Raw genomic sequence first — 113235 nt, forward strand, 5'->3', positions numbered from 1 at the left:
ATCAAGCGGCTGATGGGCCGCACCCTGGCCGATGTGGCCGGGCACGAGAAGCTGCCGTATCGCTTCGTCGACCGTCCCGGCATGGTGGCGCTGCAGACGCGCCAGGGCGTGAAGACGCCGGTCGAGGTCTCGGCCGAGATCCTGGCCACGCTGCGTTTTCGCGCCGAAGACACCTTCGATGGCGATCTCTACGGCGCGGTGATCACCGTGCCGGCCTATTTCGACGATGCCCAACGCCAGGCCACCAAGGACGCCGCCCAACTGGCCGGCCTCAACGTGCTGCGGCTGATCAACGAGCCGACGGCCGCCGCGGTCGCCTACGGGCTGGAGAACGGCAGCGAAGGCCTTTACGCGATCTACGACCTGGGCGGCGGCACCTTTGACATCTCGATCCTGCGCCTGGCGCGCGGCGTGTTCGAGGTGGTGGCCACCGGCGGCGATGCGGCGCTGGGTGGCGACGATTTCGACCATGCGCTGGCCGACTGGGCCGCGGCGAAAGGGGGCGTGGCGGCGCTCGGCGCGCAGGACAAGCGCAGCCTGCTGGTGGCGGCACGCGCGGCCAAGGAGGCGCTGACCGATGCGGGCTCGGCCACGCTGCGCGCCGCATTGTCGGGCGGCGAGATCCAGGTCGAGGTCGGTCGCGCCGATTTCGATGCGCTGACCCGGCCGCTGCTCGATCGCACGCTGTCGGCCGTACGCAAGGTCTTGCGCGACGCACGGGTCACGCGCGACGAGGTCCAGGGCGTGGTGATGGTCGGGGGCTCCACCCGCATGCCGTGCGTGCAGGCGGCGATGGCCGAGTTTTTCGGCCGCGCCCCGTTGAACAACGTCAACCCGGACGAGGTGGTGGCGATCGGAGCGGCCATCCAGGCCAATGCGCTGGCCGGTAATGCGCAGGATGGCGAGCTGCTGCTGCTGGACGTCATTCCGCTGTCCTTGGGGCTGGAGACCATGGGCGGGCTGGTCGAGCGGGTCATCGAGCGCAATTCGACCATCCCGGTGGCCAAGGCCCAGGACTTCACGACCTTCAAGGACGGGCAGACCGCGATGGCGGTGCACGTGGTGCAGGGCGAGCGTGAACTGGTCAGCGATTGCCGCTCGCTGGCGCGCTTCGAACTGCGCGGCATACCGCCGATGGTCGCCGGTGCGGCGCGCATCCGAGTGACCTTCCAGGTCGATGCCGACGGTCTGCTGAGCGTCGGCGCGAAGGAACTCAGCTCAGGGGTCGAAGCGGCGGTGCAGGTCAAGCCGACCTATGGACTGGCCGACGAGGACATCGCCCGCATGCTGCAGGAAGGCTTTGCCAGCGCCGAGCCGGACATGCAGGCTCGAGCCCTGCGGGAAGCCCGGGTCGAGGCGGAGCGCATGGCGCTGGCCACCCGGGCGGCGCTGCAGGCCGACGGCGACTTGTTGCGGGAGGACGAGGTGCTGGCCATCGAGGCGCTGCTGCGCGCGCTGGCCGACATCGCGCAGGGCGAGGACGCCGACGCGATCACCCGGGCCGTGGAGACGCTGGCCGAGGGCACCGAGGCCTTTGCGGCGGCGCGCATGAACCGGGGCATCCAGGCCGCACTGACCGGTCGACGGCTGGACCAACTCTGATACGACAGGCCCGCGCGACGCGGGCACCGCCCCTTCCAACCCCTTTCGGATCCTGTCACCATGCCCGTCATCCACATCCTGCCGCACGCCGAGCTGTGCCCTCAGGGCGACCAGATCGAGGCCGATGCCGGTACGTCGATCTGCGAAGCCTTGCTCGAGAACGGCATCGCCATCGAGCACGCGTGCGAAATGAGTTGCGCCTGCACCACCTGCCATGTGGTGGTTCGGCAAGGCTATGCGTCGTTGGGCGAACCCGACGAACTGGAGGAGGATTTGCTCGACAAGGCCTGGGGCCTGACCCCGACCTCGCGCTTGTCGTGCCAGGCCCTGTTGGGCGAGGTGGACGTGACGATCGAAATCCCGAAATACACGATCAACCACGCTCGCGAGAACCATTGACTGCATCGTGCGACCTGAACCCCCAGCGCCCTGGCCAGGTCGGCTGGTCGCGTGCGCCTGTTGGCGTAGCGTCAGGGGGCGCGGCGGATCCAGGCGGGCAGCGGCAGCGCCCAGCGCCAGAAGCCGGCCCGCGAGGCCAGCGGCGCTGGGGCATCGCGGACGTCCAGCAGGTCCTGGCTCGCCAGATGCCGGATCAAGGCACGGATCTCGTGTGTCGTCGAGCCGCTGCTGTGGCGCAACTCGGGCTCGGTCATGTGGCGTTGCGACAAGTCGTTGAGCAGTCGCCGACACGCCGTGCGTCTGAATTCGGTCGGAAGCTCCGGCCACGACTTCAGCCTGTATTCCTTCATGGTCCCAACGCTCCTTCGTGACAGCTATCGACGAGCGACCGTGCGATGCGTCGGATTGTCAGCGGCTTTGGAGCGGTCGGGGCCATGCCGCTGTTGTCGGGTCGCAAGAAACCTGGAAATGAAGCCCATGTGTCATCGTCTCACCACAGTTCGAACCGGCAGTTCGTCGCCGGCCGCAGGATCGCTTCGCGAGGTGACAGGGTCATGAACGTGATCGGCTTCGAATCCTCGTGCGACGAGACCGGCGTCGCGCTGGTGTCCTTTCAGGCGCAGGGCGCGGTCCGGCTGCGCGCCCACGCCTTGCACAGCCAGATTCCGATGCATCAAGCCTTTGGTGGCGTGGTGCCCGAATTGGCTTCGCGCGATCACGTCCAGCGCGTGCTGCCGCTGGCCCGCGAGACCCTGGCGCAGGCCGGCGCCACGCTGGCCGAGGTCGACGTCGTGGCCTACACGCGGGGGCCGGGCCTGGCGGGTGCCTTGCTGGTAGGGGCCGGCGTGGCCTGCGCGCTGGCCGCCGCACTGGGCAAGCCGACGCTCGGGGTACACCATCTCGAAGGGCACCTGCTGTCGCCCTTCCTGTCTGCCGATCCGCCCGAGTTCCCGTTCGTCGCGCTGCTCGTGTCGGGCGGGCACACTCAGTTGATGCGGGTCGACGGGGTGGGGCGCTACCAGTTGCTTGGCGAGACGATTGACGACGCCGCCGGCGAGGCGTTCGACAAATCGGCCAAGTTGCTGGGCCTGGGCTACCCAGGGGGGCCTGCGCTGGCCCGCCTGGCCGAAGGCGGCGATCCGAAGGCCTTCGATTTGCCGCGGCCGTTGCTGCATCAGGCCAATCTCGATTTCTCGTTCGCCGGCCTGAAGACGGCGGTGATGACCCGCCTGAAGGGCCTGGGCGCATTGCCTGGCGAACAGGCGCGGGCCGATCTGGCGGCCAGCACTCAGGCCGCCATCGTCGAAGTGTTGGTGAAGAAATCGCTGAAGGCGCTCAAGGCCAGCGGGCTCAAGCGCCTGGTGGTGGCAGGCGGGGTGGGGGCGAACCGGCAACTGCGCAGGGAGCTGGACGCCGCCGCCGAGCGATGGCGCTTCCGGGTCCATTACCCAGAACTGCACCTGTGCACCGACAACGGCGCGATGATCGCGCTGGCCGCCGCGCTGCGCCTACAGTCCGGCATCGCGACGGCACGGCCGGACTATCGTTTCGATGTCCGGCCGCGCTGGGATCTGGCCCAAGCCTGATCAGTTCACCGTCAGCTGCGAGGCGCTGCTGGCGCGCCGCTTGACCAGGGTCAGCGTCAACACGCCATTGTCGAGCTTGGCCTGCGATTCACCCTGATCGATGTCTTGCGGCAGGGTGAAGGCCCTGGAGAAGCTGCTGACGGCCCGTTCGCGATAGACCACGCGCTCGCCTTCCTTCTTCTCTTCGTTGCGCTGGGTCTGGGCATCGACCTGGACGCGCCGCCCGTCGATGGCGATCTTCACGTCGCCCTTGCCCACGCCAGGCATGTCCATGTGAACGGTATAGGCGCGCTCGGATTCGGTGACGTCCAGCGCCGGACTGCGGGTTCCGCTGGATTCGGCAGGCGCCGAGGCTCCGAACAGACGGTCGAAGAAGCTGTCGTCGAACAGGCGGTCAAAGCCGCGGCCGAGCTCGGCAGGGGTACGGGACACGGGAACGAGAAACATGGCGACCTCCTACAATCGGGTTGAACTGAACGCCTGAGAACCCTCTCCCAAGCGCCCATGCCGCACAGTTGGTTGCGGCATTTTTGTTTTCAAGGCCCGCCTTGCCGGGCGGTTTGCGATGCCTCAACACCTCCTCGCCAGACGCGCCGTCCTGTTCCTCGTACTGGGCGCTGCGCTGATGACCGGCCGGGCGGCGTCCGGTGACTCGGCGCCGATCCGGCTGGCGCTGATCGAGGGCCTGTCCGGCCCGTTCGGCAATGCCGGAGAGGCGGTGGAGCGCAATCTGCAGTGGGCGATCGAGCGGGTCAACGCACGCGGCGGCGTGGCGCTGCCCGGCGGTCGGCGGCCGTTGATGCTGGTGCCGCTCGACAGCCAGGGCCAGACCGAGCAGGCGCTGGCGCTGCTGGCCAAGGCGGCCGACGAAGGCGTGCATTTCGTGCTCCAGGGCAACAGTTCGGCGACCGCCGCAGCGCTGGTCGACGCATTGAACAAGCGCAATGCACGCGATCCGCAACACCGCGCGTTGCTGCTGAACTATGCGGCGGTCGATCCGGCGTTGACGCGCGAAAAGTGCAGCTTCTGGCATTTCCGCTTCGACGCGGACGCGGACATGCGGATGCGCGCCTTGATGGCGGTTTTGCAGGCGGACCGCCGCGTCAAGAAGGTCTATCTGATCGGCCAGGACTACAGCTTTGGTCAGCAGGTGCTGAAGTCGGCGCGCGCGATGATCGCCGCCAGGCGGCCGGACATCGAGATCGTCGGCGAGGAACTGCATCCGATGGGGCGGGTCAAGGACTTCATGCCTTACGCGGCCAAGATCCGGGCCAGCGGCGCGCAGGCGGTGGTGACCGGCAACTGGGGCAACGACCTGACCTTGCTGGTCAAGGCCAGCCATGACCTGGGCCTGGACCTGAAGTTCTATACCTTTTACGGCAACGCGCTGGGCGCACCCGCCGCGCTGGGCGATGCCGGTGTCGGCCGCGTGCTGGCCGTGGCCGAGTGGCACCCGAACGCGGGCGGGCGGGTGTCCGACGAGATGGTGCAGGCCTTCCGGCGTCGTTTTCCGGATCCCCGGCAGGACTATCTTCATCTGCGCATGCAGGCCATGGTCGAGATGCTGGCGGCGTCGATCGAGAAGGCCGGCGGTACCGACCCGGTCGCCGTGGCGCATGCGCTGGCAGGCCTGCGCTACGACGGCAGCGCACTGGGCGGACTGGATGCCGGCGTGATGCGTGCCGCGGACCACCAGTTCCTGCAGCCGCTCTATGTCAGCGTGATGGAGCGCGCGGGGACGGCCGGTGTGCATTTCGATGTCGAAGGCTCGGGTTACGGCTTTCGCACGGTGCGGCGTTTCGAGCCCGCTGAGACCGCTTCGCCGCCGGCCTGCCGGATGGCGGGTGCGCAGTAGGTCACGAGCCGCAGGCGCCGTCGGGTGGGCGGGACTGTCGCGGGCACCGCTGGTGGGCAGGCGGTTTCGCGCTATAATCAAAAGCTTCCATCGTTCACGCGGACTGCCCGAAGGGGTTTTCTGAAGGGCGGTGGATCGTTGTCCAGCACGACATGGGTCGGTTTCACCCGTGATCGCAAGTCCAGAACCGGAAACCGCAGTGCTCGCGCTCAGCAGACTTGAGCCGGCGGCGGCTTCCAAACACAAGGAAACGCCATGAACCCGGCAGAATTCAACAAGGCTGAGATCGTCCAGGCCCACGCACGCGGCGCGGCCGACACCGGCTCCCCCGAAGTGCAGGTGGCGCTGCTCACCGCCCGCATCAACGCGCTGACGCCCCATTTCAAGACCCATGCCAAGGACCACCATGGCCGTCGCGGTCTGCTGAAGATGGTCAACGCCCGCAAGCGCCTGCTGTCCTACCTGAAGGACCGTGACGCCGACCGCTACACCGCGCTGATCCAGAAGCTGGGCCTGCGCAAGTAAGCACCACGCGATGAACAAGAGCCTGTCTGGATGCACACACCAGCACAGGCTCTTTGTCTTTGGAGACATTGACCGCGTTCGGGGTACTGTCGTGTCATTCCAGCAGGTGGGCGCATCCCGCCTGCTGGAATGGCATACCGCCCGAGTCGGCTGATCTCCCGGTTTCAAGACGCCACCGCGAGTGCGTCGCTCAATCACCGGAGAACCATCCATGAGCATGTTCAACAAGGTCACCAAGACCTTCCAATGGGGCCCCCATCAAGTCACGATGGAAACCGGCGAGATCGCCCGCCAGTCCACCGGCGCCGTGCTGGTCAACATCGAAGACACCGTGGTGCTGGCCACCGTGGTCGCCAAGAACGAGGCCAAGGCCGGGCAGGATTTCTTCCCGCTGACCGTCGACTACATCGAGAAGACCTACGCCGCCGGCAAGATTCCGGGCAGCTTCTTCAAGCGTGAAGGCCGCCCCAGCGAGCTGGAGACCCTGACCAGCCGCCTGATCGACCGTCCGATCCGCCCGCTGTTCCCCGAAGGCTTCTTCAATGAAGTGCAGGTCGTCATCCATGTGATGAGTCTGAACCCCGAGGTCCAGGCCGACATCGCCGCGATGATCGCCACCAGCGCTGCCCTGGCCATCTCGGGCATCCCGTTCAACGGCCCGATCGGCGCGGCCCGCGTGGGCTACGTCAACGGCGAGTACGTGCTGAACCCGGGCAAGACCCAGCTGGCCGATTCGAAGATGGACCTGGTGGTCGCCGGCACCGAAGCCGCCGTGCTGATGGTCGAGTCGGAAGCCGATCAACTGCCTGAGGACGTGATGCTGGGCGCCGTCGTGTTCGGCCACGACCAGGGCAAGATCGCGATCAACGCCATCCATGAACTGGTGCGCGATGCCGGCAAGCCGGTCTGGAACTGGCAAGCCCCGGCCAAGAACGAACCCTTCATCGCCAAGGTCAACGCCTTGGCCGAGGAAGGCCTGCGCGCGGCCTACCAGATCCGTTCCAAGCAGGCTCGCACCCAGGCTTGCCGTGACGTCACCAGCAGCGTGATGGCCGCGCTGAAGGCCGATGGCCTGGAGTTCGACAAGGTCGAGGTCGAAGGCCTGCTGTTCGAGATCGAAGCCCGCATCGTGCGCGGCCAGATCCTGGCCGGCGAGCCCCGCATCGACGGTCGCGACACCCGCACGGTGCGTGCGATCGAGATCCGCAACGGCGTGCTGCCGCGCGTGCACGGCTCGGCACTGTTCACCCGGGGCGAGACTCAGGCCCTGGTGGCCGCCACGCTGGGCACCGAGCGTGATTCGCAGAAGATCGACGCGCTGGCGGGCGAGTTCAGCGAGCACTTCATGCTGCACTACAACATGCCCCCGTTCGCCACCGGCGAAACCGGCCGCGTCGGCAGCCCCAAGCGCCGTGAGATCGGCCACGGCCGTCTGGCCAAGCGCGCCCTGGTGGCCGTGCTGCCGGACCGCACCGAGTTCCCGTACTCGATGCGCGTGGTGTCGGAAATCACCGAATCGAACGGCTCCTCGTCGATGGCCTCGGTCTGCGGCGGCTGCCTGTCGCTGATGGACGCCGGCGTGCCGCTGAAGGCGCACGTGGCCGGCATCGCCATGGGCCTGATCAAGGACGGCAACCGCTTCGCCGTGCTGACCGACATCCTGGGCGATGAGGACCATCTGGGCGACATGGATTTCAAGGTGGCCGGGACCACCAACGGCATCACCGCGCTGCAGATGGACATCAAGATCCAGGGCATCACCCGCGAGATCATGCAGGTGGCCTTGGCGCAGGCCAAGGAAGCCCGGATGCACATCCTGGGCAAGATGGTGGAAGCCATGGGCGGCGCCAAGACCGAGGTCTCGCAGTTCGCACCGCGCCTGTACACCATGAAGATCAACCCGGAGAAGATCCGCGACGTGATCGGCAAGGGCGGCGCCACCATCCGTGCGCTGACCGAGGAAACCGGCACGCAGATCAACATCGACGAGGATGGCACCATCACCATCGCCTCGACCGACGCCGGCCAGGCCGAGATGGCCAAGAAGCGCATCGAGGAGATCACCGCCGAAGCCGAGATCGGCAAGGTCTACGAAGGCGCGGTCACCAAGATCCTCGACTTCGGTGCCTTGGTCAACATCCTGCCGGGCAAGGACGGCCTGCTGCACATCAGCCAGATCGCCCACCAGCGCGTGGAGAAGGTCACCGACTTCCTGACCGAAGGCCAGATCGTCAAGGTCAAGGTGCTGGAGACGGACGAGAAGGGCCGTATCAAGCTGTCGATGAAGGCGCTGCAGGAGCGTCCGGAAGGCATGGAGGAGGAGCGCTTCGAGCGCGCCCCGCGCCGTGACTATGGCGACCGTGGCGACCGGGGTGGTGAGCGCGGCGGTCGCGGCGACCGGGGCGATCGTCCGCGCCGCGAGCGTGCCGAGCAGCGCACCGACGCTCCGGCGGAAGCGGGCGAGGGAGCCGAGCAGCAGCAACAGCAGCAGCAGTAAGTCGAGCCGGCCGCTCATGCAAGCGATCGTGATCTCCCAGTTCGGCGGGCCCGAGGTGCTGGTGCCGGCCGTGCGGCCGGACCCGGTGCCGGCGTCGGGCGAGTTGCTGGTGCGCGTCAGTGCATCGGGCGTGAACCGGCCCGATGTGCTGCAGCGCAAAGGGGCCTATGCGCCCCCGCCTGGCGCATCGGACCTGCCGGGCCTGGAGATCGCGGGCGTGATCGTCGGCGGCGACACGGCTGAGTTGGCGGCGGCGGGGTTTCGACTCGGAGATCGCGTCTGCGGGCTGGTGGCGGGGGGGGGCTATGCCGAGTTGTGCGCGGCCCCGATCGCGCAATGCCTGCCGGTGCCGGCCGGCCTGAGCGACATCGAGGCGGCCTGCCTGCCCGAGACCTTCTTCACCGTCTGGTCGAACGTGTTCGACCGGGGCCGGCTGCAGCCGGGCGAGACGCTGCTGATTCAGGGGGGTGCCAGCGGCATCGGCGTGACGGCCATCCAGCTGGCGAAGGCCTTTGGGGCGCAGGTGATCGTGACCGCAGGCAGCGACGAGAAGTGCGCAGCCTGTCTGGCGCTGGGGGCCGACCATGCGATCAACTACCGCACGGCCGATTTCGCGGCCGAGGTCGGGCGCCTGACCGGAGGGCGCGGCGCCGACGTGATGCTGGACATGGTCGCAGGCGACTATGTGGCCCGAGAGATCGGTTGCCTGGCCGACGACGGCCGGCTGGTGATCATTGCGGTGCAGGGGGGCGTGAAGTCCGAATTCAACGCTGCCGAGGTGCTGCGCCGACGTCTGCTGATCACGGGCTCGACGCTGAGGCCGCGGCCGGTGGCGTTCAAGGCGGCCATCGCCCAGGCCCTGCGCGACCGGGTCTGGCCATTGATCGAGGCCGGGCGGGTGAAGCCGGTGATCGAGCGGGTGTTCGATGCGCGCCAGGCGTCCGAGGCTCACGCGCTGATGGAATCCGGCCAGCATGTGGGCAAGATCGCCCTGCGCTGGTCCTGACCCCTGTCTTGAGGAATGAATACCATGCGACGCAAGCTTGTGGTGGGCAACTGGAAGATGCACGGCACCCATTCGGCCAATGCCGAGTTGCTGTCCGGCATCAGCGCGGCACGTCCGTTCGGATGTGACGTGGCGGTGTGCGTGCCGTTTCCCTATCTGTCGCAGGCCGCGGTGGCTCTGGCGGCCAGCGATGTGCGCTGGGGCGCCCAGGATTGCTCGGCACACGAGCAAGGGGCCTATACCGGCGAAGTGTCGGTGGCGATGCTGGCGGAGTTCGGTTGTCGCTACGTGATCGTCGGCCATTCCGAGCGCCGTGCGTACCACGCCGAAAGCGATCAGCTGGTGGCGGACAAGGCCAAGGCGGCGCTGGCGCGCGGGGTGACGCCGATCGTCTGCGTCGGCGAGACGCTGGCCCAACGCGAAGCGGGCGAGACCGACGCGGTGGTCAAGCGCCAGCTCTCGGCCGTGATCCACGCCCTGGGCCACTGCGTCGGCGAGATGGTGGTGGCCTACGAGCCCGTCTGGGCCATCGGCACCGGCAAGGTCGCCTCTCCCGAGCAGGCGCAGGCGGTGCATGCGGTGCTGCGCGCGCAATTGCATGCCGCCACCGCGCGCGCCGCCGACATGACGCTGCTGTACGGCGGGAGCGTCAAGCCTGACAACGCGGCCACGCTGTTCGCGCAGCCGGACATCGATGGCGGCCTGATCGGTGGTGCAGCGCTCAAGGTCAGCGACTTCGTCGCCATCTGCCGCGCGGCCGGCTGAGCGGCGCGGCGACAAACATCAAACTATTCGGAGTGTTGGAAGAATCATGCAAATCCTGTTGAATCTGCTGGTCGTCGTTCAGATGCTGGCGGCCGTCACGATGATCGGCCTGGTGCTCGTGCAGCATGGCAAGGGGGCCGACATGGGCGCCTCGTTCGGCAGCGGCGCGTCGGGCAGCCTGTTCGGCGCCACCGGCAGCGCGAATTTCCTGTCGCGTTCGACGGCGGTGGCTGCCACGTTGTTCTTTGCGTCGACGCTGGGTCTCGCGTTTTCGTCGAATTCCGTGGGGTCGCAACAGATCAACACAGGCGCTAGCGTGCTGGATCAGGCCGTGCCCGCGCTGGCCGCGTCGGCCGCCGCCGCGGCCTCGTCTGCGATGCCGGCGATTCCCACCAAATGACCTTGACGAACCCGGCGAAAACCCTCGGGACGAGTGTTTTTTCGGGCTAGAATTCATGGCTGTTCGGTAGGCGTGATCTGGCGTCTATCGAGTGGTTCCGGCCTGGTCATGCGGCGGTTTTTGACCTGATGCATGCAAGGCCCAGATAGCCGACGTGGTGAAATTGGTAGACACGCTATCTTGAGGGGGTAGTGGCGAAAGCTGTGCGAGTTCGAGTCTCGCCGTCGGCACCAGATCATGAGCGGCAAGGTTGTCATCCGGCGCCTTGTCGGGCGCCCTGAGCAAGGCAGACAACGAGAGGGCGCGCCAGGCCTGACCTTTGCTAAGGTCGTGAGTGGCGCGCCTTTTCCATGGCCGGATGAATGGCAAGCATCATCGCTGGAACACCGCACGGAAGCACCGACACCATGGACCTGCAAGGCTACCTTCCCGTCATCCTCTTCATCCTGGTCGGTGCGGCAGTGGGGGTGGCACCCCAGATCATCGGCTTCGCGATGGGGCCGAATCGGCCCGATGCGCAAAAGAACTCCCCCTACGAGTGCGGCTTCGAAGCCTTCGAAGATGCGCGCATGAAGTTCGACGTGCGCTACTACCTGGTGGCCATCCTGTTCATCTTGTTCGATCTGGAAATTGCGTTCCTCTTTCCGTGGGCGGTGGCGCTCAAAGACATCGGGGCGTCAGGTTTCTGGGCGATGATGGTTTTCCTGGCCATCCTGGTGGTCGGATTTGCCTACGAATGGAAAAAGGGCGCTCTCGATTGGGAATGATCGTCGCTTGCACGGCCCCATCGGGTCGCCGGGCGCGTTGCGCGAACCTGTCACCGCATTCTGAAGGCACACAGATATGGGCATTGAAGGCGTACTGAAAGAAGGCTTCGTCACCACTTCGGTCGACAAGCTGATCAACTGGTCGAAGACCGGCTCCTTGTGGCCGATGACGTTCGGCTTGGCCTGTTGCGCCGTCGAGATGATGCACGCCGGCGCTGCCCGCTACGACATCGACCGCTTCGGCATGCTGTTCCGTCCCAGCCCGCGCCAGTCCGATCTGATGATCGTCGCCGGCACGCTGTGCAACAAGATGGCGCCTGCGTTGCGCAAGGTCTACGACCAGATGGCCGAGCCGCGCTGGGTGTTGTCGATGGGTTCGTGCGCGAACGGCGGCGGCTATTACCACTACAGCTACTCGGTCGTGCGCGGGTGCGACCGCATCGTGCCGGTCGATGTCTATGTGCCGGGCTGCCCGCCGACGGCGGAGGCCTTGTTGTACGGCATCCTGCAATTGCAGGCCAAGATCCGCCGCGAAAACACGATTGCCCGCGCCTGAGCGGCCCGACCCCAGATGACCCAGAAACTCGACACCCTGCAGGCCGCGCTCGAATCGGTGCTGGGCGAACGCATTCTTCACCTGAAGCGCGATCGCGGCGAGATCACGCTGACCGTGCGATCGACCGACTACCTCGACGTGGCCACCACGCTGCGCGACCATCCGCAGCTGAAGTTCGAACAGTTGATCGACCTGTGTGCGATGGACATGTCCTCGTACCGCGATCAACCCTGGGACGGCCTGCGGTACCTGACGGTGTCCCACCTGCTGTCGGTGAGCCTGAACTGGCGCCTGCGGCTGAAGGTGTATGCGCCCGACGACGGCGTGCCGGTGGTCGCATCGGTGACGCCGGTCTGGAATTCGGCCAACTGGTTCGAGCGCGAAGCCTTCGACATGGTCGGCGTCATCTACGAAGGTCACAACGACCTGCGCCGCATCCTCACCGACTACGGCTTCATCGGCCATCCGCTGCGCAAGGACTTCCCGGTCTCCGGTCATGTCGAGATGCGCTATGACGCCGAGACCCGTCGCGTGGTCTACCAGCCGGTGTCGATCGAGCCGCGCGAAATCACGCCGCGGGTGATCCGCGAGGACAACTACGGCGGCCTGCACTAAAGGCACACCTTTCATGGCAGACATCAAGAACTACACCCTGAATTTCGGGCCGCAGCACCCGGCCGCGCACGGTGTGCTGCGCTTGGTGCTGGAACTCGACGGCGAAGTCATCCAGCGTGCCGATCCGCACATCGGCCTGCTGCATCGGGCCACCGAGAAGCTGGCCGAGAGCAAGACCTTCATCCAGTCGTTGCCCTACATGGACCGGCTGGACTACGTCTCGATGATGTGCAACGAGCACGCCTACTGTCTGGCGATCGAGAAGCTGCTGGGCATCGAGGTGCCGGAGCGCGCGCAGTACATCCGCGTGATGTTTTCCGAGATCACCCGCCTGCTGAACCATCTTCTGTGGCTGGGCGCGCACGGGTTGGACTGCGGTGCGATGAACATCCTGATCTACGCGTTCCGCGAGCGCGAAGACCTGTTCGACATGTACGAGGCCGTCTCCGGCGCGCGCATGCACGCGGCCTATTTCCGGCCGGGCGGCGTGTACCGCGATCTGCCGGACAGCATGCCGCAGTACCAAGTCAGCCGGATCAAGAACGAGCGCGCGATCAAGGCGCTGAACGAGAACCGCCAAGGTTCGCTGCTCGACTTCATCGACGACTTCTGCGCGCGTTTCCCGAAGAACGTCGACGATTACGAGACGCTGCTGACCGACAACCGCATCTGGAAGCAGCGCACCGTGGGCATCGGCGTGGTCAGCCCCGAGCGGGCGCTGAACATGGGGTTGACCGGTCCGATGCTGCGCGGTTCGGGCATCGCCTGGGATTTGCGCAAGACCCAGCCCTACGACGTGTACGCCAAGATGGACTTCGACGTCCCGGTCGGCGTCAACGGCGATACCTACGACCGCTATCTGTGTCGCGTCGCCGAGATGCGCCAGTCCAACCGCATCATCCAGCAGTGCTCGGCCTGGCTGCGCAAGAACCCGGGACCGGTCATCACCGACAACCACAAGGTGGCGCCGCCTTCGCGGGTCGAGATGAAGTCGAGCATGGAAGAGCTGATCCACCACTTCAAGCTCTTCAGCGAGGGCTTCCACGTGCCCGAGGGCGAGGCCTATGCCGCCGTCGAGCACCCGAAGGGCGAGTTCGGCATCTACCTGGTCAGCGACGGGGCCAACAAGCCTTACCGGCTGAAGATCCGTGCACCCGGTTTTGCGCACCTGGCGGCGCTGGACGAAATGGCGCGCGGCCACATGATCGCAGACGCGGTGGCGATCATCGGCACCATGGACATCGTGTTTGGTGAGATCGATCGATGACACTTTCCGAAGCCACACAGGCCCGCTTCGCACGCGAAGTCGCCAAGTATCCGAAGGATCAGGCCCAGTCGGCCGTGATGGCCTGTCTGGCCATCGTGCAGCAGGAGCAGGGCTGGGTTTCTGCCGAGGCCGAAGCGGCGGTGGCCGACTACCTCGGCATGCCGGCGATCGCGGTGCGCGAGGTCACGACCTTCTACAACATGTACAACCAGCAGCCGGTGGGCAAATACAAGCTCAACGTCTGCACCAACCTGCCTTGCCAGCTGCGCAACGGACAGGCTGCGCTGGAACACCTGTGCCAGGCCCTGGGCATCGAGGACGGCGGCACCACCGCCGATGGCCTGGTCACGGTGGCCAAGTGCGAATGCCTGGGGGCCTGCGCCGACGCGCCGGTGATGCTGGTCAACGATCGCCAGATGCTGAGCTACATGAGCAACGACAAGCTGGACGATCTGGTCGCGATGATCAAGACCGAAGCCGGGAAGGCGGCCTGAGCACCATGGCACTCGATCTTTCAAGATTCCAGACCACCGGCAGTGAGACCTGCTTCCATGACCGTCACATCGGTTCCCAAATCTACGCCGGGCTGAACGGCAGCAACTGGCATCTGGCCGACTACCAGGCGCGTGGCGGCTACCAGGCGCTGCGCAAGGTGCTGGGCCTGGACGGGGCGGCGGCCTGGACGCCCGATCAGGTGATCGCCGACGTCAAGGCCTCGGGCCTGCGCGGCCGCGGCGGCGCGGGCTTTCCCACCGGCCTGAAGTGGAGCTTCATGCCGCGCGCGTTCCCGGGCCAGAAGTACCTGGTCTGCAATTCCGACGAAGGCGAGCCGGGCACCTGCAAGGACCGTGACATCCTGCAGTACAACCCGCACATCGTCATCGAGGGCATGATCATCGCGGCCTACGCGATGGGCATCTCGGTGGGCTACAACTACATCCACGGCGAGATCTTCGGCACCTACGAGCGATTTGAAGCCGCGCTCGCCGAAGCGCGTGCCGCCGGCCTGCTGGGCGACAACATTCTGGGCAGCGGCTTCAGCTTCCAGCTGCATGCCCACCACGGTTTCGGCGCCTACATCTGCGGCGAGGAAACCGCGCTGCTCGAATCGCTGGAAGGCAAGAAGGGCCAGCCGCGCTTCAAGCCGCCGTTCCCGGCCAGCTTCGGCATGTACGGCCGGCCCACCACGATCAACAACACCGAGACCTTCGCGGCGGTGCCCTGGATCATCCGCAACGGCGGCCAGGCCTACCTGGAGTGCGGCAAGCCGAACAACGGCGGTACCAAGATCTTCTCGATGGTGGGCGACGTGGCGCGTCCCGGCAACTACGAGGTGCCGATGGGCACGTCCTTCGCCAAGCTGCTCGAGCTCGCCGGCGGCGTCAACGGGGGCAGGAAGCTCAAGGCGGTGATCCCCGGCGGCTCGTCGGCCCCGGTGCTGCCGGCCTCGGTGATGATGGACTGCACGATGGACTATGACTCCATCGCCAAGGCCGGTTCGATGCTCGGCTCGGGCGCCGTCATCGTGATGGACGAGACCCGCTGCATGGTCAAGAGCCTGGAGCGCCTGTCGTACTTCTATGCCCACGAGTCCTGCGGCCAGTGCACGCCCTGCCGCGAAGGCACCGGCTGGCTGTACCGCCTGGTGCACCGCCTGGAACACGGCCAGGGCCGTCCGGACGACCTGGCCCTGCTCGACAACGTGGCCGAGAACATCATGGGACGCACGATCTGCGCGCTGGGCGACGCCGCGGCCATGCCGGTGCGCGGCATGATCAAGCACTTCCGCGACGAATTCGCGTACCACGTCGACCACAAGACCTGCATGGTGCCGGCATATGTCTAAGTGCCCCCACGTTCGGAATACCTCGCTGCCCCCCAAGGGGGTTGTCCTTCCTTGGCGCGGCCCGGCGGAAGGCCGCGTCGCCGGTGAACAAAATGCTTGATATCGAACTCGACGGCAAGAAGGTCCAGGTTCCCGAAGGCAGCATGGTGATGCATGCGGCCGACGCGGCCGGCACCACCATCCCGCACTTCTGCTATCACAAGAAGCTGTCCATCGCCGCCAACTGCCGCATGTGCCTGGTGGACATCGAGAAGGCGCCCAAGCCGATGCCGGCCTGCGCCACGCCAGTCACGCAAGGCATGGTGGTGCGCACCCAGAGCGACAAGGCGGTCAAGGCGCAGAAGTCGGTGATGGAGTTCCTGCTCATCAATCACCCGCTCGATTGCCCGATCTGCGACCAGGGCGGCGAATGCCAGCTTCAGGACCTCGCTGTCGGCTATGGCGGCTCGGCGTCGCGCTACCAGGAAGAGAAGCGCGTGGTGTTCCACAAGAACGTCGGCCCGCTGATCTCGATGGAAGAGATGAGCCGCTGCATCCACTGCACCCGTTGCGTGCGCTTCGGCCAGGAAGTGGCCGGCGTGATGGAACTGGGCATGCAGCACCGCGGCGAGCATTCCGAGATCACCACTTTCGTCGGCAAGACCGTCGACTCCGAGTTGTCGGGCAACATGATCGACATCTGCCCGGTCGGCGCGCTCACCAGCAAGCCCTTTCGCTACAGCGCCCGCACTTGGGAGCTGTCGCGCCGCAAGAGCGTCAGTCCCCACGACAGCACCGGCGCCAACCTGATCGTTCAGGTCAAGAACCACCGGGTGATGCGCGTCGTTCCGCAGGAAAACGAAGACGTCAACGAGTGCTGGCTCGCCGATCGCGACCGCTTCAGCTACGAGGCGCTCAACAGCGACGCGCGGCTGACTGCGCCGATGATTCGGCAGGGCGGGGTGTGGCAGACCGTGGACTGGGGCACCGCGCTGGGCTATGTCGCCGATGGCCTCAAGCGGGTCAAGGCCGAATTCGGTGCCGCTGGGATCGGCGCGCTGGGCTCGGTCCACAGCACGGTCGAAGAATTGCACCTGCTGGCCAAGCTGGTTCGCGGCCTGGGCAGCGACAACATCGACCACCGCCTGCGCCATGCCGATTTCACGGCAGGCGAGGGCGTCCGCTGGCTCGGAACCTCGATCGCTTCGCTGTCGACGCTGGACCGCGCCCTGGTCATCGGCTCGTTCCTGCGCAAGGATCACCCCTTGTTCGCGCAACGCCTGCGCCAGGCCGCGCGCCGCGGGGCGCAGGTGCTGAGCCTGAACGCCGTGCACGACGACTGGGCGATGCCGGTGGCGGCCCGCCTGACGGCGGCACCGGCTGCGTGGGTTCAGGCCTTGGCCGACGTCGCCGGCTACGTGGCCGCGGCGAAGGGCTTGCCGGCCCCGGCCACGGCACTCGTGTCGGCTGAGGCCGAGCGCATCGCCCAGGCCTTGCTGTCGGGCGAGCGCAAGGCGGTCCTGCTGGGCAACACGGCGGCGCAGCACCCGCAGGCGTCCAGCCTGCTCGCGCTGGCGAGCTTCATCGCCGAGCAGACCGGTGCGACGGTGGGCTACCTGGGCGACGGCGCCAATGCCGTCGGCGCGCAGCTGGTGGGCGCACAGCCCCTCCAGGGCGGCCTGCATGCCGGCCAGATGCTGGGCCAGCCGATGAAGGCCTTGCTGCTGCTCAATGTCGAGCCGGCGCTGGACGCCGCCAACCCGGCGGCCGCGACCGCAGCCCTCGACGGATCGGGCCTGGTGGTGGCGCTGACGTCGTTCAAGGACGCTGCCGTGGCGAACGCCGACGTGCTGCTGCCGATTGCGCCGTTCACCGAAACCGCCGGCTCCTACGTCAACGCGGAAGGCCGCCTGCAATCGTTCCACGGCGTCGTCAAGGCGCTGGGCGACAGCCGTCCGGCCTGGAAAGTGCTGCGCGTGCTGGGAGATCTGCTGGGCTTGCCGGGCTTCGAGCAGGAGTCCGTCGAGGAAGTCCGGGCCGAGGCCTTGGGCGATGGCTCCGGTCTGCTCCAGCGGCTGTCCAACCGGCCGGTGGGCACGGTTCAGGTCGAGGTGCCGGCCGCCGGCCTCCAACGCCTGGCCGATGTGCCGATCTACGCGACCGACGCCCTGGTGCGCCGGGCGACATCGCTGCAACTGACCGCCGACGCCCGAGCGCCCGTGGCCAGCCTGCCGACCGCACTGTGGGCGCAGCTCGGGCTGCGCGATGGTGACCGCGTTCGCATCCGCCAGGGGGCGGCCAGCGCGGTGCTGCCCGCTCGCGAAGACGCCAGTTTGGCGGCCAACACCGTGCGGGTGCCGGCTGGACACGCGGACACGGCCGCGCTGGGTGCGATGTTCGGTGCGCTCTCCGTCGACAAGGCCTGAGACGCCAAGGCAGGAACACTCACATGATCGATAACTTCAACCAAGCCGGCATGGCCTTGATGGGCGGGCTGCTGTGGCCCGTCGTGTGGGCGCTGATCAAGATCATCGTCGTCGTCGCGCCGCTGATGGGTTGCGTGGCCTACCTGACCCTGTGGGAACGCAAGGCGATCGGCTGGACGCAGATCCGTCCGGGCCCCAACCGCGTCGGTCCCTATGGCCTGCTCACGCCGATCGCCGACGCCGTCAAGCTGGTGTTCAAGGAAATCATCCGCCCCACGGCAGCCAGCAAGGGCCTGTTCTTCCTGGGACCGGTGATGGCCATCATGCCGGCGCTGGCGGCCTGGGCGGTGGTGCCGTTCGGCCCCGAGGTGGCGGTGGCCAACATCAACGCCGGACTGCTGTTCCTGATGGCCATCACCTCGCTGGAGGTGTACGGCGTGATCATCGCCGGCTGGGCCTCGAACTCGAAGTACGCCTTCCTGGGCGCGCTGCGGGCCTCGGCGCAGATGGTCAGCTACGAAATTCCGATGGGCTTCGCGCTGGTCATCGTGCTGATGGTCACCGGCAGTCTGAACATGACGGACATCGTCATGGGGCAGTCCCGCGGCTGGTTCGCCAGCCACGGTCTGGGCCTGCTGTCGTGGAACTGGCTGCCGCTGTTCCCGGTGTTCATGGTCTATTTCATCTCCGGCCTGGCCGAAACCAACCGCCATCCGTTCGACGTGGTGGAGGGCGAGTCCGAGATCGTCGCCGGGCACATGATCGAATACTCCGGCATGTCGTTCGCGATGTTCTTCCTCGGCGAATACGCCAACATGTGGCTGGTGTCGATGCTGACGGTGCTGCTGTTCCTCGGCGGCTGGGTCAGTCCGTTCGGCGGCTGGTTCGAGCTGATTCCGGGCTGGATCTGGCTGGCCATCAAGACCTTCGCCGTCGTGACCATGTTCCTGTGGGTGCGGGCCTCGTTCCCCCGGTTCCGCTACGACCAGATCATGCGCCTGGGCTGGAAGATCTTCATTCCGGTCACCCTGGTGTGGCTGGTCGTCGTCGGCCTGTGGATCCAGTCGCCCTGGAACATCTGGAAGTAAGGCAGGCAGACATCATGACCACCGTAAACGTCTCGTCCTCGACGCCGCTGAAGGACTTGTTCTCCAGCTTCATGCTGACCGAGCTGTGGAAGGGGCTGGCGATCACCGGCCGCCACTTCTTCGCGCGCAAGATCACCGTTCAGTTCCCGGAAGAGAAGACGCCGCTGTCGCCCCGCTTCCGGGGCCTGCATGCGCTGCGCCGCTATGACAACGGCGAGGAGCGCTGCATCGCCTGCAAGCTCTGCGAAGCGGTCTGCCCGGCCATGGCGATCACGATCGAGGCCGGCGAGCGCGGCGACGGTTCCCGCCGCACGACCCGCTACGACATCGACCTGACCAAGTGCATCTTCTGCGGCTTCTGCGAAGAGAGCTGCCCGGTCGACTCGATCGTCGAAACCCACATCTTCGAATACCACGGCGAGAAGCGTGGCGACCTGTACTTCACCAAGGACATGTTGCTGGCGGTCGGCGACCGTTATGAGAAGGCCATCGCTGCCAACAAGGAGGCCGACGCCAAGTACCGCTGAGCCGGATCCGGCCGGGAAGGGCGCCTTCCCGAACCGATCTGCTTGGCGACGCCTTTCGGCGCACCCACATCATGAACACGACTTCCGCCTTGTTCTACCTCTTTTCGGCCGTGCTGCTGGTGGCCGCCTTCCTGGTCATCACCTCGCGCAACACGGTGCACGCTGCGCTGTACCTGGTGTTGTCCTTCTTCAACGCGTCCTGCATCTGGATGCTGCTGCAGTCGGAGTTCCTCGCGATCACGCTGGTGCTGGTCTACGTCGGCGCGGTGATGGTGCTGTTCCTTTTCGTCGTGATGATGCTCGACATGGGATCGGCCAATCTGCGCGACGGCTTCTGGACCCACTTTCCGCTCGCCGGGATGATCGGCGCTTTGATCGCGCTTGAGATGTTCCTGGTCATGAAGGGCGGTTTCAACCTCCCGGTGGCCAAGGCGATGGATCCGGCGCTGCTGAAGATGGGCAACACCCACGCGCTGGGGGTGGCGATCTACACCCAGTACCTGTACCCGCTGCAGGTCGCGGCGGTGCTGCTGCTGGTGGCGATGATCTCCGCGATCGCGCTGACCCTTCGCAAGCGCAAGGACAGCCGCTACCAGAATCCGTCCGAGCAGGTCCGCGTCAAGAGTGTCGACCGCGTCCGTCTGGTGGCGATGCCGGCCACGGTCGAAGCCCCCTCGCAGCCCAAGTCCCCTGAAGGAGGCGCCGCATGAGCACCGGGATCACCCTGTACCACTACCTCACCGTCGGCGGCCTGCTGTTCGCGCTGTCGGTGGTGGGCATCTTCCTGAATCGGCGCAACCTGATCGTGATGCTGATGGCCATCGAACTGATGCTGCTGGCGGTGAACATGAATTTCGTCGCCTTCTCGCACTACCTGGGTGACATGCAAGGCCAGGTCTTCGTGTTCTTCATCCTGACCGTGGCCGCCGCCGAATCGGCGATTGGCCTGGCCATCCTGGTCGTACTGTTCCGCAATCGCTCGACGATCGCTGTGGACGAACTCGATTCCCTCAAGGGCTGAGTCAGCATCGCGGAGCCCTGAAGACCATGTCTGTACAACTTACCCAGAATCTGCTCCTCACGGTGCCGCTGGCGCCGCTCGCGGGCTCCCTCGTCGCCGGCCTGGCCGGAAAGGCGGTGGGCCGGCGCGGTTCGCACGTCGTCACCATTCTCGGCGTGCTGATCGCCTTCCTCTGTTCGGCCCTGGTCCTGTGGTCGGTGGCCACGGAAGGCGCGCGCTACAACCAGACCGTCTACGAGTGGATGAACGTGGGCGGCCTGAAGATGGAGGTCGGCTTCCTGATCGACGGGCTGACGGCCATGATGATGTGCGTGGTGACCTTCGTGTCGCTGATGGTGCACATCTACACCATCGGCTACATGGAGGAAGACCCGGGCTACCAGCGCTTCTTCTCGTACATCTCGCTGTTCACCTTCTCGATGCTGATGCTGGTGATGGCGAACAACTTCCTGCAGCTGTTCTTCGGCTGGGAAGCGGTGGGCCTGGTGTCCTATCTGCTGATCGGTTTCTGGTTCAAGAAGCCGACCGCGATCTTTGCCAACATGAAGGCCTTCCTGGTCAACCGGGTCGGCGATTTCGGCTTCATCCTGGGCATCGGCCTGATCCTGGCCTACAGCGGTTCGTTGAACTACGCCGAAGTCTTCGCCAAGGCCGGCGACCTGTCCAAGCTGGGCTTTCCGGGCACCGACTGGCATCTCTTGAGCGTGGCCTGCATCTGCCTGTTCATCGGCGCGATGGGCAAGAGCGCGCAGTTCCCGCTGCACGTCTGGCTGCCCGACTCGATGGAGGGCCCGACGCCGATCTCGGCGCTGATCCATGCCGCGACGATGGTGACTGCGGGCATCTTCATGGTCAGCCGCATGTCGCCGTTGTTCGAGCTGAGCGACACCGCGCTGAACTTCGTGCTGATCATCGGATCGATCACCGCCTTGTTCATGGGCTTCCTGGGCATCATCCAGAACGACATCAAGCGCGTCGTCGCCTATTCGACGCTGTCGCAGCTGGGCTACATGACGGTGGCCCTCGGGGCGTCGGCGTACAGCGTGGCGGTGTTCCACCTGATGACGCACGCCTTCTTCAAGGCCTTGCTGTTCCTGGGCGCAGGCTCGGTGATCATCGGCATGCACCACGATCAGGACATCCGCAACATGGGCGGCCTGCGCAAGTACATGCCCATCACCTGGATCACCTCGCTGGTCGGATCGCTGGCCTTGATCGGCACGCCGTTCTTCGCCGGCTTTTATTCGAAGGACTCGATCATCGAGGCCGTGGCGGCCAGCCATCTGCCGGCCGCCGGCTTCGCGCAGTTCTCGGTGGTGGCCGGCGTCTTCGTGACGGCGTTCTATTCGTTCCGGATGTATTTCCTGGTCTTCCACGGCAAGGAACGCTTCCACCACAAGCCCTTCCCGGGCGAGCATGACCACCACGACGCTCACGGCGAGCATCATGATCCGCACGAATCGCCCTGGGTGGTGACCGCACCGCTGGTGCTGCTCGCGATCCCGTCGGTGGTGATCGGCTTCCTGACGATCCAGCCGATGCTGTTCGGCGACTTCCTGAAGGACTCGATCGTCATCAACAGCGCCGCCCACCCGGCCCTGGAAGAACTGGGCCGCGAGTTCCACGGCGCGACCGACATGGGATTGCGTGCCTTCACCTCGCTGCCGTTCTGGCTGGCCTTGGCGGGTGTCGCGATGTCCTACGTGTTCTACATGTTGAAGCCGGAAATTCCGGCGGCGATCGGGCGCAGCATCGCGCCGGTGATGCGCTTGCTGGAGAACAAGTACTACATGGACTGGTTCAACGAGAACGTCATCGCCGCCGGCCTGCGCAAGCTCGGTCGCGGCTTGTGGAAAGGCGGCGACGTCGGTCTGATCGACGGCGCGATCGTCAACGGTTCGGCCAACGCGGTCGGCGCCTTCGCGGGCGTGGTACGCACCTTTCAGACCGGCTACCTGTCCTGGTACGCGCTGATGATGGTGCTGGGTGTCTTCGGTCTGATGACCTGGCAGCTGTGGCCCTTCTTCCTGTCGACCCTGTCGGCTCACTGATCAAGGGCGGAGAACAAGAATGGGTCTGTTGAGTGTTGCCATCTGGTTGCCGATCGCTTTCGGCACCGTCCTGCTTGCGCTGGGTCGGGACGACCAGCCGGGTGCCGCGCGCTGGATCGCGCTGGTCGGCGCCGTGCTGTCGCTGCTGGTCACGATCCCGCTGATCACCGGCTTCGATACCACCACTGCAGCGATGCAGTTCCAGGAGAACCTGAGCTGGATCGAGCGCTTCAACGTGCGCTATCACCTGGGGGTGGACGGGATCTCGGTCTGGTTCGTGCTGCTGACCGCCTTCATCACCGTGATCGTGGTGATCTCGGCCTGGCAGGTGATCACCTCGCGCGTGCACCAGTACATGGGCGCCTTCCTGATCCTGTCGGGCCTGATGGTGGGCGTGTTCGCGGCGGTCGACGGCCTGCTGTTCTACGTCTTCTTCGAGGCCACGCTGATCCCGATGTACATCATCATCGGCATCTGGGGCGGGCCGCGCCGGGTCTACGCGGCGTTCAAGTTCTTCCTCTACACGCTGCTCGGCTCGCTGCTGATGCTGATCGCGCTGATCTACCTGTACGACAAGTCGGGTGGCAGCTTCGACATCCTGACGTGGCACAAGCTGCCGCTGCCGATGGATGCGCAGACCCTGCTGTTCTTCGCCTTCTTCGCGGCGTTCTCGGTCAAGGTGCCGATGTGGCCGGTGCACACCTGGCTGCCCGACGCCCACGTCGAGGCCCCGACGGGCGGCTCGGTGGTGCTGGCGGCGATCATGCTGAAGCTCGGTGCCTACGGCTTCCTGCGCTTCTCGATGCCGATCGCGCCGGACGCCAGCCGGGCCTACGCCTGGGTCATCATCGCGCTGAGCCTGACCGCGGTGATCTACATCGGGCTGGTCGCCCTGGTCCAGCAGGACATGAAGAAGCTGGTGGCTTATTCGTCGATCGCCCACATGGGCTTCGTCACGCTGGGCTTTTTCATCTTCAGCGAACTGGGCGTGTCGGGCGGTCTGGTGCAGATGATCTCGCACGGCTTCGTGTCCGGTGCCATGTTCCTGTCGATCGGTGTGCTGTACGACCGGGTCCACTCGCGCGAGATCGCCAGCTATGGCGGCGTGGTCAACACCATGCCGAAGTTCGCCGCCTTCGCGATGCTGTTCTCGATGGCCAACTGCGGCCTGCCGGGTACCGCCGGCTTCATCGGCGAGTGGATGGTGATCCTGGGCGCGGTGGGGTTCAATTTCTGGATCGGTGCGCTGGCGGCGACCGCCCTGATCCTCGGGGCCGCCTACACGCTGTGGATGTACAAGCGTGTCTACCTGGGTGACGTGGTCAACGACAAGGTTCGCGCGCTGACCGATATCAACGCCCGTGAATTCCTGATGCTGGCGGCGCTGGCGCTGGCGGTGATGGCGATGGGCCTCTATCCCAAGCCCTTCACCGATGTGATGCACGTCTCGGTGACCGAGTTGCTGCGGCACGTGGCCGCGTCCAAGCTCCCGTGACGAGGCCCAAGAGCAAACCATGACTCAAATGAACTGGCTCGTTGTCTACCCTGAAACCCTGCTGCTGCTGGCGGCCTGCGTGATTGCGCTGGTGGACCTGAAGGTCAGCGATCCGAAACGCGGCCTGACGTTCTGGCTGACCCAGGCAACGCTCGCGGTGGTGGCCTTCATGCATGCCAGCGCCATGCAGGGCGGCCTGGGAATGCACGGTGCGGCCGCATCGGTCTACGGCATGCAAGGGCTGGTGGTGTCCGACCCGATGGGCCACCTGCTGGCGCTGTGCGCCGCACTGGCGATGATGCTGACGCTCGCCTACGCCCGGCCGTACATCGCCGACCGCGACATGCTCAAGGGCGAGTTCTTCACGCTGTCGATGTTCGTGCTGCTGGGCATCTCGGTGATGATCTCGGCCAACAACTTCCTGGTCATCTACGTCGGGCTCGAACTGATGAGTCTGTCGCTCTACGCCCTGGTGGCCCTGCGCCGCGACCATGCCATGGCGACCGAAGCGGCGATGAAGTATTTCGTGCTCGGTGCGCTGGCCAGCGGCTTCCTGCTGTACGGCATGTCGATGATGTACGGCGCCACCGGCTCGCTCGACCTGCCCGAGGTCTTCGCCGTGATCTCCCGCGGTCAGGCCAATTCGGCGGTGCTGACCTTCGGCGCCGTCTTCATCGTCGCCGGCCTGGCGTTCAAGCTCGGTGTCGTGCCGTTCCACATGTGGGTGCCCGACGTCTACCAGGGCGCGCCGACGGCCGTGACGCTGCTGATCGGCGGCGCCCCCAAGTTCGCGGCCTTCGCGATCACCTTCCGGCTGCTGGTCGAGGGCATGACCGGCCTGGCGCACGACTGGCAGCAGATGTTGATCGTGCTGTCGGTGCTGTCGATGAGCGTCGGCAATCTCGCGGCCATCGCGCAGACCAACCTGAAGCGCATGCTGGCCTATTCGGCCATTGCGCAGCTGGGCTTCATGCTGCTCGGCTTCACGCCCACGGTGATTGCCGGTCATACCACCTCGGCGGCCAACGGCTACAGTTCCGCGATGTTCTACGTCGTGACCTATGTGCTGACCACATTGGGCACCTTCGGCCTGGTGATGTTCCTGTCGCGCCAAGGTTTCGAAAGCGAGGAGGTCTCGGACCTGTCCGGCCTGGCCAAGCGCAGCCCCTGGCTGGCCGGCGTGATGACGGTGTTCATGTTCTCGCTGGCCGGCGTGCCACCGATGGTGGGGTTCTACGCCAAGCTGGCCGTGCTCCAGGCGCTGGTCACGACCAATGACAACAGCTACATCACCCTGGCGGTGGTGGCGGTGCTGCTGTCGCTGGTGGCCGCGTACTACTACCTGCGCATCGTCAAGGTGATGTGGTTCGACGAGCCCTCGGATGCCCGGGTGCCTGCGGCGCGCGGCGGCGTGGGCATCCTGCTCGCATGCAATGGGGCCGCGGCCCTGGTGCTGGGCTTGTTGCCTGACGGCTTGATGGCGCTGTGCCGCGACGTGATCGTCGCCGCGCTGTCGGGTTGATCCGCCATCGTCGCCAGGGCGCCATGCTGCTGGCGGCGTCCCTTGGGCGCCACGCGCCCGATGGCGATCCTCTGGTGGCGGCCACTGGTGGCCCGCGCGCACCGCAGCGCATGCTGGAGCTGACCGATGACTGATGATGACCACCTGATCGAGCGCCCCCTGCACCAGCAGCAGGTCTACCGCGGCCACTTTCTCGATGTTCGTCGCGACACCGTCACCTTGCCGGGCGGTGCGACGGCCGGGCGCGAATACATCATCCACCCCGGTGCGGTGATGATCGTGCCGATGCTCGACGACGGCCGACTGGTGATGGAGCGCCAGTGCCGCTACCCGCTGGGCCAGGTGCTGCTGGAGTTTCCGGCCGGCAAGATCGACCCCGGCGAGGACCGCTTCACCTGTGCACGCCGTGAACTGGCCGAGGAAACCGGCTACACCGCTGCCCAATGGGCCAGGGCGGCCACAATGCACAACGCGCCGGCCTACTCCAACGAGTTGATCGAGATCTGGTTCGCGAGAGGCCTGCGCGCGGGGCCGCAGCAACTGGATGCCGAGGAGTTTCTCGACATCTGCCTGATGACGGAGGCCGAACTCGATGCGTTGGCCGGCGCCGGCGCACTGACCGACGCCAAGTCGTTGATCGCGCTGCTGTGGCTGCAGAAATGGCGTGCCGGATCGTGGGCTTTGCCCTGGCAGACCGCCGATGGGGTGCCGGTCGCCGGATAATGTCCGAATGAAGGTCCTGAACCTACGATGCGTTGCTGGCCACGGGTTCGAGGGATGGTTTGCCTCGCACGATGCCTTCGAACGCCAGCGTGAGCAGGGTCTGCTCGAATGCCCGCTGTGCGGCGAGCACGGCGTGCAGCAATTGCCCAGTGCACCGCGGCTCAACCTGTCGGCGGGTCGTCCCGGCCACGCCGGCGCGGTAAGCGTCCCGCCGACGGGCGCGGGCGCGCAGGCGGCCATGAGGCCCGCCGATGCGGGCGCCGCGGCCACGGCGCGCCAGGCGCAGTCGATGTGGATGAACGCGGTGCGCAAGCTGATCGAACACACGGAAGACGTCGGCGAGCGCTTTCCGGAGGAAGCGCGCAAGATCCACTATGGCGAGGCGGCCGCTCGCGGCATCCGAGGCCAGGCCACGCCCAAGCAGCGCGCCGAATTGCAGGACGAAGGCATCGAGGTGATGGCGCTGCCCGTGCCGGCCGCCCTCAAGGGGCCTGCGCATTAGGGCGAAGGGACCGTCGTTCGCGCGTCGGCTCAGACCACCCGACCCGGGTTCAGCACACCTTGCGGGTCCAGCGCAGCCTTCAGCGCCTTCATCAAGCCCAGCGCCACCGGCGACGCGCGCTGCGCCAGTTCGTCGCGCTTGAGCAAGCCGATGCCGTGCTCCGCAGAAAACGAGCCGCCCGCCTGTTGCACGGCGTCATAGACCTGTCGGTTCACCCGGGCTTCGTTGCGGCGCAGGAAGTCCGATGCCGAACTGCCTTCGGGCGCCTGAACGTTGTAGTGCAGGTTGCCGTCGCCCAGGTGGCCGAAGGTCACCAGTCGCACGCCCGGCCAGGCCTGGCGCAAGGCCTCCCCGGTGTTCCTCACGAAGGCCGGAATCGCAGACACCGGCAGCGAAATGTCGTGCTTGATGTTCAGGCCTTCCTCGGCCTGGGCCAGCGGAATTGCCTCGCGCAGTTGCCACAGCGCCTGCGACTGCGCCTGCGACTGCGCCACCGCCGCATCGGCGATCAGGCCATCACGCAGCGCGGCGCCCAACAGCTGATCGAGCCGGCTGCTCGCATCGTCCGGGCTGGCGCCGGTCAGCTCCAGCAGCACCGTCCATGGGGCCGTCGGCAAGGGGCGGGCCCTCTGCGGGAAGTGGCGGGCCACCAGTTCCAGCGAGAAGGCCTCCATCACCTCGAAGCCGGTCAGCCCGGCGTCCAGGTGGCGGCGAGCCAGTCTCAGCAGGCCCAGGGCCGCGTCGATCGACTCGCAGGCGGCCAGCGCGGTCATCGTCGCGCCCGGCATCGGGAACAGCTTCATCGTCGCCGCGGTGATCACGCCCAGCGTGCCCTCGCTGCCGATGAACAGGTCGCGCAGGTCGTAGCCGGTGTTGTCCTTGCGCAGGCCGCTCAAACCGTTCCAGATCTCGCCCGCGGCCGTCACGACCTCCAGACCGAGGCACAGCTCGCGCGCATTGCCATAGCGCAGGACCTGGGTGCCGCCGGCATTGGTCGCCAGGTTGCCACCGAGGGTGCAACTGCCCTCGGACGCCAGGCTGAGCGGAAACAGCAGCCCCTCGGCCGCGGCCGCGGCCTGCAAAGCTTGCAGCAGGCAACCGGCCTCGACCGTGACGGTGAGATTGTCCGGATCGATCTGCCGGACCCGGTTCAGGCGAGACAGCAGCAACACCACTTGGCGGCCCGAGCCGTCCGGCACGCCGCCGCCCACCAGTCCGGTGTTGCCCCCCTGCGGCACCACCGACACACCATGGGCCGCGCAGGCCTTCAGGACCGCGGCCACCTCGGCGGCGCTGCCAGGCCGGACGACCGCCAGCGCCTTGCCGCGATAGCGTTTGCGCCAGTCGATTTCCCAGGCGCTCAAATCGCCGTCCGCCAGGACCTGAGCCGGACCCAGCCACCCGCGCAGCTGCGCCAGCAAGACCGCGCTCATGTCGATCGCGGCGCCATCGCCTGTTGCTGCGGCGCGGCGTGCTTCAGCCGCCATCGCACCTGCACCGCGCAGGCCACGAACAGCACCACGCACAAGCCCACTTCGCCGCCGGCCAGCGCCGCGGACAGGCCGGTGTCGCTGGCGGCACGCACCAGGCCTTCGGCGCAGTAGATCCACACCAGCAGGCTCAGCCAGCGATAGGTGTAGAGGCGGTGCCGCAGCAGGCCGGCCAGCGGAAACACCAGCGGAAGGACCTTGATCGCCAGCCGGCCGCTGCCGGTCGGGGCCAGCCACAGTTCCCAGGCCAGGTCGAGCGCGATCAGTGCAAGCAAGGCGCCCACCGCGATCATCCGGGTCACGCGCGTCACGGCATCGGGGGGGCGCGGTGTGTCATCGCCGCCGCCGATCGAGGTAAAAGTACCCTCCGGCAGAGGGACGGTCGCGGGGGCGGGGGACGGGCTGGACATGGCTGGCATGATAGCCGCCATGCGTTTCCTACACCTCCTGCGCAGCCACTGGCAGCAAGGCCTCGCCGATGGCCTGACCACGCTGCGTACCTGGCCCTGGTTCGATACCTTGCGCACCTTGCGCCAGCGTTTTCGCGAGGATCGGCTGGGCGTGACGGCCAGCAGCCTGACCTTCACCACCCTGATCGCGATCGTGCCGCTGTTGACGGTGATGCTGGCCGTCTTCACCGCCTTTCCGATGTTCGCGCAGTTCCAGGCGGCTTTGCAGAAGTATTTCCTGCAAAGCCTGGTCCCCGACGCGATCGCCAGGCCGGTCCTGGGGGCGCTGACCCAGTTCGCCAGCAAGGCCAGCCGCCTGGGCACGGTGGGCTTGCTGGTGCTGGTGGCCAGCGCGCTGTCGCTGATGCTGACGATCGACCGGACGCTGAACGGCATCTGGCGGGTCCGCAAGCCGCGCCCGATCGCGCAGCGGGTGCTGGTCTACTGGGCCACGGCCACGCTGGGCCCGCTGGTGCTGGGCATCAGCCTGAGTCTGACCTCATACGTGCTGACCGGCTCGCACAGCGTGGCGCGTGAACTGCCGGGCGGCGTCAGCCTGCTGCTGGAGGTGATCCAGTTCCTGCTGCTCGCCGCCGCGGTCGCCGGCCTGTTCCATCACGTGCCCAACACCCACGTGCGCTGGCGCCATGCGCTGGCCGGCGGCATGTTCGTGGCGGTGGGCTTCGAATTGGCCAAGCGCGGCCTGGCCTGGTATGTGAAATCGGTCTCGACCTATTCGACGATCTACGGCGCGTTCGCGACGGCGCCGATCTTCCTGCTGTGGCTGTACCTGGGCTGGGTGATCGTGTTGCTCGGCGCGGTGATCGCGGCCTACGCGCCCAGCCTGCAGATGCATGCGGTGCGCCAGCCCAGCACGCCGGGCCACCGGTTTGCGCTGGCGCTGGCGATCCTGAGCCAGTTGGCGGCCGCGCGCCAGGGCGATGCGCGCGGCCTGGAGATGACCCAGATCGCGGCCGCGCTGCGCACCGATCCACTGCAGATCGAACCGGTGATCGATGCCTTGGTCGAGCAGGACTGGGTGGCCCGGCTCGACGAAGCCGGCGCCCAGCGCCATGTGCTGTTGTGCGAGCCGACGCGAACGCCGGCCGATGGCCTGATCGGCTTGCTGCTGCTGAAGAGCGACGAGCGCGTGGCGCTCTTTCGCGAGCGGGCCGGCTTCGATCGCCTGATGCTGTCCGATCTGCTGCCGCCGGCCGCCTGAACGAGGGCGCCCGGATCAGCCCGGGTGCAACACCACCAGCATCGCGCGGGCGGTGGTCTTCAGCGGATTGCGGATGGCGTGGGCCAGATCGGCCGCGTAGCGCGCCGTGTCGCCGGATTTCAGGCGCAGCGTCTGGTCGCCGGACTGCACTTCCAGCGTGCCGTCCAGCACGCTCAGGTGTTCCCGCGAGCCGGGTTCGTGCGCCTCCGACGCCAGCACGCCGCCAGCCTGCACCGCCAGTTCGTACCATTCGAACTGACCGGCCAGCTCGACCGGGCCCAGGATGCGCAGCGAGCACAGTCCGTCCGGGCTGCTCAGCGTCGGCGTCGCATGGGCGGCCACCGCGGCGATGGAAGAGGGCGGGTGGCGCGGCTCGCCGCCCAGGAAGTCGCTCAGCGGCACCGCCAGCGCATTGGCCAGACGCCAGACCACCGCGACGGTCGGGTTGGCCTGGTTGCGTTCGATCTGCGACAGCATCGATTTCGACACCCCCGCCTGGCGCGACAGCTCATCCAGCGAGAGCGAACGTGCCTGCCGCAGCGCGGCCAAGGTCTGGCCGACGCGGGGCGGTTCGGGGGCGACGGAGCTGCGTTTCATGATCGGGCTTGACGCTGTGGGATGTTGTCCATGATACTGCATTTGCGTTCGATATAACGAACGATCCAGCCACCGGCAGACCCGCCACGCCATCTCCACAGGACCCGACCATGGCCCACGTTGACGAGTTTCTGGCCCACCAGCGCCAAGAATTGCAGACCCTGCGCGACGCAGGCCTTTACAAGGCCGAACGCGTCATCACCACGCCGCAGGGACCGCTGATCCGCACCACCGACGGCCGCGAGGTGATCAACCTGTGCGCCAACAACTACCTGGGCCTGTCCAGCCACCCGGCGGTGATCGCCGCGGCGCACGCCGCGCTGGACAGCCACGGCTTCGGCCTGTCCTCGGTGCGCTTCATCTGCGGCACCCAGGACCTGCACAAGACCCTGGAGGCGCGACTGGCGAGGTTCCTCGGCTTGGAGGACGCGATCCTCTACGCGGCCGCGTTCGACGCCAACGGCGGCCTGTTCGAGCCGCTGCTGGGCGAGGCCGACGCCATCATCAGCGACGAGCTGAATCACGCTTCCATCATCGACGGCATCCGTCTCTGCAAGGCCCAGCGCTGGCGCTACAAGCACAACGACATGGCCGACCTGCAGCGCTGCCTGCAGGAAGCCGAGGCAGCGGGGGCGCGCTTCAAGCTGGTCTTCACCGACGGCGTGTTCTCGATGGACGGCACCATCGCGCGGCTCGACGAGATGCGCGTGCTGTGCGATCGCTTCGGCGCGCTGCTGGGGGTGGACGAATGCCACGCCACCGGCTTCATGGGCGCCACTGGACGCGGCACGCACGAGCACCGCGGCCTGCTGGTCGACGGGGTGGCCAAGGTCGACATCATCACCGGCACGCTGGGCAAGGCGCTGGGCGGCGCCTCGGGCGGCTTCACCGCGGCGCGCAAGGAGGTGGTGGAGCTGCTGCGCCAGCGTTCGCGGCCCTACCTGTTCTCGAACACCGTCGCGCCGGCCATCGTCGGTGCCTCGATCGCCGTGCTCGACCTGCTGGAGGCCTCGACCGCGCTGCGCGACCGGCTGGCCGACAACACCGCCTACTTCCGCGCTGCGATCCAGCAGGCCGGCTTCGAGATCAAGCCGGGCGAGCATCCCATCGTGCCCATCATGGTCTACGACGCCGTGATGGCGCAGAAACTGTCGGCCCGGCTGCTGGAACTGGGCGTCTATGTCGTGGGTTTCTTTTTCCCGGTGGTGCCCAAGGGGCAGGCCCGCATCCGGGTGCAGATGAGCGCGGCGCACGACCGTGCGCAACTGGAGGCGGCGGTGGCCGCGTTCGCGCAGGCCGGCCGGGCACTGGGGCTGGTGAAATGAGCGCTTCCAAAGTCCTGATCATCGGTGCCAACGGCCAGATCGGCACCGAGCTGGCCGAGACCCTGGCGGCACGCCACGGGGCCCACACCGTGGTCACCAGCGACCTGTCGCCGCGCGGCCGTGTCGCCGGCGTGGTGCACGAGGCGCTGGACGTCACCGATGCCGCGGCGCTGACCGCCGTGGTCGAGCGGCACGGCATCCAGCGTATCTACCACCTGGCGGCGGCGCTGTCGGCCCGCGGCGAGCAGCATCCGATGTGGGCCTGGGACCTGAACATGAAGGGCCTGCTGAACGTGCTGGAGCTGGCCCGCACGCACCGTCTGGAACGCGTCTTCTGGCCCAGCTCGATCGCCGCCTTCGGCCCGACCACGCCGCGCGACGCCACGCCGCAGAAGACGGTGATGGAGCCCACCACCATCTACGGCATCTCCAAGCTGGCCGGCGAAGGCTGGTGCGCCTGGTACCACCGGGTGCACGGGGTGGACGTGCGCAGCTTGCGCTACCCGGGCTTGATCAGCTGGAAGACCCCCCCCGGCGGCGGCACCACCGACTACGCGGTGGAGATCTTCCACGCGGCGCTGAAGGACGGGCGCTACACCTGCTTCCTCGGTCCCGAGACCGCGCTGCCGATGATGTACATGCCCGATGCGATCCGCGCCACGTTGGCGCTGATGGACGCGCCAGCCGCGGCGATCGGCGAGCGGCACGCGTACAACCTGTCGGGCAGCAGCTTCACGCCCGCCGAGATCGGCCGCGTGCTGGCCGAGGAACTGCCCGGCTTCGAGATCGATTACGCGCCCGATTTCCGCCAGGCCATCGCCGACAGCTGGCCCCGCTCGATCGACGATGCCGCCGCCCGCGCCGACTGGGGCTGGCAGCCGGCGTTCGATCTGCGCGCGATGGCGTCCGACATGTTGACGAACCTGCGCCGGGTTCAGGCCTCGTCGGCGCTGGCCTGAGGGCCTCGCGGCTCGGGCAGCGGGCGACCGTCGAGCGGGTCTTCTGGCAAGGCGAAGGGGAGGGCGACCATCGCTCAGGCCAGCGCCCGGCGCAAGGCGGCGAGCACGGCGTCGGGCTGTTCCTGCATCAGGCCGTGGCCGCCGGGCACGCCGTGCACCGTGGCGGACAGCGCCGCAGCCATCTCGCGCGCCGCCTTGGGCGAGGTCATCTGGTCGGCGGCTCCCAGCACCAGGTGCACGGGACAGCGGACTTGCGCCGCCGCCTGCAGACCGCCCGCATAGGCGTTGCACAGCGTGAAGTCATGCAGGAAGACGTTGGCCTCGGCGTGGCCGGCCTGCACCTGGGCCATCAGCTGGCGGTTGCCGCCGTGCAGCCACATGCCCGGGCCCGGATAGCTCGGCTTGGCGGCCCAGGTCGACAGCGAGAACGCGTTGACCCGGTCCATGCCTGCCGCGGGCGTGTCGCGCGCGGCGGCCAGCAGCGCATCCGCGACTTTCATCGGATAGGCCGTGCCCATCATCACCAGGCGGCGGATGCGCTCGGGGGCGCGGGCCGCCATCTCCAGCGCGATCAGCGAGCCCATGCTGTGGCCGACCACGCTGGCGCTCTGCTTGGGGGCGACCCCCGCGGCGTCGAGCAGGGCCAGGGTCCAGTCGGCCAGCGCCTCGACGCTGCCCAGCAAGGGCCCGTCCGACCGCAGGTGGCCGGGTTGGTCCACCGCGAGCACGCCGTAGCCGTGGTGGGCGCACCAGCGCGCGAGCAGGGTCCAGACGCTGTGGTCGTGCAGCGCCCCGTGGATGAAGACCACGCACGGCAGCGCGGGATCGAAGGGCTTGCCGCCGGTGTAGGCGTAGGCGCGCCGGCCTTGGACGATCAGTTCCATCGTCAGACCCCCGCCTTCTCGGCCGCCTTCAGCGCCCGGGTCAGGTCGTCGATCAGGTCGGCCGGGTCTTCCAGCCCGATCGACAGGCGGATCGTTCCGGCCGTGATGCCGGCCTGTGCCAGCGCCGCGTCGTCCATGCGGAAATGGGTGGTGGAAGCCGGATGGATCACCAGCGATCGGCAATCGCCGACGTTGGCCAGGTGCGAGAAGATCTTCAGCGCGTCGACGAAGGCCACCCCCTGGGCCCGCGTGCCCCTGAGATCGAAGCTGAAGACCGAGCCACAGCCGCGGGGCAGCAGCTGGCGCGCCAGCGCCTGGCCGGGGTGGCCGTCGAGCTCCGGGTAGCCCACCCGTGCAACCAGCGGGTGGCGGGCCAGGAAGGCCACGACCTCGCGGGCGTTGCCGACGTGGCGGGCCATGCGCAGCGGCAGCGTCTCCAGCCCCTGCAGGATCAGCCAGGCGGTGTGCGGGCTCATGCAGGCGCCGAAGTCGCGCAGGCCCTCGCGGCGGGCGCGCAGCAGGAAGGCGCCCACCGTGCTCTCCTCGGCGAAGACCATGCCGTGGAAACCGGCATAGGGTTCGCAGAGCTCGGGGAATTTGCCGTGGCGGGCGTGGGCCGCCGCCCAGTTGAAGCGACCGGAATCGACCAGCACCCCGCCCACCACGGTGCCGTGGCCCGAGAGGAACTTGGTGGCCGAGTGAAACAGCAGATCGGCACCGTGGTCGAAGGGTCGCAGCAGCCAGGGCGGCGTGAAGGTCGAGTCGACCAGCAGCGGCAGACCGGCGTCGTGGGCGATGCGGCTCACTTGGGGAATGTCCAGGACGTCCAGGCCGGGGTTGCCCAGCGTCTCGCCGAACAGCAGCTTGGTGTCCGGGCCGATCGCTTCGCGCCAGGCCGCCAGGTCGCCCGGCGCGACGAACGTGGTGCGCACGCCGAATCGGGACAAGGTGTCGTGCAACAGATTGTGCGAGCCGCCGTACAGCGCCGCGCTGGCCACGATGTGCGAGCCGGCGCCCGCGAGCGTGGCGACCGCGAGATGCAGCGCGGCCTGGCCGCTGGCGGTGGCGATGGCGCCGGTGCCGCCCTCCAGCGCGGCCACGCGCTCCTCCAGCACCGCGGTCGTCGGGTTGGAGATGCGGCTGTAGACGTGGCCCGAACGCTCCATGTTGAACAGCGAGGCCGCGTGCTCGCTGGACTCGAAGACGAACGAGGTGGTCAGGTGGATGGGCACCGCGCGCGCGCCGGTGGCCGGGTCGGGGGCGGCGCCGGCATGCAGCGCAAGGGTGTCGAAGCCGGGGTCCGAATAACCGGGCATAGGGTCTTTCTCAGTCTGGGTCAGGCAGGAATTGTGTGCTATGTTGCCCGCATCAGCCGACAGAGGGCGCAGCAGCGCAAGGAGCAGGCAATGAAGGTCAGCGACATCCTGAAAGTCAAGGGCAACACCTTGTTCACCGTCACGCCCGAACACCCGCTGGCCGAGGCGGTCGACACCATGGCCGCGCACGACATCGGCTCGCTGGTGGTGATGGACCACGGCGACCTCACGGGCATGCTCACCTTCCGCGAGGTCATCGCGTCGATCGTCAAGAACGGCGGACAGATCGGCGGCACGCTGGTGCGCTCGGTGATGGACGATGCACCGCTGACCTGCACCCCGGCGACCGAGATCGACGAAGTCCGCCGCATGATGCTGGGCCGCCATGCCCGCTACATGCCGGTGCTCGACGGGCGCACGCTGATGGGCGTGATTTCGTTCTACGACGTGGCCAAGACGGTGGTCGAGGCGCAGGACTTCGAGAACCGCATGCTCAAGGCCTACATCCGCGACTGGCCGGTGGAAGAGGGCGCCGAGGGCGAGCAGGCCCGCTGAGCCGCCCGGGCGGCTCCGGCCGCCTCGCGCCGGGACGGGCCTGGTTCAGAGTTGCAGGGCTGCGAACGCGCTGGGCGGCGATTCGTCGTCGTCGGCCGGGTTCTGCGGCGCCATGCGGGCCTGGATCCACTGCTGGGCGGCCTGGGCGTCGATCGGCCGGCAATAGCGGTAGCCCTGCACCGCGTCGCAGCCGTTGGCCCGCAGGAAGCGCGCCTGTTCGTCGTTCTCCACGCCTTCGGCGATCGTGCTCAGGTGCAGCGCTCTGGCCATCTGGATGATGGCCTGCACGATCGCGCGGTCGTCGGCGTCGGTACCGATGTCGCGCACGAAGCTCTGGTCGATCTTCAGCGTGTGGATCGGAAATCGCTTGAGGTAGTTCAGCGACGAGTAACCGGTGCCGAAGTCGTCGATCGACAGGCGCACGCCCAGGCCGTGCAGGCGTTCCATCATCGCCATCGCCGCGATCGGGTTGCCGGTGGCCACGCTCTCGGTCAGTTCCAGCTCCAGGCAGGCCGGCGGCAGGCCGGCCTCATTCAGAATGGTCCGTATCCGGTCGGGCAATTGCGGGTCGCGGAACTGCAGCGCCGACAGGTTGACGGCCACCACCAACTGCGGCAGGCCGGCGTCGATCCAGGCTTTCATCTGCCGCACCGCCGTGCGCATCACCCATTCGCCGATCAGCAGGATCTGCCCGCTGCTTTCGGCCAGCGGAATGAACTCGCCCGGCGACACCATGCCCAGCTCCGGGTGGCGCCAGCGCACCAGGGCCTCGACCCCGATCACGTCGCCGGTGTCGACCGCCAACTGCGGCTGGTAATGAAGTAGCAACTCGCCGCGCTCGGTGGCGCGGCGCAAGGCGGCTTCGAGCTGAAGGTGCCGGACCGAACGCTGCTGGGTGCCCTCGGCGAAGAAACCGAAGCCGCCCGGGCCGTCCTGCTTGGCGCGGTACATCGCGCTGTCGGCGCAGCGCATCAGCGATTCGGCGTCCTGGCCGTCGGCCGGGAACATCGCGATGCCGATCGAGACGCTCATGCTCAGTTCGTGACCCATCACCATGCAGGGCAGGGCGATGCGTTCGAGCAGCTTGACCGCGACTTCGGCCGCGCCGTCGGCGTCGGTGTCGTGCAGCAGCACCGCGAATTCATCGCCGCCCAGCCGCGCGACGGTGTCGGTGTCGCGCAAGCCCTCGCGCAGGCGCTGGGACATCTCCATCAGCACCGCGTCGCCGGCGGAATGGCTGAAGTTGTCGTTGATGTCGCGGAAGCGGTTCAAGTCCATGTACAGCAGCGCAAACGATGCATCGCTGCGACGTGCCCCGGTGATCGCCACCTGCACCCGCTCGGTCAGCAGGTGGCGGTTGGGCAGCTCGGTCAATCCGTCGAATTGCGCCTGACGCAGCATCTTGCGCTCGGTCTCCTTGGAGCGCGTGATGTCGTTGAGGATGCCGATCAGGTGGGTGGTCCGTCCCTGCGCATCCTCTCGCCGGCTCATCGAGACCCAGACGGTGTACGGCTGGCCGGACTTGCGGCGGCTGCGCACCTCGCCCTGCCAATGGCCCTGGCGGGCCAGCCCGATGCGGATGCTGCGGATCAGGCGCGGTTGCGTCAATGCCGTGGCCAGCAGAGCCGGCGACTGGTCCTGCACCTCGTCGGCGGTGAAGCCGGTGATCGCGCTGAACGCGGCATTGACCGAGACGATGCGGCCGCTGGGTTCGGTGATCATGATGCCTTCGCGGGCCTGCTCGAACACCGCCGCGGCCAGCAGCAGCTTCTCCTCGGCCTGGCGGCGCGAGGTCACGTCGCGGGCTTCCAGCAGCAGGTGGCGGGGGCGCCCGGCCGCGGGGTCGCCGACCGGACGCAGCGAGAGTTCGGCGATGCGGTCGGGCAGGCCGGGCAGGCACAGGCGCACCTCCATGCGGCTGTCCTGGCCCGCGGCGGCCAGGGCCATGGCATGCTGCAGGCCCAGCGATTGGGCGGGTGAGGTGAGCCACCCGGGCAGATCCCACAGCGCCTGGTCGGTGAGCGCCTCGCCAGGCTGGCGCATCCATTCCTGCGCGGCGTGGTTCAGCCGCATCACGCGGCCATTGGCGCGCAGCAGGCCGATCAGGTGGCGGCTGTGGTCGAGCATCGCGCGGCTCAAGCGGTCGGCGTCACGCTGCTGGCCGGAGCGCCGGCGCATCGCCAGCACCTGCATGGCAAGCACCGCCAGCAGCGCCAAGCCTGCCAGCGCCATCGCAGCGATCAGGCCGACGCTGTGTACCGCGGTCGCTCCGCCGTCGGGCGCCGCCCGGGCGACCCCTGCGCTCAGGCTGCAGGCGCCCGCCGCCCAGCGCCGACTCGGCCCGGCGGCCCTTTTCGGGCGCGACACGGGTGGGACAGGGGCGACAAGGCGGTTCATCGGCGGGACAGGTAGGCAACAGGTCGGAAAGCCAGCCAGGGCCGGCGTGTGGCGACTGTCGCACGTTCGCACTGAAGCCGATGGCGCGAGAGAAGCCCGAAAAGCCGGGCTGTTTCGAGCCGCCAACGCCGCCGGCCGGGGGCGGCCGATAAAATCGGCCGCTTCCCAGCCCTTTTCCGCGATGGCGCCCTTCTGGGGCTGCGTCGCGTCCATGCATGTCCGGCAGCACCCTTGGCGAACTGTTTCGCGTCACCAATTTCGGCGAGAGCCATGGTCCGGCCATCGGCTGCGTGATCGATGGCTGCCCGCCCGGCATGGCGCTGAGCGAGGCCGACATCCAGCCCGAGCTGGACCGCCGCCGTCCCGGCACCTCGCGCCATGTCACCCAGCGCAACGAACCTGACGCGGTAGAAATCCTGTCGGGTGTCCATGAAGGACGGACCACCGGCACCCCGATCTGCCTGCTGATCCGCAACACCGACCAGCGCAGCAAGGACTACGGCAACATCGTCCAGACCTTCCGGCCCGGGCATGCCGATTACACCTACTGGCACAAGTACGGCCTGCGCGATCCGCGCGGTGGCGGCCGCAGTTCGGCCCGGCTGACCGCACCCATGGTGGGGGCTGGCGCCGTGGCCCGCAAATGGCTGCGCGAGCATCACGGCGTCGCGATCCGCGGCTGTCTGACGGCGATCGGCGAGCACGAAATCGCCCGCGACGACTGGAGCCAGGTCGGCGCCAACCCGTTCTTCGCCGCGACCGCCCAGGGCATCGCCGAGCTGGAGGCCTACATGGATGCGCTGCGCAAGGCGGGCGATTCGGTCGGCGCGCGTCTGTACGTGGAAGCCAGCGGCGTGCCGGTGGGCCTGGGCGAGCCGCTGTTCGATAAGCTCGATGCCGACATCGCCCACGCGATGATGGGCATCAATGCGGTCAAGGGCGTCGAGATCGGGGCCGGCTTCGACGTCGTGCGCCAGAAGGGCAGCTTCCACGGCGACGAACTGACCCCGGAGGGCTTTGCCAGCAACCACGCCGGCGGCGTGCTGGGAGGGCTGGCCACCGGCCAGGACATCACCGTCAGCCTGGCCATCAAGCCGACCAGTTCGATCCGCCTGCCGCGGCGTTCGATCGACGTCGACGGCCACGCGACCACGGTCGAGACCTTCGGCCGCCACGACCCCTGCGTCGGCATTCGCGCCACGCCGATCGCCGAGGCCATGCTGGCGCTGGTGCTGATGGACCATGCGCTGCGCCACCGCGCGCAATGCGGCGACGTGCACGTCGCGACGCCGGACATCGCCCGGCGCGGCTGAGCGCCGCGTGTCGGCGGCGGATCAGCGTTTGGTCAGGCCCCGCTGCAGTTCATCCCCACGGCGCGGCGCCCGGTCGCGAGAGGGATTGATTTGCGACAAGTCGCCACTACACTGCCAGCGGCCTCGAGACATTGAGGCGGTGTCAGTCTGAACAGGGTAGGGGACGCGCATGCAAAGGCGATGGTGGATCACGGGGGCGGTGGTGTTGGCGGCGGCGGCGGGCGGCACGGCCTTGATGCTGAGCCGGCAAAGTGCCGCGAAGGCCGATGAAGGCAAGGGCGCGCCGGCGGCGGTGCTGAACTTCAGTGCCGGCGAAGTGGCGCGCGCGCAGATGAACGTGCTGCCGCGGGTGATCGAGTTCTCGGGGCCGCTGGTGGCCCCGTCCACCGCCGTGGTGCGGGCCAAGGCCGCCGGCACGCTGGTGTCGCTGAAGGTCGCCGAAGGCAGCCGCGTCGCCAAGGGCGAGGTGCTGGGCACGCTGGATCTGGCCGATCTGAACGCCCGGCTGGCCGAGCGCGTGGCGCTGGCGGAATCCGCCCGCGCTCAGCTGGCGCAGGCCGAACGGACCCAGTCGTCCAACGAGCACCTGGCTCAGCAGCAGTTCATTTCTGCCAACGCGCTGGAGACCTCGCGCGCCGCCTTGAACACCGCCCGCGCTCAGCTCAACGCCGCCCAGGCCCAGGTCGACGCGGTGCGCATCAACATCCAGGAGGCGGCCCTGGTGGCGCCGTTCGCCGGCATCATCGCCAAGCGCCAGGCCTTGCCGGGCGAGAAGGTGGCGGCCGAACAGCCCATCGTCACCGTGGTCGACCTGAAGCAGCTTGAAATGGCCGGCGCGGTCGGCACCCAGGACGTGGCCAGCCTGCAGGTCGGCCTGCCGGTGAAGATCCGGGTGGAAGGCGACCCCACGCCGGTGTCGGGCCGCCTGGCACGGATCGCGCCGGCGGTCGAGCCCGGCAGCCGCACCATCGGCGTGGCGGTGGAGATCGCCAACCCCGACGAGCGCTTGCGTGCCGGCCAGTTCGCGCTGGGCCAGGTGGCCCTGCCGAACACCCCGCCCAGCCTGACGGTGCCGCTGACCGCGCTCGGTTCGGCGTCGGGGCAGGACTATGTCTGGACCCTCGAACAGGGCAAGCTCTTCCGCCGCAGCGTGGTCAGCGGACGGCGCGACAGCCACAGCGGCCTGGTCGAGGTGCTGCAAGGGCTGACGCCGGGCACCCAGGTGCTGGCCAGCCATTTCGACAATCTGCGCGAGGGCCGGGCGGCCCGCGTGGCCGCCGCCGGCCCCCCGGCTTCGGCGGCCACGCCGTCGTCGTCTTCGAGCTGACGCCTCCTTCGTCCGCCAGTTTTCGAAAGGGCCACAAGCCATGTGGATGACGCGCGTCGCCATCAAGAACCCGGTCTTCGCCACCATGGTGATGGTGGCCTTGTGTGTGCTCGGGCTGTTCGCCTACAACCGGCTCGGCGTCGAGCAGATGCCGGATGTGTCGCCGCCCGCGGTGTTCGTGTCGGTCGCCTACCCCGGGGCCTCGCCGCCGGCGGTCGAGACCGAACTGACCAAGCCGATGGAGCAGGCTTTCAACGGCATCGCCGGCATCAAGAAGATCACCTCGAACAGCTTCGAGGGCCGCAGCGAGACCTACCTGCAGTTCAACGTCGATGCCGACATGAACCGGGCAGTGCAGGACGTGCGCGACAAGGTCGCCCAGGTGCAGGGGGCGTTCCCGCGCGATGCCAAGCAGCCTTTCATCAGCCGCTTCGACAACGACAACCAGCAGCCCACGGTGGTGCTGGCCCTGCTCGCGAACGGACGCAGCGATCGCGAGCTGTCGCTGATCGCCGATCAGACCGTGCGGCCCCGCCTGGAGCGGGTGGACGGCGTGGCGCGGGTGCAGGTCAGCGGCCTGGTGGTGCGCCAGATCCGCATCGACCTGGATCCGCAGCGCCTGCGCGCCAGCGGGCTGACGCCGGCCGACGTGGCGGCGGCGCTGCAGCGCGCCAATGCGGACGAGCCGGTCGGCCTGCTCAGCAACGACCGCACCGATGCCATCGTGCGCGTCGAGGGGCGGGTGCGCGACCCGAAGGAATTCGCCAACATCGTCATCAGCCAGAGCGCCACCGGCGCGATCACGCTGGGCGATCTGGGCACGCTGGTCGAGCGCGAGCAGGAGCCGGACTCGATCTCGCGCATCAACGGCAAGCCAGCCGTCAGCTTCCAGATCTTCAAGCAGCAGGACGCCAACATCGTGCACACCGGCGACGCGGTGCGGGCGGCCTTCGAGGAACTCAAGCCCGAACTGCCGCCGGGCGTCGAGTTGCGCATGGTCTGGGCCAACAGCGACTGGGTCAAGAGTTCGCTCGATGGCGTCAAGCGCACGCTGTTCGAAGGCGCGCTGCTGACCGTGGCCATCGTCTTCCTGTTCCTGCACAGCTGGCGCTCGACCGTGATCACCGGGCTGACGCTGCCGATCGCCGTCATCACCAGCTTCATGGCGGTGTACGCCTTCGGCTTCACGCTGAACTTCATGACGATGATGGCGCTCAGCCTGTGCATCGGCCTGCTGATCGACGATGCGATCGTGGTGCGCGAGAACATCGTGCGCCACGTGGCCATGGGCAAGGACCACCACCGTGCCGCGCTCGAAGGCACCGAGGAGATCGGCCTGGCGGTGATGGCGACGACCTTCGCGATCTGCGCGGTGTTCGTGCCGGTGGCGTTCATGAAGGGCATCGTCGGCAAGTTCTTCTTTCCGTTCGGCATCACGGTCACGGTGGCGGTGCTGGTCAGCCTGTTCGTCAGCTTCACGCTGGACCCGATGCTGTCGGCGGTCTGGAACGATCCGCCCGGTGGACGGGTGCGGCAGTGGCCGGTGATCCGCCAGCTGATCGGGCTCGTCGACCACACGATGGACGCGCTGCACGGCGCCTACGAGCGACTGATCCGCTGGGCGTTCAGCGGCCGGCGCTACCGTGCCTGGCTGCCTGCCTATGGCCACCCGTTCGATGAGCAGGGGCGCCGCGCCACGCACCAGCCGCGCCGCTGGCGCTGGGCGACGATCTCGCCGCGGGGCCTGGTGCTGCTGGCGGCCGGCCTGAGTTTCGTGCTGGCGATCGCGCTGGTGCCGCTGGTCGGGGCCGAGGCCTTTCCGCAGACGGACCAGGGCTTCACGCAGATCAACGTCAAGCTGCCGGTCGGCAGCAGCCTGGAGCGCTCCGACCAGAAGGTCCGCCAGGTCGAGGCCATCATCCGCGGCTTTCCCGAGGTCGAGACGATGAACACCAACATCGGCGGCGACCAGGGCCGCAACGCGGCCAGCATCGGCCTGACCCTCAAGCCGCGGCACGAACGCAAGCGCAGCCAGAAGGAGGTCGAAGACGCGATCCGCAAGGCCCTGGCCGGCGTGCCCGGCATCGATATCGCGCTCGGCTGGGACCAGCCGATCTACGTCGCGGTGATGGGGCCGGACCCACAGGTACTGGACCAGATCACCAAGGACCTGAGCGCCAGGATCGGCAAGATCAAGGGCATCACCGATCTCAGCAACTCGGTCAAGCCCGGCGTGCCGGCCTTCGCGGTGCGGCTCAAACCCGACGCGGTGCGCGAACTGGGTCTGTCCACCAGCCAGTTGGCCACGGCGCTGCGGACCTACGTCAACGGCGACGCCGCCACCTACTGGACGACGCCCGATGGACAGCAGGTCGAGGTCCAGTTGCGGCTGGCCCAATCGCTGCGCCAGAACGTGACCCAGCTGCGCCAGTTGCCGGTGGCCTTCGCCAAGGACGGTACGCCGATCGCCCTCGAAGCGGTGGCCACGATCGAACCCACCGTGAACCCCGAGATCATCAAGCGCCAGGACCTGGAGCGGCGCCAGGGCATCTACGCCGGCGTCGACAACGCGTCGGACCGAGCGGTCGGCGACGTCAGCGACGACGTCAAGAAAATTGTCAAGGAGACCGTGCTGCCGCCGGGCTACCACTTCGACGTCGGCGGCCAGAGCAAAGACCAGGAGGACATCTTCGGCGCGATCTTCGCGGCGCTGGGCCTGGCGGTGATCTTCATCTACATCGTGCTGGCCAGCCAGTTCGGCAGCTTCGTGCAGCCGATCGCGATCATGGCGTCGCTGCCGTTGTCGCTGATCGGCGTCGTGCTGGCGCTGCTGATCTTCCACTCCACCATCAACCTGTTCTCGTTGATCGGCCTGATCATGCTGATGGGGCTGGTCACCAAGAATGCGATCTTGCTGGTGGACTTCGCCAACCAGGCGCGGCGCGCTGGCGCCAGCGTGGCCGACGCGGTGCTGCAGGCCGGCCTGATCCGCATGCGCCCCATCATCATGACGACCTCGGCGATGGTCTTCGGCATGCTGCCGCTGGCCCTGGCGCTGAACGAAGGCGGCGAGGTGCAGGCGCCGATGGGGCGCGCGATCATCGGCGGCGTCATCACCTCGACGCTGCTGACCCTGGTGGTGGTGCCGGTGCTCTACAGCTACCTGGTTCGCGGTGTGAAGCCGGCAGGCGAGGCGCCGCAGAACTGAGTGCAAGGGTCGCGCTGCCGGGATGACCGGACGGGAATGGATCGGTGGCCGCCGTGCCCCGATCGACCACCCGCGGCACGATGGCAGCGCAGCGCAGAACCGCTGCGACCTCAGACCGCAGGGACCTCGCGGGCGCGCTGCGGCGCGGGACACGCCGTTGCCGGGGCCGGTGCCGGCCGGTGGCGCGCCGGCGGCGTTGCACCGGTTCGCCGGTAGATGCCGCAGCCGATCAGGCGGCGGTCGTCCAGGGCCACGACGTAGCTGGCCTTGGGCTGCACCTGGCCGGTATCGGGATTGACGATGTCGTATTCGACCCAGTGGTTGCCCTGGGTCGCCTGCCAGGACTCGCGGGCGAAGCGATCGCCGTCGATGCCGGGCACCTCGTGGACCCGGTGGCCTTCCATCGCCGGCTTGGCGCCGTGGACGTGGTAGCGGCCCTCCCGGTCGGTGACGAAGATGTAGAGGTCGCGGTCGCGGAACCCGCCGTCGGCCTGGCGGAAAATCCGGGCCGCGACGTCGAAGCCCTTGTCGGCGATCAGCGTCAGGGCCCGCGTCACGAGGGCCGTCGCTTCATCGGCGCTGCCCTGGCGAAGCCGCATCGATCCCACCGCGTCGCTGAGGGCGGCAGCCCGGTTCACCAACTCGTCGGCGGCCGCCGACGATTCGTTCACCATCTGCGCGTTCTGCTTGGTCAGCTCGTCCAGCTGGGCAATGCTTTGCGATACCTCCTCCAGGCCCGCGCTCTGCTGGGCGCTGGCCTGGGCGATGTCGCGCAGGCGTTGCGACACGTCGCGCACGCCGGCCACCACCGTGTCCAGCGTCGCGCCGACTTGCTGGATGCGGCTGACCGAGTCGCTGACCTGGCCGGTGGACTCGGTGATCAGCTGCCGGATCTCCGCCGACGCCGTGCTGCTGCGCAGCGCGAGCTGGCGGACTTCGGCGGCGACCACCGCGAACCCGCGGCCGGCATCACCGGCCCGGGCCGCCTCGACCGCGGCGTTCAGCGCGAGGATGTTGGTCTGGAACGCGATGCCGTCGATCACGCTGATGATCTCGCCGACCCGGCGCGAACTGCTTTCCATCGTCTCCATCGAACCGACGGTCTCGCGCATCGCAGCGCCGCCGGCTTCGGCCTGGCTGCGCAGGCCGATGGCCAGCTGGTCCAGCACCTGCGCCGCGTTGGCGTTGCGGGCGACGGCTTCGCTGAGTTCGGCCACGGTCGAGCTGGTCTGGCGCAGGCTGGCCGCCTGAGCGTGGGTGCGCTGCGACAGCGATTCACCGCTCGCCGCCATGTGCTGGCCCGACAAACCGACCCGCACGGAGCTGCTTCGGATGTCGGCCACCATCGCCGAGAGGCGCTCTGCCATGCCCTCGACCACCTGGCCGATCGCGGCCACCTCGTCGCGACCGTGCACATCCACCTTGGTGGCCAGATCGCCGCTGGCGGTCGCGGTGACGCCGCGGTGCAGTGCGCGCAGGCCGCCCACCAGGCTGGCGTAGAACGACAAGGCCAGGTAGAGCAGCAGCAGCACGCCCGCCACCGACGTGCCGAGCAGCCAGGCCCAGTGCGTCCTCAGCTGGCTTTCCCGAAGGGCCAGGCGCTGGCTCAGGTCATCGGCGAGTTCCTCGTCGAGCGCGAGGACGGCGGCAATCGCCGCGCTGCCGCGGTCGAAGAAGGCGCCAGCGTCGCCCTGGGCGTCGGCGCTGGAGAAGTGGCTGCGCACGGCCTGTTCGAAAGCCTGCGTCGCCTGCAGCGCGGGGTTCCAGCGGACCGGCGTGTCGACCCCGGCGCGCTGGAGCGCCGCCTGCGCGAAGGCCAGATCGGCGCCGAGGTGCCGCAGCGCGTCGGCACGGCTCAGCAAGGCCGCTTGCACGGCCGGGCTGGCCTGCCCCTGCGCCAGTGCACCCGCCCCTTGGCCCCGGGCCAGACCCAGAGTTTCGGTCCACGGGACCATCCGATTCACCAGCAGGTCCATCAGAAAATAAGTGTCGGCCTTGGGGTCCAGCATCAGGCCGGAGCTTTCGCCGACCCGCAGAACGACCTGCCTGAGCGCGTCGACCTCGGCACTGTGTTCGTCGAACGCGGCCTGGGCCTGGGTGGCGTGCTGGCCTCGCGCCAGGGCCATGCCCCGATCGTGCGCTGCACGCCAATCGGCCCTCAGCCCGGCCGGCCAGGGGGCCTGCGCGATCCGGCGGTCGACCTCGTCGAGCGCGGCGGCGAGTCGCGCACCCGCCTGTTCGCGCGGCGCGCTGGCGGAGGCATCGCCCGACAGCCAGCGAAGGGTCAGCCCCCGGTGGGCTTGCACCTCGGTCACCGCGACGCTGAGCGCGCGCACCACCGTCAGGCCCTGCTGTTCGGCCTGGGCGGTGTCGAGATCCGCCTGGGCGTCGCGCCCGTTGGCGATCATCATCAGCAGCAACGGCAGCAGCAGCACGGCGACCATCAGCCCCAGTTTGACCGGGACGTGCAGGCGACGCATGGCCCGGACGCCGGGACGCAGCAAGACAGAGCCGAAGGCATTCATGGGCGATCCTCACGGACCCGGTGGCTGCGGGCCTGCCCCGCAGAGCCTCGAAACCGGGCCACGAGCCGTCATCATGCAGATGCCCAGCCGGCCCGATCGACGGATCAAGCCCTGGCTTGAACGGCTGATCGACCGTTGTCCCGCCGTGGCGCGGCGCGCAGGGGTCGCTTGCGCCGGGATGGCACAGCCGGCGCCCGGGCGGCCGCTGAATCAGCGCTGCAGGGCCGCCAGCACGTCCAGGCAGGCGCCCAGGTTGCGTCCGTCGACCGTCTCGGCGCCGGGTCGCGCGTCGGCCGGACGCCCTGGCGTCGCTCCGTCGACCCCGGCATCCGCCTGGGCGGGATCGACGAAATGGGTCCAGACGTAGGCCCAGAGGCGGTCGTACCAGTCCCAGTAGCCGCCTTCGTGGGTGCGCTCGGCCAGCACGGCGGCGGCGGCCAGCGACTGGGCCTGGACGCCGTGGAGCTTGCTGGCATCGCAGACATGCTGGTGTCGATCGGTGCCCGGATGGCCGTGGGGCGCGAAGGCGCGGACCAGGCCGCCATGGTGGCGATCCCAGGCCTCGTGCACGGCCACGCCGAAGAGTTCGCGGGCCCGGTGCAACATCCAGCTCTCCGGTTCGGCGTCGACCAGCCCGGGTGTCAGCCGCTCCAGCCAGAGCAGCAGACGCGCCCATTCGGTCTGGTGGCCGGTCTGGAAGCCCCAGCGCCTCGACGGATCGGCGGCGGGCTGCTGCAGGCCCCAGTCGGCGCTCCAGTCGGCGTGGTAATGCTCCCAGATCAGGCCGTGCGCCTGGCTGGCCAGTCGCTGCGTGACGGATTCGGCCACGGCGGTAGCGCGCTCCAGGCAGGCCGGGTCGCCGGTGGCTTCGAACGCGGCCAGCAAGGCCTCGCAGGCCTGCATGTTGGCCTTCTGGCCCCGGTAAGGCAGGCGCTGTCCGTCGGCAGCGGCCTGATCGGCGTAGAGCCGGGCCTCGGGCTCCCAGAACAGTCGCTCCATCATGGCCATCGTGTCCATGATGCCGCCACGCGCGGACTCGATACCGGCGCGCAGGGCCTGGGCCTGGGCCAGCAGCACCCCTGCCAACCCGTCGGCATGCTGGGTGGTATCGAGCACGTCGCGCCGCCCATCCGCCCAACGCAGGGTCCAGGCATAGCCGCCCGCGGGGTTCCGGTGCGCCTGCTCGACGAAGTCCAGCGCGCGCCGGGCGGCGTCGCGCCAGGCCGACGCGCGCGGGTGCTGCGGAAAGGCCAGGGCTGCGTTGGCGAACGTGATCACCCGCCGGGTGCTGTCGGCCAGATGCAGGACGGGGGTGTCGACGCCGCTGCCATCGCCATGGCGCGGCGTCGACGGGCGGTCGCCGGGGTCCGGCGTTCGATCGGCTGCGCGTTCGAGGGTCTGCTGAAGGTGCGCGCGCAGAAAGGTCGGGCTGCGGAAATCCGGGAGGTGCTTCATGGAGCTTGATGCTACGGCCTGCGCCCTGCGCTGACCATCCGGAACAGGCATGCGAACCCCAGGCATGGGGGTGAGCTTCGCGCCGCCGCAACACCCGATTGAGGTCCGGGTCTTTTCGGATCGAACGGCAAACCCAGGCAAGATGGCCGTGGCACGACGTCGTCACAGGGATCGACGCCCGCAGGACCAAAAGGGTCGTTCCAAGATGGATGCATCGCCGCTTCTCGAACGCATTGTCGAAAACGCGCCGGATGGTTTGGCGGTGCTCGATCCGCAGGGACGCATCATCTTCTGGAACCGGACGGCCGAGGAATGCTTCGGTTATCCGCGCCAGGCCGCGCTGGGGCAGCGGTTGGACGACTGGCTGCTGCGATCGGGCGCCGGCGGCGACCACGCCAGCCCCCAGGACGATGGCGCCGCGGCGGACGCCGTGCACGCCTTTCAGACCATCGCACGTTGCGCCGATGGCGGGCTTCGCTACGTCAGTGTCGGCGTGCGCCGGCTCGGCGACGGGCATGGCGATGCCGCGGCCATCGTCAACCTGGCCGACGTTACGCCGGGCACGGTGCAGCGCGAAGCCGCGATGATGGCCTCGCGCTTCGGGCCCTTGCTGGACTCGGTGCCCGACGCGATCGTGATGGCCAACGAGATCGGCTGCATCGTGCTGGCCAACCGTCAGGCCGAGCACGTCTTCGGCTATGCCCCCCATGAACTGGTGGGGCAGGCGCTGGAGATGTTGCTTCCCGAACCCCTGCGCCAGCGCCATGCGCAGCACGTACAGCACTATCTGGCCCAGCCCCACGCCCGGCCGATGGGCGCCGGCCTGGTCTTGATGGGCCTGCGCAAGAACGGCGAAGAGTTCCCGGTCGAGATCAGCCTGAGTCCGATCGTGACCGAAGTCGGCCCGTTGGCGATCAGCGCGATCCGCGACATCACGCCGCGGCGCCGGGTCGAACAGGCCCTGGAAGAAAAAAACGTCGAACTCGAACGCGCGAACCGGGCCAAGGATCGTTTCCTGGCCACGATGAGCCATGAGTTGCGCACCCCGCTGAACGCCATCATCGGCTTCACCGGCCTGCTGCTGATGCGGTTGCCGGGGCCGCTGACCGCCGACCAGGAGAAGCAGCTGGGCATGGTCCAGTCCAGTGGCCAGCATTTGCTGTCGCTGATCAACGACCTGCTCGATCTCGCCAAGATCGACGCCGGCCATGTCGAGGTGAGCCTGCGCCGCATCGATGCCCGGGCCGTGATCGATCAGGTGCTGACGACGCTGAGGCCGGCCGCCCAGGTCCGCCGACTGCGCCTGGATGCCGAGTTGCCGGCCGGCCCGCTGCCGGTGGTGGCGGACGCGCGGGCGCTGCACCAGATCCTGCTGAATCTGGTCCAGAACGCGATCAAGTTCACCGAGGTCGGCGCGGTGGTCATCGAGGCTTCGCGCCGGGCAGGGCAGGACGGCGCGACCGAGGTGGGCCTGAGCGTGGTCGACACCGGCGTGGGCTTGTCGGCGGAGGAGCAATCGCGCTTGTTCAGCGCCTTCACCCGAGCCGGTGATGCGCGCCAACGCGGCCAGGTCGAAGGGGCCGGCCTCGGCCTGTACCTGTGCCGCAAGCTGGCCGAATTGCAGCAGGGGCGCATCAGCATCGACAGCGCGCCGGGCCGCGGCAGCCGCTTCACGCTGATCCTGCGCGCGGGGGAACCGCCATGACCCGCCGCTGGCGCCTGCTGGCGATCGACGACAACCAGATCAACCTGCTGCTGATCAGCTACCTGATCGAGGCGCAGGGCTGGGATGTGTCCACCGCCACCGACGGCGCCGAGGGCCTGGCCCGGATGCGGGAGAGCGCCTTCGATGTGGTGCTGTGCGACATCCAAATGCCGGAAATGGACGGGTTCGAGTTCGCGCGCCAGGTGCGCCTGGACCCCGCGCTGCGCGACTCGCCGCTGGTGGCGGTGACCGCCCTGGCCATGGTGGGCGACCGCGAGCGCATTCTCGCGGCGGGCTTCGACGGCTATCTGGCCAAGCCGATCGACCCGGCGCGTTTCGTCGCCGAACTGGTCGCCATCCTGCCGACCCTGGCGCCTGCGACCGTGCCGGCTGGCGACCGCTCTGTGCCGAGCCCAGACGCAGCGCCCGCCGAACCCTCCGGCCCGACCATCCTGGTCGTCGACGATTCGCCGTTCAACCTGGAGCTCAAGCGCTGCCTGCTGGAGCCGCACGGGTTTCGGGTGCTGACCGCGGCCGACCCCGAGGCCGCGCTGCCGTTGGCACGCGCCCATCGCCCGGCGCTGATCGTCAGCGACGTCGGCATGCAGCACGCCAGCGGGTTCGAGTTCATCGCCGCCGTCAAGGCGGATCCGGACTTGCGCGACATCCCGTTCATCTTCCTGTCGGCGACCCATTGGGACGAGGCTTCGCGCCAGCGTGCGCTGGCCCTGGGCGCCCGGTGCTACCTGAAGCGGCCGATGGACACCGTGCTGCTGCTGCGGGAGATTCGTCGCGGCCTCGGTGTGCCGCAGCCGCGCCAGACGCCCGCGTCACGCCGTTGAGCCGGCTCGCCCGCCGCGGGGATCAGCACTCGACGATGTTGACCGCCAGCCCGCCGCGGGCGGTCTCCTTGTACTTGGTCTTCATGTCGGCGCCGGTCTCGCGCATGGTCTTGATCACCTTGTCCAGGCTGACGAAATGGCTGCCGTCGCCGCGCAAGGCCATGCGCGACGCATTCAGCGCCTTGACGGCCGCGATCGCGTTGCGCTCGATGCACGGGATCTGCACCAGGCCGCCGACCGGGTCGCAGGTCAGGCCCAGGTGGTGCTCCATGCCGATCTCGGCGGCGTTCTCGACCTGCTCGGGCGTGCCGCCCATCACGGCCGCCAGGGCGCCGGCAGCCATCGAGCAGGCGACGCCCACCTCGCCCTGGCAACCGACCTCGGCGCCCGAGATGCTGGCGTTCTCCTTGTAGAGGATGCCGATGGCCGCGGCGGTGAGCAGGAAATCGACCACGCCGGCGTCGCTGGCGCCCGGGACGAAGCGCGTGTAGTAGTGCAGCACGGCCGGCACGATGCCGGCGGCCCCGTTGGTCGGTGCGGTGACCACCCGACCGCCGGCCGCGTTCTCCTCGTTGACCGCCAGTGCGTAGAGATTGACCCAGTCGATCACCTGCAGCGGGTCGGTCAGCGCCTGTTCCGGATGCGCGGTGAGCGACCGGTACAAGGCCGCGGCGCGCCGCTTGACCTTGAAGCCGCCGGGTAGTGTGCCCTCGGTGCGGCAGCCTCGGGCCACGCAGTCCTGCATCACCTGCCAGATGCGCATCAGGCCGGCATCGACCTCGGCATCGCTGCGCCAATGGCGTTCGTTGCGGCGCATCAGGTCGGCGATCGACAGGCGGTGGGTGCGGCACAAGGCCAGCAGCTGGTCGCCGCTGGCGAAGGGCAACGGCAACGCGGTGGCATCGGGGGCGATGTGCTTGTGGCGCGTGCCGTCGGCGGCAACCTCGTCGCTGACCACGAAACCGCCGCCGACCGAGTAGTAGATGCGCGAGGCGATCTCGGCGCCGTCCGCATCGAAGGCGGCGAAACGCATGCCGTTGGCGTGGAAGGGCAGGGACTCGCGCTTCAGGAACAGCAGGTCCTCCACCTCGATGAAGGGCAGGTCGTGCTCGCCGAGCAAGGCGATGCGTTGGTGCTCGCGCAGCGCCGCCAGCAAGGCCGGCACCGCGTCCACGTCGACCGTGTCCGGCTCATGGCCGGCCAGGCCCAGCAGCACGGCGCCGTCGCTGCCGTGGCCCTTGCCGGTGGCGCCGAGCGAGCCGTACAGCCAGCAGCGGACGCGGGCCGCCCGAGCGAGTTGGCCATCCGCACGCAGCCGGGCCGCGAACAGCCGGGCCGCCCGCATCGGCCCGACCGTGTGCGAGCTGCTGGGGCCGATGCCGATCTTGAAGAGGTCGAAAACAGAAACTGCCATCGCAGGCCTCCGATCGGGGGGGACCGTGGCCGGCGCCGCGAGGCACCGGTCGGGTCAAGAACTCACTCGGCGTAGTCGCTCACCGGGATGCAGGCGCAGAACAGGTTGCGGTCGCCGTAGACATTGTCGACCCGACCGACCGGCGACCAGTATTTGTCGCCCCGCAGCGCCGGCACCGGGTAGGCCGCCTGCTCCCGGCTGTAGGGGTGCGACCAATCGGCCGCGAGCAGGCTTTCGGCGGTGTGGGGCGCGTTCTTCAGCGGGTTGTCCTCGCGCGGCCACTGGCCGCGCTCGACCTGCCGGATCTCGTCGCGAATCGCGATCATCGCGTCGCAGAAGCGGTCCAGTTCGGCCAGCGGTTCGCTCTCGGTCGGTTCGACCATCAACGTGCCGGCGACCGGGAAGCTCAGCGTGGGCGCGTGAAAGCCGTAGTCGATCAGGCGCTTGGCGACGTCCTCGGCGCCGACGCCGGACACCTCCTTCAGCGGCCGCAGGTCCAGGATGCACTCGTGAGCGACGCCGCCGCCCTTGATGCCGGGCTGCCCGCCGCTGAAATGGATGTCGTAATGGTCGGCCAGGCGGGCCGCCACGTAGTTGGCGCTGAGGATCGCGGTCTCGGTGGCGCGCTGCAGGCCGTCGGCCCCCATCATGCGCACGTACATCCACGAGATCGGCAGCACCGCGGCATTGCCCAGCGGCGCCGCACTGACCGCACCGGCCCCCGTGCCCACCGTGCCGGCATAGGCACCGGCCGCGCGGGCCGTGGCATGGCCGGGAAGGAAGGGCACCAGGTCCTCGACCACGCACACCGGCCCCACACCCGGTCCGCCGCCGCCGTGCGGAATGCAGAAGGTCTTGTGCAGGTTCAGGTGGCTGACGTCGCCACCGAACTCGCCGGGCGCGGCCACGCCGACCAGCGCGTTCATGTTCGCGCCGTCCACGTAGACCCGGCCGCCGTACCGGTGGACCAGGGTGCACAGCTCCTTCACGCGCGGCTCGAACACGCCGTAGGTGGAGGGGTAGGTGATCATCACCGCGGCGAGTCGCTCGGCATGCTGTTCGCACTTGGCACGCAGGTCGTCCAGGTCGACGTTGCCGCTGGCGTCGCACTTGACCACCACCACCTGCATGCCGGCCATCTGGGCCGATGCCGGGTTGGTGCCGTGGGCGCTCTCGGGGATCAGGCAGACCGTGCGCCCGGCCTGGCCGCGCGAGGCATACCAGCCCCGGATTGCCAGCAGCCCGGCATATTCGCCTTGCGAACCGGCGTTCGGCTGCAGGCTCACGCCGGCATAGCCGGTGGCCTGGCACAACCAGGCGGTGAGCTGCTCGTTCAGCAACTGGTACCCCCTCAGCTGCTCGGCCGGCGCGAACGGATGCACCTGGGCGAATTCGGGCCAGGTGATCGGGATCATCTCGCTGGTGGCGTTGAGCTTCATCGTGCACGAGCCCAGCGGGATCATGCTGCGGTCCAGCGCCAGGTCCTTGTCGGCCAGGCGGCGCAGGTAGCGCAGCATCTCGGTCTCGGAGTGGTGGCGGTTGAACACCGGGTGGGTCAGGAAGGCGCTGCTGCGGCGCAGCGCGGCCGGGATCAGCGGCTGGGCGCCGTCCTGCAGCGCCTCCACGCTGGGCAGGGCCTGGCCGTCGCTGGCGAACCAGCCCCACAGCGCGACCAGGTCGGCCCGGGTGGTGGTCTCGTCCAGCGCGATGCCCAGATGGCGATCGGAGACGCGGCGCAGGTTGGCGCCGCCGGCCAATGCCTTGGCGAGGATGGCGTTGGTGCGGTCGCCGGTTTCCACGGTGAGCGTGTCGAACACGGATCGAACCAGCAGCTTGTGGCCCAGTTGCTCCAGCCCCCGGGCCAGGATGGCGGTGTAGGTGGCCACGCGGGTGGCGATGCGCGTCAGGCCCACCGGGCCGTGGTAGACCGCGTACATGCTGGCCATCACCGCCAGCAGCACCTGGGCCGTGCAGATGTTGGACGTCGCCTTTTCGCGGCGGATGTGCTGCTCGCGGGTCTGCAGCGCCAGCCGGTAGGCCGGGTTGCCATGCACGTCCACGCTCACCCCCACCAGGCGGCCGGGCATGGAGCGCTTGTACTCGTCGCGGCAGGCCAGGTAGGCGGCATGCGGGCCGCCCGCGCCCATGGGCACGCCAAAGCGCTGGGTGTTGCCCACGGCGATGTCGGCGCCGAACTCGCCCGGAGGCACCAGCAGCGTCAGCGCCAGCAGGTCGGCCGCGACGATGAAGGCGGCCTGCTTGGCATGCGCCGCGTCGACCTGGGCCTTCAGGTCGTGGATCAGGCCGGTGGTGGCCGGGTACTGGGCGACGACGGCGAAGTAGTCGTGCTGTTCCATCAGCTGCGGCGCCATGCCCACCAGCACCTCGATGCCCAGCGGCTCGGCGCGGGTGCGGATGACCTCGATGGTCTGCGGGTGGCAGTCGCCGGCCACGATCAGCGTGTTGCTCTTGCTCTTGACGCTGCGCTTGGCCAGGGTCATGGCCTCGGCGGCGGCGGTGGCCTCGTCGAGCATGCTGGCATTGGCCATGGCCATGCCGGTCAGGTCGCAGACCAGGGTCTGGAAGTTCACCAGCGCTTCCATCCGGCCCTGGGAAATTTCCGCCTGGTAGGGCGTGTAGGCGGTGTACCAGGCGGGATTTTCGAGGATGTTGCGCAGGATGACGCCCGGCGTGTGGGTGCCGTGGTAGCCCTGGCCGATGAAGCTCTTGAGCACCTGGTTCTGCGCCGCGACCGCGCGCAGCTCGGCCAGCGCCTGCGCTTCGCCGACCGGCGCCGGCAGGTCCATGGCGGTGGGGCGGCGAATCGCTGCGGGCACGATGGCACCGATCAAGGCCTCGCGCGAGGCCGCGCCGATGACGCCGAGCATCGCGGCTTCGTCGGCGGGGCTGGGGCCGATATGGCGGGCGGTGAATTCGCTGGCGTTCTCCAGCGTGGCAAGCGGTGTCGTCATGAGGGGTCTCGGTCGGGCAGGGGCCGCCGCAGTCCGAGGCCATCCGGACAAGGACGGCTTCGGCCGACGGAAGGGCGTGAGCGGTGGGTCAGAGCGTCTTGAGCAGCGCGTCGTAGCCCGGCGCGTCCATCAGCTCGTCGAACTGGGTCATGTCGGCGACCCGCACCTTGAAGAACCAGCCATTGCCCAGCGGATCGGTGTTGGCCAGCGCGGGGTTGTTGCGCAGCTCTTCGTTGACCTCGACGACCTCGCCGCTGACCGGCATGTAAATGTCGGCGGCTGCCTTGACCGATTCGACCACGCCGGCAATGTCGCCCTTGGCGTAGCTCTTGCCGACCTCGGGCAGGTCGACGAACACCACGTCGCCCAGCGCATCCTGTGCGTGCAAGGTGATGCCGACGACCGCGGCTTCGTGGTCCTCGATGTTGATCCATTCGTGGTCGGGGGTGAACTTGGTCGTCATGACGTGCTCCTGGTTGAGGGGGGACGAAAGGAGGCGGCAGCGCCTCAGCCGCGGTAATAGCGGGTCGGGTTGAAGGGCAGGGCAGCGACCGTCATCGGCAGGCGCTTGCCGCGCACTTCGGCGAACACCTCGGTGCCCAGCGCCGTGTGGCTGAGCGGCAGATAGGCCATCGCGACCGGCTGGTTGACGGTGGGTGCCAGCGTACCGCTGGTGACGATGCCCAGCGGGCGGCCGTCGGCCGCCACCAGCGGTGTGCCTTCGCGGACCGGCGCCCGCTCGCGGCCGATCAGGCCGACCCGCTTGCGGGTGGCACCGCCGGCAAGCTGCGCTTCGATCACCGCAGCACCGGGGTAGCCGCCAGCACGCGCACCGCCGGGGCGGCGCACTTTCTGGATCGCCCAGGTCAGCGCGGCTTCGACCGGCGTGGTGGTGGTGGAGATGTCGTGTCCATACAGGCACAGCCCGGCCTCCAGCCGCAGCGTGTCGCGGGCGCCCAGGCCGGCCGGCTTGACTTCGGGTTGGGCCAGCAAGGCGCGCGCCAGCGCCTCGGCCTGGTCCCGGTGGACCGAGATCTCGAAGCCGTCCTCGCCGGTGTAGCCCGAGCGGGTGACGAAGCAGGTGGCACCGGCCAGCGTGAAGGTGCCGGCGGTCATGAAGGTGAGGGAGGCGACGCCCGGATGCAGGCGCGCGAGTGCGGCGGCGGCCTGCGGGCCTTGCAGCGCGAGCAAGGCCCGTTCAGGCAGTGGCAGGACCTGGCAGCGCGCGCCGATGCGGTCACGCAGGTGGGCGATGTCGGCGTCCTTGCAGCCGGCATTGACGACGACGAACAGGTCGCCGAACGCGGCGGCATCGGCGGTGGCCGGGCGGGTCACCATCAGGTCGTCGAGCAGGCCGCCCGCCTCGTTGGTGAACAAGGCGTAGCGCTGCTTGCCGGCGGGCAGGTCGACCAGGTCCACCGGCACCAGGGTTTCGAGCGCTGCCGCGGCGTCGGGGCCGATCAGCCGCAGCTGGCCCATGTGCGAGACGTCGAACAGCGCCGCCGCGTCGCGGCACTGGCGATGCTCGGCCATCAGGCCGGCGGGATATTGCACCGGCATCGCATAGCCGGCGAACGGCACCATGCGGGCACCCAGTTCGAGGTGCAAGGCGTGCAGCGGGGTGGTGAGCAGCGGAGCGTCAGGCGAGGCAGCGGACATCGGCGGACTTTCGAGGGCAGTTCATGAAACCAGTGTGGTCGAGAAGTGCCCCCGCTGTCCGCTTTACCTGAGAGATTGACAGCGCCGTGGTTCACAGCAGCGCCGCTTGCCCCTTCGGTGGACGGGCTCCCGATGTCGCCATCGGCTCCCGCCTCTCTCCAGTGAGGAACGCATCGCTTTTGACGGCGTTGCGCTTGCCAGTCCTTTTGCCTGAGCGTTCGAGGCGGTTAAAGCCTCTGCGCCTTCGGCGGCCCCGGGTGGGGCTCTCTCCTAGCAGGCGCCCAGTGTACCCGAGGCGTTGTCAGCCAAGCTCCAGCCACGGCGTATAAAGTGGGACGCTGGCATCCGATGGAGACCGCATGAACAACATCTATGAACAAGATCTGGGGCCCACTGCGGCCAATCACGTGGCACTGTCGCCCGTGAGCTTCGTCGAGCGCAGTGCCGAGGTCTTCGGCGACCTGCCGGCGGTGATCCACGGCCAGCGGCGCTACACCTGGGCCCAGGTGCGGGAACGCAGCGCACGGCTGGCCGCGGCGCTGCGGGCGCTGGGGGTGGCGCGTGGCAGCACGGTCAGCGTGATGCTGCCCAACACCCCCGAGATGGTCGAGGCGCATTACGCGGTGCCGGCCCTGAACGCCGTGCTCAACACCTTGAACACGCGGCTCGACGCCTCGCTGCTGGCCTGGCAGATGAACCACTGCGAAACGGCCGTGCTGATCACCGACAGCGAATTCGGCCCGCTGATGTACGAGGCGCTGCGCCTGCTGCGCGAGAAGCACGGACGTCAGCCGATCGTCATCGACGTGACCGACAGCGAATTCACCGGCCGCTCCGAGCGCGTCGGCAGTCACGAGTACGAGGCCTTGCTGGCGGCGCATGCGCCGCTGGCCAGGCTGGACGGGCCGCGTGACGAATGGGACGCGATCGCCGTCAGCTACACCAGCGGCACCACCGGCGATCCCAAGGGCGTGGTCACCCACCACCGCGGGGCCTACCTGAACGCCGTCTGCAACGCCGCCACCTGGACGATGCCGAACTTCCCGCGCTACCTGTGGACGCTGCCGATGTTCCACTGCAACGGCTGGTGCTTCCCCTGGACGGTGGCGATGCTGGGCGGCACCCATGTCTGCCTGCGCAAGGTCGATGCCAAGGCCATCCTGGAGGCGATGCGCGAGCATGGCGTCGACCATTACTGCGCCGCTCCCATCGTCCACAACCTGCTGATCAGTGCGCCGCCCGAGTTGCGCGACGGCATCACCCAGCGCGTGCGCGGCATGGTGGCCGGGGCCGCACCGCCGGCGGCGATGATCGAAGGCATGGCGCGGCTGGGTTTCGACATCACCCATGTCTACGGCCTGACCGAGGTCTACGGCCCGGCCGCTGTGGCGGTCAAGCGCGAGACCTGGGCCCGCCAGGACCTGTCGGAGCAGACCCGGCTCAACGGCCGCCAGGGCGTGCGCTACCCCTTGCAGGAAGGCATGACCGTGATGGACCCGGAGACGATGACCGAGGTGCCGGCCGACGGCCAGACGATGGGCGAGATCATGTTCCGCGGCAACATCGCGATGAAGGGCTACCTGAAGAACCCCAAGGCCACCGAGGAAGCCTTCCGCGGCGGCTGGTTCCACACCGGCGACCTGGCCGTGCTCGAGCCCGACCGTTACGTCAAGATCAAGGACCGCAGCAAGGACATCATCATCTCGGGCGGCGAGAACATCAGTTCGCTGGAGGTGGAAGACGCGCTGTACCGCCATCCCGCCGTGGTGTCGTGCGCCGTGGTGGCCCGACCCGATCCGAAGTGGGGCGAGACGCCGGTGGCGTTCGTCGAGACCGCCCCCGGCGCCACCGTCAGCGCCGAGGAGTTGGTGGCGCACTGCAAGGGGCTGCTGGCGAGCTACAAAGTGCCGCGCGAGATCCGCTTCGAGCCGATCCCGAAGACCTCGACCGGCAAGATCCAGAAGTTCATGCTGCGCGACCGGGCCCGCTCGGCCGCGGCGTTCGAGTGAGTCGGCGGGCCGATCGGCACTGCCGTGACCGGAGGAACCCACCATGCTGACCACCGACGATCCCTTGCTGCTGCGCGAGACCGATGCACGCGGCGTCGTGACCCTGACGCTCAACCGGCCGCAGGCGTTCAACGCCTTGTCCGAGTCGCTGCTGACCGCGCTGCAGGCCGAGTTCGATGCGCTTGCGCAGGACGAGACGATCCGCGTCGTCGTGCTGGCCGCCGCGGGCAAGGCGTTCTGCGCCGGCCATGACCTGCGCGAGATGCGGGCCGATCCCTCGGCCGCGTATTACGCCAAGCTGTTCGCGCAGTGCGGAAAAGTCATGATGGCGATCCAGCGCCTGCCGGTGCCGGTGATCGCCAAAGTCCAGGGCATCGCCACGGCGGCAGGCTGCCAGCTGGTGGCGATGTGCGATCTGGCCGTGGCGGCCCGCACCGCCCGCTTTGCCGTCAGCGGCGTCAACCTGGGCTTGTTCTGCTCGACCCCGGCCGTGGCCTTGAGCCGCAACCTGGGTCGCAAGGCGGCCTTCGAAATGCTGGTGACCGGCGAGTTCATCAGCGCCGATGAGGCCCGGGTCAAGGGTCTGGTGAACCGCGTCGCCGAACCGGCCGAACTCGACGCCGCGGTCGAGGCACTGGTGGCCACGATCGTCGCCAAGCCACGCACCGCGGTCGCGATGGGCAAGAGCCTGTTCTACCGCCAGTTGGAGGCCGGCATCGAGGCGGCCTATGTGGACGCGGGCCAGACCATGGCCTGCAACATGATGGACGAGGCCGCGCTGGAGGGGGTGCAGGCCTTCATCGACAAGCGCGCGCCGAACTGGCCCCAGGCCTGACCTCGGCGGCGCGTGGCAAGAGAGGGTGACGAGCCTTGCCCTCGGCACTGGTCACAACAGTTAGGGCTGCTTGGTTCCCCACCTGACCCGGTTGGCCGTGCTCCCATGCGAGGAGGCCCGTCAGGGCGGATTGTAAGCGATGGCCCCCGTTTCCCCGACCCGAGGGGCCACGTTGTTTCGCGGAGTCGGCCGGGTTCAGCGCAGTTGCAGGTCGTCGTCGCCGAAGCGCACGTCGATCGGTTCGATCAGCACCTGCTTGGGCCCCGCCTCGACCTGACCAGCGACCAAGGCCGGCACGCCGTGGGCCTGGGCGATGGCCACCACCTGAGCCGCGTCCTGCGCCTTGACGAACAGCGCGAAGCCGGCACCCATGTTGAGCGTGGAGTACGCCTCACGGTCGTCGTGGCCGGCGTGCTGCTGGATGAAGCGCAGCACCGGCGGCACCTCGGGCACGCTGTGGATGCGGTAGGTCTGCTGGCTCGGGTGGCGCAGCAGTTTGCGCCAGCCGTGGCCGGTGATGTTGGCGCTGTAGTGCACGCTGATGCCGGCGCGGGCCACGGCTTCGGTGATCGGGCTGTAGAGCGTGGTGGGCGCCAACAGCGCGTCGCCGTAGCTGAGGCCGGGGGCGACTTCGGTCAGGTAGCCGCCGGGCAGGCGCTCCGCGAGCTTGCGCGCCAGGCTCAGGCCGTTGGCGTGGATGCCGCTCGACGCCAGCAGCACGATCGCATCGCCGGGTGCCAGCGCATCGCCGACGCTCAGCCGGCTCTTGGGGTTGACGATGCCGGTGCACGAAGCCGCCAGGTCGATGCGCCCGCTCTCGACGATGCCCGCCAGCGCCGGCGTCTCGCCGCCTCCCCAGGCCACACCGCAAACATCGCAGGCGGCCTTCCACCCGGCCACCAGCGCCTGGGCGCGTTCGGCGTCGCCGAACCAGTCGCTGCCACCGGCGGCCCAGTAGGCCTGCACCACCAGCGGCGTGGCTCCGACCGTGATGAGGTCGTTGACCGCCATGGCGATCGTGTCTTGCGCGATGCCGGCGTAATAGCTCTTGCCGGTCAGCGCCTTCATCTCGTCAGCCACCAGCGCCTTGGAGCCCAGGCATTCGACGATGCTGGCCAGGTAGAACGGCCCCACGTCCACCACATAGGCCGATTCGCCGCGCGAAGCGGCGATCTCGCTGAAGCCATGGCCCGCGAGGTGGCCGGCCGTGGCCGCGGCTGCGCGCTGGGCGGCGACCTTCAGCGGGTCGATCAGGTCGTAATTGACGCCGGCTTGTTCATAGCTGAGCGGTGCGGAGTTGGGGGTGGAGGCAGAGGAACTCATGTGCCGGATTATCCCGCAGCCGCTGCCCCCCCGGCCCGGTGCCGACGGCCCGCGTGCCCTGTTGCACGCAGGCCATCGCGGCGTCAGCGCTTGACGCGCAGCTTGGCGTCCTTGCGCATCGCCTCACCGAGCTTGGCGGCCGTGATTTCCAGCTGCTTGGCGGCGATGTCCAGGCTGGCGGCCCGGGTCTCGACGCCGCCCTTGCGAGCCGCCTCGGCCAGCGCCATGGCGCCGGCGAACTCGCGCACCAGCGGACCCCAGGGGTCCACCGGACCGTGGCCGGTCGGGCCGCCGCCGTCGACCATCACGCCCCAGCTGACCCAGGTGCCGATCTCATAGCGGTGCGGGTCGACCCATCGCGACGGGCCGGCGGGCCGCTGGTAGAACGCAAAGGCGACGCCCTGGCTCTGGGCGGCCGCTTGCAGGTCGGCCGCGACCACGGTGTCGGCCCCAGGCGGCGCCTGCAGCACGACCTGCCAGTTCAGCAAGGGCGTCGCGTGGATGCTGGCAAAGGCCTGGATGTGCTCCAGCGCCGCTGACGGCACCCAGCCGTCTTCGTTGGCGGCGGCGCCCAGGCCCGCGTCCGGCGCGACCGAGACGAAATCGTCGTCGACGAAGTTGCCGAGGTTGACGTCGAAGGCGTCGATCAGGGTGCCCGGCTGGCCGTTGCCATCGCCCAGCGGGACATACCAGGCGATCGCATTGACCGGGTCATCGCCGACAGGCACGTTGACGCTGTTCTGGGTGGTCACGAACGGGCCGTTGGCGCCCCCGGTCACCGACCAGAACGCGAACCACGCGGTCTGCGGCTTGCCCTGGGCATCGGTGTAAGGGTACTGGGGCGACGCAAGGGCCTGGTAGACGCCGGGATCCGCGGCGGTGCTGCTCAGCGGCGGCACCAAGTCGAGCGAACTGCTGCCGTGGTGACGGCGTCCGCGAGAAATCCAGGTGACGTAGCGGGTCTGGACGGTGGTCATGAGCGTCTCCGGTGAGGTGTTGGCGCGCCAGCGAGCGCACCATCGTCGAAAGACCCTATGCTGCGCCGGGTGGGCGCCGGGCCCCACCCCCAGAGGCAAGGGGGATCGAAGCTCCGAGCTAGGGAGAGGGCCTGACCCGTAGAATCAATGCCCATGAGCTACGTCGTTCTGGCCCGCAAATACCGGCCCCGCAGTTTCGAGGACATGGTTGGCCAGGATCACGTGGTCAGGGCGCTGACGCATGCGCTCGAGCAGCAACGTCTGCATCACGCCTACCTGTTCACCGGCACCCGCGGCATCGGCAAGACCACGGTTTCGCGCATCCTGGCCAAGAGCCTGAACTGCACCGGGCCCGACGGCACGGGCGGCATCACCGCGCGGCCTTGCGGCGTCTGCAGCGCGTGCCGCGAGATCGATGCCGACCGTTACATCGACTACACCGAGATGGATGCCGCGTCCAACCGCAGCATCGATGAAATCCGCGAACTGATCGAACGCGCGGCCTACAAGCCGACGGTCGGGCGATTCAAGGTGTTCATGATCGACGAGGCCCACCAACTCACCAAGGACGCGTTCAACGCCTTGCTGAAGACGCTGGAAGAGCCGCCGGACTACCTGAAGTTCGTGCTGGCCACCACCGATCCCGAGAAGATGTTGCCGACGGTGCTGAGCCGCTGTCTCCAGTTCAATCTGCGCCCGATGGCGCCGCAGACCGTGGCCGACCATCTGTCGCAGGTGCTGGCGGCGGAACAGGTCCCGGCCGAGCCGGGCGCGCTGCGCCTGTTGTCGCGCGCGGCCCGCGGCTCGATGCGCGATGCGCTGTCGCTGACCGACCAGGCGATCGCCTATGGCGGCGGGCGGCTGGAAGAGTCCGCCGTCAAGGCGATGCTGGGCTCGGTGGACCGGGCTCACGCGCAGCGCCTGGTCGAGGCGCTGGCGGGACGCGACGGGCGCGCGGTGCTCGACGAATGCGAGGGCTTGCGGCGCCAGGGATTGTCCGCGGCGGGCACGCTGGAGGAAGTGGCCCGGCTGCTGCAACAGATGGCCGTCGAGCAGGCGGTGCCTGGCGCACTCGATGCCGCCGATCCGGACACGCCGGTCGCACAACATTTGGCGGGCACGCTCGCGGCCGACGAGACGCAGTTGCTCTACAGCATCTGCCTGCAAGGCCGGGCTGAACTGAGCCTGGCCCCGGACGAATACGCCGGCCTGGTGATGGTGCTGCTGCGCTTCATGGCGTTTCCGGCCACTGGCGGAGACGCCGCGCGCCCGACCGATGCGACGGGCGGCCGCGCTGACGGCGCAGCCGCGGTGCAGGCTGCCGTTGCGGCGCCGATCATGGCCGCGCCGCTGCGCGCTGAAGCGACGGCGCGCGCGGCGGTGCCGGTGCCACAGCGGGAGAACGGTGGGGCTCTCGCGACCCCGGTCGACGCTGCGCCGTCCCGAGGCCGCCCGCTGACCCCGCCGCAGCCGCCTGCGGCGGACGAACCGCCGCCCTGGCTGGACGAAGGTCCGCCCTTCGATGGGGCCGAAGGCCTCGCGCCGGCGCAGCCGCGCGCACGAACGGGGCAGGGCGCTGTGTCGACGACCAGCGGGCCGCCGTCCGCCCTTGAGGCCGTGCCCACCCCGATACGTTCCGATCCCACGCCGGTGCCGCCTGCGCCCTTGTCGCCGTCGCCGGTGCTGCAACGCACGGCCTTGGGCGATCGCTGGGCCGAGGTGGTGGGCAGCCTGGCTGCGGCAGGACAGATCACCGCCATGGTGCGGGAGCTGGCCTTCCAGTCCGAACTGACCGAGGTGTCACCATCGGGCGCCGACGAGGTCTGGCGATTGACGGTGGCGCGCGACAGCCTGCGCACGCCGGCGCTCGCCGAAAAGCTGCTGGAGCCGCTGAGAGCCGCCACCGGCCTGGCGCGCCTGCGGCTGGACCTGATCCCCGGCGTGGCCCGGGATTCTCCGGCCCTGCGCGAGGCAGAGCGGCAGGCCTTGCGGCAGCAGGCCGCCGAGCAGGCCGTGCGCGCGGACCCGCTGGTGCAAAGCCTGCTCGCGCGGTTCAGCAGCGCCCGCATCGTGCCAGGCTCGATCAAACCGGTCTGATCGCCACCCGGTGTGGGCGGCGCGAGAACCTCATTTTCCACGTCAAGAAAGGATTCCCCATGATGAAGGGTCAACTCGCCGGCCTGATGAAGCAGGCCCAGGCGATGCAGGACAACCTGCGCAAGGCACAGGAAGAACTGGCGCTGGTGGAGGTGGAGGGCCAGTCCGGCGCCGGACTGGTCAAGGTCGTGATGACCTGCAAGAACGACGTCAAACGCGTCACCATCGACCCCAGCCTGCTCGCCGACGACAAGGACATGCTGGAGGATCTGGTGGCGGCAGCCTTCAATGACGCGGTGCGCCGTGCCGAGGCGGTGAGTCAGGAAAAGATGGGCAAGCTGACCGCGGGCATGCCGCTGCCGCCCGGCATGAAGATGCCGTTCTGATCGCGCCGTTCGTGACCCGCCGCTCCAGCGAGATCTCGGCACTCGATGCACTGGTCGAGGCTTTGCGGCTGTTGCCCGGCGTGGGCGTGAAGTCGGCCCAGCGCATGGCTTTTCACCTGCTGCAGCACGATCGTGCCGGTGCGACCCGGCTGGCGCTGGCACTGGACACGGCGGTGCAGTCGATCCATCACTGCCGCCGTTGCCACACCTTCACCGAATCGGATCTTTGCGCGATCTGCGCCGACGAGGCCCGCGACGCGCGCCTGCTGTGCGTGGTGGAGACGCCGGCCGATCAGTCCGCGCTGGAGCGCACCGGCAGCTACCAGGGCTTGTACTACGTGCTGATGGGCCGCATCAGCCCGCTCGACGGTGTCGGGCCGGCGGATCTGGATGCGATGGCCTTGATGGAGCGCGCCCTGGAGAACGGGGTCGAGGAGGTGATCCTGGCCACGAGCTTCACTGCCGAGGGCGAGGCCACGGCCCACGTGCTGGCCGATGCACTGAAAGCGCGCGGCAAGCGGGTCACGCGGCTGGCGCGTGGCGTGCCGGCAGGCAGCGAACTCGAATACGTCGATCTCTCGACGATCGCCCACGCGCTGGTCGATCGCCGATGAGGCGGGTCGGCGCCCGCCGCTGAGTGCGCCCGCTCAGCGCTGCGCGACGCGAATCACCCGCGAATTCTTGCTGGCCACCACGCGGCGCGTGCTGCCGCGGCGCGTCGCCTTGGCATGTGGCGCCCCCCGGCTCTTCGACGCCGATGCCAGCCGGGTCGGTGCCGCACGCGCGGCCGGCACCATCACGACGATCGTCGCGCCAGGCCGGAAACTGCCGCTGGCGCCCATATGGTTCCATTGGGCGACCTGGTTGGCCGAGGTGCGGTAGCGCCGCGCGATGGCGGCGACCGAACTGCCATGCTTGCCGGCACGCAGGGTGATGCGCCGCATCGGCGGCAGGTCGGGCGCCAGCGCCAGCATGGCGTTGTCCGCCAGGTGTTCCGACACGTCCGCGGTGCGCGATGCCGTGCGCGGCACCAGCAGCGTCGATCCGGCCTTGACCAGCATCTTCGGCGGAATGCGGTTGATCTGCCGCAGTTCGGTTTCGCTCATGCCCACCTGGCGGGCGGCATCGCGAGGCCGCAACGTCTTCGGGGCGACCCAGGCCGTCCAGGTCGCCAACTGGCCCCGGTGGCCCTTGAGGTTCTTCAAAAACTGGTTGGCGTTGTCATAGGGCAGCAGGATTTGCTCGGTTCCCGCAGCCAGGATGACCGGTTTGTTCATCTGTGGATTCAGCTGCTTGAATTCGTCGATCGACATGCCGGCCAGTTCAGCCGCCAGCGCGACGTCGATGTCCCGCTCGATCGGCACCGCCAGGAAATAAGGGTGGTTCTTCAGATCGGGCAAGGTCAGGCTGTAGTTCTCCGGATGGAGCACGATGTTCTTCACCGCCTGCAACTTGGGAACGTAGTTGCGCGTCTCGTCCGGCATGCGCAGGCTGGAGAAATCGGTCGGCAGACCGGCCCGCTGGTTGCGGGCGATGGCGCGCTGGACATTGCCTTCACCCCAGTTGTAGGCTGCCAGCGCCAGCTGCCAGTCGCCGAACATGTCATGCAGACGGCCGAGGTAGTCCAGTGCAGCGCGGGTGGACGCCAGCACGTCGCGGCGATCGTCGCGGAACAGGTTCTGTTTCAGCGCATAGGTCTTGCCGGTCGCCGGGACGAATTGCCACATGCCCGACGCGCGCGCCGAGGACATGGCCTGCGGGTTGTAGGCGCTTTCGATGAACGGCAGCAGCGCCAACTCGGTGGGCATGCCCCGCTTCTCGACTTCCTCGACGATGTGGTAGAGGTAGCGCCCACCGCGTTCCGTCATGCGGGCGACGTAATCGGGACGGCTGGCGTAATACTGCTCCTGGCGGTGAACGTAGTCATCGTCAAGGTCGGGGATGGCGAAGCCGCGCCGCACCCGGGCCCAGAGATCCTGCGACGCCGCGTCGTCGTACAGGTCCACCGGGTGGTTGGGATTGAGGGGGTCGGAGGGAGGGCCGGCAGCTGCTTCCGACACGTCAGCGCCAGCGTCCGCCTCGGCCTGACTGGCGGACTGGGCTGGCGCGGGCGGCACCGACTGCGATGCGACATCGGTCGAGGTGTCCATGCGCAGTGTTTGACCGGTGGCGGTCGCAATGGCCGGTGCGGTTCCCGCGACGGCGGCCGGGCCGTGCAGCGGGTTGACGGCGCACGCACTCAGGGCGGCCACGCAGACCAGCATCAAGGACAGCCGCCATGGTCGAGGAGTCATCATCATCGGAACTGGTTCTTCCATTCGCGCAGGTGGGAAAACACCTGGACAGGGTCGTTCCCCGAGGCGCCGTGCACTTGCGCGGCGGCGATCAGCGCGGGCTGGTCGCATCGAAGAAACGGGTTGATCTGAAGCTCGATGGCCAGCGTGGACGGTAGCGTCGGCTCGCCTCGTTCACGCCGCGCAGCACAAGCAAGGGCGTAGCGGTGCAGGTCAGGGTTGTCGGGGTCCACCGATCGCGCGAAGCGAAGGTTGGACAGTGTGTATTCATGGGCGCAGCACACGCGCGTCGCCCCCGGCAAGCCACCGAGTGCACGCAGCGAGCGGTACATCTGGTCCGCCGTGCCTTCGAACAATCGACCGCAGCCGCCGGAGAACAAGGTGTCGCCGCAGAATAGCAAAGGCGCTTGACCGTCGGGTGCCGCAACGTAAAAGGCAATGTGCCCGGACGTATGACCGGGCACATCAAGGATCTCGAAAAGCAGGCCGTTCCACGCGGCTCGGTCACCACCACGCAGCGGCGTCGTCGGCTGCGGAATCGCCTCGCGAGCCGGCCCGAACACCGGCCCGGACAACAACTCGCGCAAATCGTCCAAGCCGCCCACGTGATCGGGGTGGTGGTGGGTCACTAGAATGCCCGTCAGGGACAGGCCCAGCGTCTGCAGCGCATCACGCACCGGCGCAGCATCCCCCGGATCGACCACCAAGGCCTCTCGGCCATCGTGCAGCATCCAGATGTAGTTGTCGGAGAAGGCGGGCAGTGCAACCAGATTCATGACGCGTGAAGATGCCATTATAGAGTTGGGGGCTTGGCTGGATAGCCCTGCCGGCCGCTGTCTGCGGCAATGGGAGCAGGCGTCTCTGGATCGCGCGGTGACCGACCTGTTCGGTTTCCACGCGCTGCAACTCGGTTTGCCTGAGGTGGACGGGCTGAGAGGTAATCGCATGCCCTACCGTTGGATCGCAGCCGACGGGCCGGTGACGTCGGTTCAAGTGGCACGATCCATCCCCGTGGATGCGTCGGCAAACGCGTCCACGGCGCTCGCGCTGCAGTGCCAACCGGAGGCCTTGCCTTTCGAGGATCGCTCGCTGGATCTGGTCGTGATGCCGCACACCCTGGAACTGGCCAGCGACGCCCACTTGGCGCTGGCCGAAGCAGCGCGGGTGCTGCGACCGGAGGGGCGCGTGGTGATCTCGGGCCTCAACCCAGCGAGCCTGTGGGCATTGCGCCAACGCGTCGGACGGGTACGGCAGGGCATGAGCCGTGGCACGCTGCCGTTGTTTCTGCCGCGGACCGGCGAATTCATCGGCTATTGGCGTCTGCGCGACTGGTTGCGCCTGCTCGGATTCGAAGTCGAGCAAGCCCGGTTCGGCTGCTACCGGCCGCCGTTCCGGGGCGAGCGTTGGCTGGAGCGAACCGCGTGGCTGGAGCCGGTCGGGGAGCGCTGGTGGCCGGTGTTCGGGGCCGCCTACTGCGTCCAGGCGGTCAAGCGCGTACGCGGCATGCATCTCGTGGGCCGGGCTCGCCAACACCACAGCCAGACCATGCCGGCGCCCGCGGCGGTGGCCCATCGACACGCTCCGGGTTGACCGGTTCCGAGCCGGCACAATGTCGGCATGAACGAAGTGACGATTTATTCCGATGGGGCCTGCAAGGGCAATCCGGGGCCGGGCGGCTGGGGCGCCTGGCTGAGTTCCGGCGCGCACGAGAAAGAACTGTGGGGCGGCGAACTGCAGACCACCAACAACCGGATGGAATTGACGGCGGTGATCGAGTCGCTGTCCACCTTGACACGACCCTGTGCGGTGGCCGTGTACACCGACAGCGAATACGTTCGCAACGGCATCACGACCTGGATACACAACTGGAAGCGGCGCGGCTGGCGGACGGCCGATGGCAAGCCCGTCAAGAATGTGGAACTGTGGCAGCGGCTGGACGGCCTGGTACAGCAGCACCGGGTGACCTGGCACTGGGTCAAAGGGCATTCCGGAGACCCGGGAAACGAGCGCGCCGATGCCTTGGCCAACCGCGGCGTGGCGTCGGTGCAGGGCGGGCGCTGACCCTGCCTTACCCGCCGATGTAGTGCATTTCCACGCGCCGCTCGCCTTGTTCGGGCAGCGGTGCGCCCGAACTCCGAAGCTGCGAGTAGCGGTCCTGTCGTTGTTGCCACAGCAGGCCGAGCGCAGCCGACATGTCCCGGTCGCTGGCGCCTGCTCTGAGCAGCGCGCGCAGATCATGCCCCCGTGAGGCAAACAGGCACAGAAAGAGCTTGCCTTCCGTCGACAGGCGTGCGCGGTTGCAATCGCCACAAAAGGCCTGGGTGACGCTGGAAATGAAGCCGACCTCGCCACGCCCATCGGCGTAGCGCCAACGCTGGGCCGTCTCACCGATCGCGCTGGGGTCAAGCGGCTGCAACGGCCAGATCGAATGCAAGCGAGCCTGTACCTCGCGGGAAGGCACCACGTCATCCATGCGCCAGCCGTTGGTCGCACCCACGTCCATGAATTCAATGAAGCGCAGCACGGCACGCTCGCCGTAACGATCGCGAAAATGCTGCGCCATGGGCACGATCTGGTGATCATTGGTGCCGCGTTTGACCACCATGTTGACCTTGATCGGTTCGAAACCCGCCGCCACGGCGGCGTCGATGCCACGCAGCACGTCGGCCACTGGAAACCCGACATCGTTCATGCGCTGAAAGATGTCATCGTCCAGCGCATCCAGGCTCACCGTCAGACGCCGCAGCCCGGCCTGCTTCAACGCCGCAGCCTTGCGTTCGAGCAAGGAGCCGTTGGTGGTCAGCGTGATGTCCAACGGCCGCCCCTCCGGCGTGCGCAGCTCGGACAGCATCCCGATCAAAGCCTCCAGGCCCTTGCGCAGCAGCGGCTCTCCGCCGGTCAGCCTCAGTTTGACGACGCCGTGACCGACGAAGAGGCTCGCCAATCGCGTGATCTCCTCGAAGCTCAGCAAGGCGCTGTGCGGCAGGAACGGATGGTTGCGATCGAAGACTTCCTTCGGCATGCAGTAGCTGCAGCGAAAGTTGCATCGATCGGTCACCGAAATGCGGAGGTCGCGCAAGGGTCGGCCCAGCGCATCGGCCAGGAAACCCTGCGGGGCAGGGGCATCCGCGGGCACTCGGGGCACATCGGCCCGGTCGCGCAGATCGTTCAGTGCGATGACTCGTTCACCCATGCGGACATTGTCCATCGCATCGACCGCCGACGGGTCGGATTCCCGGGTACGACCCGGGGTCGTCAGGGATTTGAGTCGTCGGTCTCGCCGACTTGGGGCGCGCGCCGCGCACCGGTGAAGCGCCGCGTCCAGTAGGCGATGCGCATGTCCTCGACACGCACCGACTCGCCGGTGCGGGGGGCATGGATGAATTTGCCGTCACCGATATAGATGCCGACATGGGAGAACGTGCGCCTCAAGGTATTGAAGAACACCAGATCACCGGGCTTCAATTCATCTCTGCTGATGCGCAGCAGGCCCGGTGCATTGGCCTGTTCGGAGGCTCGGCGCGGCAATACCAAGCCGATGCTGTTCTCGAAGATGTGGCGAGTGAAGCCGGAGCAATCGAAGCCTGTTTCCTCGGACGTGCCGCCCAGCCGGTAACGCACGCCGATGAAGTTCATCGCCGACAGCACCAGATCGGAGGCCGTGTCGCGAACCTGGGACAGCAGGGTGGTACCCGCCGGATTCGCCGCGGTGGCCGCCGGCAGCAAGCCGCGATCAGCCAGCACGTGCATGATCGCGTCGGAAGGGACCGTGGCGGCGCTCGAAGCCGCCGCAGAGGCAGGACTTGCTACAGCATCGGGTGCGGCGACGGCCGCGGCACCGCCGAACGCCAGGGCAGCACCGATCGACAGGCCGAGCAGGGAACGTAGCAGCGGACGCGAACGGCCTGAAGAAGAGTTCATCGAATGCACGCGGCGCAGGATAGGGGGGTGCGATCCGGCTGTCAAGAAGAAATATCAGCCGATTCAACGACTTGGCAAAGTTTTACACCCCGGTCCATGGGAACGATCCCCGGATTTTCAGCATGATTTACAGCACTTCGGACGCGAAATCGGCCAAGCGGGAGCGTTCACCGCGCGCCAGCGTCACGTGGCCCGAGTGCGGCCAGCCCTTGAAGCGGTCCACTGCATAGGTCAGGCCGGACGAACCCTCGGTCAGGTAGGGCGTGTCGATCTGCGCCAGGTTGCCCAGGCAGACGATCTTGGTGCCCGGGCCGGCCCGGGTGATCAGCGTCTTCATCTGCTTGGGCGTCAGGTTCTGGGCCTCGTCGATCAGCACGAACTTGTTCAGGAAGGTGCGCCCGCGCATGAAGTTCAGGCTTTTGATCTTGATCTTGCTGCGCACCAGGTCGTTGGTGGCCGCTCGGCCCCATTCGCCGGCCGAGGTTTCGCTCTTGGCCAGCACTTCCAGATTGTCGTCGAGCGCCCCCATCCAAGGCCCCATTTTTTCTTCCTCGTTGCCGGGGAGAAAGCCGATGTCTTCACCCACTGGCACGGTCACCCGGGTGACGATGATTTCGCTGTAGCGGCGATCTTCCATCACTTGATTCAAACCGGCGGCCAGCGTCATCAGCGTCTTGCCGGTGCCTGCGGTGCCGGTCAGGGTGATGAAGTCGCACTCCGGATCCATCAGCAGATTGAGGGCGAAGTTCTGCTCGCGGTTGCGGGCCGTGACGCCCCAGATCGAGTTCTTCGCGTGGGTGTAATCGCGCAGCGTCTTGAGCACCGCGGTCTTTCCCGTGATCTCGCTGACGCGGGCATAGAGCGGAGCCTCGCCGGCAGCTTCGAGGAACACGAACTGGTTGACCATCAAGGTCGGCACCAGCGGGCCGCTGATGCGGTAGTAGGTGGTTCCGCCCTGGCTCCAGCTCTCCATGGTCTTGCCATGGCGCTCCCAGAAATCGGCCGGCAGCTGCAGCACGCCGGTGTAGAGCAGGTCGCCGTCCTCCAGCGTCTTGTCGTTGTAGTAGTCCTCGGCATCCAGCCCCAGGGCACGCGCCTTGATGCGCATGTTGATGTCCTTGGACACCAGGACCACTTCGCGGCTCGGATGCGCCTCGCGCAGCGACTGCACCACCCCCAGGATCTGGTTGTCGGCCTTGCCCTGAGGCAGTCCGGCCGGCAACTTGGCGTCGAGGAAGGTGGTCTGGAAGAACAGCGTACCGCCGGCTTCGCGGTGCCCTGACTTGGCCAGAGGAATGCCAGTTTCTGGCTCGAACTTGCTGTCGGCGGCGAGCGCATCGAGCTCCCGGCTGACCTGCCGCACGTTGCGCGAGACCTCGCTCATGCCTTTCTTGTGGCCGTCGAGTTCCTCCAGCGTGATCATCGGCAGGTAGATGTCGTGCTCGTCGAAGCGGAACAACGACATCGGGTCGTGCATCAGCACGTTGGTGTCGAGCACGAACAGCTTGGCGGTACCGTTACCGCGAGGCTTTCGCGGCTTAGGCACCGGGGCGACCTTGCGCGGCCCTGTGCCGGCCTGTCGAACCGCTGCCTTGACCGGCATCTGGCGGCTGCCGGGGACCGCGCCGGCAGCCGCGTCATCGCGAAGCTCGAGCGCCTGTGCGCCTTCCTCGTGAATCGGTGACGAAGGTTTCGAGCGGTGTCGTGCGGACTTGGGAGCGGCCTGGGACTCGTAGGCGGCGGCGGGGAGAACGGTGGCGCGGGAGGCAGGAGGCTTGGGCAGCGGCATGAGGCGAAGGATCGGACCGGGTGATGGGGTCAAAAACTGAAAAGCCGCACAGGTGACGGTGCGGCTTTTCAGTGAACGCGCGATGCGTAGATCTCAGGCATGAGCCCATTATGCACAAATCAAGATGCGGGCCCAGAGGCTCGCCGGCGATCTCGCGGCCAGTCCGGTGAACCGCTTTCAGGCGGCCTTCTTCAATTCCTTGACGGCTTTCAGCACTTCGTCGACATGGCCTGCCACCTTGATGCCGCGCCATTCCGAACGCAAGACGCCCGAAGCGTCGATCAGGAACGTGGAGCGCTCGATGCCCTTGACCTTCTTGCCGTACATGATCTTGTTCTTGACGACGCCGAACATGTGGCACAGCTTCTCTTCGGTGTCAGCGATCAATTCGAAGGGCAACTCCAGCGTCTGCTTGAACTTGTCGTGTGAGGCCATGTTGTCGCGCGACACCCCGAACACCACGGCGCCAGCCTTGACAAAGTCCTTGTGCTGATCGCGGAACTGCATCGCCTCCGTGGTACAGCCGGGGGTATTGTCCTTGGGGTAAAAATAGAGCACGACCACACGTCCGTGAAAGGACTGGGGCGTGAATTTCACACCGCCCGTGGCTTGGGCTTCGATTTCCGGCAGGGGTTTGTTGAGGGCTGGCGTCATGAGGATCGTGTCTTCTGCGGGCGCCCCGTCGAGGCATAGTCAAATATTATAAATGGATTGCCATGGGCGACCGCGCTGCAGTTGTTCGGCGCGCTCGTGCTAAGCAGGCATGAACAGCAGGGCGGCGATGACCTTGCGGCCCTCGCTGGCCAGGACGTTGAAAGTACGGCAGGCTGCGGCGGTATCCATGGTTTCGATGCCGATGCGGCGTTCGATCAGCGCGCGGTAATGCTCGGGCGAGACGAATTGCAGACGGGGTCCACTGCCGAAGATCACCAGTTCCGGCTCCAGTGCCAGCACCTGCTCGAAGTGTGCCGCCCGCAGCGACGGCGAATCCTGCACCGACCACGGCAGCACCGGGCCGCGCCAAGGCACCAGCAGGCTGGTGTCGAACGGCGTCTGGTGAACCCAGATCCTGCTGGCATCAAGCCTCGAGATCGCGTTCACGCCGTCCATCGTTTCGGGCTGAAATTTCAATCGATCTCCTTGTCGTCCGGATTCGCCTGGGGCCATCGTGCGGCCACGATCTTTTCAGGATCCGCAGGCACTCGGCACCCCAGCCTGCGGTCCGTACCGCCTATGGTTAAATTATAGGTTTTTGCGGCGCAACATCTTGAGCCGCACCGGCGGCCTCGTTCATTGCAAGGCTGCCGCCACACCTCAGGAGTCCAGGCCTTGAAGCCGATCGCCAAGTCCAGCAAGCTCGCCAACGTCGGCTACGACATTCGTGGACCGGTGCTGGACAAGGCCCGTCAGATGGAGGAAGAGGGCCAGAAGATCATCAAGCTCAACATCGGCAACGTCGCCGCGTTCGGCCTGATGCCACCCGACGAGATCGTGCAGGACATGATCCGCAATCTGCCCGATGCCGCCGGCTACACCGACAGCAAGGGGCTTTTTGCACCGCGCAAGGCGGTGGTGCACTACTGCCAGGAAAAGAACATCCAGGGCGTGACGGTCGACGATGTCTACCTGGGCAATGGCGCCTCCGAGCTGATCTCGATGAGCATGAACGCGCTGCTCGACGCCGGCGACGAGGTGCTGATTCCGTCGCCCGACTACCCCCTCTACACCGCCGTGGTGTCGCTCTCCGGCGGCACGCCGGTGCACTACCACTGCGACGAAGGCAGCGGCTGGCTGCCCGACCTGGACGACATGCGCGCCAAGGTCACGCCCAACACCAAGGCCATCGTCATCATCAACCCCAACAACCCGACCGGCGCGCTGTACCCGGACGAGGTGTTGAAGGGCATCGTCGAGATCGCGCGCCAGCACCAGCTGATCGTCTTCGCCGACGAGATCTACGACAAGACCCTGTACGACGGTGCCACCCACACCAGCATCGCCTCGCTGGCCGACGACGTGCTGTTCCTGACCTTCAACGGCCTGTCCAAGAACTACCGCTCCTGCGGTTACCGGGCCGGCTGGATGGTGGTGTCGGGCAACAAGCGGCGAGCCAAGGACTACATCGAAGGCCTGAACATGCTGGCCTCGATGCGCCTGTGCGCCAACACGCCCGGCCAGTTGGCCATCCAGACGGCCCTGGGCGGCTACCAGAGCATCAAGGATCTGGTGGCGCCGGGCGGCCGGCTGGCGCGCCAGCGCGACTTGGCGTACGAACTGCTGACCCAGATCCCCGGCGTCAGCGTGGTCAAGCCCAAGGCGGCGCTGTACATGTTCCCGCGCCTGGATCCGAAGCTGTACCCGATTGCCGACGACCAGCAGTTCGCCTACGACCTGCTGGCCGACGAGAAGGTGCTGATCGTGCAAGGCACCGGCTTCAACTGGCCGACGCCGGACCACTTCCGTCTGGTCTTTCTTCCCAACACCGACGACCTGACCGAGGCCATCGGCCGCATTGCGCGTTTCCTCGACCAGTACCGCCGGCGCCACGGCGCCTGAATTCTTCGCCACGATCCAAGAGAAAGCATTTCAGCCATGACAACACAAGCTGTTGCCGCGCAGACGCAGGTCGCGCCGCGACGTGATGTCGACGCCAAACCCATCCAGGTCGGTCTTCTGGGCATCGGTACCGTCGGCTCCGGCACCTTCAAGGTGCTGCAGCGCAACCAGCAGGAAATCCGGCGCCGCGCGGGACGAGGCATCGAGATCACCATGGTGGCCGACCTCGATGTGGCGCGTGCGAAGTCCATCGTCGGCGACGGCGTCACCGTGGTCAGCGATGCGCGCCAGATCATCGCCAATCCCGCGATCGACATCGTCGTCGAGCTGATCGGGGGCTACGGCATCGCCAAGACGCTGGTGCTCGAAGCCATCGCGGCCGGCAAGCACGTGGTCACCGCGAACAAGGCGTTGCTGGCGGTGCATGGCAGCGAGATCTTCGCCGCCGCGCGCGCCAAAGGGGTGGTGGTGGCCTTCGAGGCCGCGGTGGCGGGTGGGATCCCCATCATCAAGGCGCTGCGCGAGGGCCTCACCGCCAACCGCATCGAGTGGATCGCCGGCATCATCAACGGCACGACGAACTTCATCCTCAGCGAGATGCGCGACAAAGGGCTGGACTTCGACGTGGTGCTGAAGGAAGCGCAACGCCTGGGCTATGCCGAAGCCGACCCGACCTTCGACATCGAAGGCGTGGACGCCGCCCACAAAGCCACCATCATGTCGGCCATCGCCTTCGGGGTGCCAGTGCAATTCGACAAGGCCTACGTGGAGGGCATCACCCAGCTTTCGGCCACCGACATCCGGTACGCCGAGCAACTGGGCTACCGCATCAAGCTGCTGGGCATCACCAAGCGGCGCACGGGAGCGGGAGCGACCCCTGGCGGTGTCGATGGCATCGAGCTGCGCGTGCACCCCACGCTGATCCCGGCCAAGCGCCTGATCGCCAACGTGGAGGGCGCGATGAACGCCGTGGTGGTGCAGGGCGATGCCGTCGGCACCACGCTGTACTACGGCAAGGGCGCGGGCAGCGAGCCCACCGCCAGCGCGGTGGTGGCCGACCTGGTGGACATCACCCGCCTGGCCACCGCCGACCCCGACCACCGCGTGCCGCACCTGGCCTTCCAGCCCGACGCGCTGGCCGACACGCCCATCCTGCCGATCGAGCAGGTGCAGACCTCGTTCTACCTGCGCCTGCGCGTAGCCGACGAGGCGGGCGTGCTCTCCAGCATCACCACCATCCTGGCCGACAACGACATCTCGATCGACGCGGTGCTGCAGCGGGAGTCGGCCGAGGGCGAGAAGCAGACCGACCTGATCATCCTGACCCACGACACCATCGAAGGCCGCATGCGCACCGCGCTGGCCAAGATGCAGTCGCTGGCCACGGTGCTGGCGCCCATCGTCAGCATCCGCAAGGAAGAACTGGCCTGAGCCCGAACCGAAGCCCTGCCATGAAGTACATCAGCACCCGCGGCGACCGGAGCGAGCGCCGTTTCTGCGAGATCCTGCTCGAGGGCCTGGCGCCCGACGGCGGGCTCTACCTGCCGCTGGCCTATCCGAAGGTCGACGGCGCCACGCTGGCCCGCTGGCGCGGCCTGGGCTACGCCGACCTGGCCTTCGAGATCCTGTCGCTGTTCATCGACGACATCCCGGCCGCCGACCTGAAGGCCCTGGTGGCCAAGACCTACACCACGCAGGTCTTCGGCACCGATGCCATCGTGCCGGTGCGCAAGCTGGGCGATTCGGGCCTGCTGATCGAGGCCTTGTCGAACGGCCCCACGCTGGCCTTCAAGGACATGGCGATGCAGCTGCTGGGCAACCTGTTCGAATACGAACTGGCGCGCCGCGGCGAGCAGCTCAACATCCTGGGCGCCACCAGCGGCGACACCGGCAGCGCGGCCGAGTACGCCATGCGCGGCAAGAAGGGCGTGCGCGTGTTCATGCTCAGCCCGCACGGCCGCATGAGCCCGTTCCAGCAGGCGCAGATGTTCAGTTTGCAGGACGCCAACATCCACAACATCGCCGTGGAAGGCGTGTTCGACGACGCGCAGGACATCGTCAAGGCGGTCTCGAACGACCTGGCCTTCAAGCGCCGCTACAAGATCGGCACCGTCAACTCGATCAACTGGGCGCGCCTGCTGGCCCAGGTGGTCTACTACTTCGCCGGCTATTTCCAGGCCACGAAGAACAACGCCGAACAGGTCAGCTTCACCGTGCCGTCCGGCAACTTCGGCAACGTCTGCGCTGGCCACGTGGCACGCATGATGGGCCTGCCCATCAAGCACCTGGTCGTCGCCACCAACGAGAACGACGTGCTCGACGAGTTCTTCCGCACCGGCACCTATCGGGTGCGCGGCAGTGCCGAGACGCACGAGACCAGCAGCCCGTCGATGGACATCTCCAAGGCCTCGAACTTCGAGCGCTTCGTCTTCGACCTGCTGGGCCGCGACGGCGCCCGCACCCAGGCCTTGTTCGGCGAGGCCCTGGCCCGCGACGGGGCCTTCACCGTCACGCCGGACGAGTTCGCGCGCATCGCGGGCTACGGCTTCCAGTCCGGCCGCAGCACCCATGCCGACCGCCTGGCGACGATACGCAGCACCTGGGAGCGCTTCGGCAGTCTGATCGACACCCACACCGCCGACGGCGTGAAGGTGGCGGCCGAGCATGTCGAGCCCGGCGTGCCGATGATCGTGCTGGAAACCGCGCTGCCGGCCAAGTTCGCCGAGACCATCCGTGAAGCGTTGGGCCGCGAGCCCGAACGGCCGGCCGGCCTTCAAGGCATCGAGGCCCTGCCCAAGCGCTTCACGGTGATGAAGCCCGACACCGCCGCGGTCAAGGCCTTCATCGAGCAGCATTGCCCATGACACCGAGGGCCCGCGCATGACACTCCCGTCCACGGCCAAGCCGGCGATGATGTCGCTGGACGACGCGCTGGCGACCCTGATCGCCGCCGCGCAGGGCCATCGCATCCAACAGACCGAGTCCGTCCGCACCTTCGATGCGCTGGGCCGGGTGCTGGCCGGCGACGTCGTGTCCGGCGTGGACGTGCCTCCGGCTGACAACACCTCCATGGACGGCTATGCGATGCGTGCGGCCGATGTGCCCGCCGCGGGCACGGTGCTGCCGGTCAGCCAGCGCATTCCGGCCGGCAGCGTGGGCCAGCCGCTGCAGCCAGGCACGGCCGCGCGCGTCTTCACAGGCGCCCAGCTGCCGCCTGGCGGTGATGCGGTGGTGATGCAGGAACAATGCGAAGCGCTCTCCGGTGACGGCCTGGGCCTGGTTCGGGTGAACACGGCGCCGCTGGCCGGCCAGTGGGTGCGAGGCCGTGGCGAGGACGTGCTGCGCGGCGCCACCGTGCTGGCCGCCGGTACGCGCCTGACGCCCCAGGCGCTGGGCTTGGCTGCCACCGTCGGGGCTCCGAACCTGACGGTGGTGCGCCGCCCGCGCGTGGCCTTGTTCTCCACCGGCGACGAGCTGGTGATGCCCGGCGACCCCTTGCCGCCCGGAGCGATCTACAACTCCAACCGGTTCACGCTGCGCGGCCTGCTGGAAGCGGCCGGCTGCGCCGTGACCGATCTGGGCATCGTGCCCGACCGGCTGGACGCCACCCGGTCCGCCCTGAAGGCCGCCGCCGAGGGCCATGACCTGATCCTCACCTCGGGCGGGGTGTCGGTGGGCGAGGAAGACCATCTGCGGCCTGCCGCCCAGGCCGAGGGACACATCGCGCTGTGGCAGATGGCCACCAAGCCGGGCCGTCCGCTCGCCTTCGGCGCCATCCGCCGCGGCGACTCGACGCAGGCGCTGCTGCTGGGATTGCCAGGCAACCCGGTGTCCAGTTTCATCACGTTCCTGCTGGTGGTGGCTCCGGTGCTGCGGGTCTTGCAGGGGGCACCGCTGACGGCGGCGAACGCCTTGCCGACGGCACTGCCGTTGGTGGCGGGATTCGACTGGCCCCGGCCCGACAAGCGTCGCGAATTCCTGCGGGTTCGCGTGGGAACCGATGGCCGCCTCGAACTGTTCCCCAACCAGAGTTCCGGGGTGCTGACCTCGGTGGTCTGGGCCGACGGCCTGCTCGACAATCCGGCCGGGCAGGCCATTGCCCGCGGAGACACGGTGCGCTTCCTGCCTCTGCAAGCCCTGATCGGTGCCTGAGGCCGGCCATGCAGATTCAACTCCGCTTCTTTGCCTCGCTGCGTGAGGCCCTTGGCGCGAGCGAGACCTTGTCGCTGTCGCCTGGCGCGACCGTCGGTCAGGCACGCGACACCCTGATCGCCCGGGGCGCGCCGTTCGATGCCGCGCTGGCGCGCGGCCGGGCCTTGCGCGCCGCGCTGAATCAGACGCTTTGCGACGAATCGGCGGTGCTCGCCGACGGCGACGAACTGGCGTTCTTCCCGCCGGTCACCGGCGGCTGAGCCGGTCGGGTCGTTCAGGGGCCGCCGGGCGGCCCGGGCCCGCCAATGACACAATCCAACGCATGCCAGTGCCACGCGTCTCCATCCAGACGGCCGATTTCGATCTGTCCGTAGAAGCCGCGGCCTTGCGTGCCGGCGACGCGGGTGTCGGTGCGGTGGTGGGCTTCGTCGGCACGGTGCGTGACCGCAGCGATGGTACCGGCGTGAGCCAGATGGAACTCGAGCATTACCCGGGCATGACCGAGAAGTCGATCGAAGCGATGATCGACCAGGCCCTGGCGCGTTTCGACATCCGCGCCGCGAGGGTCGTCCACCGGGTCGGCCCCATGAAGCCGTGCGACCAGATCGTGCTGGTGCTGGTGAGCTCGGCCCACCGGGGCGAGGCGTTCCAGGCCTGCGAATTCCTGATGGACTACCTGAAAACCCAGGCGCCGTTCTGGAAGAAGGAAACGACGCCCGAGGGCGCGCGCTGGGTGGACGCCCGCGTCAGCGACGACGCCGCGCTGGCGCGCTGGGGCATCGTGCAGACCAACGCGGCGGGCTCGCTGCCGGCTTGAGCCGTGGCGTGGCCGGCGAAGGCCCGCGATCACCCTAGGTCGCTACGCGGGGCCCGAAAGCCACTACCATGCCGCCTCCATGCCATTCGACTCGAAAAGCCTGCGTTTGGCGCTGGGGCGCTTCGCCACCGGCGTCACGATCATCACCTGCCTCGATGCCGATGGCAAGCCGGTCGGGTTGACAGCCAACTCCTTCAACGCACTATCGCTGGAGCCGCCGCTCGTGCTGTGGGCGCTGCGCGCCAGCAGCCCCAGCCTGCCGGCGTTCGAGCAGGCCTCGCATTTCGCTGTCAACGTGCTGGCCGAGTCCCAGATCGCGTTGTCGCGTCGCTTCGCCAGTCCGGTCCACGACCGGTTTGCCGAGGGCGACTGGGCGGCCGGGCATGGTGGGGCACCGGTCCTGGCGCGCTGCGCCGCGGTGTTCGAGTGCCGCCGCGAACAGCATCACGCGGCGGGCGACCATGTGCTGTTCATCGGCCGGGTGGGCCGGCTCAGCGAAGCCGCCGAGGCGCCGCTGCTTTTCCAGTCAGGTCACTACCACCGGCTCGGCGCACTGCTCTGACGGGGCCGGCGGCGCCCACGGCGTACGACCTTGCGCTGTCGCAGACAAAGCGGTGGTGGCTTGTCCGCGGGACTTGAAACGCGAGAGGATCGCCTCATGTCCCACCGCATTGGAGGTATCTCATGCGTCTCGACAAACTCACCACCGCGTTCCAGCAGGCCCTGGCCGATGCCCAGAGCCTGGCCGTGGCGCGCGACAACCCGTACATCGAACCGGCTCACCTGCTCGCCGCCATGCTGTCCCAGCCCGACGGCCCCAAGGCCTTGCTGGACCGCGCCGGCGCCAACACGGCCGCCCTGCGGACGGCGATGGACACCGCCATCGGTGGCCTGCCCAGCGTTCAAGGGGGCGGTCAGGTGCAGGCCGGGCGCGACCTGGCGCAGTTGCTGCAGGCGGCCGACAAGGAAGCGATGCAGCGCGGCGACCAGTTCATCGCCAGCGAGATGTTTCTGCTGGCGCTGGCCGACGCGAAGAACGATATCGGTGCCACGGTGCGCGGCCACGGCCTCACGCGCAAGGCGCTGGAGGCGGCGATCACCGCGGTGCGCGGCGGCCAGAAGGTCGACTCGGCCGAGGCTGAAGGCCAGCGCGAGGCGTTGAAGAAATACACGCTGGACCTGACCGAGCGCGCCCGTCAGGGCAAGCTGGATCCGGTGATCGGCCGAGACGACGAAATCCGCCGCGCGATCCAGGTGTTGCAGCGCCGCAGCAAGAATAACCCGGTGCTGATCGGCGAGCCCGGCGTCGGCAAGACCGCGATCGTCGAGGGGCTGGCCCAGCGCATCGTCAACGGCGAGGTGCCCGACACGCTGAAGAACAAGCGCGTGCTGGTGCTGGACATGGCCGGCCTGCTGGCCGGCGCCAAGTACCGCGGTGAGTTCGAGGAGCGGCTCAAGGCGGTGCTGAAGGAAGTGGCGCAGGACGAAGGCCGCATCATCCTGTTCATCGACGAGTTGCACACCATGGTCGGCGCAGGCAAGGCCGAGGGCGCGATGGATGCCGGCAACATGCTCAAGCCTGCGCTGGCGCGCGGCGAGCTGCACTGCATCGGGGCGACCACGCTGGACGAATACCGCAAGTACGTCGAGAAGGACGCCGCGCTGGAGCGCCGCTTCCAGAAGGTGCTGGTCGACGAGCCCACGGTGGAGGCCACCATCGCCATCCTGCGCGGCCTGCAGGAAAAGTACGAGGTGCACCACGGCGTGGAGATCACCGACCCGGCCATCGTCGCCGCGGCCGAGCTGAGCCACCGTTACATCACCGACCGCTTCCTGCCCGACAAGGCGATCGACCTGATCGACGAGGCGGCGGCCAAGATCAAGATCGAGATCGACTCCAAGCCCGAGGCGATGGACAAGCTGGACCGCCGGCTCATTCAGCTCAAGATCGAGCGCGAAGCGGTGAAGAAGGAAAAGGACGAGGCGTCGCAAAAGCGCCTGGGCCTGATCGAGGAGGAGATCGGCAAGCTCGAGCGCGAGGCTGCCGATCTGGACGAGATCTGGAAGTCCGAAAAGGCGGCGGCCCAAGGATCCGCGCATGTGAAGGAAGACATCGAGCGCACCAAGGCGCAGATCGAGGATCTCAAGCGCAAGGGCAACTTCGACAAGGTGGCCGAGCTGCAATACGGCAAGCTGCCCGAGCTGGAGAAGAAACTCAAGGAAGCCCAGGCCAAGGAAATGGGCAAGGCCGCGGGCGCGAAAGGCGGCAAGAGCGGCCCTCAGCTGCTGCGCACCATGGTGGGCGCCGAGGAGATCGCCGAGGTGGTTTCCCGCGCCACCGGCATCCCCGTGAGCAAACTGATGCAGGGCGAGCGCGACAAACTGCTGCAGATGGAAGCCAAGCTGCATGATCGCGTGGTGGGGCAGGACGAGGCCATCGTCGCGGTGGCCGATGCGATCCGGCGCAGCCGTGCCGGCCTGTCCGACCCGAACCGGCCGCTGGGCAGCTTCCTGTTCCTGGGCCCCACCGGCGTCGGCAAGACCGAGCTGTGCAAGGCGCTGGCGGGCTTCCTGTTCGACAGCGAGGACCACATGATCCGCGTCGACATGAGCGAGTTCATGGAGAAGCACTCGGTCAGTCGCCTGATCGGCGCGCCGCCGGGCTACGTGGGCTACGACGAGGGCGGTACCCTGACCGAGGCGGTGCGGCGCAAGCCCTATAGCGTGCTGCTGCTCGACGAGGTCGAGAAGGCCCACCCCGACGTATTCAACGTGCTGCTGCAGGTGCTGGACGATGGCCGCCTGACGGACGGGCAGGGCCGCACCGTGGACTTCAAGAACACCGTGATCGTGATGACCAGCAACCTGGGCTCGCACCTGATCATGCAGATGCAGGGGCAGGACAGCGAGCTGATCCGCGAGGCGGTGTGGGGCGAGGTCAAGTCGCATTTCAGGCCCGAGTTCCTGAACCGCATCGACGAGACGGTGGTCTTCCATGCGCTCGACGAGGGCAACATCCAGGCCATCGCGAAGATCCAGCTCAAGCTGCTGGAAGCCCGTCTGGCGAAGATGGACATGGGGCTGGATGTGTCGCCGGACGCATTGGCCGAGATCGCCAAGGTCGGCTTCGACCCGGTGTTCGGCGCCCGGCCGCTCAAGCGGGCGATCCAGCAACGTATCGAGAACCCGGTGTCCAAGCTGATTCTGGAGGGCAAGTTCGGCCCGAAGGACGTGATCCCGGTTCAGCTGAAGGACGGGCAACTCAGCTTCGAGCGCATCGTCCACTGAGTCGCCCTCCCTCTGGTTCGCACCGGGGGGAGGGCCTGGGGCCCCGGTCCTACAATGTCTGACAGTTTCATGACGCCGCCTTGACCGCGGCCGCACGGGTGATGCATCAGGCACAAGGACAAGGGGCCGAGGGTTCGTCCACGGGACCGACGGCGGACGCGTTGCCGGTGGTGATCGTGGGGGCCGGCCTGGCCGGACTCACCGTGGCACTGCACCTGGCCACGAACGGCCAGAAAGTCACGGTGCTGGCCAAGCGCAGCCTGGGTGAGGGTGCCACCGCCTGGGCGCAGGGCGGCATCGTGGGCGTGCTCGGCTCGGACGACAGTGTCGAATCGCATGTACGCGATACCCAGGAGGCCGGCGCAGGCCTGGTCGACGAGCACACGGCGCGCTTCATCGCAGAGAACAGCGCCGAAGCCGTGGGCTGGCTGGTCGATCAGGGTGTGCCATTTTCTCCCGACCCGGGCGGACCGCTGGGCCTGCACCTGACCCGCGAGGGCGGGCACGCCGTGCGGCGTATCGCCCATGCGGCCGATGCCACCGGCAAGGCGATCCATCAGGCGCTGCTGGCGAAGGCGGCCGCGAACCCGAACGTGACGCTGCTCGAACGCTGGATGGCGGTCGACCTGATCACCACCCGTCACCTGAAGAAGGGCGGCGACGGCGAACCGCGGTGTCATGGCGTGTATGCACTGAACATCGAGAGCCAGAAGGTCGAAGCCTTGCCGGCCCGCGCGGTGGTCATGGCCACCGGCGGTGCCGGCAAGGTCTACCGCTACACGACCAATCCCGACACTGCCACCGGCGATGGCATCGCGATGGCCTGGCGCGCCGGCTGCAGGGTGGCCAACATGGAGTTCATCCAGTTCCACCCGACCTGCCTTTATCACCCGCAGGAGCGCAGCTTCCTGATCACCGAGGCCTTGCGCGGCGAAGGCGCCGTGCTGAAGCTGCCGAACGGCCAGATGGGTGCGCCCTGGGGCACCCGGTTCATGCCCGAACACGACGAGCGCGCCGAACTGGCGCCGCGCGACATCGTCGCCCGGGCGATCGATTTCGAGATGAAACGCCATGGCGTGGACCATGTGTGGCTGGACGCGACCCATCTGGGCGAAGCCTTTCTGCGCGAACATTTCCCCACCATCTTTGCGCGCTGCCTGGAATTGGGCATCGACATTTCGAAGCAGCCGATTCCCGTGGTGCCGGCGGCCCACTACACCTGTGGCGGCGTGGTCACGGACCAGTCCGGCCGCACTGATCTGCCGGGTCTGTACGCTGTGGGGGAGGCGACCTACACCGGGCTTCATGGCGCCAATCGGCTCGCCAGCAACTCGCTGCTCGAGTGCGTGGTGATCGGGCGTACCAGCGCCGAGGCCATCCTGACCGAACAGCGCCCGGTGCCACCCAAGGTGCCGGCCTGGGACGAAAGCCTGGTCGAAAACGCGGATGAACAGGTTGTCATTTCGCACAACTGGGACGAGCTCCGCCTGTTGATGTGGAACTACGTCGGCATCGTGCGAACCACCCGACGCCTGGAGCGTGCGTTGCATCGCATCAAGCTGCTGAAGGACGAGATCGACGACTACTACGCCAACTTCCGGGTCACGCGCGATCTGCTCGAGTTGCGCAACTTGGTGGTCTGTGCCGAGTTGATCGTGCGCTCGGCGTTGATGCGCCACGAGAGCCGCGGGCTTCACTTCAGCCGCGATTTCCCGCATACGCTGCCGGTCAGTTTCCCGACGGTGCTGACCCGCAAGGCGCGAAGCCGAACCCCGCCACCGCGCTGATTCGATGAGCCACAACGGTCGAACCCCTTTGTCCGAAGTGCTGGACCTGCTGGTGGTCGGCCAGCCGTTGCCCTTCCACGTGCTGGATCCCCAGGAGCGGCGCCTGCTGGCGCAAGGCCATCTCGTGGTCAGCGCGACGCAGCTGGAGATGCTGGTGGCGCGTGGCGCCTGGGTGGACCGTGAGATGGCGGTGGCGTTGCGAAAGGAAAGGCAGTCCCGATCGGGCAATTCACTGGTGCCGTCCGCCCGCAAGACCCTGTCCTTGTTCGATCATTGGGAGCAGATGATCTGGCAGTTGGATGCGGTGCTGCGCCGCGTCCTCGCAGGCCATCCCAGCAACGACGAGTTGCTGGCGCTGGCGCGCCAGTTGGTGGCGCGGATCGATCGCAATGTGGATGTGGCCCTGTTCATGACCATCCGGCAGAACGAGCCCCGCTACGCCCTTTACGCCCTGCAGCACGCCCTGCACACGGCCACGGTGGGGGTGCTGCTGGCGCGCCAGCTCGATTGGCCACCAGCCCAGATGATGCGCCTGGTGCTCGCGGCGTTGACCATGAACGTGTCGACGCTGGAACTCCAGGCTCACATGGCCGTGCAGCCCGACCCGCCGACCTTGCGCCAGCGCGAGCAGATCCGCATGCACCCGCTGGTCAGCGAGAAGTCCCTGCGCGGCGCCGGCGTGACCGACGAGGCCTGGTTGCAGGCGGTGCTCGAACATCACGAGCGCCCGGACGGTAGCGGCTACCCCAGCGGCATGACGGTGAACAACGAATTGGCCCACGCCTTGCGGACGGCCGATGTCTTCACCGCCAAGATCAGCACCCGGGCGTTCCGCCCGGCGCTGCCGATTCAGACCGCCGCCAAGCAGCTGTTTCAGGAGGAGAAGGGGGGCGCCATGGCCACGGGCCTGATCAAGGCCCTGGGCCTGTATCCGCCTGGCGATCTGGTGACGCTGAAATCCGGCGAGGTGGCCGTGGTGACGCACCGCGGCGCGACCGCGACGACGCCGCGGGTGGCGGCGATCACCAATGCCAGCGGGCAGCCGGTCGTGGCGACCGTGCCGCGCGACACTGCCGTACCGGAATTCGCCATCGCCGGGCCGGTGATGAATCGGAAGTCGCTGCCGAAAATTCCGCCGGAGCGTGTCTACGGCCTGATGGACGAAGACTGAAGACCGACGTACAGGCCTGCGCCGGGTCAGCTGCGTGCCCGCATCGCATTGCGGGCCTGCACGAAGCCGAACGCGAATTCGACCGCCTCGCGCACTGCGCGCTCGGAATCGGCCCGCTCCCGTTCGGTCTGGAAGAACGCCAGATCGACGTCATGGCGGATGTAGCGCGGCGGCAGGCGATTCAACGCGACGCAGGCCACATCGGCGAGCACGTCGTCGTTGTGCTGCAGATGCGGGTACTGCTGCATTTGATCGAACACCTCGTTGAAGACCGCGCGTTCGTAGTAGTTGTGGATGGAAGTGATGTCCATGCACGGAGTCTGCACCCGGACTTCGGCGAGCAGGCGGGAGAAATGCGCATCGGATCGGGGCCTTTATCGATGACCACACGCCGTGGCGAAGGGCCGATGTCCCCGCCGGGTGGCTTCTAGAGCCCGTCCACCACCCGCATCGAGAAGTCGATCGCCCGGACGTCCTTGGTCAATTTGCCGATCGAAATTCGATCGACGCCGGTGGCGGCGATGCCGCGCAGGCCATCGAAACCGATGCCCCCGGAGGCTTCCAGCAGCGCACGGCCCGCCGTCAAGGCAACCGCCTCGCGCAGGTGCGCGAGGTCGAAGTTGTCCAGCAGCACGCTGGTGGCGCCCGCGCTCAGCGCCTCTTGCAGCTGACCCAGGGTCTCGACCTCGATCTGAATCTCCACGCCGGCGTTCAAGGCCGCTGCACGCTGCAGAACAAGCCCGATCCCTCCCGCTGCGGCGATGTGGTTTTCCTTGATCAGGATGCCGTGCCACAGGGCCAGGCGCTGGTTGCTGCCACCCCCGATCCGCACCGCATACTTCTGCGCCTGGCGCAAGCCGGGCAACGTCTTGCGGGTATCCAGCAGCACGCAGCCGCGCGGGTTGGGAGAGGCGCCGGCGATCGCGTCGACGTGGTCCCGTGTGACGGTGGCGGTACCCGACAGCAACTGCAGGAAGTTCAAGGCGGGGCGTTCCGCGGAGAGCACCGCGCGGGCCTGTGCCTCCAGGTCGCACACCGGCGTATCGGCCGTCATGCGCGCGCCTTCGGCGTAGTGCCACTGCACGGTGGCGGTGGCATCGAGTGCCAGCAGGCTGGCCTCGAACCAGTCCCGTCCGCACAGCACGGCGGATTCGCGCACCCGCACGCTCGCCTTGACGCGGCGGCCATCCGGAATCAGCAGGCTGGTCCAGTCGGCGCGGCCGATGTCTTCGAACAAGGCGTCACGCACATTGCGGGCGCGAGCCTCTTCCAGGGTTTCGTTGTGATCGAACATAGGAGAAAACTAGGCTGCGCCCAGCCCTGGCACCAGGCCTTGCACCTTGGGCGCCAGCGCCGCAGGATGGGCTGCGACGAACGCCAGCATCCGATCGATGCAACGCACCGCGTTGCGACCCACCTCGGGATCGACCAGGATCTCGCCCTGGCCGGTCTCAAGGCAATCGATGACGCCTTGCAAGCCGTTCATGGCCATCCACGGGCAATGCGCGCAACTCTTGCAGGTGGCGGACGCACCCGCCGTGGGTGCCTCGATCAGCGTCTTGCCGGGCGCCAACTGACGCATGCGGTGCATGATGAGGTTGTCGGTCGCAACGATGTACTCGCGCGCCGTTCCGTCGATCACCGCCTTGAGCATCTGCGAGGTCGAACCCACCAGGTCGGCCAGCTTGACGACAGCCTCGGGCGACTCGGGATGCACCAAGACCATCGCCTGAGGATGCTGGGCCTTGAGGAGTTCGAGCTCCAGGCCCTTGAACTCGTCATGCACGATGCAGGCGCCGTTCCACAACAGCATGTCGGCGCCGGTTTCCTGCTGGATATAGCGACCCAGGTGCCGGTCGGGGGCCCACAGCACCTTGTCCCCTTGGTCCTTGAGGTGCTTGACGATCGCCAGCGCGCAGGAACTGGTCACCATCCAGTCCGCGCGCGCCTTCACTGCCGCGCTGGTGTTGGCGTAGACGACGACCTGGCGATCCGGGTGCGCGTCGCAGAAGGCCGCAAAGTCGTCGGCCGGGCAACCCAGATCGAGCGAACAGGTGGCGTCCAGGTCCGGCATCAGGACTTGTTTGTGCGGCGACAGGATCTTGGCCGATTCACCCATGAAGCGAACTCCGGCCACCACCATGGTCTGGCTCGCGTGGTCGCGGCCGAAACGGGCCATTTCCAGAGAGTCCGCGACACAGCCGCCGGTTTCCAACGCAAGGTCCTGCAAATCGGCGTCCACATAGAAGTGCGCCACCAGGACCGCGTTCCGCGCCTTGAGCAAAGCGGCCGCGCGCGTCTTGAGTTCGGCGCGCTGGCTCGCACTCAGCACCGGGGGCACCTTGGCCCAGGCCTGGGCGGTGCAGGTGGCGCCAGAAGCATCCTGGCGCGCGTAATCGAATGAGGTGTCGTTCATGGACGCTCGGGTGAGGGCGCCTGGCGGGCGCCCCTCTCAGCGAGGAGGCGCTTGCCGATGGCACAAGCGCTTCAAGGCCGCCCATGTTAGCCGAGACGTCCGAGGCGTCAGCTGCCGTGCTCCGATACCCAGGCCCGGAAAATTGCGTTCCAGACCGCCGACACGGAAGCAGCTTGGCCGGCCGCACCGGGTTGCGGCAGGAAGCGTACCCGGCGCATCCAGGCCGGCTTGAGTTCGTTGGGCACATCGTCGGCTTGCGCGGTACGCATGAAGACGGTCCAGGACGGTCCGGCGTGGCCAAGCCGATTCATCAGCGCGCAGGCGCTGAGTACCCAGCGCGCGGCCTCCTCCGGTTCGAGGGTTCCCACCATCAGAGCCACTTGGCCGGTGTGCCGCCACAGACGTTCCAGCGAAGGCGAGGGCAGCGCAGGGGCCAACCTGGCGCTGCGCAGATGGCGAACCACATCGGGGCGACCGCGCACCGATGGCAGTTGAATCTCGTCGACCGTCGCTACCTCGTCGTGATGGGTCGGTGCCAGGATGCGCATCCGGTGCGGCTGCTCGCCAGTCGTCTGTGCCAGGGCCCGCAGGATGCTGCCGGCCCAGCATCCCGCCGGATCCAGCAGCAAGAGGCCTGACTGTTGCGAGGCCCCCAGCGGCCAACGAGACTCCCAGACGGACGCAGTCGCGTCATCGTCTACCCACTCGCTGGCGACGGGAGGAACGGCCCTGGTGGCATCACCAGGAACCCGGGGCCGACGGTCGGTGCGGGAAAGGGAGGGTTGAAGTGCAAGACTCATGACGACATGCTCCGGCATGCGCCGTCCGCGCTCGTCACTGAATGTATCAAGCGCCCGTTGGCAACGGATGCCCGCGGGGGAACGACGCCTCTCGCAAGCGGCCTGGCGCGGCCGGCTGTCCGGGCATGCGGTCGGCTTCCTCGCCCGAGCCGATGACCGCGCGTCGCCGCACCGACGGATACACCTGAACCGGCAGCGGCGGCGCAAGCGAGACGCGTCAGGGACGTCGCGCATCACGTTATCGTATCGGGATCGGACGTCCGCACCGCCTCATGGCCGGCGCTTGGGCCGGACGTTCCTTGGTGACGGTTGTTGATGGAGTCCATGGATGAATCCGCTTGAATTTTCGACCTGCGATCTGTGCGATCTGCACAAGAGCGAAGCCGACGGCAATTTCCGCGTTCTGCCCCCGGTGTTCACCGATTACGGCGCCCGCCACCGATTTGCCGGTCCAGTGAGCACGGTGCAGTGCCTGGACGACAACTCGCGGGTTCGCGAAGCGGTGAACTCGGCCGGTGCCGGCCGGGTGCTGGTGGTGGACGGCGGCGGGTCGCTTCAGCGTTCGCTGGTGGGCGGCAATCTGGCCGCCGCCGCAGCAAGAAACGGCTGGGCTGGCATCGTGGTCTACGGTGCCGTGCGGGACAAGGCGGAACTGGCCGCCTGCGATATCGGCATCCGTGCACTGGCGCTCGTGCCGATGCCCACCGAACGACGCAACCAGGGCCTGAGCGGCGTTCCGGTGCAGATCGCACGAACCTGGGTCAGACCTGATGACTGGATTTATGCCGACGACGATGGCATCGTCGTGATGGCACAGCGCGCTTGACGGCTACAATCCGCGACTCAGTCGGGGTGTAGCGCAGTCTGGTAGCGCATCTGCTTTGGGAGCAGAGGGTCGTACGTTCGAATCGTATCACCCCGACCACCAAGCCCATGAATCGCCACGCAGTGCAACGCACTCTGAAGCATTGATCGCGTCTTTTGACTTGGTTTTAATTTAACATAATATACATTGTCGCGTGTAGCGACTGACCTCCGGACCGAGGTGCACCTATGAAGATGCACCTTCGATCCGTCGAGCAAGCACCCCGCACACTGCCAATTTGGCACGTCTGCGACCGACCTGCCGATTTCAACGCGCGTGCCGCGCGTCAGGCATCAAGGCGCAGGTCGTCAGCGGCGGTGCTTTCGTCGAGATCGATCTCGCGATCGAAGTCTGCTTGATCCGCGGCGCGGACCTTGGGAATCAGCGGCTTGTCCAACGGGCGGCAGATCCGACGCTGCAGGCGGTTCAGGCGCTCCGAGCGCTCCATCGCCTGAAGAATCCCCTCCGGATCGGTCATCATCGTGAAGGGATTGGAGCGGATGTGGGTCGAGCGCATGGTGTTTCTCCGTCGGGCTCCAGGATGGGAACCCATGGCGCCACTGTAGGCGTCGCCACGACGGAGCTGAAGTCGGCCGCCCGACATGAACGGCGTCGGAATTTGCCTGACGCCGCTGTCGGTCGCTGACACCGAGCCACGTCAGTGGGCTGCGCTCTTGGTGTCCCGGATGTGCTGGAGTTTCTTCATCATCCAGTCGCGATCGGCGCCGGTCGCGAAGTCGATGGCGTCCATGTGCTTGTCGTTGCGCAGCGACAGGTCGGCTCCACTGCGCAGCAACAGATCCACCGATCGCTCGTCACCGTAGCGCGCCGCCATCATCAACGGGGTGCTGCCATTGGGTGAACGCACGTCGACGGCGGCACCGTGGTCCAGCAGCAGCTGAACGGCTTCGACGCTGGGGCCGGTGGCCGCGTAGTGCAGCGGCGACCATCCCGGCTGCTGCACCGGAACGCCCAGCGCCAGCAACTTCTTCATGACGTCGACCTTCCCTTTCAGCGCCGCCATCATCAACGGTGTTTCGCCAACGCGATTGCGGGCGTTGAAGTCGACGCCCGGCCAGGACCAGAGCACGTCCAGCACCTCGGGCGAATCGTCACGGATGGCGAGGTAAAGCGCCACTTGCCCGTAGGGATCCCGGATGTTGGGATCGATGCCCTGCTCCAGCGCCGCCCTGACGCCCGACGCGTTGTCGACATTGACGGCGCGAAAGAAATCCACTGCATTAGCTGCGTGCGCTGCCAGCCCCACCAGCAGCGCGATCATCAGGCTTGCGCGACGCAGCAGCGTGAAGACAGAAGTCATGGCGGACACCTCAGGACAGCGAGCTCATGGGGACCGTGACACCGAACAGCTGTTCAAAGTTCCGCGTCGTCAGGCGGGCAATCTCGTCCACCGGAACCGACCGAAGCCGGGCCAGTTCGCCCGCGACATAAGGCACCCAGGCTGGCGAGTTGGTCTTGCCGCGGAACGGCACCGGTGCGAGGTACGGGCTGTCCGTCTCGATCAACAGGCGATCGGCAGGCACCATCCTGGCCACCTCGCGCAAGGCCTCGGCGTTGCGAAAGGTCAGGATGCCCGACAGCGAGATATAGAAGCCCAGCTCAAGCGCGGCCCGCGCCACCTCAGCGGTCTCGGTAAAGCAGTGGAACACGCCCCTGGCCAGCCCACCGCCCTCTTCCCGCAGCACCGCCAGCGTGTCTTCGCTGGCCGACCGGGTGTGGATGATCAGCGGCAAGTCAAGCTGGCGCGCGGCCCGGATATGCACCCTGAATCGCTGCCGCTGCCACTCCATCTCGGCCACGCTTCGGCCGTTCAGGCGGTAGTAGTCCAGCCCCGTTTCGCCGATGGCGATCACTTTGGAATGGCGCTGCGCGGCATCGCACAGCGTCTGCAGGCTGGGTTCATCCACGCCTTCATTGTCGGGGTGGACGCCGACGCTCGCCCACAGGTGCGAGGCGCTCGCCGCAACCGAGAGAACCGCGTCAAACTCCTCCATCGTGGTGCAAATGCACAACGCGGCACGGACGTCGGCGCGGGCCATCTCGTCCAGGATGGCGGGCAGCCGCTCCCGCAATTCGGGAAAGCTCAGGTGGCAATGGGAATCGACGAACATGCAACAAGGGCTGAAGAGCAAGGCGGTGCCGGCGTGGCCGACGGGCCCGTGGCCAGTCGCTCAGAGGGTCTGGGTCGGCTTGTTCGAGGAAATCGAGGTGCCCAGGATTTCCTCGATCTTGACCTTCAGCGCCCGGGTCTTTTCGTCTGCCGGGAAGCGCACGCCGACGCCCTGGGTTCGCCCCCCCGGCGTGTTGGCCGGGGTGATCCATCCGACCTTGCCGGCCACCGGGTATCGCTGGGGGTCGCCGGGCAGCGACAGCAACAGATAGATGTCGTCACCCAGCTGGTAGTCGCGCGTCGACGGGACGAACAAGCCCCCTTCGGAGAACAGCGGCACGTAGGCGGCGTACAGCGCGCCCTTCTCCCGGAACACCAATTGAATGACGCTCGGGCGCGTCGAGGCGCCGCTGCCGCCCACCATGGCGTTCGTCGGGGAACGGCTGTCGAGTTCGCTCATGAGCGCAGTGTAGCGGCCGTCGATCGAGGTGGCGACCGGGTCCTTCCGCCGGCCGCTCGCCCCGCGTCGGCCTGCAAGGCCTTCTGTCCCTGGGCCAGCAAGGCTTCGAGCAACAAGCCGGCGTTCCAGGGGTGATCCTCGGTCCGGGCCGCCCGCATCAGGGCGCGGCTCCAGTCCGCCAACACGGTCCAGCTTCTCGCGACAGGCACGCTGTCGCGGGGAAAGAACCGCGGCTCGGCGCCCGCCTTCGCCGCCATCGCATCGTGGCAGATCTGCTGCAGCGCACGAATCGCGTCAGGTACCGGCAGTTGGCCCAGCAGGGCCGACTGGCCACGCGCCACCTGCGCAGGCAAGGCGGCCCACGCTGCGCCTGTCAGGCCCCGGCCCGCGGCGCTCGCCGCCGCCAAAGGCTGTCCACCAGAGGACTGCAGCAGCGCCTGCGCATCGGCGATTCCCTGGGTCGCCAACCAGGCCAGCGCCTGTTCAGCGGGCGGCGGCGCCAATCGCAGCATCTGGCAGCGACTGCGCAGCGTCGGCAACAAGTGCTGCGCATCCTCGACGCACAGCAGGATGCGCATGCCCGGCGCGGGCTCCTCCAAGGTCTTGAGCAGCGCGTTCGCCGACACCGCGTTCATCGCGTCGGCAGGAAACAGCACCAGCACCTTGCCCCGGCCGCGTCCCGAACTGGTATGGGCCCAGTCGATCGCCTGGCGCACGGCCTCGACGCGGATCTCCTTGCTCGGCTTGCGCTTGCCCTTGGCCTCGGCGGCATCGCCATCGGCGCCCTCGCCTTCCCCGGCGTTCCAGCCGAGTTCGAGCTGATGCGCCTCGGGCATCAGTACCCGCAGATCGGCGTGGCTGTGCGCGCCGACCAGGTGGCAACTGCCGCAGGCGTCGCACGGCCCGGGTGGCTGCTCGCACAGCCAGGCCTGCGCGGTGCGCAGCGCCAACTCGAACAAGCCCGAACCCAGACCTCCCTGAAGAATCAAGGCATGCCCACGCGTGTCGTCGCGCAAGGCATGCAGCGGTTCGACCAGCCACGGCAGTTCGCGTTCGTCACGCATCGCCGCCTCCCGGAGCCACCCGCGCCAGTACCGTGTCGACAACCTTGTCGCGGACGGACTCCAGGCTCGCGTCGGCATCGATGCGCTCGAACCGGTGGGGTTGCGCCGTGCAGCGCGCCTGATAGCCGCCACGCACGCGCGCGAAAAAGGCCTCGTCTTCTTGCTCGAGCCGATCCGGGGCTCGTGCCCCGGCACGTCGGGCCGCGGCGACCGCGGGCGGGACATCGAACCACAAGGTCAGGTCCGGCTGGCGGCCTTGCTGCACCCATTGTTCCAACTGCGACAGCACCGTCAGGTCGAAACCGCGGCCCGCCCCCTGGTAGGCAAAGGTGGCATCGGTGAAACGATCGCACAGCACGATCGCGCCGCCCGCCAATGCCGGCTCGATCACGCGGACAAGATGATCCCGGCGCGCGGCAAACACCAGCAGGGCCTCGGTCAGCGGGTCCATCGCCTCGCTCAGGAACAGCCCGCGCAATTGCTCGGCCAACGCGGTGCCGCCAGGTTCGCGCGTCACCACCAACTCGTGGCCGCGCGCCTTCAGCGCCGACACGACCGCGTCGATGTGGGATGACTTGCCGGCGCCGTCGATGCCTTCGAAACTGATGAACCGAGCGCCCAAGGGGGCCGGCCTGGAAAGGGCGGATGAGCTCACCGGCTCGCGCCTCGCTGGAATTGATTCACCGCCCGATTATGGTCGGCCAGGCTGTCGCTGAACGTGCTGCTGCCGTCCCCGCGCGCGACGAAATACAGCGCTTTCGATGGATCGGGATGGATCACGGCCCGCAGCGAGGCCCATCCGGGCATCGCAATCGGGGTCGGCGGCAGACCTTTGCGGGTGTAGGTGTTCCAGGGTGTATCGGTCTGCAGATCGACTTTGTGAAGATGGCCGTCGTAGCGCTCGCCCAGTCCGTAGATCACGGTCGGATCCGATTGCAAAGGCATGCCGGCGCGCAGCCGATTGATGAACACCGCGGCGACACGCGGACGGTCCGCCTCCCGACCGGTCTCCTTCTCGACCACCGACGCGAGCACCAACAACTCGTCCGGCGTGCCGATCGGCAGGCCGTCACTCCGCTCGGCCCAGGCCGCCGCCAGCCTCCGCTGCATCGCCAAGCGGGCCCGCTTCAGCACCATCAGATCGCTGACGCCGCGGCTGTAGGCGTAGGTGTCGGGAAAAAGCCCGCCTTCCATCGTAGTGCGATCCACCCCCAGCGCGGCGGCCACCTGGGCATCGCTCATCGACGCCACCTGATGCGTGAGATGGGGGGCCCGGGCCAGGGCCTCGCGCACCTGGCGGAAGTTCCAGCCCTCGATCAGCCTCAGCGACTCCAGGGTCTCGTCGCCGCGCACCATCATGTCCAGCAACTGCCGCGGCGTCATGCCCGGTTCGACCCGGTAGCTGCCGGCACGAATGCGGCGCGAGCGACCGGACCAGCGAAACCACTCGTACAGCGCGCCCGGCGAGGCCTTGACACCCGCTTGCACCCACGCCCGGGCAATGTCGCGTGCTGGCGTGCCGGGCTCGATCGAGAGCTCGACATCGCCCGTGGCCAGCGCCAAGGGGTGGTTCAGCCACCACATAACGCCGGCGGCCGCCACCCCGGCACCCGCCAGCAGTGCCAGCAACCCTGCCTTCAACCGTCTCATCGCGCTTCGCACCACCCTGAGGCCTCGTCAACCATGGGCGGCGATGATAATCGTCGCCATGATCGCCAACGTCGCCCCCCTGCCCGCGTCATCTCCTCCTTTCGAAGGCGCGGTTCGCCTACCCGACTGGGGCGTGATCCGGGCGCACGGGGCCGACGCCACCCCCTTTCTTCAAGGCCAGTTGACGAACGACCTGGCCGGCCTGCCCGCCGGCCGGGCCTGCCTGGCCGGCTACTGCTCGCCCAAGGGCCGCCTGCTGGCCAGCCTGATCGTCTGGCGCGCCGAGGACGGCGACTGGCTCCTGGCCTGCAGCGCCGATCTGCTGGCGAGCACGCTCAAGCGGCTCTCGATGTTCGTGATGCGCGCCCAATGCAAGCTGAGTGATGCGAGCCCGGACATCGGGCTGTGGGGTCTGGCCGGCGAGGCCGCCCGCCGCTGGGTCGGGGCGTCAGTCACCGCACCGTGGCAGATCGGCGGCCGGGCGGGAGTGCAGATGCTGCGTCTGGACGACGTCGGTGCGGTACCCCGATGGTTGGTGGCCGCGCCGGCGTCACAGGCGCCGTTCGATCTGCCGGCGCTGCCGTTGGACGCCTGGCGCAGCCTGGAGGTGCGCAGCGGCGTCGCCCGCATCGTGGCCGCCACGGTCGATGCCTTCGTGCCGCAGATGGTGAATTTCGAACTGGTCGGTGGCGTGAGCTTCAAGAAGGGCTGTTACCCGGGGCAGGAAGTGGTGGCGCGCAGCCAGTACCGCGGCACGCTCAAACGCCGTGCCGCGCTGCTGGCGGGGGCCGCCGAGATGATCCCAGGACAAGAGTTGTTCCACGTCGGCGATGCCGGACAACCCGCAGGACAGGTGGTGCTGGCGGCGCCCGCCGAGGCCGGCACCTGGGTCGCCCTGGCGGAGGTGAAACTCTCGGCCCTGGATGGCCAGCCGCTGCATCTGGACAGCGTCACCGGCCCCTTGCTGACCGTGGGCGACCTGCCCTATGCCGTTCCTGCCGATGTGTCCTGAAGCGCCGGCCGCCGCCGTTCCGGTGGCTTCGTCGGCCGCGGTCCGACACTGGTTCGTCTATTACCGGGTCGACCCGCAGCACCTCACCGCTGCGTTGACGTCGGCCCGTCGCCTGCAGGCGAAACTTCGCGCCCTCCACCCGGCATTGCAAGCCACGATCATGCAGCGGCTGGACGACCGCGACGCGGGCCATGTCACCCTGATGGAAAGCTACCAGTTCGATCCGTGCGGCCACCTCGCCGCCGCCGAGCAGGTGCGGCGCGACATCGAATCGGCCGGGCGCGACCTGAACGGCGTCGCTGGACTCCAGCAGCGCCACCTCGAAGATTTCGTCACATGTGCCTGATCGCTTTCGCGCTCGACGCGAGCCGGCGTTTTCCGCTGGTGGTCGCGGCCAACCGAGACGAATACTTCGACCGACCAGCGGCGCGGCTGGCTTGGTGGACTCCTGAGGAGGGCCGTCCGCCGGTCCTGTCGGGCCGCGACCTGCAGGCGGGCGGCACCTGGCTGGGCCTCACGGCCGAGGGGCGCCTGGCCATGGTCACCAATGTGCGCAAGCCGCGGCTCGAGGATGCCCAATCTCCATCGCGGGGACAGATCGTGACGCGCTGGCTGCGCGGTGATCTTCCGGCCGAGCGATTCTGGCCCCACGTGGCGCTGGCCGGTCACCAGCCTTTCAATCTGGTCGCCGTGGATTTTCGTGCCGGCGACTGTTTCTGGGCCAGCAGCGAACAGGCCAGTCCGCAGCGCATCGACCGCGGCATCCACGGGCTCAGCAACGGGCCGCTGGATCCGCCTTGGCCCAAGGTGACGGCACTGAAATCGCGACTGCATCAGGCGCTGGACGATGCCGACGGGGTCGACGTGCTGGCCGGTCGGCTGTTTGCCGCCCTCGCTGACCGACAGGAAGCGGCCGACGCCCACCTGCCCTCCACCGGCATCGGCATGGCCGCCGAGCGCATGCTGTCGCCGGCCTTCATCCGCTCGCCGGATGGCCGTTACGGCACCCGATGCTCGACGCTGGTCATCACCGAACGGGTGGCCAAGCGGAACATCACCCATGTGTTCGAACGCAGCTTCGCCGCCGGCCCCGGCTTGGCGCTGCTGCGCCGTTCGCTGCTCAAGGACTGGCCGCCACGGTATGTGCTGAGCCCGGACGAACTCGCAGTGCAGGCCGAAGCCGGGCCGGTGGCGGAGGCCGAGCTGAGCGAGTTGCCCGCACCGCCCCGGCGCCGCAGGGTGCGCAGCCTGATGCGCCCGGCGGGCAAGGACTGATCTCCGCCCGCGAGTTCGCCCGGTGAGTGCGGACGCCTCAACCGAGCGGGCGGGTCATTTCGACATGGACGATGCCGGCCTCGGTGAACTCCGGGCCGCATGCCTGGAATCCGGCACGGCGATAGAAGTCCGCGGCGCTGATCTGCGCGTGCAGCGACACGAGGCGATCGCCGCGGTCGCGGGCGACCGCCATCAGCGCCTCCAGCACGACGCGTCCGATCTGGCTGCCGCGCAGCGACCGCATCACCGCCATGCGGCCGATCCGCGCGACGCCCTGCCGCTCGCTCAGCAGCCGCCCGGTGGCCAGCGGCAGACCGAAGCGGTTGTGGGCGACGGCATGGACGGCGTGCACGTCGGCCGCATCCGCCTCCATCTCGGCCGGGACGTTTTGTTCACGCACGAAGACTTCCCGGCGGATCGCCGACGCCTCCGCGCCCAGCTCGCTCCAGGTGCCGGTGCGCGCCGCCACCATCGCCTGCCCGTCCTCGAAGGCCTGCATCACCTCGCGCAGCGCGGCCGGGACGGGCTGCGAGCGCCGGGTCGACGGATCGGCAAAGACGTAGACCAGTTCGCCGCTGACCAGCAGCATCTCGCCGCGGAACACGCCGACCGCGAAACGCAGCGACGAGGTGCCCACCTGGGCGCAGCGCACGCCGACCTCCAGCAGGTCGTCGTACTCGGCGGGCGCGTGGTACTCCAGCGTCGCCTTGCGCACGAAGAGGTCGCCGCCAAGGTGCTCCATCGTCAGCTGGTACGGCATCGCCAAGCGGCGCCAGTAGGCCGCCATCGCGGTGTCGACATAGGTCAGGTAGTGACCGTTGAAAACGATCTTCTGCAGGTCCACCTCGACCCAGCGCACGCGCTGGCGGTCCAGGCACCGGAATTCGGTTCGTTTCATGTCCATCCTTTGGCCAGGGCCTGCGCGGCCACGTCCAGCGCCTGACCTGCCTCCGGCAGGACCCGGCCGAGCTTGATGAAATCGTGAGTCAGGCCGCGGTACAGCTCGAGCTCCACCGCCACGCCGGCCGCACGCAATCGGTCGGCATAGGCCAGGCCTTCGTCGACCAGCGGGTCGCACTCGGCCAGCAGCAGACAGGCCGGCGCCACGCCGTCCACGTCTGACGCCAGCAGCGGGGCAAAACGCCAATCGCTGCGCTGCCGGCGGTCGATGTAATGGTCGAAAAACCAGGCGATCGCCTCGGCCTCCAGCAAGAAACCGTTGGCAAACAGTTGATGCGACGCGGTATCGGCGTGGGCGGTGGTGCCCGGCGTGATCAGCAATTGCAGCGTCAGCGCCAACCCCGCATCGCGGGCCAGCAAGGCGCACACCGCTGCCAAGGTGCCGCCCGCGCTGTCGCCACCGACGGCCAGGCGGTGGCCATCCAGACCCAGCTGCTCCCCCCCCGGACCGGCGAGCCAGCGCAAGGCAGCGAAGCTGTCGTCGACGGCGGTCGGGAAGCGGTGCTCCGGCGCGAGCCGGTAGTCCAGCGACAGCACCGCGCCACCGCTGCGCAGCGCCAGCTGGCGGCACAGGCTGTCGTGCGTTTCCAGGCCACCGATCACGAAGCCCCCGCCATGCAGGTACAGCAGCACCGGCAACCGGCCGGTGCGGGCTGCATACAAGCGGGCCGCGAGCGGCGTGCCGTCGGCGGCCGGAACGCGCAGGTCTTCGACCCGCGCGAGCGGCGCGCGAGGCAGATCCAGGACTTCCGCGCCGGCCTGGTAGGCACGCCGGGCCTGCTCGGGGGAGAGTCGGTGCAGCGGCGTGCGCTGGGCGCGCCGGATGCGGTCGAGAATACCGGACATGGCCGGCGAAAGAAGTTGGGTACTCAAGTTTGTGCTCATTGCCGAGGCGGTGCAGCCGCCAGCATACTGTGGCCATCCTCGTTCTTGCGCCGTGGACCCGCTCCACGCCTCCTCATGGCCCGCATTCTTTACCTGACCCAGATCGACATCGACTTCGGTGTGGTGCACCTGCTCGCCGAGGAATGCCAGCGCATCGGCATCCGGCGGCCGCTGGTGGTCACCGACGCAGGCGTGAAGGCGGCGGGCGTGCTCGCCATGGCCGTTGAGGCGCTGGAAGGCATGCCGCTGACGGTCTTCGACGGCACCCCGTCCAACCCGACCGAGGCGGCAGTGCGCCTTGCCGCGCAGGCCTATGCACAGGGTGGCTGCGATGGCCTGATCGCGGTCGGCGGCGGCTCCAGCATCGACCTGGCCAAGGGGGTGGCGATCGCCGCCACCCATCCTGGCCCGCTCAAGACCTATGCCACGATCGAAGGCGGCAGCCCCAGGATCACCGAGCGCGTCGCGCCGCTGATCGCCGTGCCCACCACGGCCGGCACCGGCAGCGAGGTGGCCCGCGGCGCGATCGTGATCGTCGACGATGGCCGCAAACTGGGCTTTCACAGTTGGCACCTGATGCCCAAGGCCGCACTGCTGGATCCCGGGTTGACGCTGGGGCTGCCGCCGATGCTGACCGCCGCAACCGGCATGGACGCCATTGCCCACTGCCTCGAGACCTTCATGGCCCCGGCGGTGAATCCGCCTGCCGATGGCATCGCGCTGGACGGGCTGGAGCGTGGTTGGCGGCACATCGAGCGCGCCACGCGCCACGGCCAGGACCGCGACGCCCGCTGGAACATGATGAGCGCCAGCATGCAGGGCGCAATGGCCTTCCAGAAGGGCCTGGGCTGCGTGCATTCGCTGAGCCACAGCCTGGGCGGCGTGAACCCGCGCCTGCATCACGGTACGTTGAACGCGATGTTCCTGCCGGCGGTGATCCGCTTCAACGCCAGCGCCGAGTCGATGCAGCGTGACCGGCGATTGCAGCGCATGGCCCACGCGATCGGCTTGTCCTCGTGCGACAGCCAGGGTACGGAACTCGCCGAGGCGGTGCGCGAACTGAATGCCCGGCTGGGCCTGCCGACCGGCCTGGCCGCGATGGGCGTGGCGCCCGAGGTGTTCGACGCGGTGATTGCCGGCGCATTGGCAGACCACTGCCACAAGACGAATCCGCGCCTGGCCACCGCCGAGGAATACCGCGAGATGCTGCACGCCTCGCTCTGAACGGCACCGGCCGACAAAAAGGCCCGGACGCTTGTGGCGCCGGGCCTGAAGACAGCCGCCGATTCGCGGGTCAAGACCGCTCCCATGCCTGCCGGCGTGACGTCGCCGACATCGCCTGGTCAGGTGCTCGCGCCCTTGCGGGCGCGCACGTCCTGACTCAGTGGAACTGCTCTTCTTCGGTGGAGCCGGTCAGTGCCTTGACGCTGGACGTGCCGCCCTGGATCACGGTGGTGACATCGTCGAAATAGCCGGCGCCGACTTCCTGCTGGTGAGACACGAAGGTGTAGCCCTTCTCGCGCGCTGCGAATTCCTGTTCCTGCACCTGGTTGACATAGTGCTTCATGCCTTCGCCGCGGGCATAGGCGTGGGCGAACTGGAAGGTGTTGTACCAGTTGATGTGGATGCCGGCCAGCGTGATGAACTGGTACTTGTAGCCCAGCGCCGCCAGGTCTTCCTGGAACGAGGCGATCTGCTTGTCGTCCAGGTTCTTCTTCCAGTTGAACGACGGCGAGCAGTTGTAGCTCAGCAGCTTGCCCGGGCAGGCGGCTTGCACGGCTTGGGCAAATTCACGGGCGAAGCCGATGTCGGGCACGCCGGTCTCGCACCACACCAGATCGGCGTAGGGCGCGTAGGCGACGCCCCGGCTGATGGCTTGCTCCAGGCCGTTCTTGACCCGGTAGAAGCCTTCCTGGGTGCGCTCGCCGGTCAGGAAAGGCTTGTCGTTGGCGTCGTGGTCGCTGGTGATCAGGTTGGCGGCTTCGGCGTCGGTGCGGGCCAGCACGATGGTGGGCACGCCCATCACGTCGGCGGCGAAGCGCGCGGCGATCAGCTTCTCAACCGCTTCGCTGGTGGGCACCAGCACCTTGCCACCCATGTGGCCGCATTTCTTCACCGCGGCCAGTTGGTCTTCGAAGTGCACGCCGGCCGCGCCCGACGCGATCATGTTCTTCATCAGCTCGAAGGCGTTCAGCACGCCACCGAAACCAGCTTCCGCATCGGCCACGATGGGCAGGAAGTAGTCGATGAATTCCTTGCTGTCCGGACCGATGCCACGCGACCACTGGATCTCGTCAGCACGCTTGAAGGTGTTGTTGATGCGGCGGACCATGGTGGGCACCGAGTCGTAGGCGTACAGCGACTGGTCGGGGTACATGGTTTCGCTGGTGTTGCCGTCGGCGGCGACTTGCCAGCCCGACAGGTACACCGCTTCCAGGCCCGCCTTGGCCTGCTGCATGGCCTGGCCGGCGGTGATCGCGCCGAAGGCGTTGACGTAGCCCTTCTTGGCGCCGCCGTTGACCTTCTCCCACAGCTTCTCGGCGCCACGCTGGGCCAGCGTGTACTCGGGCTGGAGACTGCCGCGCAGGCGCACCACGTCGGCCGCGCTGTAGCCGCGCTTCACCAGCTTCCAGCGGGGGTTCTCGGCCCAGTCCTTCTCGAGGGCGGCGATCTGTTGTTCGCGGGTCATTTGTTTCATCACAGGCTCCTGAACGTGAAGAGGAAGAAGAGTGTCAAGCTGGGCTCAAGCGTACGACGGCGATGGGGCTCAGACAAGACTTATGTCTTATATAAGATATAAATTTCACTCCATATAAATCAATGAGTTACGACATATTTTCTCAATGCGAAAACTGAGTTTTCACTATGAAAAAATCTGCTGCGACGCAGCATGTCGTGATTTCTCAATGCGAAATGCCTTCACGCTGGTGAAAACCCTTTCCATCGCCGACCGACGCCTGGCGGGGTCTTCCGTATCATCGGCAGCCCTGCACTGAGCTCAGAGCCCGACATGGCCGGTTTCCCCTACCTCTCTCAAACAAGCTTTCTGAAGGCCCCCCCGCTGTCGAAGACCGATCGTTTCGCGATCGCGGGGGTCGCCTGGGATGGCAGCGTGACCAACCGACCGGGCGCTCGCTTCGGGCCGCGCTCGATCCGCGAAGCCAGCCACATGCTGTGTGATGGCATCCATCCCCACTTTGATGTGGCGCTCGATGGCGTGCTGGGCGATGCCGGGGACCTGCCGCTGCCCAACACCAGCCTGGCCGACATGCGCCACGCGATGATGCCGCTGGCGACCGAATTGATCGCAGGTCACCACATGGCGTGGCTGGGCGGCGACCACTCGATCACGCTGCCCTTGCTGCGTGCCTACCGCGCTCAGTTGGGCCGGCCGCTCGCCGTGATCCATTTCGACGCCCATTGCGACACCTGGACAGACCATTTCGGCGAGCCCAGCGGCCACGGCACCTGGGTCTACGAAGCGATCCAGGAAGGCTTGGTGGTACCGGAGGGCTTCACGCAGCTGGGCATCCGCTCGGCCGGACAGCGCGAGGCGCGGGACTACGTCCGCCAGCAGGGGGGGCAGATCTTCACCGCACGCGACCTGCGCGGCCTGGACCGCCCGCAGCAACTGGAACCCGTGGTGGCCGCCGTGCGCGAGCGCTGGCAGCAACTGGGCCAGCCACCGCTCTACCTGAGCCTGGATATCGATGCGCTCGACCCCGCTTTCGCCCCCGGCACCGGAACGCCGGAGCCGGCCGGCCTGAGCAGCCACCAGATGTTCAGCCTGCTCGAAGCGTTTGCGGCGCTGCCTTTCGTCGGCATGGACTGTGTCGAAGTGTCGCCGCCCTACGATCATTCCGAGATCACCAGCCTGGTCGCGGCTCAACTGGTCTGGACGTATCTGTGCGGCCAGCAGGCCCGTACGCAACGCCCCTGAAGAGTGCGCAAGGCACCGCAGGCGCGCCGACCGGCACCGGCGAGAGGCGCCCTCATCGAGGCGGCGGTCAAGGCCCGAGGCCGGACGCGCCGGCGTCCCGCCAAGCCGGTGAACTTTGATCCGCGACAAGCCTAGGCAAAGCGCAACCGCGAAGATGGGGGCCATCGTCATGCCAAGGAAATGCATCATGGTCCATCCGCAACAAGGCACGGACGCCGCCCTGAATGCCAGGCTGGCTCCCTTTGACGCGCTGGACGCCTGCCATCGCGAGATGGTCAGCCACCTGCAACTGCTGGATCGCCTGATCCACCATCTCGACCGGCATGGTGTGGACGACGAGGCCCGCCGACTGGCGGTGGCCGTGATGCGCTTTTTCAACGACACCGCGCAGGTGCACCATGCCGAAGAGGAGCGCAAGGTCTTCCCGCCCCTGCTCAATGGCACTGACAGCGCGATGATCCAGCACGTACGCCGGCTCCAGCAGGACCACGGCTGGCTGGAAGAAGACTGGCGCGAACTGGCCCTGCAGTTGTCGGCGGTCGCCGAAGGCTACAGCTGGTACAGCATCGACAGCCTGCGGGAGGGCGCCGAGGTCTTCACCGCGCTTTATCACGACCACATCGCACTGGAGGAGTCGCTGGTCTACCCCGAGGCCCGGCGCCTGGTGCAGGCCGAGTTCGACGGCATCGGACGGCGACTGGCCGAACAACGGCGCGCCGCCGCGGCCTGAAGCCAGCCCGCAGCGTGGGCTACAAGGGCAGCGCGGTCGTCTTTTTCACCGTGCGCAGCACCAGCATCGAGTTGGAGCGCTCGACCCCCGGCAAGCGCATCAGCACCTCGGTGTGGAATCGCTCCAGGTCTTCGGCGTCCTGGTAGCAGAACCGGATCAGGTAGTCGTTCGAACCGGCCACATAAAAGCAGTCGAGGATTTGCGGCTCGTCGCGCGCTGCCTGCTCGAACGCTTCGAGCAGGCTGTTGCTCATCGACTCGAGGTTGATGATCGTGAAGCTGGTGCCGTGCTGGCCGACCGACTTGGGGTTCAGCAGGGCCACGTACTGTGCGATCACCCCCTCGTCTTCGAGTTGCTTGACCCGCCTCAGGCAGGCCGAAGGCGACAGGTGGACGCGCTGCGCCAAGTCCACGTTCGAGACCTTTCCGTCCTGTTGAAGCTCGGCCAGGATCTGCCGGTCGATCGCATCCAATTGCATCGGATTCTGAATGTTTCGCATATTGTGCTCAATGTGCTGATGGTATCCGCATTTTGTTGCGTCACGCAGGGTTGCCCCGTGGCGAACGCGCAAGCACATTGCGCGCCGCCTTGTCTAGACTTCAGCCTGTTGCGCAAGCCTGCCGACCGATCGAGGTCGCGGGCGTCTGCCGAAGGATGCTGATGACCTCGCCCAAGCCCGCCGCCCTTGACGCCTTCTGGATGCCGTTCACCGCGAATCGGCAGTTCAAGAAGGCCCCTCGCCTGCTGGCCAAGGCCTCGGGCATGTATTACGAGACCGATGACGGGCGGCAGATCCTGGACGGCGTCGCGGGGCTGTGGTGCGTCAACGCGGGCCATGCCCGCCCGAAGATCGTGCAAGCCATCGCCGCCCAGGCGGCCGAGCTGGACTACGCGCCGCCGTTCCAGATGGCCCACCCCAAGGCCTTCGAGTTGGCTGACCGGGTGGCGGCGCTGGCTCCGGCGGGCATGAACAAGGTGTTCTTCACCAATTCCGGATCCGAATCGGTGGAGACGGCATTGAAGATGGCACTGGCCTACCACCGCGTGCGGGGCGAAGGGCAGCGCACCCGGCTGATCGGACGCGAGCGCGGTTACCACGGCGTCAACTTCGGCGGCATCTCGGTCGGCGGCATCGTTGCCAACCGCAAGATGTTCGGCACGCTGCTGAGCGGCGTCGACCATCTTCGTCACACCCATGATCCCGCCCGCAATGCGTTCAGCGTCGGCATGCCGGAGCACGGCGCCGAGCTGGCCGACGACCTGGAACGCCTGTACGCGCTGCACGATGCGTCGACCATCGCCGCCGTGATCGTCGAGCCGGTGGCGGGTTCGACCGGCGTGTTGCTGCCGCCGCAAGGCTACCTTCAGCGCTTGCGCGATATTTGCGATCGCCACGGCATCCTGCTGATCTTCGACGAGGTGATCACCGGTTTCGGCCGCACCGGCAACCCCTTCGCGGCGCAGACCTTCGGCGTCACTCCCGACCTGATCACCGCGGCCAAGGGAATCACCAACGGCTGCGTGCCGATGGGCGCGGTGATCGCCAAGCAGTCGATCTACGACACCTTCATGCAAGGACCCGAGCAACTGATCGAGTTCTTCCACGGCTACACCTATTCCGCCCACCCGCTCGCCTGCGCAGCCGGCCTGGCGACGCTGGACACCTACGCCGACGAAGGCCTGCTGACCCGCGCCAAGGACCTCGAGGCCGAGTTCGGCCAGGCGCTGCATTCGCTGCGCGATGCGCCCCATGTCATCGACATCCGCAACATCGGCCTGGTGGGCGGCATCGAGCTGGCGCCGCGCGTCGGCGCGCCGGCGCAGCGCGCCTTCGACGTGTTTCTCGACTGCTACGAGCAAGGCGTGCTGATCCGCACCACCGGCGACACGATTGCGCTGTCGCCACCGCTGATCATCGAGCGGGCGCACATCGGCCAGATCATCGACACCCTTCGCCGCGCGCTGGGGCGCGTGGCCTGAAGCTTGCATTGCCGAACCCGCCACCACCACCGAGGGCTTGCCTAGCGCCTACCTTATGAGACTCTTCAGCGTCGACCGCGATCTTGCCCGTGATTCGTACTATGCCGCGACGGCCTCTCGCGGCGACCGCCAGCCGGCGTTGGCGGGCCACGTCGATTGCGACGTGGCCGTGGTCGGAGGGGGGCTAGCGGGCTTGTCGGCCGCGCTGGATCTGGCCGACAAGGGGCTCTCGGTCGTGCTGCTGGAGGCCCGTCAACTGGGCTGGGGCGCCAGCGGGCGCAATGGCGGCCAGGCCATCCATGGCCTGGCCTGCGACCAGACGGTGATCGAGGGCCAACTGGGCCTGGACGATGCCAAGCGCGTCTGGGCCATGACGCTGGAAGCACTCGATTTGCTGCGCGAGCGCGCGGCCCGCCACCGCATCGAGTGCGATTGGCGCGACGGTTACCTGGGTCTGGCCACCAGCGCGCGCAAAGGGGCCGAATTGAATGAGTGGGCCGACCGCATGGAGCGCGTCTACGGCCAGGGCTTCACCCGCATCGCGCCCGCCGAGCTGCCGCGCTGGATCGCCAGCACCCGCTACCACAGCGGCTTGCACGACCCGCGCTCCGGCCATCTGCACCCGCTCAAGTACACGCTGGGCCTGGCACGCGCGGCCATCGAGGCGGGCGTGCGCGTGTTCGAAGAGTCGGCCGTGCTGTCGATGACCCCGGGCACCCCGGTGCGACTGACCACGGCCGGCGGCAGCGTCGGGGCACGCCAGGTCCTGCTGGCCGGCAACGTCTATCTGCAAGGCGTGGCGCAGTCGCTGGAATCGCGCATCATGCCTGTCGGCACCTACATCGCCTGCACCGAGCCGCTGGACCCGGCGCTCGCGGACGCGCTGGTCCCGAGCCGCTCGGCGGTGTGCGACACCAATTTCGTGCTGGACTATTTCCGCACCACGAACGATCACCGCATGCTCTACGGCGGGCGTGTCAGTTACAGCACGGTCACGCCGCGCCATCTGGCCGCCAGCATGCAGCGCCGCATGGTCGCCACGTTCCCGCAGCTGCGCAACGCCCGGATCGACCACGCGTGGGGCGGCTTCGTCGACATCACGATGAACCGCGCCCCCGACTTCGGCCGCCTCGGCGCCAACGTCTACTACCTGCAAGGCTTCTCCGGTCACGGCCTGGCGCTGACCGGTCTGGCAGGCCGGCTGGTGGCCGAGGCCATGTCCGGCGACGCCAGCCGCTTTGACGTCTTCGCCCGGATCAAGCACCATCCTTTCCCGGGCGGACGCTGGCTGCGCACGCCGGCCCTGGTGCTGGGCATGGCCTGGTACCGGTTGCGGGATCTGTTGGGATGACCCTCATGAACGACCTGACCCTGCCCCTGTCGGAGCCCGCGGCCAGCACGGCGGCGCGCAAGCCTTTGGTCCTGGTGCCGGCCTGCAACAAGATGCTCGGCGAGCACCCCTTCCACATCGCCGGCAAGAAGTACGTCGACGCCGTGCGCCTGGCGGGCTGCCTGCCGCTGATCGTGCCGTCGGCCGAGGCGGATGAGCTTGATGCCTTGCTCGATCTGGCCGATGGCGTGCTGCTGACGGGCTCGCCGTCGAATGTCCACCCCAGCCACTTCGGCGAAGACGTGCACAACCCCGATCTGCCGCTGGACCCGTTGCGCGACAGCTGGACGCTGCCCTTGATCCGCCGCGTCGTCGACCGCGGCATGCCGCTCTTCGCGATCTGCCGTGGTACGCAGGAAACCAACGTGGCGCTCGGCGGCTCGTTGCATCAGGCGGTCCACGAAATCGAGGGTCACGACGATCACCGGCCCGCCGATGACGCGCCGGCGTCCGAAGCCTACGGGCCGGCGCATGAGGTCAGCGTCGTGCCGGGCGGCCGCCTGGCCCAGGTGCTGCAGCTGCCCGGCTTCACCGTGAATTCGGTCCATGGTCAGGCGGTGAACCGGCTGGCCGACGGCCTGCGCGTCGAGGCCTACGCACCCGACGGCGTGGTCGAGGCCTTCTCGGTGGCGGACTCGGCCGGCTTCAGCCTGTGCGTCCAATGGCATCCGGAATGGCAGGCCGGAGACAACCCGGTGTCGAAAGCCCTGTTGACCGCCTTCGGGGGCGCCTGCCGGCAGTACCGCGATCGCCACCGGGCGCCCGAGCCACCGTCTCGCTGATCCCCACCCGACTCCGCCGGGGCTCGCGCGGCCCGGCGCCTGGCATGTCCAGGCCACACCCGCGCGCAATGTCAGATTTTTCAGGTGCCTCATCATGGCCAGCAAAGAACATTTCAATTTCGCCGAGTTGGAAACTTGGCTCGATCAACATCGCGTCACCGAGATCGAATGCCTGGTGCCCGACCTCACCGGTGTCGCGCGCGGCAAGATCCTGCCGCGCCAGAAGTTCACCGAAGACCGCGGCATGCGGCTGCCCGAAGCCATCGTCGGCATGGGCGTGACCGGCGAGTTCCCCGAGGAAGGGCCCTACTACGACGTGATCAACCCGACCGACCGCGACATGCATCTGCGGCCGGATCCGGCGACCGTGCGCATCGTGCCGTGGGCCACCGACCCGACGGCCCAGGTGATCCACGACTGCTACGACCGCGACGGCAATCTCGTGCCGTTCGCGCCGCGTTCGGTGCTGCGCCGGGTCTGCGACCTGTTCGCCGCCGAAGGCTGGGAACCGGTGGTGGCACCCGAACTGGAGTTCTACCTGGTGGCGCGCAACACCGATCCGGACATGCCGTTGAAGCCGCCGGTGGGCCGCAGTGGCCGCAGCGAGACCTCGCGCCAGGCCTACTCGATCGACGCGGTCAACGAGTTCGACCCGCTGTTCGAAGACGTCTACGACTACTGCGAGAAGATGGAGCTGAACGTCGACACGCTGATCCACGAGATCGGGGCCGGCCAGATGGAGATCAACTTCTTCCACGCCCATCCGCTGGGTCTGGCCGACGAAGTGTTCTTCTTCAAGCGCACGGTGCGCGAGGCCGCGCTGCGCCACGACATGTACGCCACCTTCATGGCCAAGCCGATCGCCGGCGAGCCCGGCAGCGCGATGCACGTGCACCAGAGCCTGGTCAGCAAGGCCACCGGAAAGAACATCTTCAGCAACCCGGACGGCACGCCCAGCAAGGAGTTCTACTGGTACATCGGCGGCCTGCAGAAATACATCCCGGCGGCGATGGCCTTGTTCGCCCCCTACGTCAACAGCTACCGCCGGCTGTCGCGCAACACCGCCGCGCCGATCAATATCCAGTGGGGCACCGACAACCGCACCGTGGGCATCCGCTCGCCGGTGGCCACCGCGCAGGCGCGCCGGATCGAGAACCGCGTGATCGGGGCCGACGCCAACCCCTACTGCGCCTTGGCCGCGACGCTGGCCTGCGGCTACCTGGGCATCAAGAACCAGATCGAGCCCAGCCACGAGTGCAAGGGTGACGCCTATCTGGGCGAATACCAGCTGCCGCGCAGCCTGGTCGAGGCGCTGGAGCTGCTGCGCAACGAAAAGGACCTGGGTGAAGTGCTGGGTGAGTCGTTCATCACCGTCTACACCGAGGTCAAGGAAATCGAGCACGCCGAGTTCATGAAGGTGATCTCGCCGTGGGAGCGCGAACACCTGCTGCTCCACGTCTAAGGACTCGCGGGACAGGCGCCTCGAACCCGACGCGAAGCGCCGCCCTCCACTGACTTCCAGGAACCCCATCATGCAAGACAACATCGTCATCCAGGCGCCCGCGGTGGCGCGCAAGCGCAGCACCCGCGAATGGCAGCAGGCCGACTCGGCGCATTTCCTGCACCCGTTCACCGACTTTGCCGGCCTGGCCAAGAAGGGCTCGCGCATCATCACCAAGGCAGACAACATCTACCTGTGGGACAGCGAAGGCAAGAAGCTGCTGGACGCGATGAGCGGCCTGTGGTGCGTCAACGTCGGCTACGGCCAGCAGGCGCTGGTCGACGCGGCGACCCGCCAGATGAAGGAACTGCCCTTCTACAACGCCTTCTTCCAGACCGCCACGCCGCCGGCGATCGAACTGGCGGAGTTGCTGTCGCAGGTCACGCCGCCTCAGTTCCAGCATGTGTTCTTCACCGGCTCGGGCTCGGAGGGCAACGACACCGTGGTGCGCATGGTCCGCCGCTACTGGGACGTGCTGGGCCAGCCCGAGCGTCAGGTCATCATCAGCCGCATCAACGGCTACCACGGCTCGACGATGGCCGGCGCTTCGTTGGGCGGCATGAGCGGCATGCACGCCCAAGGGGGGCTGCCGATCCCCAACATCGTGCACATCGATCAGCCGTATTGGTTCCAGAACGGCCAGGGCATGAGCCGGGCCGATTTCGGCAAGGTCGCTGCCGGCTGGCTGGAAGCCAAGATCCTGGAAGTGGGGCCCGAGAAAGTGGCGGCTTTCATCGGCGAACCGGTGCAGGGCGCGGGCGGCGTGATCGTGCCGCCCGAGACCTACTGGCCCGAGATCCAGCGCATCTGCGACAAGTACGGCATCTTGCTGGTGTCCGACGAAGTCATCTGCGGCTTCGGCCGTACAGGCAACTGGTTCGGCTGCGAGACCATGGGCACCCGACCCGACCTGATGACCATCGCCAAGGGCATCACCTCGGGCTACGTGCCGCTGGGCGGCGTGATGGTGGGCGACCGCGTGGCCAAGGTGCTGATCGAGCAAGGCGGCGAGTTCGAGCACGGCTTCACCTACTCGGGACATCCAGTGGCGGCGGCGGTGGCGGTGGCCAACATCAAGCTGATCCAGCAGCTCAAGCTGGTCGAGCATGTGCGCGAGGATGTCGGCCCGTATCTTGCTCAGCAATTCGCTGCGCTCGCCGAGCATCCGCTGGTGGGCGAAACGCAAACCTGCGGGTTGATGGGCGCGATGATGCTGGTCAAGGACAAAGCCAAGGGAACACCGTTTGCCAGTGAACTCGGCGTCGGCATGATCTGCCGCGGCCATTGCTTCGGCAACGGCTTGATCATGCGCGCCGTCGGCGACCGCATGATCATCGCGCCGCCCTTGGTGATCACGCGGGCCCAGGTCGACGAGATGATGGCGCTGATCCGGCGCTGCCTCGACCTGACGCTGACCGAGGTCAACGCCAAGGGCTGGATCTGATGAGCGAACCAGGCGCCGTGAGTTCCCGCTGGCTTCCCCCGATGCTGGCGCGCTCCTGGCTGACCTAGACTGGAATGCGATCTGCCATAGGGCTGCTGCCGTCATCCGTGAACGCGCCCGGAACCATCGAAACCACCCCGCCTCACCGCTAACATTCCTCCAGGACGTCACCCGTCCGTGCCCTTGAAAATCCAACCGTCAAAAGGACTCCAATGAAACACGTCACCGTCCGCCCTCTTGCCAGTCTGACGAAACTCATGGCCGCCGTCGTGCTGACCGCCACGTCCGCGGTCAGCTTCGCCCAGTCCAAGCACCTGAACGTCTACAACTGGTCCGACTACATCGGCGACACCACGATCCAGGACTTCGAGAAGGAAACCGGCGTCAAGGTCCGCTACGACACCTTCGACGCCAACGAGACGCTGCATGCCAAGCTGGTGGCCGGGCGGACGGGTTATGACATCGTCGTGCCGTCGTCGAACTGGGCCAAGATCCAGATCGAAGGCGGCCTGTTCAAGGAGCTCGACAAGAGCAAGATCCCGAACTACAAGAACCTGGATCCGTGGGTCATGAAGCAGCTGGCCACAATGGACCCGGGCAACAAGCACCTGGTGCCCTGGATGTGGGGCATGACCACGGTCGGCATCAATGTCGACAAGGTCAAGGCAGCGCTGGGAAGCCTGCCGATGCCGGACAACGCCTGGGACCTGATCTTCAAGCCCGAGTACATCAGCAAGCTCAAGGGCTGCGGCGTGTCGGTGCTCGACTCGGGCGACGAGATCTTCCCGGCGGCCCTGCGCTACATCGGCAAGGATCCGTACAGCAAGAACAGCGCCGACTATCAGCAGGCCGCCAAGCTGCTGACCACGATCCGCCCGTACATCACGCTGTTCTCGTCGTCCGGCTACATCAATGAACTGGCCGCCGGCAACCTGTGCCTGTCGCTGGGCTGGAACGGCGACATCGGCATCGCCTCGCAGCGCGCCAAGGAAGCCAAGAACGGCCAGAACATCGAGATCCTGATTCCGAAGACCGGTGCGGTGCTGTTCTTCGACACGATGGCGATTCCGGATGACGCCGAGAACGTCGACAACGCCTACAAGTGGATCAACTTCATCCTCAAGCCCGAAACCCAGGCGGGCATGGTGAACAAGGTGTTCTATGCCAACCCGGTCCGCGCCGCCGACAAGCTGGACAAGCCGGAGGTGGTGGGCAACCACGCCGTCTTCCTGCAGGGCGCCGACCTGGCCAAGATGGTGCCGCCGAACATGGTGAACAACGACATCCGTCGCCTGCGCACTCGGCTCTACACGACCTTCAAGACCGGTCTCTGACGCCCTGATCGACGCAGACCTGCCTCGGCGAGCCCGCTCGCCGAGGTCCCTCTTCGGCTCTTCTCCGCTGATTCCCCCCTTTTCTTGCCCCATCACGAGGCCTTGCATGGACTCCACCCGCGCGCCATCCAGTGCGTTTCTGCGAATTGACAAGCTCACCAAGCGATTTGACGGCCTTGCCGCTGTCGATGCCGTCTCGATCGACATCGACAAGGGCGAGATCTTTGCGCTGCTGGGCTCATCGGGCTGCGGCAAGTCGACCTTGCTGCGCATGTTGGCCGGCTTCGAGACGCCCACCGAAGGCAGCATCTTCCTGGGCGGCGAGGACATCTCGCGCATGCCACCGTATGTGCGCCCGATCAACATGATGTTCCAGTCCTATGCGCTGTTCCCCCACCTGACGGTGGCCGAGAACGTCGCCTTCGGACTGAAGCGCCAGGGGCTGCCCGCGGCCAAGATCGCCGAGCGCGTGGACGCCATGCTGGCGCTGGTGCAGCTCAAGCCCTACGTCAAGCGCAAGCCGCACCAATTGTCGGGCGGCCAGCAGCAACGGGTCGCACTGGCCCGCAGCCTGGCGCTG

General features: G+C 67.6%; 103 protein-coding genes, 2 tRNA genes, 1 other RNA gene and 2 riboswitches (2 of these 108 cut by a window edge). Of the genes, 67 read left to right on the plus strand and 39 right to left on the minus strand.

From position 1 onward, the window contains the following. Both hscA and fdx read left to right on the plus strand, forming a co-directional pair. Positions 1-1602 carry the 3' portion of a Fe-S protein assembly chaperone HscA gene (gene hscA / locus AC0N04_RS13695; protein WP_474282557.1) on the plus strand. It extends 255 nt beyond the left edge of the window, so 1602 of the gene's 1857 nt are visible here — the last part of the coding sequence; its start codon lies beyond the left edge, outside the window; the stop codon is at positions 1600-1602. 60 nt (positions 1603-1662) lie between these two features. Next, a complete protein-coding gene (fdx, locus tag AC0N04_RS13700) occupies positions 1663-2001 on the plus strand; it encodes an ISC system 2Fe-2S type ferredoxin (protein ID WP_474282559.1) in 339 nt (112 codons plus the stop codon). Between the two features lie 71 nt (positions 2002-2072). Here the strand turns inward: fdx and AC0N04_RS13705 are convergent, their stop codons facing one another. Then, positions 2073-2351 carry a hypothetical protein gene (locus AC0N04_RS13705; RefSeq protein ID WP_474282561.1) on the minus strand — a complete coding sequence of 93 codons (279 nt, stop codon included), beginning with the start codon at positions 2349-2351 and terminating at the stop codon, positions 2073-2075. 204 nt (positions 2352-2555) lie between these two features. Here AC0N04_RS13705 and tsaD point away from each other — a divergent pair, with 204 nt between their 5' ends. Continuing rightward, positions 2556-3587: a tRNA (adenosine(37)-N6)-threonylcarbamoyltransferase complex transferase subunit TsaD gene (gene tsaD, locus AC0N04_RS13710; RefSeq protein ID WP_474282563.1), complete on the plus strand. Its 1032-nt coding sequence runs from the start codon at positions 2556-2558 to the stop codon at positions 3585-3587. On the opposite strand, the gene AC0N04_RS13715 is transcribed toward tsaD, so the two are convergent. Then, the gene (locus tag AC0N04_RS13715) at positions 3588-4034 is read right to left on the minus strand and encodes an Hsp20/alpha crystallin family protein (protein ID WP_474282566.1); all 447 of its coding nucleotides are present in this window, start codon (positions 4032-4034) and stop codon (positions 3588-3590) included. Positions 4035-4152: 118 nt separating this feature from the next. Here AC0N04_RS13715 and AC0N04_RS13720 point away from each other — a divergent pair, with 118 nt between their 5' ends. The 23 genes from AC0N04_RS13720 to AC0N04_RS13830 all read left to right on the plus strand — a co-directional run bounded on the left by AC0N04_RS13720 (position 4153) and on the right by AC0N04_RS13830 (position 27020). Further along, a complete protein-coding gene (locus AC0N04_RS13720) occupies positions 4153-5442 on the plus strand; it encodes a branched-chain amino acid ABC transporter substrate-binding protein (RefSeq protein ID WP_474282568.1) in 1290 nt (429 codons plus the stop codon). Between the two features lie 255 nt (positions 5443-5697). Next, positions 5698-5967 (plus strand): 30S ribosomal protein S15, encoded by a 270-nt coding sequence (gene rpsO, locus AC0N04_RS13725; RefSeq protein ID WP_474282570.1) that lies wholly within the window; start codon positions 5698-5700, stop codon positions 5965-5967. Between the two features lie 211 nt (positions 5968-6178). Continuing rightward, positions 6179-8464, plus strand: a complete 2286-nt coding sequence (gene pnp, locus AC0N04_RS13730; protein ID WP_474282572.1) for a polyribonucleotide nucleotidyltransferase — start codon at positions 6179-6181, stop codon at positions 8462-8464. 16 nt (positions 8465-8480) lie between these two features. Then, a complete protein-coding gene (locus AC0N04_RS13735) occupies positions 8481-9470 on the plus strand; it encodes an NAD(P)H-quinone oxidoreductase (RefSeq protein WP_474282574.1) in 990 nt (329 codons plus the stop codon). A 24-nt stretch (positions 9471-9494) separates the two neighbouring features. After that, entirely contained in the window at positions 9495-10235 is a 741-nt protein-coding gene (gene tpiA / locus AC0N04_RS13740) for a triose-phosphate isomerase (RefSeq protein ID WP_474282576.1), read from the plus strand. A 46-nt stretch (positions 10236-10281) separates the two neighbouring features. Then, positions 10282-10635 (plus strand): preprotein translocase subunit SecG, encoded by a 354-nt coding sequence (secG, locus tag AC0N04_RS13745; protein ID WP_474282578.1) that lies wholly within the window; start codon positions 10282-10284, stop codon positions 10633-10635. Between the two features lie 148 nt (positions 10636-10783). Further along, positions 10784-10868, plus strand: a tRNA-Leu gene (locus tag AC0N04_RS13750). A gap of 174 nt (positions 10869-11042) precedes the next feature. After that, positions 11043-11402: an NADH-quinone oxidoreductase subunit A gene (locus AC0N04_RS13755; protein WP_474282580.1), complete on the plus strand. Its 360-nt coding sequence runs from the start codon at positions 11043-11045 to the stop codon at positions 11400-11402. Positions 11403-11478: 76 nt separating this feature from the next. Then, the gene (locus AC0N04_RS13760) at positions 11479-11958 is read left to right on the plus strand and encodes a NuoB/complex I 20 kDa subunit family protein (protein ID WP_282825147.1); all 480 of its coding nucleotides are present in this window, start codon (positions 11479-11481) and stop codon (positions 11956-11958) included. 15 nt (positions 11959-11973) lie between these two features. Then, positions 11974-12573, plus strand: coding sequence for an NADH-quinone oxidoreductase subunit C (locus AC0N04_RS13765; RefSeq protein WP_474282582.1), 600 nt, complete (start codon positions 11974-11976; stop codon positions 12571-12573). 13 nt (positions 12574-12586) lie between these two features. Further along, a complete protein-coding gene (locus AC0N04_RS13770) occupies positions 12587-13840 on the plus strand; it encodes an NADH-quinone oxidoreductase subunit D (protein WP_474282584.1) in 1254 nt (417 codons plus the stop codon). Next, complete coding sequence (nuoE, locus tag AC0N04_RS13775) at positions 13837-14334, plus strand: NADH-quinone oxidoreductase subunit NuoE (RefSeq protein WP_474282586.1); 498 nt, start codon at positions 13837-13839, stop codon at positions 14332-14334. The genes AC0N04_RS13770 and nuoE overlap by 4 nt, the downstream gene beginning before the upstream one ends. A 5-nt stretch (positions 14335-14339) precedes the next feature. Further along, positions 14340-15686, plus strand: coding sequence for an NADH-quinone oxidoreductase subunit NuoF (gene nuoF / locus AC0N04_RS13780; RefSeq protein WP_474282588.1), 1347 nt, complete (start codon positions 14340-14342; stop codon positions 15684-15686). Positions 15687-15778: 92 nt separating this feature from the next. Then, a complete protein-coding gene (gene nuoG / locus AC0N04_RS13785) occupies positions 15779-18091 on the plus strand; it encodes an NADH-quinone oxidoreductase subunit NuoG (protein WP_474282590.1) in 2313 nt (770 codons plus the stop codon). Positions 18092-18114: 23 nt separating this feature from the next. After that, positions 18115-19179 carry an NADH-quinone oxidoreductase subunit NuoH gene (gene nuoH / locus AC0N04_RS13790; protein ID WP_474282592.1) on the plus strand — a complete coding sequence of 355 codons (1065 nt, stop codon included), beginning with the start codon at positions 18115-18117 and terminating at the stop codon, positions 19177-19179. Between the two features lie 14 nt (positions 19180-19193). Continuing rightward, the gene (gene nuoI, locus AC0N04_RS13795; RefSeq protein ID WP_474282594.1) at positions 19194-19706 is read left to right on the plus strand and encodes an NADH-quinone oxidoreductase subunit NuoI; all 513 of its coding nucleotides are present in this window, start codon (positions 19194-19196) and stop codon (positions 19704-19706) included. Between the two features lie 71 nt (positions 19707-19777). Beyond that, the gene (locus AC0N04_RS13800) at positions 19778-20416 is read left to right on the plus strand and encodes an NADH-quinone oxidoreductase subunit J (protein WP_474282596.1); all 639 of its coding nucleotides are present in this window, start codon (positions 19778-19780) and stop codon (positions 20414-20416) included. Beyond that, complete coding sequence (gene nuoK, locus AC0N04_RS13805; RefSeq protein ID WP_474282598.1) at positions 20413-20727, plus strand: NADH-quinone oxidoreductase subunit NuoK; 315 nt, start codon at positions 20413-20415, stop codon at positions 20725-20727. The genes AC0N04_RS13800 and nuoK overlap by 4 nt, the downstream gene beginning before the upstream one ends. 26 nt (positions 20728-20753) lie before the next feature. After that, positions 20754-22778 (plus strand): NADH-quinone oxidoreductase subunit L, encoded by a 2025-nt coding sequence (gene nuoL / locus AC0N04_RS13810; RefSeq protein WP_474282600.1) that lies wholly within the window; start codon positions 20754-20756, stop codon positions 22776-22778. Between the two features lie 19 nt (positions 22779-22797). Beyond that, positions 22798-24273: an NADH-quinone oxidoreductase subunit M gene (locus tag AC0N04_RS13815; RefSeq protein ID WP_474282602.1), complete on the plus strand. Its 1476-nt coding sequence runs from the start codon at positions 22798-22800 to the stop codon at positions 24271-24273. Positions 24274-24292: 19 nt separating this feature from the next. Beyond that, positions 24293-25795, plus strand: coding sequence for an NADH-quinone oxidoreductase subunit NuoN (gene nuoN / locus AC0N04_RS13820; protein WP_474282604.1), 1503 nt, complete (start codon positions 24293-24295; stop codon positions 25793-25795). A 126-nt stretch (positions 25796-25921) separates the two neighbouring features. After that, positions 25922-26518: an NUDIX domain-containing protein gene (locus tag AC0N04_RS13825; protein WP_474282606.1), complete on the plus strand. Its 597-nt coding sequence runs from the start codon at positions 25922-25924 to the stop codon at positions 26516-26518. A gap of 7 nt (positions 26519-26525) precedes the next feature. Then, positions 26526-27020 (plus strand): DUF1178 family protein, encoded by a 495-nt coding sequence (locus AC0N04_RS13830; protein ID WP_474282608.1) that lies wholly within the window; start codon positions 26526-26528, stop codon positions 27018-27020. Between the two features lie 29 nt (positions 27021-27049). On the opposite strand, the gene AC0N04_RS13835 is transcribed toward AC0N04_RS13830, so the two are convergent. Further along, the gene (locus tag AC0N04_RS13835; protein WP_474282610.1) at positions 27050-28453 is read right to left on the minus strand and encodes an FAD-binding oxidoreductase; all 1404 of its coding nucleotides are present in this window, start codon (positions 28451-28453) and stop codon (positions 27050-27052) included. Further along, complete coding sequence (locus tag AC0N04_RS13840; RefSeq protein WP_474283069.1) at positions 28450-28803, minus strand: DUF2069 domain-containing protein; 354 nt, start codon at positions 28801-28803, stop codon at positions 28450-28452. Before AC0N04_RS13840 ends, AC0N04_RS13835 begins: the two co-directional genes overlap by 4 nt. A 136-nt stretch (positions 28804-28939) precedes the next feature. Between AC0N04_RS13840 and AC0N04_RS13845 the strand changes: the two genes are divergently transcribed. Beyond that, the gene (locus AC0N04_RS13845; RefSeq protein WP_474282612.1) at positions 28940-30181 is read left to right on the plus strand and encodes a YihY family inner membrane protein; all 1242 of its coding nucleotides are present in this window, start codon (positions 28940-28942) and stop codon (positions 30179-30181) included. Positions 30182-30196: 15 nt separating this feature from the next. On the opposite strand, the gene AC0N04_RS13850 is transcribed toward AC0N04_RS13845, so the two are convergent. Further along, the gene (locus AC0N04_RS13850) at positions 30197-30778 is read right to left on the minus strand and encodes a helix-turn-helix domain-containing protein (protein ID WP_474282614.1); all 582 of its coding nucleotides are present in this window, start codon (positions 30776-30778) and stop codon (positions 30197-30199) included. Positions 30779-30888: 110 nt separating this feature from the next. On the opposite strand from AC0N04_RS13850, the gene kbl reads away from it, so the two are divergent. Together kbl and AC0N04_RS13860 are read left to right on the plus strand one after the other, a co-directional pair. Then, entirely contained in the window at positions 30889-32103 is a 1215-nt protein-coding gene (gene kbl, locus AC0N04_RS13855) for a glycine C-acetyltransferase (protein WP_474282616.1), read from the plus strand. Further along, positions 32100-33062, plus strand: coding sequence for an NAD-dependent epimerase/dehydratase family protein (locus tag AC0N04_RS13860; RefSeq protein WP_474282618.1), 963 nt, complete (start codon positions 32100-32102; stop codon positions 33060-33062). Before kbl ends, AC0N04_RS13860 begins: the two co-directional genes overlap by 4 nt. A 74-nt stretch (positions 33063-33136) precedes the next feature. Here the strand turns inward: AC0N04_RS13860 and AC0N04_RS13865 are convergent, their stop codons facing one another. Together AC0N04_RS13865 and AC0N04_RS13870 are read right to left on the minus strand one after the other, a co-directional pair. Then, entirely contained in the window at positions 33137-33946 is an 810-nt protein-coding gene (locus AC0N04_RS13865) for an alpha/beta fold hydrolase (RefSeq protein WP_474282621.1), read from the minus strand. A 2-nt stretch (positions 33947-33948) separates the two neighbouring features. Next, on the minus strand, positions 33949-35262 hold the full coding sequence (locus AC0N04_RS13870; RefSeq protein WP_474282623.1) for an O-acetylhomoserine aminocarboxypropyltransferase: 1314 nt from the start codon (positions 35260-35262) through the stop codon (positions 33949-33951). 90 nt (positions 35263-35352) lie between these two features. Between AC0N04_RS13870 and AC0N04_RS13875 the strand changes: the two genes are divergently transcribed. Next, the gene (locus tag AC0N04_RS13875; RefSeq protein WP_474282625.1) at positions 35353-35817 is read left to right on the plus strand and encodes a CBS domain-containing protein; all 465 of its coding nucleotides are present in this window, start codon (positions 35353-35355) and stop codon (positions 35815-35817) included. 45 nt (positions 35818-35862) lie between these two features. Here the strand turns inward: AC0N04_RS13875 and AC0N04_RS13880 are convergent, their stop codons facing one another. Beyond that, positions 35863-38049 carry a putative bifunctional diguanylate cyclase/phosphodiesterase gene (locus AC0N04_RS13880; RefSeq protein ID WP_474282627.1) on the minus strand — a complete coding sequence of 729 codons (2187 nt, stop codon included), beginning with the start codon at positions 38047-38049 and terminating at the stop codon, positions 35863-35865. A 380-nt stretch (positions 38050-38429) separates the two neighbouring features. On the opposite strand from AC0N04_RS13880, the gene aroC reads away from it, so the two are divergent. The 3 genes from aroC to AC0N04_RS13895 all read left to right on the plus strand — a co-directional run bounded on the left by aroC (position 38430) and on the right by AC0N04_RS13895 (position 44062). Continuing rightward, complete coding sequence (gene aroC, locus AC0N04_RS13885; RefSeq protein ID WP_474282629.1) at positions 38430-39527, plus strand: chorismate synthase; 1098 nt, start codon at positions 38430-38432, stop codon at positions 39525-39527. 169 nt (positions 39528-39696) lie between these two features. Then, positions 39697-40854: an efflux RND transporter periplasmic adaptor subunit gene (locus AC0N04_RS13890; RefSeq protein ID WP_474282631.1), complete on the plus strand. Its 1158-nt coding sequence runs from the start codon at positions 39697-39699 to the stop codon at positions 40852-40854. A 46-nt stretch (positions 40855-40900) separates the two neighbouring features. After that, positions 40901-44062: an efflux RND transporter permease subunit gene (locus AC0N04_RS13895; RefSeq protein WP_474282633.1), complete on the plus strand. Its 3162-nt coding sequence runs from the start codon at positions 40901-40903 to the stop codon at positions 44060-44062. 110 nt (positions 44063-44172) lie between these two features. Here AC0N04_RS13895 and AC0N04_RS13900 read toward each other — a convergent pair whose 3' ends face one another. Both AC0N04_RS13900 and AC0N04_RS13905 read right to left on the minus strand, forming a co-directional pair. After that, positions 44173-46587 (minus strand): methyl-accepting chemotaxis protein, encoded by a 2415-nt coding sequence (locus AC0N04_RS13900; RefSeq protein WP_474282635.1) that lies wholly within the window; start codon positions 46585-46587, stop codon positions 44173-44175. 210 nt (positions 46588-46797) lie between these two features. Further along, positions 46798-48042, minus strand: coding sequence for an AGE family epimerase/isomerase (locus AC0N04_RS13905; RefSeq protein ID WP_474282637.1), 1245 nt, complete (start codon positions 48040-48042; stop codon positions 46798-46800). Positions 48043-48247: 205 nt separating this feature from the next. Here AC0N04_RS13905 and AC0N04_RS13910 point away from each other — a divergent pair, with 205 nt between their 5' ends. After that, on the plus strand, positions 48248-49747 hold the full coding sequence (locus AC0N04_RS13910) for a PAS domain-containing sensor histidine kinase (RefSeq protein WP_474282639.1): 1500 nt from the start codon (positions 48248-48250) through the stop codon (positions 49745-49747). Beyond that, complete coding sequence (locus AC0N04_RS13915) at positions 49744-50589, plus strand: response regulator (RefSeq protein WP_474282641.1); 846 nt, start codon at positions 49744-49746, stop codon at positions 50587-50589. Before AC0N04_RS13910 ends, AC0N04_RS13915 begins: the two co-directional genes overlap by 4 nt. A gap of 22 nt (positions 50590-50611) precedes the next feature. On the opposite strand, the gene AC0N04_RS13920 is transcribed toward AC0N04_RS13915, so the two are convergent. The 4 genes from AC0N04_RS13920 to gcvT all read right to left on the minus strand — a co-directional run bounded on the left by AC0N04_RS13920 (position 50612) and on the right by gcvT (position 56634). After that, positions 50612-52003 carry an L-serine ammonia-lyase gene (locus AC0N04_RS13920; protein ID WP_474282643.1) on the minus strand — a complete coding sequence of 464 codons (1392 nt, stop codon included), beginning with the start codon at positions 52001-52003 and terminating at the stop codon, positions 50612-50614. A gap of 62 nt (positions 52004-52065) precedes the next feature. Continuing rightward, positions 52066-54975, minus strand: coding sequence for an aminomethyl-transferring glycine dehydrogenase (gcvP, locus tag AC0N04_RS13925; protein ID WP_474282645.1), 2910 nt, complete (start codon positions 54973-54975; stop codon positions 52066-52068). A gap of 88 nt (positions 54976-55063) precedes the next feature. Next, entirely contained in the window at positions 55064-55438 is a 375-nt protein-coding gene (gcvH, locus tag AC0N04_RS13930; protein WP_474282647.1) for a glycine cleavage system protein GcvH, read from the minus strand. 44 nt (positions 55439-55482) lie between these two features. After that, positions 55483-56634: a glycine cleavage system aminomethyltransferase GcvT gene (gene gcvT, locus AC0N04_RS13935; RefSeq protein ID WP_474282649.1), complete on the minus strand. Its 1152-nt coding sequence runs from the start codon at positions 56632-56634 to the stop codon at positions 55483-55485. A 44-nt stretch (positions 56635-56678) separates the two neighbouring features. Beyond that, a riboswitch (glycine riboswitch) is annotated at positions 56679-56806 on the minus strand. Between the two features lie 16 nt (positions 56807-56822). After that, a riboswitch (glycine riboswitch) is annotated at positions 56823-56917 on the minus strand. 76 nt (positions 56918-56993) lie between these two features. On the opposite strand from gcvT, the gene AC0N04_RS13940 reads away from it, so the two are divergent. Together AC0N04_RS13940 and AC0N04_RS13945 are read left to right on the plus strand one after the other, a co-directional pair. Next, entirely contained in the window at positions 56994-58643 is a 1650-nt protein-coding gene (locus tag AC0N04_RS13940; protein ID WP_474282651.1) for an acyl-CoA synthetase, read from the plus strand. 43 nt (positions 58644-58686) lie between these two features. Further along, the gene (locus AC0N04_RS13945; protein ID WP_474282653.1) at positions 58687-59478 is read left to right on the plus strand and encodes an enoyl-CoA hydratase; all 792 of its coding nucleotides are present in this window, start codon (positions 58687-58689) and stop codon (positions 59476-59478) included. A 24-nt stretch (positions 59479-59502) separates the two neighbouring features. Here AC0N04_RS13945 and ffs read toward each other — a convergent pair. The 3 genes from ffs to AC0N04_RS13960 all read right to left on the minus strand — a co-directional run bounded on the left by ffs (position 59503) and on the right by AC0N04_RS13960 (position 61778). Beyond that, an RNA gene (gene ffs / locus AC0N04_RS13950) (signal recognition particle sRNA small type) lies at positions 59503-59600 on the minus strand. Between the two features lie 73 nt (positions 59601-59673). Beyond that, positions 59674-60801, minus strand: coding sequence for an AIR synthase-related protein (locus AC0N04_RS13955; protein ID WP_474282655.1), 1128 nt, complete (start codon positions 60799-60801; stop codon positions 59674-59676). 83 nt (positions 60802-60884) lie between these two features. Then, positions 60885-61778 carry a hypothetical protein gene (locus tag AC0N04_RS13960; RefSeq protein ID WP_474282657.1) on the minus strand — a complete coding sequence of 298 codons (894 nt, stop codon included), beginning with the start codon at positions 61776-61778 and terminating at the stop codon, positions 60885-60887. Between the two features lie 153 nt (positions 61779-61931). Between AC0N04_RS13960 and dnaX the strand changes: the two genes are divergently transcribed. The 3 genes from dnaX to recR are packed head-to-tail and all read left to right on the plus strand — an operon-like array spanning position 61932 to position 64875. Beyond that, positions 61932-63875 (plus strand): DNA polymerase III subunit gamma/tau, encoded by a 1944-nt coding sequence (gene dnaX / locus AC0N04_RS13965; RefSeq protein ID WP_474282659.1) that lies wholly within the window; start codon positions 61932-61934, stop codon positions 63873-63875. 59 nt (positions 63876-63934) lie between these two features. After that, the gene (locus AC0N04_RS13970; RefSeq protein WP_474282661.1) at positions 63935-64261 is read left to right on the plus strand and encodes a YbaB/EbfC family nucleoid-associated protein; all 327 of its coding nucleotides are present in this window, start codon (positions 63935-63937) and stop codon (positions 64259-64261) included. An 11-nt stretch (positions 64262-64272) separates the two neighbouring features. Beyond that, complete coding sequence (gene recR / locus AC0N04_RS13975; RefSeq protein ID WP_474282663.1) at positions 64273-64875, plus strand: recombination mediator RecR; 603 nt, start codon at positions 64273-64275, stop codon at positions 64873-64875. Between the two features lie 33 nt (positions 64876-64908). Here the strand turns inward: recR and AC0N04_RS13980 are convergent, their stop codons facing one another. Both AC0N04_RS13980 and gloB read right to left on the minus strand, forming a co-directional pair. Further along, positions 64909-66411, minus strand: a complete 1503-nt coding sequence (locus AC0N04_RS13980) for a transglycosylase SLT domain-containing protein (protein WP_474282665.1) — start codon at positions 66409-66411, stop codon at positions 64909-64911. A gap of 146 nt (positions 66412-66557) precedes the next feature. After that, positions 66558-67331: a hydroxyacylglutathione hydrolase gene (gene gloB, locus AC0N04_RS13985; protein WP_474282667.1), complete on the minus strand. Its 774-nt coding sequence runs from the start codon at positions 67329-67331 to the stop codon at positions 66558-66560. Between gloB and AC0N04_RS13990 the strand changes: the two genes are divergently transcribed. Together AC0N04_RS13990 and rnhA are read left to right on the plus strand one after the other, a co-directional pair. Then, positions 67330-68145 (plus strand): methyltransferase domain-containing protein, encoded by an 816-nt coding sequence (locus AC0N04_RS13990; RefSeq protein ID WP_474282669.1) that lies wholly within the window; start codon positions 67330-67332, stop codon positions 68143-68145. The genes gloB and AC0N04_RS13990 overlap by 2 nt on opposite strands. A 27-nt stretch (positions 68146-68172) precedes the next feature. Next, a complete protein-coding gene (gene rnhA / locus AC0N04_RS13995) occupies positions 68173-68616 on the plus strand; it encodes a ribonuclease HI (protein WP_474282671.1) in 444 nt (147 codons plus the stop codon). Between the two features lie 7 nt (positions 68617-68623). Here rnhA and moaA read toward each other — a convergent pair whose 3' ends face one another. The 5 genes from moaA to AC0N04_RS14020 all read right to left on the minus strand — a co-directional run bounded on the left by moaA (position 68624) and on the right by AC0N04_RS14020 (position 73375). Then, positions 68624-69748, minus strand: a complete 1125-nt coding sequence (moaA, locus tag AC0N04_RS14000) for a GTP 3',8-cyclase MoaA (protein ID WP_474282673.1) — start codon at positions 69746-69748, stop codon at positions 68624-68626. A 62-nt stretch (positions 69749-69810) separates the two neighbouring features. Beyond that, on the minus strand, positions 69811-70476 hold the full coding sequence (locus AC0N04_RS14005; protein ID WP_474282675.1) for a C40 family peptidase: 666 nt from the start codon (positions 70474-70476) through the stop codon (positions 69811-69813). 127 nt (positions 70477-70603) lie between these two features. Beyond that, on the minus strand, positions 70604-72265 hold the full coding sequence (locus AC0N04_RS14010; protein WP_474282677.1) for a PhoH family protein: 1662 nt from the start codon (positions 72263-72265) through the stop codon (positions 70604-70606). A 177-nt stretch (positions 72266-72442) separates the two neighbouring features. Continuing rightward, a complete protein-coding gene (locus tag AC0N04_RS14015; protein ID WP_474282679.1) occupies positions 72443-72919 on the minus strand; it encodes a peroxiredoxin in 477 nt (158 codons plus the stop codon). A gap of 99 nt (positions 72920-73018) precedes the next feature. Next, positions 73019-73375 (minus strand): Mth938-like domain-containing protein, encoded by a 357-nt coding sequence (locus tag AC0N04_RS14020; protein WP_474282681.1) that lies wholly within the window; start codon positions 73373-73375, stop codon positions 73019-73021. Positions 73376-73594: 219 nt separating this feature from the next. On the opposite strand from AC0N04_RS14020, the gene AC0N04_RS14025 reads away from it, so the two are divergent. The 10 genes from AC0N04_RS14025 to AC0N04_RS14070 all read left to right on the plus strand — a co-directional run bounded on the left by AC0N04_RS14025 (position 73595) and on the right by AC0N04_RS14070 (position 86036). Next, positions 73595-74821: a pyridoxal phosphate-dependent aminotransferase gene (locus AC0N04_RS14025; RefSeq protein WP_474282683.1), complete on the plus strand. Its 1227-nt coding sequence runs from the start codon at positions 73595-73597 to the stop codon at positions 74819-74821. Positions 74822-74857: 36 nt separating this feature from the next. After that, entirely contained in the window at positions 74858-76252 is a 1395-nt protein-coding gene (locus tag AC0N04_RS14030) for a homoserine dehydrogenase (protein ID WP_474282685.1), read from the plus strand. A gap of 20 nt (positions 76253-76272) precedes the next feature. Beyond that, positions 76273-77685 (plus strand): threonine synthase, encoded by a 1413-nt coding sequence (gene thrC, locus AC0N04_RS14035; protein WP_474282687.1) that lies wholly within the window; start codon positions 76273-76275, stop codon positions 77683-77685. A 16-nt stretch (positions 77686-77701) separates the two neighbouring features. After that, positions 77702-78973 (plus strand): molybdopterin molybdotransferase MoeA, encoded by a 1272-nt coding sequence (locus tag AC0N04_RS14040; protein WP_474282690.1) that lies wholly within the window; start codon positions 77702-77704, stop codon positions 78971-78973. Positions 78974-78981: 8 nt separating this feature from the next. After that, the gene (locus AC0N04_RS14045) at positions 78982-79233 is read left to right on the plus strand and encodes a MoaD/ThiS family protein (protein WP_474282692.1); all 252 of its coding nucleotides are present in this window, start codon (positions 78982-78984) and stop codon (positions 79231-79233) included. 62 nt (positions 79234-79295) lie between these two features. Next, entirely contained in the window at positions 79296-79790 is a 495-nt protein-coding gene (locus AC0N04_RS14050; RefSeq protein WP_474282694.1) for a molybdenum cofactor biosynthesis protein MoaE, read from the plus strand. 79 nt (positions 79791-79869) lie between these two features. Further along, a complete protein-coding gene (locus tag AC0N04_RS14055; RefSeq protein WP_474282696.1) occupies positions 79870-80352 on the plus strand; it encodes a flavin reductase family protein in 483 nt (160 codons plus the stop codon). Positions 80353-80474: 122 nt separating this feature from the next. Then, on the plus strand, positions 80475-83078 hold the full coding sequence (clpB, locus tag AC0N04_RS14060; RefSeq protein WP_474282697.1) for an ATP-dependent chaperone ClpB: 2604 nt from the start codon (positions 80475-80477) through the stop codon (positions 83076-83078). A gap of 101 nt (positions 83079-83179) precedes the next feature. Next, positions 83180-84865, plus strand: a complete 1686-nt coding sequence (nadB, locus tag AC0N04_RS14065) for an L-aspartate oxidase (RefSeq protein WP_474283070.1) — start codon at positions 83180-83182, stop codon at positions 84863-84865. A gap of 4 nt (positions 84866-84869) precedes the next feature. Beyond that, a complete protein-coding gene (locus AC0N04_RS14070) occupies positions 84870-86036 on the plus strand; it encodes an HD-GYP domain-containing protein (RefSeq protein WP_474282699.1) in 1167 nt (388 codons plus the stop codon). A 26-nt stretch (positions 86037-86062) separates the two neighbouring features. On the opposite strand, the gene AC0N04_RS14075 is transcribed toward AC0N04_RS14070, so the two are convergent. From AC0N04_RS14075 to AC0N04_RS14090, 4 genes are all read right to left on the minus strand, one after another. Then, positions 86063-86347 carry a late competence development ComFB family protein gene (locus AC0N04_RS14075; RefSeq protein ID WP_474282701.1) on the minus strand — a complete coding sequence of 95 codons (285 nt, stop codon included), beginning with the start codon at positions 86345-86347 and terminating at the stop codon, positions 86063-86065. A 116-nt stretch (positions 86348-86463) separates the two neighbouring features. Next, positions 86464-87330, minus strand: a complete 867-nt coding sequence (gene nadC / locus AC0N04_RS14080; protein WP_474282703.1) for a carboxylating nicotinate-nucleotide diphosphorylase — start codon at positions 87328-87330, stop codon at positions 86464-86466. Between the two features lie 9 nt (positions 87331-87339). Beyond that, a complete protein-coding gene (nadA, locus tag AC0N04_RS14085) occupies positions 87340-88452 on the minus strand; it encodes a quinolinate synthase NadA (protein WP_474282705.1) in 1113 nt (370 codons plus the stop codon). 107 nt (positions 88453-88559) lie between these two features. After that, positions 88560-89081: a hypothetical protein gene (locus AC0N04_RS14090; RefSeq protein ID WP_474282707.1), complete on the minus strand. Its 522-nt coding sequence runs from the start codon at positions 89079-89081 to the stop codon at positions 88560-88562. A 499-nt stretch (positions 89082-89580) separates the two neighbouring features. Between AC0N04_RS14090 and rraA the strand changes: the two genes are divergently transcribed. Then, positions 89581-90078, plus strand: a complete 498-nt coding sequence (gene rraA, locus AC0N04_RS14095) for a ribonuclease E activity regulator RraA (protein WP_474282709.1) — start codon at positions 89581-89583, stop codon at positions 90076-90078. Positions 90079-90100: 22 nt separating this feature from the next. Next, positions 90101-90177, plus strand: a tRNA-Pro gene (locus tag AC0N04_RS14100). A gap of 226 nt (positions 90178-90403) precedes the next feature. On the opposite strand, the gene AC0N04_RS14105 is transcribed toward AC0N04_RS14100, so the two are convergent. From AC0N04_RS14105 to mltG, 7 genes are all read right to left on the minus strand, one after another. Continuing rightward, on the minus strand, positions 90404-90634 hold the full coding sequence (locus AC0N04_RS14105; RefSeq protein WP_474282711.1) for a hypothetical protein: 231 nt from the start codon (positions 90632-90634) through the stop codon (positions 90404-90406). Positions 90635-90775: 141 nt separating this feature from the next. Next, positions 90776-91438, minus strand: a complete 663-nt coding sequence (locus AC0N04_RS14110; protein WP_474283071.1) for an ankyrin repeat domain-containing protein — start codon at positions 91436-91438, stop codon at positions 90776-90778. A 10-nt stretch (positions 91439-91448) separates the two neighbouring features. Then, positions 91449-92249, minus strand: a complete 801-nt coding sequence (locus tag AC0N04_RS14115) for a TatD family hydrolase (RefSeq protein ID WP_474282713.1) — start codon at positions 92247-92249, stop codon at positions 91449-91451. A gap of 60 nt (positions 92250-92309) precedes the next feature. Then, positions 92310-92708 (minus strand): PilZ domain-containing protein, encoded by a 399-nt coding sequence (locus AC0N04_RS14120; RefSeq protein ID WP_474282715.1) that lies wholly within the window; start codon positions 92706-92708, stop codon positions 92310-92312. Continuing rightward, positions 92705-93772 (minus strand): DNA polymerase III subunit delta', encoded by a 1068-nt coding sequence (locus AC0N04_RS14125; protein ID WP_474282717.1) that lies wholly within the window; start codon positions 93770-93772, stop codon positions 92705-92707. The genes AC0N04_RS14120 and AC0N04_RS14125 overlap by 4 nt, the downstream gene beginning before the upstream one ends. Continuing rightward, on the minus strand, positions 93765-94325 hold the full coding sequence (gene tmk, locus AC0N04_RS14130) for a dTMP kinase (RefSeq protein ID WP_474282719.1): 561 nt from the start codon (positions 94323-94325) through the stop codon (positions 93765-93767). Before tmk ends, AC0N04_RS14125 begins: the two co-directional genes overlap by 8 nt. Before the next feature lie 98 nt (positions 94326-94423). Then, positions 94424-95422, minus strand: coding sequence for an endolytic transglycosylase MltG (gene mltG / locus AC0N04_RS14135; RefSeq protein WP_474282720.1), 999 nt, complete (start codon positions 95420-95422; stop codon positions 94424-94426). A 58-nt stretch (positions 95423-95480) separates the two neighbouring features. Here mltG and ygfZ point away from each other — a divergent pair, with 58 nt between their 5' ends. The 3 genes from ygfZ to AC0N04_RS14150 are packed head-to-tail and all read left to right on the plus strand — an operon-like array spanning position 95481 to position 97709. Continuing rightward, positions 95481-96434, plus strand: a complete 954-nt coding sequence (gene ygfZ, locus AC0N04_RS14140; RefSeq protein WP_474282722.1) for a CAF17-like 4Fe-4S cluster assembly/insertion protein YgfZ — start codon at positions 95481-95483, stop codon at positions 96432-96434. After that, positions 96409-96780, plus strand: a complete 372-nt coding sequence (locus AC0N04_RS14145) for a DUF4936 family protein (protein ID WP_474282724.1) — start codon at positions 96409-96411, stop codon at positions 96778-96780. The genes ygfZ and AC0N04_RS14145 overlap by 26 nt, the downstream gene beginning before the upstream one ends. After that, complete coding sequence (locus tag AC0N04_RS14150) at positions 96771-97709, plus strand: NRDE family protein (protein ID WP_474282726.1); 939 nt, start codon at positions 96771-96773, stop codon at positions 97707-97709. The genes AC0N04_RS14145 and AC0N04_RS14150 overlap by 10 nt, the downstream gene beginning before the upstream one ends. 37 nt (positions 97710-97746) lie before the next feature. On the opposite strand, the gene AC0N04_RS14155 is transcribed toward AC0N04_RS14150, so the two are convergent. Next, complete coding sequence (locus AC0N04_RS14155; RefSeq protein ID WP_474282728.1) at positions 97747-98607, minus strand: YbgC/FadM family acyl-CoA thioesterase; 861 nt, start codon at positions 98605-98607, stop codon at positions 97747-97749. Then, a complete protein-coding gene (locus tag AC0N04_RS14160) occupies positions 98604-99515 on the minus strand; it encodes an alpha/beta hydrolase (RefSeq protein WP_474282730.1) in 912 nt (303 codons plus the stop codon). The genes AC0N04_RS14155 and AC0N04_RS14160 overlap by 4 nt, the downstream gene beginning before the upstream one ends. A gap of 114 nt (positions 99516-99629) precedes the next feature. Between AC0N04_RS14160 and AC0N04_RS14165 the strand changes: the two genes are divergently transcribed. Beyond that, positions 99630-100778 carry an iron-containing alcohol dehydrogenase gene (locus tag AC0N04_RS14165; RefSeq protein WP_474282732.1) on the plus strand — a complete coding sequence of 383 codons (1149 nt, stop codon included), beginning with the start codon at positions 99630-99632 and terminating at the stop codon, positions 100776-100778. A 157-nt stretch (positions 100779-100935) separates the two neighbouring features. Here AC0N04_RS14165 and aceA read toward each other — a convergent pair whose 3' ends face one another. Continuing rightward, a complete protein-coding gene (aceA, locus tag AC0N04_RS14170) occupies positions 100936-102252 on the minus strand; it encodes an isocitrate lyase (RefSeq protein WP_474282734.1) in 1317 nt (438 codons plus the stop codon). A gap of 312 nt (positions 102253-102564) precedes the next feature. On the opposite strand from aceA, the gene speB reads away from it, so the two are divergent. Then, positions 102565-103494 (plus strand): agmatinase, encoded by a 930-nt coding sequence (speB, locus tag AC0N04_RS14175; protein ID WP_474282736.1) that lies wholly within the window; start codon positions 102565-102567, stop codon positions 103492-103494. A 187-nt stretch (positions 103495-103681) separates the two neighbouring features. Beyond that, on the plus strand, positions 103682-104224 hold the full coding sequence (locus AC0N04_RS14180; protein ID WP_474282738.1) for a hemerythrin domain-containing protein: 543 nt from the start codon (positions 103682-103684) through the stop codon (positions 104222-104224). Between the two features lie 19 nt (positions 104225-104243). On the opposite strand, the gene AC0N04_RS14185 is transcribed toward AC0N04_RS14180, so the two are convergent. After that, on the minus strand, positions 104244-104723 hold the full coding sequence (locus AC0N04_RS14185) for an Lrp/AsnC family transcriptional regulator (RefSeq protein ID WP_474282740.1): 480 nt from the start codon (positions 104721-104723) through the stop codon (positions 104244-104246). 155 nt (positions 104724-104878) lie between these two features. On the opposite strand from AC0N04_RS14185, the gene aptA reads away from it, so the two are divergent. The 7 genes from aptA to AC0N04_RS14220 form a co-directional block, all read left to right on the plus strand. Then, positions 104879-106204 (plus strand): omega-aminotransferase AptA, encoded by a 1326-nt coding sequence (aptA, locus tag AC0N04_RS14190; protein ID WP_474282742.1) that lies wholly within the window; start codon positions 104879-104881, stop codon positions 106202-106204. 55 nt (positions 106205-106259) lie between these two features. Continuing rightward, positions 106260-107555: an NAD(P)/FAD-dependent oxidoreductase gene (locus AC0N04_RS14195; protein ID WP_474282744.1), complete on the plus strand. Its 1296-nt coding sequence runs from the start codon at positions 106260-106262 to the stop codon at positions 107553-107555. 5 nt (positions 107556-107560) lie between these two features. Continuing rightward, on the plus strand, positions 107561-108376 hold the full coding sequence (locus AC0N04_RS14200) for a gamma-glutamyl-gamma-aminobutyrate hydrolase family protein (RefSeq protein ID WP_474282746.1): 816 nt from the start codon (positions 107561-107563) through the stop codon (positions 108374-108376). 94 nt (positions 108377-108470) lie between these two features. After that, positions 108471-109838 (plus strand): glutamine synthetase family protein, encoded by a 1368-nt coding sequence (locus tag AC0N04_RS14205; protein ID WP_474282748.1) that lies wholly within the window; start codon positions 108471-108473, stop codon positions 109836-109838. Positions 109839-109908: 70 nt separating this feature from the next. Next, on the plus strand, positions 109909-111321 hold the full coding sequence (locus AC0N04_RS14210; protein WP_474282750.1) for an aspartate aminotransferase family protein: 1413 nt from the start codon (positions 109909-109911) through the stop codon (positions 111319-111321). A 257-nt stretch (positions 111322-111578) separates the two neighbouring features. Beyond that, positions 111579-112655 carry a polyamine ABC transporter substrate-binding protein gene (locus tag AC0N04_RS14215; RefSeq protein ID WP_474282752.1) on the plus strand — a complete coding sequence of 359 codons (1077 nt, stop codon included), beginning with the start codon at positions 111579-111581 and terminating at the stop codon, positions 112653-112655. A gap of 106 nt (positions 112656-112761) precedes the next feature. Next, positions 112762-113235, plus strand: partial view of an ABC transporter ATP-binding protein gene (locus tag AC0N04_RS14220; RefSeq protein WP_474282754.1) — the beginning only. Its footprint extends 636 nt past the window's final position; only the first 474 of its 1110 coding nucleotides appear in the window; it begins with the start codon at positions 112762-112764; the stop codon falls past the right edge of the window.

It is taken from the genome of Ideonella sp. sgz306126 (assembly GCF_056032705.1).

Coding starts and splice junctions, on each gene's coding strand:
- AC0N04_RS13945 (WP_474282653.1), top strand. CDS start 58,687: ATGCTGACCACCGACGATCCCTTGCTGCTGCGCGAGACCGATGCACGC.
- gcvT (WP_474282649.1), bottom strand. CDS start 56,634: ATGTCCGCTGCCTCGCCTGACGCTCCGCTGCTCACCACCCCGCTGCAC.
- AC0N04_RS14145 (WP_474282724.1), top strand. CDS start 96,409: ATGCCGTTCCTGCCGATGTGTCCTGAAGCGCCGGCCGCCGCCGTTCCG.
- AC0N04_RS14075 (WP_474282701.1), bottom strand. CDS start 86,347: ATGGACATCACTTCCATCCACAACTACTACGAACGCGCGGTCTTCAAC.
- AC0N04_RS13815 (WP_474282602.1), top strand. CDS start 22,798: ATGGGTCTGTTGAGTGTTGCCATCTGGTTGCCGATCGCTTTCGGCACC.
- AC0N04_RS13800 (WP_474282596.1), top strand. CDS start 19,778: ATGAACACGACTTCCGCCTTGTTCTACCTCTTTTCGGCCGTGCTGCTG.
- AC0N04_RS13850 (WP_474282614.1), bottom strand. CDS start 30,778: ATGAAACGCAGCTCCGTCGCCCCCGAACCGCCCCGCGTCGGCCAGACC.
- nadC (WP_474282703.1), bottom strand. CDS start 87,330: ATGTTCGATCACAACGAAACCCTGGAAGAGGCTCGCGCCCGCAATGTG.
- nuoH (WP_474282592.1), top strand. CDS start 18,115: ATGATCGATAACTTCAACCAAGCCGGCATGGCCTTGATGGGCGGGCTG.
- AC0N04_RS14210 (WP_474282750.1), top strand. CDS start 109,909: ATGCAAGACAACATCGTCATCCAGGCGCCCGCGGTGGCGCGCAAGCGC.
- AC0N04_RS14200 (WP_474282746.1), top strand. CDS start 107,561: ATGAACGACCTGACCCTGCCCCTGTCGGAGCCCGCGGCCAGCACGGCG.
- AC0N04_RS13715 (WP_474282566.1), bottom strand. CDS start 4,034: ATGTTTCTCGTTCCCGTGTCCCGTACCCCTGCCGAGCTCGGCCGCGGC.
- AC0N04_RS13860 (WP_474282618.1), top strand. CDS start 32,100: ATGAGCGCTTCCAAAGTCCTGATCATCGGTGCCAACGGCCAGATCGGC.
- AC0N04_RS13900 (WP_474282635.1), bottom strand. CDS start 46,587: ATGAATGCCTTCGGCTCTGTCTTGCTGCGTCCCGGCGTCCGGGCCATG.
- AC0N04_RS14150 (WP_474282726.1), top strand. CDS start 96,771: ATGTGCCTGATCGCTTTCGCGCTCGACGCGAGCCGGCGTTTTCCGCTG.
- nuoF (WP_474282588.1), top strand. CDS start 14,340: ATGGCACTCGATCTTTCAAGATTCCAGACCACCGGCAGTGAGACCTGC.
- nuoE (WP_474282586.1), top strand. CDS start 13,837: ATGACACTTTCCGAAGCCACACAGGCCCGCTTCGCACGCGAAGTCGCC.
- AC0N04_RS13905 (WP_474282637.1), bottom strand. CDS start 48,042: ATGAAGCACCTCCCGGATTTCCGCAGCCCGACCTTTCTGCGCGCGCAC.
- AC0N04_RS14105 (WP_474282711.1), bottom strand. CDS start 90,634: ATGCGCTCGACCCACATCCGCTCCAATCCCTTCACGATGATGACCGAT.
- AC0N04_RS14050 (WP_474282694.1), top strand. CDS start 79,296: ATGCCAGTGCCACGCGTCTCCATCCAGACGGCCGATTTCGATCTGTCC.
- pnp (WP_474282572.1), top strand. CDS start 6,179: ATGAGCATGTTCAACAAGGTCACCAAGACCTTCCAATGGGGCCCCCAT.
- AC0N04_RS14115 (WP_474282713.1), bottom strand. CDS start 92,249: ATGTTCGTCGATTCCCATTGCCACCTGAGCTTTCCCGAATTGCGGGAG.
- aroC (WP_474282629.1), top strand. CDS start 38,430: ATGTCCGGCAGCACCCTTGGCGAACTGTTTCGCGTCACCAATTTCGGC.
- thrC (WP_474282687.1), top strand. CDS start 76,273: ATGAAGTACATCAGCACCCGCGGCGACCGGAGCGAGCGCCGTTTCTGC.
- AC0N04_RS14030 (WP_474282685.1), top strand. CDS start 74,858: ATGACAACACAAGCTGTTGCCGCGCAGACGCAGGTCGCGCCGCGACGT.
- AC0N04_RS14110 (WP_474283071.1), bottom strand. CDS start 91,438: ATGACTTCTGTCTTCACGCTGCTGCGTCGCGCAAGCCTGATGATCGCG.
- AC0N04_RS14165 (WP_474282732.1), top strand. CDS start 99,630: ATGGCCCGCATTCTTTACCTGACCCAGATCGACATCGACTTCGGTGTG.
- AC0N04_RS14155 (WP_474282728.1), bottom strand. CDS start 98,607: ATGAAACGAACCGAATTCCGGTGCCTGGACCGCCAGCGCGTGCGCTGG.
- AC0N04_RS13880 (WP_474282627.1), bottom strand. CDS start 38,049: ATGGCGCTGGCAGGCTTGGCGCTGCTGGCGGTGCTTGCCATGCAGGTG.
- AC0N04_RS13970 (WP_474282661.1), top strand. CDS start 63,935: ATGATGAAGGGTCAACTCGCCGGCCTGATGAAGCAGGCCCAGGCGATG.
- AC0N04_RS13825 (WP_474282606.1), top strand. CDS start 25,922: ATGACTGATGATGACCACCTGATCGAGCGCCCCCTGCACCAGCAGCAG.
- AC0N04_RS14005 (WP_474282675.1), bottom strand. CDS start 70,476: ATGAACTCTTCTTCAGGCCGTTCGCGTCCGCTGCTACGTTCCCTGCTC.
- gcvH (WP_474282647.1), bottom strand. CDS start 55,438: ATGACGACCAAGTTCACCCCCGACCACGAATGGATCAACATCGAGGAC.
- nuoL (WP_474282600.1), top strand. CDS start 20,754: ATGTCTGTACAACTTACCCAGAATCTGCTCCTCACGGTGCCGCTGGCG.
- gloB (WP_474282667.1), bottom strand. CDS start 67,331: ATGAATCTGGTTGCACTGCCCGCCTTCTCCGACAACTACATCTGGATG.
- AC0N04_RS14185 (WP_474282740.1), bottom strand. CDS start 104,723: ATGCGAAACATTCAGAATCCGATGCAATTGGATGCGATCGACCGGCAG.
- rraA (WP_474282709.1), top strand. CDS start 89,581: ATGAATCCGCTTGAATTTTCGACCTGCGATCTGTGCGATCTGCACAAG.
- AC0N04_RS14160 (WP_474282730.1), bottom strand. CDS start 99,515: ATGTCCGGTATTCTCGACCGCATCCGGCGCGCCCAGCGCACGCCGCTG.
- AC0N04_RS14015 (WP_474282679.1), bottom strand. CDS start 72,919: ATGACGCCAGCCCTCAACAAACCCCTGCCGGAAATCGAAGCCCAAGCC.
- AC0N04_RS14010 (WP_474282677.1), bottom strand. CDS start 72,265: ATGCCGCTGCCCAAGCCTCCTGCCTCCCGCGCCACCGTTCTCCCCGCC.
- AC0N04_RS13875 (WP_474282625.1), top strand. CDS start 35,353: ATGAAGGTCAGCGACATCCTGAAAGTCAAGGGCAACACCTTGTTCACC.
- AC0N04_RS14070 (WP_474282699.1), top strand. CDS start 84,870: ATGAGCCACAACGGTCGAACCCCTTTGTCCGAAGTGCTGGACCTGCTG.
- nadA (WP_474282705.1), bottom strand. CDS start 88,452: ATGAACGACACCTCATTCGATTACGCGCGCCAGGATGCTTCTGGCGCC.
- speB (WP_474282736.1), top strand. CDS start 102,565: ATGGCCGGTTTCCCCTACCTCTCTCAAACAAGCTTTCTGAAGGCCCCC.
- moaA (WP_474282673.1), bottom strand. CDS start 69,748: ATGGGTGAACGAGTCATCGCACTGAACGATCTGCGCGACCGGGCCGAT.
- AC0N04_RS14120 (WP_474282715.1), bottom strand. CDS start 92,708: ATGAGCGAACTCGACAGCCGTTCCCCGACGAACGCCATGGTGGGCGGC.
- dnaX (WP_474282659.1), top strand. CDS start 61,932: ATGAGCTACGTCGTTCTGGCCCGCAAATACCGGCCCCGCAGTTTCGAG.
- AC0N04_RS14040 (WP_474282690.1), top strand. CDS start 77,702: ATGACACTCCCGTCCACGGCCAAGCCGGCGATGATGTCGCTGGACGAC.
- AC0N04_RS13755 (WP_474282580.1), top strand. CDS start 11,043: ATGGACCTGCAAGGCTACCTTCCCGTCATCCTCTTCATCCTGGTCGGT.
- secG (WP_474282578.1), top strand. CDS start 10,282: ATGCAAATCCTGTTGAATCTGCTGGTCGTCGTTCAGATGCTGGCGGCC.
- AC0N04_RS13980 (WP_474282665.1), bottom strand. CDS start 66,411: ATGGACACCTCGACCGATGTCGCATCGCAGTCGGTGCCGCCCGCGCCA.
- ygfZ (WP_474282722.1), top strand. CDS start 95,481: ATGATCGCCAACGTCGCCCCCCTGCCCGCGTCATCTCCTCCTTTCGAA.
- gcvP (WP_474282645.1), bottom strand. CDS start 54,975: ATGACGACACCGCTTGCCACGCTGGAGAACGCCAGCGAATTCACCGCC.
- nuoI (WP_474282594.1), top strand. CDS start 19,194: ATGACCACCGTAAACGTCTCGTCCTCGACGCCGCTGAAGGACTTGTTC.
- AC0N04_RS13720 (WP_474282568.1), top strand. CDS start 4,153: ATGCCTCAACACCTCCTCGCCAGACGCGCCGTCCTGTTCCTCGTACTG.
- aptA (WP_474282742.1), top strand. CDS start 104,879: ATGCTGATGACCTCGCCCAAGCCCGCCGCCCTTGACGCCTTCTGGATG.
- AC0N04_RS13760 (WP_282825147.1), top strand. CDS start 11,479: ATGGGCATTGAAGGCGTACTGAAAGAAGGCTTCGTCACCACTTCGGTC.
- nuoG (WP_474282590.1), top strand. CDS start 15,779: ATGCTTGATATCGAACTCGACGGCAAGAAGGTCCAGGTTCCCGAAGGC.
- AC0N04_RS13955 (WP_474282655.1), bottom strand. CDS start 60,801: ATGAGTTCCTCTGCCTCCACCCCCAACTCCGCACCGCTCAGCTATGAA.
- tpiA (WP_474282576.1), top strand. CDS start 9,495: ATGCGACGCAAGCTTGTGGTGGGCAACTGGAAGATGCACGGCACCCAT.
- fdx (WP_474282559.1), top strand. CDS start 1,663: ATGCCCGTCATCCACATCCTGCCGCACGCCGAGCTGTGCCCTCAGGGC.
- AC0N04_RS13830 (WP_474282608.1), top strand. CDS start 26,526: ATGAAGGTCCTGAACCTACGATGCGTTGCTGGCCACGGGTTCGAGGGA.
- AC0N04_RS13840 (WP_474283069.1), bottom strand. CDS start 28,803: ATGATCGCGGTGGGCGCCTTGCTTGCACTGATCGCGCTCGACCTGGCC.
- AC0N04_RS14205 (WP_474282748.1), top strand. CDS start 108,471: ATGGCCAGCAAAGAACATTTCAATTTCGCCGAGTTGGAAACTTGGCTC.
- AC0N04_RS14020 (WP_474282681.1), bottom strand. CDS start 73,375: ATGGACGGCGTGAACGCGATCTCGAGGCTTGATGCCAGCAGGATCTGG.
- AC0N04_RS13865 (WP_474282621.1), bottom strand. CDS start 33,946: ATGGAACTGATCGTCCAAGGCCGGCGCGCCTACGCCTACACCGGCGGC.
- nuoN (WP_474282604.1), top strand. CDS start 24,293: ATGACTCAAATGAACTGGCTCGTTGTCTACCCTGAAACCCTGCTGCTG.
- rpsO (WP_474282570.1), top strand. CDS start 5,698: ATGAACCCGGCAGAATTCAACAAGGCTGAGATCGTCCAGGCCCACGCA.
- AC0N04_RS13770 (WP_474282584.1), top strand. CDS start 12,587: ATGGCAGACATCAAGAACTACACCCTGAATTTCGGGCCGCAGCACCCG.
- kbl (WP_474282616.1), top strand. CDS start 30,889: ATGGCCCACGTTGACGAGTTTCTGGCCCACCAGCGCCAAGAATTGCAG.
- AC0N04_RS13910 (WP_474282639.1), top strand. CDS start 48,248: ATGGATGCATCGCCGCTTCTCGAACGCATTGTCGAAAACGCGCCGGAT.
- AC0N04_RS13735 (WP_474282574.1), top strand. CDS start 8,481: ATGCAAGCGATCGTGATCTCCCAGTTCGGCGGGCCCGAGGTGCTGGTG.
- nadB (WP_474283070.1), top strand. CDS start 83,180: ATGCATCAGGCACAAGGACAAGGGGCCGAGGGTTCGTCCACGGGACCG.
- AC0N04_RS13940 (WP_474282651.1), top strand. CDS start 56,994: ATGAACAACATCTATGAACAAGATCTGGGGCCCACTGCGGCCAATCAC.
- AC0N04_RS13990 (WP_474282669.1), top strand. CDS start 67,330: ATGACGCGTGAAGATGCCATTATAGAGTTGGGGGCTTGGCTGGATAGC.
- AC0N04_RS13835 (WP_474282610.1), bottom strand. CDS start 28,453: ATGAGCGCGGTCTTGCTGGCGCAGCTGCGCGGGTGGCTGGGTCCGGCT.
- AC0N04_RS13895 (WP_474282633.1), top strand. CDS start 40,901: ATGACGCGCGTCGCCATCAAGAACCCGGTCTTCGCCACCATGGTGATG.
- AC0N04_RS14215 (WP_474282752.1), top strand. CDS start 111,579: ATGGCCGCCGTCGTGCTGACCGCCACGTCCGCGGTCAGCTTCGCCCAG.
- AC0N04_RS13870 (WP_474282623.1), bottom strand. CDS start 35,262: ATGCCCGGTTATTCGGACCCCGGCTTCGACACCCTTGCGCTGCATGCC.
- tsaD (WP_474282563.1), top strand. CDS start 2,556: ATGAACGTGATCGGCTTCGAATCCTCGTGCGACGAGACCGGCGTCGCG.
- clpB (WP_474282697.1), top strand. CDS start 80,475: ATGCGTCTCGACAAACTCACCACCGCGTTCCAGCAGGCCCTGGCCGAT.
- mltG (WP_474282720.1), bottom strand. CDS start 95,422: ATGAGACGGTTGAAGGCAGGGTTGCTGGCACTGCTGGCGGGTGCCGGG.
- AC0N04_RS13960 (WP_474282657.1), bottom strand. CDS start 61,778: ATGACCACCGTCCAGACCCGCTACGTCACCTGGATTTCTCGCGGACGC.
- AC0N04_RS13890 (WP_474282631.1), top strand. CDS start 39,697: ATGCAAAGGCGATGGTGGATCACGGGGGCGGTGGTGTTGGCGGCGGCG.
- rnhA (WP_474282671.1), top strand. CDS start 68,173: ATGAACGAAGTGACGATTTATTCCGATGGGGCCTGCAAGGGCAATCCG.
- AC0N04_RS14055 (WP_474282696.1), top strand. CDS start 79,870: ATGCCATTCGACTCGAAAAGCCTGCGTTTGGCGCTGGGGCGCTTCGCC.
- aceA (WP_474282734.1), bottom strand. CDS start 102,252: ATGAAACAAATGACCCGCGAACAACAGATCGCCGCCCTCGAGAAGGAC.
- AC0N04_RS14180 (WP_474282738.1), top strand. CDS start 103,682: ATGGTCCATCCGCAACAAGGCACGGACGCCGCCCTGAATGCCAGGCTG.
- AC0N04_RS13765 (WP_474282582.1), top strand. CDS start 11,974: ATGACCCAGAAACTCGACACCCTGCAGGCCGCGCTCGAATCGGTGCTG.
- AC0N04_RS14125 (WP_474282717.1), bottom strand. CDS start 93,772: ATGCGTGACGAACGCGAACTGCCGTGGCTGGTCGAACCGCTGCATGCC.
- AC0N04_RS13845 (WP_474282612.1), top strand. CDS start 28,940: ATGCGTTTCCTACACCTCCTGCGCAGCCACTGGCAGCAAGGCCTCGCC.
- nuoK (WP_474282598.1), top strand. CDS start 20,413: ATGAGCACCGGGATCACCCTGTACCACTACCTCACCGTCGGCGGCCTG.
- AC0N04_RS13705 (WP_474282561.1), bottom strand. CDS start 2,351: ATGAAGGAATACAGGCTGAAGTCGTGGCCGGAGCTTCCGACCGAATTC.
- AC0N04_RS14195 (WP_474282744.1), top strand. CDS start 106,260: ATGAGACTCTTCAGCGTCGACCGCGATCTTGCCCGTGATTCGTACTAT.
- AC0N04_RS14045 (WP_474282692.1), top strand. CDS start 78,982: ATGCAGATTCAACTCCGCTTCTTTGCCTCGCTGCGTGAGGCCCTTGGC.
- AC0N04_RS13915 (WP_474282641.1), top strand. CDS start 49,744: ATGACCCGCCGCTGGCGCCTGCTGGCGATCGACGACAACCAGATCAAC.
- AC0N04_RS13920 (WP_474282643.1), bottom strand. CDS start 52,003: ATGGCAGTTTCTGTTTTCGACCTCTTCAAGATCGGCATCGGCCCCAGC.